Raw genomic sequence first — 105,522 nt, forward strand, 5'->3', positions numbered from 1 at the left:
CTGGTGAATGCCGGACTCATGAGCAAATGCATTGGCGCCAACAATCGCTTTGTTGCCAGGGATGACCATACCGGTCAGCTTGCTGACAAGGCGGCTTGTTCTAGCGATTTCTTGCAGATTCAGGCCTGTTTTTGCGCCAAAATAATCGAAACGCGTCTCGAGCGCCAGCGCCACTTCCTCAAGCGCCGTGTTACCCGCACGTTCGCCGATGCCGTTGATCGTACCCTCGATCTGGTCGGCGCCGTTCAGGATAGCCGCGAGAGCGTTAGCCGTTGCCATGCCGAGATCGTCATGGCAGTGAGCGCTAAGCTGAATTTTTTCGATATTTGGCACATTTTCCTTCACCGTCTTGAAGATGTTGCCGTATTCAAGCGGATTCAGGTAACCAACCGTGTCCGGCAGATTCACGACGGAAGCGCCCGCGCGAATCGCCATATCCGTCATCTGGCATATGAAATCCAGTTCGGTACGTCCCGCATCCTCAAGCGAGAATTCAATCTTGCTGAAATACTTTTTCGCGTAAGTGATCGCACGTTCAGCCGTTTCCAGCACCTGCTCCTTCTCCATCCGAAGCTTATGCTTGCGGTGAATCGGGCTTGTTGCAAGGAAAACGTGAATGGATGGATCCTGCGCGCCTTTCAGCGCCTCGCGTACCGCGTCGATGTCCTGTTCGCGGGAGCGTGACAAGCCAATAATCGTAGCATTCTTAACTGCGCTCGCAACCGCGTTAACTGCCGCGAGGTCCCCCGGGGAAGCCGCTGGGAAGCCTGCTTCAATCCGGTCAACGCCAAGCTTCTCAAGCTGAAGCGCGATCTCAACCTTTTCCTTCGTATTCAGGTTAACACCGGGAGACTGCTCTCCATCGCGAAGCGTCGTGTCAAAAATATAAATTTTTCGCATTTGTGCCTTACACCTCCGGGAACAGAATCATCCCGGCCGCACAGAGCGCGTGGCAGGCAGGTTGGACCCTCACCTACGCGCACTCCGGCGAACCGGGATAATTTATCTGCGGGTTATGATTTTATTACTTCTTGATCCAGTGCATCAGTTCGCGCAGCTGTTTACCAGTTTGCTCGATTGGATGAGCAGCCTCGTTACGGCGAGTAGCTGTCAGCATAGCACGGTTCGATTGGTTTTCAAGGATGAAGTCGCGAGCGAAGCGGCCGGATTGGATGTCTTCAAGAACGCGTTTCATTTCTTTCTTCGTTTCTTCAGTAACGATGCGAGGACCAGTTACATAGTCGCCGTATTCAGCTGTGTTGGAGATCGAGTCGCGCATTGTAGCCAGACCGCCTTCATACATCAGGTCAACGATCAGCTTCAGCTCGTGCAAGCACTCGAAGTAAGCCATTTCCGGAGCGTAGCCAGCTTCAACCAGAGTTTCGAAGCCTGCTTTAACGAGCGCGGAAGCGCCGCCGCACAGTACAGCTTGCTCACCGAACAAGTCTGTTTCTGTTTCTTCTTTGAAGGAAGTTTCGATAACGCCTGCACGAGTACAGCCGATACCTTTTGCATAAGCAAGGCCAATTGCTTTCGCGTTGCCGGAAGCATCTTGGTGGATTGCGATCAGACCAGGAACGCCGAAGCCCTCTTGGTATGTACGGCGAACCATATGACCAGGGGATTTAGGAGCTACCAGGAATACGTCTGTGTCTTTGCTAGGCACGATTTGTCCGTAGTGAATGTTGAAGCCGTGGGAGAACATCAGAGCCGCGCCTTTTTTCAGGTTTGGTTCGATTTCTTCCGCGTATACTTTCGCTTGGGTTTCGTCAGGGAGCAAAATTTGAACAACGTCAGCAACTTTAGTCGCTTCAGCTACAGTCAACACTTCGAAACCGTCTTTTTTAGCAACGTCTGCGGATTTACCCGGACGAAGGCCGATAACGACTTTCAGGCCGCTGTCGCGAAGGTTTTGCGCTTGCGCGTGGCCTTGGCTGCCGTAACCGATAACTGCGATTGTCTTACCTTGAAGCACGCTTTGATCCGCGTCTTTTTCATAATACAATGTAACTGCCATTTTAATGATTGCCTCCTTTAATTTAACCCTTTTGAACGGGTGTTTAAGCGGAGAATGGACGATATAAATTCTCCCCTTAAACTCCCGTTCAAAACGGGACATTCCTATTTTTTTGCAAAAGCTGATATTAACGTACGTTACCGCGGTTAAGCGCTGTTACGCCAGTACGGGAAAGCTCGCGGATGCCATAAGGCTTCAGAAGCTCTACCATGGCATCGATTTTTTCGGTATCGCCAATAACTTGTACGATAAGCGAATGAGTGCCGATATCGACTACCGCTGCGCGGAAGGTGTCTACTACGCCCAGAATTTCGGGACGGGCCGAAGGCTCCGCGCTTACTTTGATAAGCGCCAGCTCGCGGGAAACCATCGGATTCGAGCTCAGATCAATAACTTTGATCACATCAATCAACTTGTACAGCTGCTTTGTGATTTGCTCGAGCGTATGGTCATCGCCAGTCGTGACGATAACCATACGGGACAAGCCCTGCTCTTCGCTTGCACCTACGGTAATGCTCTCAATATTGAAGCCGCGGCGTCCGAACAAGCCGGATACGCGCTGCAGAACGCCGGGCTGATCGTTGACAATGACTGCGATCGTGTGCTTTTTCATTCTGCATCCCCCATGATCATCTGATCGATCGTGCTACCCTGCGCTACCATCGGGTATACATTCTCGTCTCTGCGAACAACAAACTCGACAACCGCAGGGCCCGGATGGCGAAGCGCCTCTTCCCATACAGCTTTCGCTTCTTCCTTGTTCGAAGCGCGGAAGCCTTTCACGCCGTAAGCTTCGGCCAGCTTAACGAAGTCGGGGCTGCCTGCCAGATCGATATGGCTGAAGCGGTTTTCGTGGATCAGTTCCTGCCATTGACGAACCATGCCCAACACCTGGTTGTTCAGGATAACAACTTTAACCGGAATGTTGTTGATGGCGCAAATCGCAAGCTCTTGCGCGCACATTTGCATGCCGCCGTCACCGTTGATCGATACAACGGTACGATCCGGATTCGCCATTTGGGCGCCAATCGCGGACGGGAAGCCGAAGCCCATTGTGCCGAGACCGCCGGAGGTTACCCAGGAGCGCGGTTTGTTGAATTTATAATATTGCGCAGCCCACATCTGATGCTGGCCTACGTCCGTTGTTACGATAGCATCGCCGTTTGTTGTTTCGTGGATCATTTCCACAACCCATTGCGGCTTAAGCTCAACGTCCGAATCCTTGTAGCTGAACGGATATTGCGCTTTCGATTCTTGGATCTGCTGGCGCCAAGCATCTGCCTTGTCCGCCCGTTTCGCAAGCTGGTTAACCTGCTGCAGAACCGTTTTTACGTCGCCTACGATTGGAATATCGGTCGGAACGTTCTTGCCGATCTCCGCCGGATCAATATCGATGTGAACGATTTTCGCGAGCGGCGCGAAGCCGGCCAGCTTGCCCGTTACGCGGTCATCGAAGCGCGCTCCGATATTAATGAGAAGATCCGCAGCCTGAATCGATTTGTTTGCGGTATACGTACCGTGCATACCCGGCATGCCGAGCCACAAATCGTTGCCGCTTGGGAAGCCCCCGAGGCCAAGCAATGTCGTTGTGATCGGAATCTCTGTCTTCGTTACGAATTCCAGCAATTCCTCATGCGCCCCGGAGTATACAACCCCGCCGCCGGCAAGAATGAGCGGACGCTCGGACGCTTCGATCGCCTTGATCAATTTGTCGACTTGCAGCTTGTTTGGCGAAATCGTTGGATTGTAACCGCGGATATTCACTTCCGTTACCGGCTTGAACAACGTTTTTGCCGCCGATACGTCCTTCGGAATATCGATCAGTACCGGACCTTTACGGCCAGTGTTTGCGATATGGAAGGCTTCATGGATGATGCGGGGAAGATCCTCAACATCGCGGACCATGTAGCTGTGCTTCGTGATTGGCATTGTAATACCCGTAATGTCCGCCTCTTGGAAGGCATCTGTACCGATTAGGGACGAGATAACGTTACCTGTAATAACAACGAGTGGTACAGAGTCCATATAAGCCGTCGCAATCCCCGTTACGAGGTTGGTTGCGCCCGGACCGGATGTTGCGATGCATACGCCAACATTGCCGCTTGCGCGCGCATAGCCGTCCGCTGCGTGAATCGCGCCTTGTTCATGTCTTGTGAGAACATGGTTGAAATCGGAGAACCCGTGCATCGCATCGTAAATGTACAATACGGCACCGCCCGGATAACCAAACACGCAATCGACGCCTTCCAGCACCAAACTGCGGAGTAATATTTCAGAACCGGAAATTACTTCAGGCTTTCTCATCCGTTCCATAACTTCTTCTTTTGACTTCAGCGTTACACTTTGCGTGACCATTAGTCATCCTCCTCTCGAAAACAACAAAAAAACCTTTCGTTCCTCCAGCTTCATGCAGCGAAGCCTGAGGGACGAAAGGTTATATCTTCCGTGGTACCACCCAAATTCGTTATACATCTTGCGATGTACAACCTCCATAGGTAATGAACGTGTGCGCACAAAACGCCCATACCTTTGACACAATAACGCGTGTCTTGCGATTTTCCCTAATAACCAACATTGACAGTGTTGCTTTTCAGGAAAACAGCTCCGAGGTGAGCTCGTAGAAAAGGGGTTTTGGCGATGGTTGCAGCTAATCCATCCGCTCTCTGAGCAAAAGAGCCCTTAACACTTCGTCCTCATCATTGCCGATTACATATGCTTGGATAAGATTTTCTTTATTATATGCCTTGCACATCTGTTCGTCAAGCTAAAGTGCCTAACAATTTGAAAAATTGTGTGAGGCATATTTCGCCAGCCGATCATACAATAACATAGCCCATTTTCGGCAATTTCATTCGGTCAGGAAGGGATCGTTGATGATACGAGCACGTAATCCCAAAACGGACGATAAGGAAATCTTCCGCCTTATACAGGCCGAGCTTATTCCAATGTCGCATACGGCGCATCCTCTGGATGCCCAGACGATACGGGATCTTCCCGTTCGCTTCCGCCGGGGTGTCACTTATGTAGCCGCAGAAGGAAAAACCAGCAAGCCTTATGGCTTTATCCGCTTCGAGATTACAGGGGAAATCCTGTACTTGGATATGCTTGTAATCCATCCGGATCACCGCAACCGGCAATGGGGCCGGAAGCTGCTGCTTGCCGCTGAAGCTTACGGCTTAACCAAAAACTGCAAAGTATCCCGGCTTTTCGTGGACGACATCAATACCAAGGCCCAAAATCTGTACAGCCGCCTTGGCTATCAGCCCACCCAGTATTATCCGGAGCTTCGCTGTTATGAGATGATTAAGCCGCTTGCTTCCTCATCTTATCCTAACTATTAATAGAATCCGCCGCCGTACGGGCCGCCGCCATAACCGCCATTGTATCCGCCGCCATAGCCACCGCCATAGCCGCCACCGTATCCGCCGCCATAGCCACCGCCGCCACAGCCGCCGCCGCATCCAAAGTTGCCGCATCCGCAGCCACCGCCGCCGCCCCAGAACCCAAGCGTGCCGATCGCCAGCAGATCAAACAATACAAGCGGCAAAATAGCTTTCGTTCGAACGACTTTCCCCTTTTCATTTTTCAGAGGTGCTAATACGAGCTTGTTTTGCCGCAGTTCCACAAGCTTGCCCGTAACGACAGAGCCGTCTTTGCGAACCGCATAAATGGGTTTGCCGATCAGCTTCTTTACTTGCGCTTTTGAAACTTTGCTCACTTTGCTCATGAGTATCCCTCCCTTCCCGTTATTCTACAGATTATTCAGATGTCGGCGCGGCTGCCTGTTTATTTGTCCTTGCTTAACGGATTGAAGCAGAAATCTATTTGATCTATAATTTAGGAATAGATATCATCCAGGGATGAAGAACACCCCGATTTCAGCACTCTTGCTCGTGCTGTGATCGGGGTGTTCTATTTTCCGGAAAGGAAGACTGTGATAGAGATGAGATACGAATTAGCGCGTTTTATCGAATCGTTCGAGCACGAAGCGGCGGCAAAGGGTCAATACCGCAGCAAGCTGGGCAGAATGGAGCTGATATTCCTGGAACAGGTTTGGGGACCTGCTTTTCAATTTCAGTACGAAGGTCTTAAAGCGGAATACCCCTTCCGCGATTTCAAAGGCGGGCAGCGGTTTGTCGACTTTGTTTATGTGCGTAACGGTATCCGCTTAGCGATTGAGATTGACGGATTTACAACGCACGCCCGCGATCTGACTCCAGGCGAATTTAATGACCATTTATCCAGGCAGAACGATCTGATACTCTCCGGTTGGCTGGTGCTCCGTTTCTCCGCCTGGCAGGTTGAGCATCAACCCGAGCGCTGCCAGCGTGCCGTCATGCAGGCGATCGGGTACTGGTGGTCGCGGAATTACGCTTCGGACAGCGGTAATCCGAATCAGCTTCAGGACATCAAGAAGAGCTTGATCATGCAAATCGCTCTCCGGCAGGATGGCAGGATCAAGCCGGACGATGTAGCGAAGCAGTTCCAGGTCACCGGACGCACCGCAGTCAATTGGCTCCATAGGCTGCGCGACGAAGGCATCCTCGAAAGTGATCCTAACGCAAAGCGAGTATCGGTTTACCGACTGGCAGGCTACATATCTTGAGGTCATGCTTTTGTAAGTTTACTTGGAAACCCTGCCGTTGGTTGAAAAAGGTATATGCCTAACTTTCTTGCTGGGTCGCTGGGTAATAAATTTCCTTATATCCTGTCGGTTTTTCCTTCGACCATTGGGGGGATCCAGAATTCTTCCTCCAACCGCTGCCTTAAGTCATTTATTTCTTAATACGGAAACTCGTTTCCGCTGTTCATGCAAAAAGTAAATAAGATGCGGGCTATTGGCCAGATACCCTTCATATAAGGAAATTTATTTCCTTATTAGCGAAGTCATTGCATTAAGACATCGCTGGATGGTGGTATCCGTACTCTTACGCTTAGATTGGTATACGCCTAGCTTTGTGCTGGGTCACTGGGTAATAAGTTTCCTTATTTCCTGTCATTTTTTCCTTCGACCATTGGGGGGATCCAGAATTCTTCCTCAAACCGGTGCGTTAAGTCATTTTTTTCTTAATACGGAAACTGGTTTCCGCTGTTCATGCAAAAAGTAAATAAGATGCGGGCTGTTGGCCAGATACCCTCCGTATAAGGAAATTTATTTCCTTATTAGCGAAGTCATTGCATTAAGACATCGCAGGATGGTGGTATCCGTACTCTTACGCTTAGATTGGTATACGCCTAGCTTTGTGCTGGGTCGCTGGGTAATAAGTTTCCTTATATCCTGCCGTTTTTTCCTTCGACCATTGGGGGGATCCAGAATTCTTCCTCCGACCGGTGCCTTAAGTCATTTATTTCTTAATACGGAAACTGGTTTCCGCTGTTCATGCAAAAAGTAAATAAGATGCGGGCTGTTGGCCAGATACCCTCCATATAAGGAAATTTATTTCCTTATTAGCGAAGTCATTGCATTAAGACATCGCTGGATGGTGGTATCCGTACTCTTACGCTTAGATTGGTATACGCCTAGCTTTGTGCTGGGTCGCTGGGTAATAAACTTCCTTATATCCTGTCGTTTTTTCCTTCGACCATTGGGGGGATTCAGAATTCTTCCTCCAACCGGCTGCCTTAAGTCATTTATTTCTTAATACGGAAACTCGTTTCCGCTGTTCATGCAAAAAGTAAATAAGATGCGGGCTGTTGGCCAGATACCCTCCATATAAGGAAATTCACTTCCTTATTAGCGAAAATACTGGACCAACCAAGGGATACTAGCAAGCACCGCTAGGCGGGAGCCGGTGGGGCAAGCAGCGATGGGTTCGCGAGTCCGCGGCGAAGCACCGCTAGGCGGAAGTCGGTGGGGCAAGCAGCGATGGGCTCGCGAGTCTGCTGCGAAGCACCGCTAGGCGGGAGCCGGTGGAGGAGCAGCGATGGGTTCGCGAGTCCGCGGCGAAGCACCGCTAGGCGGAAGTCGGTGGGGCAAGCAGCGATGGGCTCGCGAGTCCGCGGTGGAAGCACCGCTAGGGCTGGCCAAGACGTGCGGGCAGCAAAAATTAAGCGGTGCAAGATAACCCTGCACCGCTACTTTCTAAATATAGAACAACAGCTTCGACTCCGCAGGCTCCAGCTGAACCACATGCTCGGAGGCGCCCGGCTTCAGGCTGTATGATTCCCCGCTCCACAGATCGAGGACCGTCAGGCCCTTCGCGCCGTCGATGCCAACGCGGGAGAGCTCAATCGTCTTCGACTTCCCGTTCTCCCCGTCAAAGTTGAAGACGGCCACCCAAGTACCGCCATCTCCAGCCAGCGAGTACAGATCCTCGCCGCCCATCCCGCTTCGGCCTTCGGCCGGGCGGAAGGACTCGCCGCGCCTTGCCAGCGCCATGACTTCCCGGTTGGTCATCCAGGCTTTAGCCCGTTCAGCCGCTTCCTCCATCCGGTAATCATCGCCAAGCAGCAGCGAAGTACCGGAGATAACGCCGGAGTTCAGGCGGCTGCGGCCTTCATGCTCCGTTGTTGCCCGCTGATTGTCGCTTTTGAACAGGACGATATGGTCCGGATCATTAAAGCGGTATAGATTGTCGCTGATCCACCAGCCGTACGTCAGCGCGTTAAGCATATATTCCGTATCGCTAATCATGCCGAAGGCATCGCAGGATACGCGTCTGCTATGCGCGTAACCGTGCGGGAACAGCGGCGCAATCGACAGATTAATCAAGAACGGACGGCCAAGCTTCTCCGGGCTTAACGCTTCCGCGATTGCCGCCATGCCGTAGTTATACGCCTGGATGCCGGTCCGTACGGAAGCATCGTAATGGACGCCTTCCATTGCGCCATGCGCCAGGAAGTCCATCTTCAAGTAGTCAAAGCCTGCAGCCACCACATCATCAAGCTTGCGCATAATGCGCGCAATCGCTTCAGGATGCGTAGGATCGATCGGGAAAGCGCCGTCCAGCTTCGGAAGCGGATTGCCGGCCCCGTCCTTCAGCAAAATTTCCCGGTACAGAACCGTACCGTTTGTGCCTTCCACCGGCGTATCCGGGTTGCTGCCCCAGAACGCAAACGGCGTGTAGTACGTTCCCGGCTTCTGGCCGTTAGCCTTCACCCGGCGTACCGCATCTTCAAGCTCGCCTTCCTTCAGATTGTCCGAAAAAGCGTCGAAGTTAACGTACAGGCTGCCTTCCTGATCGGCGAACCCGTTTTGCTGCAGCTCTTTCGCGAAGAAATCGGAAGTATGCGTATACACGTCGTAGTCCAGCTTCGTCATAACGGCCGACCAGCTGTTCCAGCCCATCGGAACGCCTCCGTTCCAGGAAAGCGCAGGCCGAATAACCGCATTGGCCTTGCCGTAGGCTTCCATGCCTTCGCGGTAATCGTCGTAAGCGCCTACAAGTATCGTTGGCGAGACAATGGAGGTGCCGCGGAGCGAGCCATGCGGAACCGTATCGCGAGTCTGCAGATCCGAGACGCCGGAGATTACCCGCAGGCGGCCAATGGCTTCGGTGAATGTGCCTTCCACGTCAACGGCCGTTTTCCAGGTATCATGGGTAACCGAGCCAATCACGAAGCCGCGGCGCGATTCGGCGCGGTAGACAGCCGTTACTTCATAGCTGCGGATGCTGGACGGATTGGCGTGAGAACCAAAACGCACCCATTTGTCGTTATCGAACGGAATAAACAGCGAGCGGATTTCTTCCTTCGAGCCGTCGCCGAAATCAAGCACGCCATTGTCATTCAGATAGGAGGCAAAAGGCGTTAACTCATTGGTTTCCCACTCCTGCGAGTCTGCCGCCTCAAGCTCTATCAAAGCGTAAGGCAGACCTTGATACAGGCGGATATGCTGCTTCAACGAAGGCATGCCCGGCTGGGTATGCTCAATGCAGAAACGAATCCCTTTGCCAAAGCCGTCCTCCACCTCTTGCACCGAGCTTTGCCGAACCTCATGTCCAGCGTACCAGGTAGAACGGGCAACAGCTCCGCCAACGCGCGCTTCCGCGTAAAAGCCCGTCATCGTCTGGCCGCTATTCCAAGCAAGCGACAGCGTGCCGTCTTCCGTATTTGCCGTTACTTTCAGCAGCCCGTTATCCGCCGCAAACATTCCCGAAGCCTGCTCCAGCTTGAATTGTCCCATCTCCGTCGTCATCATTTCTTCGCTCCCATTCTTTCATAGATTTATAGCCTCTAAATGACTATGGAAGGAAAAAGGCCAGCACAGCTGGCCTCCCCTTCTACTTCCTATTCGAATGTATAATCTTGATTAGTTCCAAAGTTGTTTGCGGGCTTCGTAATTCGATGTGTAGACCGCTTCAACTTTTTCGTCGCCTGCAGCTTTCATATCCGATAGCATTTTGTCAAAAATCGAGCTTGCTTCTTCCGCCGTAGGCGCCATAATCGCTTTTGTGATCGCCTGTTTCGTAATATCGCTGATCTTTTGCTCGGACAGAGCTTCCGGCGTGCCGCCCTGCGGGCTTATTCCATCGTAAATCGCGGTATCGAATACGCTGTCCGACAGGTTTTTGATCGCCATTTGGTCGATCGGCGAACGCTCATAACGGCCTGGAAGGTCATAAGGCGTACCGTCTTTGCCAGGACCGTTCTTGATGAACCAAGTCCATTTGCGGATACCCGTTTCTTTCGTATAAGCAGCCCAGTCGTCTTTGAATGCTTGCAGGGTTTCCGGACGCGGCACATGCTTGCCGTCCTTCATATCCCAGTGCGTGCCTTCAATCCCCCACATGAGCAGGTATTGGCCTTCTTCGCTTGCGAGGAAGTTAATGAACTGCATCGTGCGTTCCGGATTTTTGTTCTTCTTCGTGATCGCAATCGCATCCCAGCCAAGCGAGCTGCGGCCTCCGTAAGTTGTTTTCGCAGGATCTACGCCGTCTGCAACCACTTTGTACGCGAACAGCTGCGATTCATCGCCCTTATCCTTTTTGAGGATGGTGTTGGAGTTGCCAAGATCCCAATAAGCGCCTGTCGAGGAGAAAATGGTGCCCGTAGCGATCTTTTGCTCCCACACTTGGCGTTTGTTGATTGCCCATTCCTTATCCATCAAGCCGGAACGGTACAGATCATTCATGTACAGAATCATATCCTTGTACTTCGGATCCTTCACGTCGTATTGCAGCTTGCCGTCATGCTCGTAATAAGGCATCAGGCCAAACATCCCTTTGAACGTGCCCAGCGTTCCGCCCCAATTCTCGCCGTCCATCGTCAGAGCGATGGTATCCTTGCCGTCCATTTGCGGATATTTCGCTTTGAAGTCGGTCAGAAGCTGCTTGAATTCGCTTTGCGTAAACGGCACGCCGCCGTCCGCTTTATCCGGAGCAAGCTCCTTCACGATGTCTTTGCGCATGTTGAAGCCGAACACCGGCTCATGCTCAAGACCGTACCAGTTGGACAGGTAGTAGTTCTTGCCGTCTTTGTAACGCGTTTTATTTAATACGTCACCGTACATCTCTTTCACGTCCGGACCGTACTTCTCGATGAGATCGTCCAGCGGGATAATCGACCCCGCTTCCGTATATTTCGCTACCAGGTCGCTGGAGCGGTCGAACATGATCATGTCGGGCAAATCGTCGCTCGCGAGCATCAGGTTCAGCTTTTCCGTCGGGTTGCCCGTCGGCTGCTGAATCTCGATCGTTACGCCGGTACGCTTTGTAATCTCTTTGGCGATGGCATTGTCGAACTTGTCGCCAGTATTTTTATCAAAGAAGGTAATCGTAATCGGATCCGTGCTTGGATCCTTTGTTGCACTGTCATTGGTGCCGGTATTCGCCGATCCCGCATTCGAGTTGCTGCTTGGCTTATCCGATGAATTCGAAGAACAAGCGGAAATCAAGGAAACCGACATAACGGCCGTAAGCAAAGACAGCATCCATTTTTTCGAGTTCATACTGTAATCCCCCTATGATTGAACTTGGACTAATAATAGCATTGGCAAGCTGCCAGGGCATCCCCGGCCGGAACACACCCCCTTACAAGTAATCTGGTCCAGCTAAGCCGGGCAGATTAGCTTTTAACCGCGCCCAGCGTCATGCCTTTAACGAAATATTTTTGCAGGAACGGATACACCATAATAATAGGAAGCGTTGCAACCATAGTCGCCGCCATCCGGATCGTATCCGGCGATACCTGCATGCGTTTCGCCGAATTCGCCATCGCTTGCGCATCGCCAACCATGGAACCGGTCTGGTACTGGTTGAGGATTTTGACAAGCACGGCCTGCAGCGTCTTCAAATCCGGGTTATACGTAAACACGTACGAGTCAAACCAGGAATTCCAGTGGCTGATCGCCGTAAACAGGCCAATCGTTGCGAGTACCGGCGTTGTCAGCGGCAGGATGATGCGGAAGAAAATCTGGAGATAATTCGCTCCGTCCATCTTTGCCGACTCATCCAGCTCTTGCGGCAGCCCCTGCATAAACGTCCGGACGATGATCATATAGAACACGTTCATTAAGCCCGGCACGATAAACACCATAAAGCTGTCGATCAGATGATAGCTTTTGAGTACCATGTAGTACGGAATAAGACCGCCGCCGAAATACATCGTAAAGACGAAGTATAACGTCCAGAATCGGTTGGCAACAAGCTCCTTCTTGCTGAGCGCAAACGCCAGCATGCTGATAGTGAGGACCGCGAGCGGCGTTCCGATGACGGTTCGCAGCAACGTAACCCGAATGGCCGTCCAGATCTCGCTGTCGCCGAGTATCTGCTCATAGCTTTTCAGACTGAATTCTCTCGGCCATAGATACAAATGCCCTCTAAGAGTATCCTCCGCGCTGTTTAACGAAATAATGAAGATGTTCCAGAAAGGATAGAAGGTAACAACAAATATCGCAACGATAAAGGCGTAAACGGCAGCCATAAACAGAAAATCTTTTTTGTCTTTCACCATAGCGTGTTCTCCTCTTTGCGTTATTGTTCTAGAACAGCGACTGCTGTTCCATTCTTTTAGCCATCTGATTCACGCTAATGACAAGGACGAAAGCCACGAGCGATTTGAACAACCCGACGGCAGCACCGTAGGAGAACATCCCGTTTTGCAAGCCGTACTTGTAAGTGTAAGTATCGATAACTTCCGAGTACTCCATAACCGTATTGTTCTGGAGCAGGTACTGCTGGTCGAAGCCTGCGTTCAAAATACCGCCAACCGCGAGAATCGCCAGAATGATAATAGTCGGCCGGATGGAAGGCAGCGTGATATGAAGCATTTGCTTCAGGCGGCTCGCGCCGTCGACCTTCGCCACTTCATACAGTTCGGGGTTAATCGCCGAAATCGCAGCCAGATACATGATGGCGTTAAAGCCCATATCCTTCCAGGCATTCGAGAAGGCGATAATCCACCAGAACAAGTGGCCCTTCTGCATGAACTGGATCGGTTCGTCTACGATATGAAGCCCGGTCAGAATGTTATTGATGACACCGCCCGACGATAGCATCGTAATGATAATGTTTGCGGCGATAACCCAGGAAATAAAATGCGGCATGTAGGAGACGGTCTGGAACGTGCGTTTGAACCAGCCGTTCCGCAGCTCATTGATCATAAGCGCCAGAATGATCGGCATCGGGAATCCGAACAGCAGCGAGAGGAAGCTTTGCGCCAGCGTATTGCGCATAATTCGTACGAAATCGCCGTTGGTGAAGAAATAATTAAACCATTGCCCGCCTACAAACTCCGTCGTAAAAAATTGTTTGAAGAACGTTCCCCCGCCTGGCTGATAATTGATGAAAGCCATATATAACCCGAACATCGGCACATAGGAGAACATCAGAGTCAGGATAATGGCGGGGAGCATCAGTACGTAAAGGAGCCGCTGTTCCTTGAGCCTCGCCAGCAGACCGCCTTTGTTTCTCTTGACGGCAAGCGCTCCGGTGCTTTGTGGATGCGCTTTCGTTTGCATGTTCATCGTGTTGCCCTCCCGTAAATATAGTTTCCGTTTGCATCGCTTTATGGACTTAATTATAGCCCCGCATTTGAACCGTTCTATATTAAGATCTACCGATTCATGCTCCAAACCCACACACTTCCGCCTCTTCCATTGTTGAATAACGGCATACCCGTTAAACTAGAATCATCGTACAGCATAAGGTTTTACTTCTATTGAAAAAAGGCGGTGCCGACATGTATACAGTACTTCTGGTTGACGATGAAGCGATTGAGCTGGAGACTATGGAGCATTACGTTCCTTGGGAGCAGGCCGGCATTCAGGTCATTGGGACAGCACGCAACGGGAAGGAAGCGCTGGCTAAGCTTACCGAGCTGAAACCGGATATCATTGTCACGGATGTGCGCATGCCGATTATGGACGGGCTGGAGTTCGGAAGGCGCGCGAAGCAAATCGACAAAAGCGTCAAAATCATCTATTTAAGCGGACATAACGAATTCCAATATATCAAGTCCGCTCTTAATATCGAAGCAGCCGGCTATTTGCTGAAGCCGATCGATATGGAGGAGCTGCTTCTGCTCCTTGCGAAAGTGAAGAAAAAATTCGAAGAGGAACAGATGGCGAGCGAAGGCGGCGGCTGGCAGCTCGAGAGGCTGCTGCTGCGCATCGTCCGTGAGCCTTCCCCGGAGCGCCGGATGGAGTGGATCCGGCAATGGGAGAACAGAGCTTCCGGCTTTCTCTCGCACCAAGCTTTTGGCGCCGCTTACATGACGGTGGAGTCTCCCGCGTTTCCAACCGGCGGATTAGACGGAGAACAGGCGCAGCCGTCCTCTTCCTCCATCTTGACCGCGGATGCCGCGGAAGCAGCCCGCGCTTTGCTGCGGTGGAGATTGGATGCCGCTATTGTGCTTGAGACCGGACCAAGCACGCTGTTTGTCCTCTTTCAAGGAAAACCCCAGCAGTGGGAGACGGCTTATTGGGAGCTGCTGCGGGAAGAGCTGCTGGCCGCGACTTCGGAAGGAGAAGCCTTCGCAACCATCGGCCTGTCAGGCCCATACAAAGGATTTCATCTGTTGAAAGAGGCGTTCGAAGAATCGCAGCGACTTAATGAAGAGAAGCTATACCGTCAAGCCGGCTCCGTTATCCGCGGCGGTACCGGCGAAAATGTGAAGCAGACCGATATCTCGGTCGACGCGACTTCGGCTTCGCTTATTTCGGCCGTGCAAGCCGGCGATGCCGAGCGGGCGGACCAATTGCTGGACGACTGGTTTTCCGGCATGCGCCAGGAACGAATCGAGCGGAACTATGCCGTCCGGGCCGTTATTCAGCTGCTGTCCGCTTTGGAGCAGCATTTCGCTTCTCTTATGGTAGGGCCGCTTCGCGATCAGCTGCTCGCCGACCATTGGAAGGAGCTGTCGTCGCTTCCGACAATTGCCCATTATCACGCTTACGCGCTTCGTTTCTGCAGAGAGCTGCTAAAAGCCGCAGCCGAGCGCGACCTTGACCGCCATCAGTCGGTTGCGGAGCAGATTATGAAGCTGATTGCCGAGCGTTATCATCTGCCCCTTACGGTGGAGGATATCGCCAAGGAGGTTTACCTGTCGCCGAATTACGTGCGCACCATCTTCAAGGAAAAGACGGGCGAGACGATCCTGGATTATTTGACCCGAATCCGCATGAATCATGCGGCGGAGCTGCTGAAGGACCGGTCTCTCAAGGTACGCGATATCGCGCACCGGGTCAGCTACGAGAATGTTTCCTATTTCTGCTCGGTATTCCAGAAGCACAAGGGCAGCACGCCTAACGAATACCGTAAACTGCAACTTTAGGCTGGAGTGGTCTTAAATCATGAGGAAGCTGGCAGGATGGCTGATTAATCCGTTTTATAATTGGCGGCTTCGCGAGAAGCTGTTCGTCATGTTTTTGCTTGGGGGTATTCTCCCCCTGCTCTTTTTCGTTCAATATTCGTACGAGACGATTCGCAGCGAGCTTTCTTCGCAGATGATCGCCAATACGAACTCAACGGTCGCGCAAATCAATTCCAACTTGGAAAACAAGCTGGACACGTACACGAAGCTATCGGCAACGCTGTATCTGGACTCCAACATGCGCGCCTATCTGACTAACGACTATTCGAAAGATCCGTCGCTGTTCGTAGATGCTTACAAATACATCAACAACTCGTTCGTTAACATGCTGACGACAAACCCGGATATCGAATCGATGAGCATCTATATTAACAACGAGACGCTGCCTACGGACGGCATGTACATCAAACCCATGGATCAGAAATTCCGCAGCTCGCTTGCTTATAAATCGCTCAGCGGCAGCTTCGGGGACGTAAGGTTTGTCACATCCCCTCCCGAGCCCGACAAGCCTCCGATGTTCACGCTGACGCGGCTGCTAAACATAAGCAGCATGAACAATCCGTACGGCGTATTAACCATTAATATTCTGGAATCCGATATTTTCCGGCTGATGGAGAAGGAAACAAGCGACAAGACGGTGCTGATCATTAATGAAGACGGCATCGTGATGTCCGCCAAGGACAAAAGCCTCCTGAATCAGCCGATTGACCTGCCGGACCCGTTTCCCGAGGAGAAAAACGGCCGGTTCGACAGTACTTATAAAGACGAGAAGGTGCTGGTCGTGTACAACACGACCAAATACGGCTGGAAAAGCGTATCGCTCATTCCTTACAGCAGTTTCTTGTCCAAGGCTCATTTGACGGCAAAAAGAATACTGACTTACGCGTTGGTCAGCCTTGGCCTTATGGCTATCCTGATTTACGTCACCGCACGGCTGTTCACCAAACGGATGGAGAAGCTTGTTGGCATGATCCGCCGAATCGAGCGGGAAGACTTCGAGCTCATCGACATCCGGCCGCTTGGACGGGATGAGATCGGTCAAATCGGCAATGCGCTGCGAAAAATGAGCCAGCGTCTAAGCTCGCTCATCTCCGACGTCTATATGAAGGAAATCGACAAGCGGGAGGCGGAGCTTAACGTGCTGCAGGCTCAGATCAATCCGCATTTCCTGTACAATTCGCTTGCTTCGATCTCGTCGCTTGCCATCCGCAACGACGATCCGCGAATGAACAAGATGGTAACCGATTTAGCCAAGTTTTACCGGATCTCGCTGAACAAAGGCAAAAACACGCTGTCCATCCACGAGGAGATTCAGCTGACCCGTTATTACGTGTCGATCCAGCAGGTACGGTTCGCCAATCTGCTTCGGGTTCACTACGATATCGAGGAATCCGTATTGCCTTGCATGATTCTTAAGCTGACTCTTCAGCCCTTTGTGGAAAATTGCATTAATCATGCGATCTGGGATCATGAGTGCGGCATCAATATTATCATCCGGGCTTACCGCGAGGGACAAGACATCATCCTGAAGGTCATCGATGACGGCATGGGGATGAAGATGCCAAGCGGGGATCTGCCGCAAAGCGAGGATACGTTGTCGGGCTACGGCGTCCGCAACGTCGATAACCGGATTAAGCTGCTGTTTGGCGATTCGTACGGGGTATCGATATTTAGTCGCCTTGGAATCGGGACGTCGGTGACGATTCGGATTCCTGGGAAGTAAGAACCATTTTAGGTTTCACGGTAAACTACACAATTAAATGTTCTTCCGATCGCCATTGCTCGGGGATTCCTTGGAACAATTCCAATAGGATTGGAATCCCCTCACAAAAGCGACCACTTCGTTTCTCCAGAATCATTTAATTGTTCCGTTTACATCTAACCTGTCATTCAAGTTCTTACACTGCCAAGGAAAAGAATCGTCACCTTTTTTTGGGTGACGCAAAAAAAGGCTGTGCGGGGTTACCCGGCACAGCCGTTTGCTGTTAAAGACCAACCTCTCCCGCATTGGCTAGAACATCCGTGTCTACTTTTAGTTTTAGTCCACCGACAGCAGCTACGTTAGATATAGTCCAACGTTTTTTAATGCATTAGAGCTTTGGAGTTAACCTTCATTGGAGTTCATCCAACGGAATTCAGCCGTTTTTGGGCGTCAAAGTCCACTTTTGGACTTTTACGCAGGATAGAATCCAACGTACGCGCCAATTTCGGGCATTGCGTCATCATACCAGTGGACGAATTCCAACGTAACGATAGTAAGGTTGGCGCATGAGCGCGTCGCGTGTGGAGAAGGGAAACAAAGGACACCATCATAACAAAAGGCTGTGCCGGGATTTACCCCGCACAGCCTTTTAGCTTATTTCTTGATTCTGACTTTGTAGAGCTTGGATTGAGCGCCGTCGAGCTGCACCTGGAGACTGTCATTCGCTTCGACTTTGGAGTTGGTCCAAGCGTCTGTGAGCTCAACCTTTGCAGCAGCCGAGACGCCTAGAGCACGCTTCAGATCGACGGTTTTGGTTACCGCGTCGTTCGTGTAGTTAAACACGGCAAGGTAGTAGTCCTTCTTGTCCTGAAGGACAAAGATATCCGCTGCGGCGTTGCCCGTATTGCCTTCAACCGGACGGAATGCTTCGCCGAGCAGGGCAATATCGTTGACGTTTTTGTTCGTGAGCAGGGATTTCATCAGCTTTTGCGTCTCCGCGTTGCTGACGTCGTCGGAGTTCATGTAGACGGTGCCGGAAATAGCCGCGGCATTAACCCGGGTCTGAGCCGCGTTAAACGAGCCGCCTTTTGCAAGCGTCATGTAATCCGGATCGGTGTAAGAATAGATCGTGCCGTTCTGCCACCAGCCGTATGTCAGGTTGTTCAGCTGGTATTCCGTGCGGCCAAGCGAGCCGTCGACATCGCAGGAAATCCGTCTTGCGTGCGCGTATTGGCTAGGGAACATTGGCGCGATCGACGCGCTGATGAACATTTTGCCGCCCAGCGTCTTGTTGATATGAGCCATTCCTTGATTGTAGGCTTGAATACCGGTCTGCACGTTAGGATCGTAATGCTTGCCCTCGAAAGAGCCATGGGACAGAAAGTCAATCTTAATATATTCAAAGCCGTAATCCAGGAACTTATTGAAAATATACTCGATACGCTGCTTCGAGCCCGGATGCGTCGGGTCAATCGCATACGCGCCGTCTACCTTCGGAAGAATGTTGCCGTTCGCATCGCGGAGCACGATATCGCCGTACGTGTACTTGCCGTTTGTTCCCTCAACCGGCTGCGACATGTTGTCACCCCAGTAAACGAACGGACCGTAGTAAATACCGGCTTTTTGACCGTTTTTATTGATGACCTTCACCGCGTCGCGAAGCTGCTGCTCGGTCAGATTGTCCCAGTAAGAGTCCATATTGATATAGACCGTGCCTTTGTTCGTAAACGACTTTTGCAGATTTTCCTTGAAGAAGTTCGATACTTCTACGACTTTGTCATAGCTGAGCGAGCTTTCGTAAGCGCCCCAGCTGTTCCAGCCGACCGGCACGCCGGAAGGCACGCCCTTCTCGAACTTGAGCGGCGGCGCTACCGCGGCATTGGCTTCTCCGTAATTCTCCAGTCCATCGCGGTAATCCGCATAGTAACCAACCGCAATTTGCGGGGAAGTGATCGTTGTACCCGATACTTTGCCGTGCTGGATGCTGTCATGAGTGGATGTAAGCGAAGCGAAGCCGCCGTACACCTTCAATTTGTTCAGCTTGTCATTCGAGCCGCTCCAGAAAATACCGGTCTTCCATACGTCATGCGTTACCGAACCGATAACCAGTCCGATGCGGCTCGTGTTGTCATAGATCGCCGTCATTTCGGAGCTAATGTAGTTATTGTTGTTCAGAGCCGTGTTGATCGTACGCGCCTGATAACGGGACCAAGCATCGTTGTCATAAGGCGTGATCAAGACGCGGTTGTCGCCGCTCGTTCCGAGATCAACGCCGCCGCTCGCATTCACGACAAGCGGAGCCATATCGTTCGAGCTGATCGCGGAGCTGCCCGTTACCTGTTGGGATACAAGGAAGTAGGACTGATCCTCATACAGCTGGTAAATCTGTTTCATAACCGGAAGGCCCTCGCTGCGGTTCTCAACCGTAATGCGGACGCCCTTGCCATGCCCGTCCTTGATTTTCTCCACGCTGCCAAGCTTGAAGCTATGCTCGCTGTATTTACGGCTGTCCAGCAGCTGATCTTCCAGCTGAGCGCTTGCGTAAGCGCCTTTTACAAACGTTTTGCCGTTCCAGGCGTACGCAGAAAGACCCGACTCCGTATTGTAAGTGATGCTGTAGCTGCCGGATACGAAGGTTGCACCTTTCTCGTACGCAGTTACTTTGATCGAGCCGTATTTTTTCGAGTCGATCGCTTTGCCGATCTGGCCGATATTGTCTACCGGACCCGGATCCTCGCCCGGACCATCCGTGGAAGCAATCTCGATCTTGTCGATATCCGGCGACCAGCCGCCGTCATCGTTAAACGTGATCGTATTTGCCCCCGCCTTCAGCTGGGCCTCCAGCTTGAATATGCCAAGCGTGTCCCAATTCTCGGTTTTAGGCAATGCGTAGTTATCCGACGGGCCGTCGTTAACGGCAATCGATACCGGACGCGGGTCTCCCGATATGTAAGATACGCTTAGCGTGTACACGCCTGCTTTCTCCGCCATTACGTCACGGAATTGCAGGGTGGAGCCGCCCCACAGATTGCCAACCTTTTTGCCGCCCGAACAGCCGGTAGCTGCGCTGCAGCCGCTGACGGAAGCATTGCCCGTCAGAACGTTATTCACTGCTTCTGCCTCATAAGCCGTGCCCGTACCAGGCTCGCCGGAGCCGCCTTCCGACAAACGAAGCTCAATACGGTCGATGTCGGGGGAATAACCGCCCTCGTCGTCCAGACGGATCGTGTTGCTTCCCGCCTTCAGCTCAAGCTCCAGCTCGTAGACGCCAAGCGTATTCCAGTTGGTTGTCTTCGGCAAATCGTAATGATCAATCGTGCCGCCGTTTACGCTGACTCCAACCGATCTCGGATCGCCCGAAATATAATGGACCGTCATCGTATATACGCCGGCTGTATCTACCGTTACTTCGTTAAAGGTGAGCGACGAGCCGCCCCACAGCCCTCCAACGATTTGGCTGCCAGAGCAGCCGGTTGCGTCCGCGCATGCCTTGATCTCCGCCTTGCCCAATAACGTGTTGACGGGGGATTCCGCCTCAAAGGAATAACTGCCGGCACCCGCTGGGTCAGCAACAGCGGTTACCTCCTCGCCTGCCGCTTCAACCTCCCGTCCGGAAGGATTTACAGCCAATTGAAAGACCAGGACCGCTGCCAGCAGCAAAAACCATCCTTTGCCGGACCAAGCCCCAAATTTCCTCTTCATTACATCAAGCCTCCTGTTCGCATCAAAAATGGTGAAGCGCTTTCAGTTTGCTTTTTCAATGTAAAATAGAGACAGGGCTCGAACAATCCAAATATTTAACGAACCATACGACAAACCGCCAAAGTTTGGAGTAAAGCCCTTCAAAGGCCCTTCCTCTTTGGCGGTTTGGTATAGATTTATTATGCCGTTACAGCCTCAAGCAGCTTCAGCCGGCCGTCAAGCCGGTAACGCCTGCCCGCTTCCATCCGCAGATGAATCTGGCTGTCGCCGCATTTCACAACCGTCTCCAGATCCGAATAAGCGGTTATAATGGCTTCCGTCAATTGTCCGTTCTCCCAACTGACCGCCGTCTCCGCATTCCCTTTTGCCCGAAGCCCCCGGTACGAGCCGGTTGCCCAATCCGCCGGCAATGCCGGCAGCAGATGAATGGAGCCCGCATGGCTCTGCAACAGCATGTCCGCGATGGCCGCCGTACCGCCGAAATTGCCGTCAATGACGAAAATATTCGTCTCCGCGCCGGCCACGCCGGGCTTGGAGTAGGAAAGCAGATTATCGAAACAAAGCTCCCCGATCAAATGCCGGACATGCTTCACCGCCTGATTGCCGTCATGAAGCCTGGAGAAGCCGAGGGCAAACAAGGCTGCCGTAAACTCGATATCCTCCAGCTCGTCGACCAGCATTCGTCCTAGCAGCGTTTGCCGCATGGCCTGACCAAGCTCTGGCGTCTCCTCGGGCGTGATCTGGTTCCCGGGATAAACACCGTACATATGGGAGAAATGCCGGTGCTGCGGCTGTGCTTCCTCGTAATCCTCCAGCCACTCCTGCAGCTGTCCGCGTTTGCCGATTTGCAGCGGAGGCAGCAGCTCCATGGCTTCCTTGAGCTTCAGTTGCAGCTCTTCATCCACTGCAAGCAGCTCCGCCGATTCCAGCACAAAGCCGAACAAATCGCGGACAAGCATCTGATCCATCGTAGAGCCCATGGAAAGCTGCTGCTCGCCTTGCTCCTCCGTTCCCGGATAGAAGCTGTTCTCCGGCGAAGTCGACGGTCCAGTCACCAGCCAGCCGTACTTCGGATGAATAGTCATATAATCCAGGAAGAAAAGCGCCGCCTCCTTCATAACCGGGTAGGCCTGACGAGTCAAAAATTCTCGATCCCGGCTATACTCGTAATGCTCCTTCAAATGGGTAGCAATCCAGAGCCCCCCTGTTACATTCAGACCCCATGAGCGTCCCCAGCCAGGCGAGGCGAATCCCCAAGCGTTCGAAAACACATGCGCCACCCAGCCTTCGCAGCCGTAGAAATCTTCCGCGGCCGCACGCCCCGCATAAGAAAGCTGCTCGATATAATTCATAAGCGGAATATGGCATTCCGCCAGGTTGCTGATTTCAGTCGGATAATAATTCATCTCCGTGTTGACGTCCAGATGGTAATCGCAGCTCCAAGCCATGGCGTTAGCCTCGCCGTCATTCCATAACCCCTGCAGATGAAGGGGCAGACGGGAATCCGCCCGCGTGCCCGCAATCGTCAAATACCGTCCGTACTGGTAAAACAACGCGATAAGTCCGTTATCGGCCTGCTCGCCGGCTCTCAGCTTGCGGATACGCTCGTCCGTAGGCAGCAAATCATATGACTTGGATCCGCCAAGATCAAGATCAACGCGGCCATAGAGCGACCGGTAATCCGCGATATGATCCCTGAGCAGCCGCTCGACGCCTTTTGCCTCCGCCGCTTCTATCCGCTCCGCGCTTTCCGCCTTCCATGTATCATCGGTTCGACCGTAATCAGTTGCTGCTGCAAAATATAGAATAACCTCGTCGGCTTGCTCGATCGTTATCGAATCGGCTTCTCCATATACCCGTCCGCCTGTAACGACTGCCTTTAACGCGCCTTCGCTCCATACCCCGCAGGTGCCGTCGCTATGGATATCCTCCGTCGCCTGCGCGCGGAAAACGAGCTTTTCCGGCCCATCGTGACGGGCATCAAACGTGGTTGTTCTGCCCTGAATACTCAGAGTAAAAGACACGGAGCCTGCCTGATCCCCTTTAATCCGGGAGACAAGCACGCCGTCCGGATGGGATGCAAAGGTTTCCCTTCGCATGACCGCTCCGGAACCGCTTCGGTAAGAAACCGCGGCAACCGCCTTCTCCAGGTCCAGCTCGCGTACCAGCTGGCTGCCTTCATCGTTATAGCTGATCAGAACGTCGCACAAGGAAAGATTGGTGCCGAAATTTCCTTTTACGGGCTCCAGCTGCTCGCCAGCCAGCTTGTCTCCAAGCACATAGTTGCCATTGAAAAAAGCCTCGCGCATCGTCTTCAGCTTCTCCTTGGCATCCGGAGATCCGCCGAACCGCTCCGGCTTGCCTGACCAGAAGGTGATCTCCGTCATATTCCAGGTTTCTCTGCCGATGCCGCCATGCAGCACCGCGCCAAGCTGTCCGTTCCCAAGCGGCAGTCCCTGCTTCCAGCCGGCGGCTGGCTGGGTATATATCATTTTCATCCCGCTCATCCTCTCAAACTTTAGCTAATTGTCCGTTTTATTAAAGCAGGCCCTTTATCAAATCGCGCCATTATTGTAACATTGAACACAATTAACGTATTTGCCCGTCAGTCCTACAATTTGACGATTCATCCGCTAATTTTTGCCGGTCGGCATAACGGAAGATTAGGATTGCGGAAATAAAGGCAGGAGAAAAGATTGAGAATGATAAATGAATTAAAGCCTTATGTCGGAGATTCCATGCGCTATCTGTACGTAGGGGGGTGGAACGAAAAGCTGCGCGTCAGCAGCGTATACGCGTTTCACCTGTTTGTTGACGGACCTGGCGAAATGGAGGTGAACGGTAAACTCTATCCGATTGAACGAGGGACTCTCATCTTCCTGCGCCCCGGCGAGCCTCATGCCTTTCATATCCGGCAAGGACAGCCCTTATCTTCGTATAATCTGTATTGCGACTTGTGGGAAGGCACTTCCGATTCCTATAATCGGATATTCATCCACGCCCCGGAGCCGTTCGAGCTGGAGTCCAGCTCGCGCGTGGAGCATTGCCCGGAGCTGGACTCCCTGCCAAGCTTCTTCTCTTTGCAATCTTATCCGTGGCTGTACGATGCTTTCGTTACGCTTTCCAGGCTGTTTGACAACAGCCGGCATTACCGCACGGAGCTGGTGAACAGCATGCTGTATGCCTGGATGCTCAGCTGGTACAACGTTGTTCACACCCGCCAGCCAAGCGATTTCCGAATCGTGAAGCTGCTTGCACACTTAAATGAGCATCCCGAATCGCGTTGCTCCGTAGAGGATTGGGCGGCGATGTGCGGCCTCAAGCGCTCCTACTTCCATTCTCTCTTTCAGCGCGAGACCGGATTTACGCCGCAGGTATACCGACATAGACTGCTTATGAAGCAGGCCGCCCAGCTGCTCGTCGAAACGGACTACTCCGTAACCGCTATTGCCGAACGGCTGGGATATTCGTCGATTCATCCGTTCACCCGCCATTTCAGCGCTTATCACGGCGTCAGCCCTCGCGCTTACCGGCTTCAGCCCTCTTCCGAGCGAGAGATGTAGCTTGCGCCAATAACGCAAAAAAGAGGTTGTCCCCTCAGGGACAACCTCTTCTCTATATCACGCTTAAGACTAAGCGTTGATTTTCGCTTTTGCAACGCCAGCAAGGGAGTTGAACGAGTTGATGTCGTTAACAGCCAGGTCAGCCAGCATTTTGCGGTTTACTTCGATGCCAGCCAGTTTCAGGCCGTACATGAATTTGTTGTAGGAAAGACCGTTTTGACGAGCAGCCGCGTTGATACGAACGATCCACAGTCTGCGGAATTCACGTTTGTTTTGACGACGGTCGCGGTATGCGTAAAGAAGCGACTTACCAACTTGCTCCTTTGCTGTTTTAAACAGACGGTGTTTCGAACCGAAATAACCTTTTGCCAGTTTAAGAATTCTTTTACGACGACGAGCGCGGACAAAACCGCCTTTAACTCTTGCCATGAGTGGAAACCTCCCGTAGGTTGAATTTGATTAAGCTATCTGAACGATTGCTACTATTTAAGGTTAGCGAGACCTTGTTGAATACGACGAACGTCGCCAGCTGCCATCAGTGGTTGGCCAGCAAGAACACGTTTTTGACGACCGGATTTGTGGGAAAGCAAGTGGTTTCTGTACGCTTTGTAGCGTTTCACTTTACCAGTACCAGTAATTTTGAAGCGGTCTTTCAGACTGCTGTGTGTTTTCATTTTAGGCATGTCGATTATCCTCCCTTTATTTAACTGTTGCTTTTTGGTGCCAAAATCATAATCATGCTCCGGCCTTCCAGCTTCGGTGCACGTTCTACGCTGCATATTTCGGCAACCTCTTGCGCCAGACGGTCCAGAATTTTCTGGCCGATGGCGGCATGAGCGATTTCCCGTCCGCGGAAGCGTACGGAGGCTTTAACTTTATCGCCTTCGCCCAAGAACTTCACAACGTTGCGGTATTTCGTTTGATAGTCATGCTCGTCGATGTTGGCACGGAACCAAACTTCCTTCAGGTCGACGATTTTTTGATTTTTGCGTGCTTCTTTTTCTTTCTTCTGCTGCTCGTAACGGAACTTACCGTAGTCCATAATCCGGCAAACCGGCGGTTTAGCCGTTGGCGCTACATTCACCAGATCCAAGCTCAGGTCAATTGCCATCTGCATAGCGTCACGGATCGATTTGATACCGATTTGCTCGCCGTCCGCGCCTACAAGTCGTACTTCTCTGGCCCGGATCTCATCGTTGATTTGATGTTCTCTGCTAATAACGTGCCACCTCCAAGATAGGATGTTTATGTGTTGTGATGCAAAATAAAAAATGCGGGTTCGCACGAACCCGCATTGTTATAACCGTTGATTGTGGCCGCCCTCGTTACCTCACAATGAAGCAACTCGTTAAGCTAGTCAGTTATCGCAAACCAGTCGGCGTGACCGAAAGGTGAGAAGCGGGTGCTTCTGCTTGTGCAAATATGTTTTGTCAAAAACGTTACCGACATAATATAACACAATGGATTTCTATGTGTCAACCCATTATGTCATGCCTTATTACAGCTGTTTGCTTTGCACGTCCTCCAGACGGATAACGCGCGTATGCTGCGTATGGCTCCATTTCTTGTTGTTTTGCGTGAAGAACGCGTGAACCGTAATCGGCCACCACGACAAAGTGAAGAGCAGGAACGTCGGAATCCGCAGGTAAAGCTTCCATGGCACCTTCGCCATATACATCGACAAAGGAATTTGGATAAACACGTAAGCCATGTACGGAACGCTCAACCAAATCGGCAGCAGATTGTATACCGATTCCACATTGTTGCCGCTAAAGAGCAGCATGTCGCCCCAGATGATCGCTGCAATGAAGAAGCCGGCCAAATAATTATATGCGTTAAATACGTACAGCGCAGCGTCAATCTTCGTCATGCTGCGATCTTTAATGCCCTGCCACAAAAGCGGCAGCATGTACTTGCGCGTAACGTCGAAATGTCCTTGCATCCAGCGCAGGCGTTGACGTGCCGATGCCTGGAACGTAATCGGCTTCTCGTCGAACACTTTCGCTTCGAAGTTAAACTTCGGATAAATCCCCCGTTGAATACAGCGCACCGTAAACTCAAGGTCTTCCACGAGGCTTGTTGCGCCCCAGCCCATTTCCTGCAGCAGCTTGGCATCAAAGCACATGCCCGTGCCTCCAAGGAAGTTAGCCAGACCCAGATTCGTGCGCGGCAGCTGCCAGAGGCGGTTACAGAACCAGTAGTTGATCGCATTCGCCGAGCTGATCCACGAGTCGTTCGGGTTTTTCGTATCCAGGTAGCCTTGAATAACGCGGTGTCCATTGATCAAATCATTGTTCATGTACTGCAGGAAATCAGTAGCTACCAGATTGTCGGCGTCAAAGATCGCAACGCCGTCGTAGCTTTTCGGCATTTTCCACAGTTCCTTCAGCATCCATTCCACGGCATAGCCTTTGCCCCGCTGGTTCTTGTTATTGCGCACGCAGGCATAAACGCCTTCGTAGCTGTTCACAATATCGACCGTGCCGTCCGTACAGTTGTCGCAGATGACAAAAATGTCAAACAGCTCGCGAGGATATTTCAGCTTCAGCAGGTTTTCAATTAGCGCTCCTACAACCTGCTCCTCGTTATGCGCCGCAACCAAAAGCGCGAACGTCTTTTGCGGCGGATGGGATAAATCTTCTTTTTTGCGGTGCCAGCCAAAACATGTCAAAAACAGTTGGTACAAGCCCAGCAATGCAAATACGACTTGGAATACAAGCATAATCGTGTTGAACATTTTTCGGTACTGCCCCCTTGAGACCCCTTTTTAATTGCCTGTTCTGATCACCCTGCTATCGGGCGCCGACAGGCTCTTTATCATAATTCTCTCTTGTGTCCGGTCCGTTTTTTTTGTGTTTGTGTAAACGAATCACGGGACATTTTGATTTTCCACACATTGATTATCTTTGTCAAAAGCTCTAATTCCCGCCATTATCCTTTATCCAGCCATTAAAACGCTTGCATGGCGGTAAGATGGTTTCATTCCCTCCTTTTGCGCCCTATCGCCCTTATTTTCATCCATTTCCTAATTTTTTAGCCCTTACGTCCAATACATACGTAAAGAGTTGATACAATGTTCCCGGTCCGTCACTTCGCTTTGTGACGAATATGTGGCTGCACTGGAATCGAATACCGTTCAAAGCTGGCGGCCAGTTTGTCGAAAATAGCGCTCCAGGATTGCTTCTGGCTGTAAATTCTTCCTTGCTCGGCAATCGCGGAGCGCAGCTCCGGATTGCTGTACAAGAGCCCCATCGCGTTCGTAAACGAACGCGGATCGTCCGGATTGCACTGCAGGCCGGTTACGCCATGCTGAACGGAATCCGTTACCCCTCCCTTATCGGCGCAGATAACGGGCGTCCCGCAGGACATCGCCTCCAGTACGACGTTTCCAAATGTTTCCGTAGCCGAAGGGAAAAGGAACAGATCGGCTGAAGCATACCATTGTTGCAAATCCGGCATGGCCGTAAAACCGATAAAACGGGCGTCTATTTCTTCACGGCGGCATCGTTCCTTCAGCGCCTCCGACGATGGACCGTCGCCCGCGATGACAAAAACCGCTTCCTCGCTTATATTTTGCCGAAAATCCGCAAAAGCATCTAAAGCGATATCGACATTTTTTTCGGGAGCCAATCTTCCCACGTACAAAACGACAAATCGATCGTTGTCGATTCCATGCCGGAGAAGCCATTCCTCCCGATTCACAGACGGATGAAAAGCCTCCGTGTCAATGCCGCGGCTCCATACTTCAAGCCGGCCGTCATCCCAGCCCTTCTCCTTCAAATCCTCGTACGTGGAACGGGAAGGGACGTAGATGGAACGGCAGTCATGGTGAAACCATTCCATATATCTCCATAACAGCTTTGCCATCCATTGCAAATTGTAAAACGGCAAATATTGATCAAAATGGGTATGATAGGACGCAACAAGCGGAATCCGGAGCTTGCGGGCATAATGAATGCCGCAAAGCCCAAGGTTAAACGGAGTAGCTACGTGGATAATCGTTGGTTCGAATTCTTTTAACGCCCTGCGGATATGAATGGGATTGGGAAGCGCCAGGCGGCACTCTGGATAAAGGAAGAAAGGCAGGCTGGCGAAGCGCTCAACGGAGGTGGATTGTTTGCCGCTTTGCTTGCCGGCAGCCGGATCCGGAGCCAGAACAAGCACTTCGGCGCCCTGCCGCTTCAAATAATCGGTCCAGCGTCCAAGCGTGCGCGCTACTCCATTCACATCAGGTTCAAACGTGTCGGTAAAAAGCGCAACTCTCATGAAGAACGCCTCCTAAAATGAATTACCACCTTCAAAAGGCAAGGTTCTGCCGTTTGTGGTGATTCATGCCTCGAAAGCATAGGCTTAGAATGAAACCTTGATCGGCACCATTCTACAGGAGGTCTGTTAGCGAATAATCAACATCATTTTAAAAAATAGTTAATCTTTTGAAACTCGGCTTCTTCGTATAAACTTAAAACTTGTACAAGCTTATTAATTGAACCATAATAGACAAATATCGATTATAATGTGTGGGAGTTAGGCTTCGCAATTCTAAGGTTTATGCTTACAATTCTTTTAGGAGGAAACGGATGAGAAGAATGATAGGGTGGTTACGAACCCGGGAATTGCAAATGATCCTATGGGCGAATCAGCGCCGATCACAAAGCAGGCTTCACCGGTTGCTTGGGGTATATTTGAGCACGGTGACGCATGTTGGAGGAGCGTCCTTTACACTCATCAGCTCTTTCCTCGTTGCCATGTTTGCGCCTAATCCCTGGAGCACGACAGGCTGGCAATGCTTTACTGCCGTATTTATCAGTCATCTACCGGTCTATGTCGTGAAACGGAAACTAAAAAGGCTTCGCCCTTACCAGGCGTTAAACGGAGTAAACACGGGAAAAAAACCGCTTGTCGACTCCTCCTTCCCTTCCGGACATACAACCGCTATCTTCGCCTATGTCGTTCCGATTATCGGAGCAGGCGGAATATGGTTTCCTATTATTCTGCCCGTTGCGGCCGTACTCGCTCTGTCGGTTGCGTGGTCCCGAATGTACCTAGGCCTGCATTACCCGTCCGATGTGGCGGCCGGCGCGCTTGTCGGCACGCTGACGGCAATAACCGTCCAGTACGGTTGGACTCTTACATTATTTTAGAAGCAAGGTGAAACGGCTTGAGCAAGCGCGGTTCAATCCGGAGAATTCTAAGCCGTGTTTATAAGAAAAATATTTATAAAATCTTAGAATCGAAAAAGGCTGTTCCCGGCGGGAACAGCCTTTTTCTTATTGTGCCGAATCGTCCTCGTCGTCGCCGGCAATCTCGGCTTCCGCTTCTTCGCGGCGCGAGTTCTCCAGCTTGCTTTCGCGGTATTCGCGCAGCACGGTTTCGCCAATTACAGCTTCCAGACGGTAGATCGGCTGGCCCTTCTCCATAAACTTCATCTCGTATTCGGTAAACACCAGATCCTCGCGCGGACCGTTCTTATGAAGGTTAAGCGAGATATTTCGGAGCTGGAATTCCACCTCTGCAAAGCTATTAAGGGAGAACTCAAACAGAGATTCCGAATCGGTCTTGAAATGGATCTCTCCGCGTTCGTTCAGCAGCTGGGCATATTTGCGCAGGAAGCGCGGATGGGTCAGCCGGCGGCGGGCATGCTTGCTTTTTGGCCATGGATCGCTGAAATTCAGGTAAATCCGCTCAATCTCGCCCGGCTCGAACATTTCTTCGATATGCTCGATGTTCGCGCGAAGCAGCGCCAGATTAGGCGGCTCTTCCACACCGCTTTCCTCCCAAATGTTGCGAGCCTTGTCGCTTGCGCGACGGATCAGCTCGTCGTACATATCGACGCCGATATAGTTATTGTCCGGATTGCGGAAGCTCATATTGCTAATGAAACGGCCTTTCCCCATGCCAAGCTCTACATGGATCGGCTTATCGTTGCCGAAGAACTCGCGCCATTTCCCCTTGTGCGGCTTCGCATCCAATACGACTAATTCCGGCTGCGCTTCCAGCGACTCGCGGATTCCTTTTCTTCCTCTTAAACGCATCTTGTACAGGTCCTCCTACAAATTAAGCTAGTCCTTATTGTGCCCAAGTTCGGCCTCCTTGTAAAGATGCCAGAGGGGATGATGGCAAAAGAAAAAGCCTTTAACGATTATTAAATCGCCAAGGCTTTAGGTTTGTATGGATATTGGCCTAACCATTAAACGAGCAATTGGTAATCAATCGGACCTTCGGATTGAATGTCGCGATACGTATTCTCGATAATCTCGTTCAGCTTCTTGCGTGCGGATATTTCGATATGATGGTTGTTGTGGAACCGAACTCCTGTAAGCGCCATCAATTCTTTGACCGTTAATTCAACCGTTACTTTCTCATCACCATGCGGAATTCTTGTTTGCTGACTCATTGGGATCACCTCATCGATTTTTTTATTACAGCATTTCCAGTTTATCGACGTTTTATGACGATCATTACGAATTAAGCATGTAAGGTTTTTTCATTGATTTGTCGCACTTTTAATATAACAGATCATGTAAGGTATTGCAAGCCTATTTCGGTCCCGTTTTAAAATAATTTCCAGCTTGTTCTACGGTTCGGAATGTGTCTTCGGATGTCTGGCAATCCGCCTAATCCGGCATGGCATTTCCCCCTTCTTTCCGATAAAATGAAGAATGCCATTCTTATCCGTATAAAGGAGAACCGCATGAAAGCAAATTCAATATCCTTGACGCCCGGGCAGCCGATGCTGTGGGGCGACAAGCGATTTCATACATGGAACTACGAGATGCGCGAGCAGCTTGGCGGCAAAGTCTTCAAGGTGACGCTTGATGCGGGCTTTACCTGCCCGAACCGGGACGGCTCGATCGCCAAAGGCGGCTGCACGTTTTGCAGCGCCCGCGGGTCGGGCGATTTTGCCGGCAGCCGGCGCGATGACCTCGTAACGCAATTCAATAAAATCCGCGACCGCCAGCATCAGAAATGGCCGGAGGCCAATTATATCGGCTACTTCCAGGCGTATACGAATACGTATGCTCCCGTAGAGGAGCTCAGGGAGTATTACGAGGTGATTTTGCAGCAGCCGGGGGTGGTTGGGCTATCGATTGCAACGCGGCCGGACTGCCTTCCTGACGATGTAGTCGATTATTTAGCCGAGCTGAACGAGCGGACTTACCTATGGGTGGAGATGGGCTTGCAGACGATCCATGAATCAACCTCGGAGCTCATCAACCGCGCCCATGATACGGCCTGCTATCTCGACGCGGTACGCCGACTGCGCGAACGGGGCATCCGCGTATGCACGCATATTATTTACGGTCTGCCGCAGGAGTCGCACGAAATGATGCTGGAGACGGGCCGCGCGGTTGCCGCAATGGACGTGCAGGGCATTAAGATCCATCTGCTCCATCTCATGCGCAAGACGCCGATGGTCAAGCAATACGAAGCCGGATTGCTCCGCTTCCTTGAATTGGACGAGTACGTCAAGCTGATCGTCGACACCCTTGAGTTCCTGCCTCCGGAGATGATCATCCACCGCCTTACCGGCGATGCGCCAAAGGAGCTTCTCATCGGGCCGATGTGGAGCATGCAGAAATGGGTTGTGCTGAATGCCATCGACGCGGAGCTGAAACGCCGCGGTACATGGCAAGGCAAGCTATGGGGGGCGGTATAAAATGGGATTCCTGTCTATTCTCAGCATGGCGCATCAATGGATCGCCGAACGCGTGCAGCCTGGCGACATTGTGATCGACGCCACCGCTGGCGGAGGCGTCGATACGCTCAAGCTCGCCGAGCTGGTCGGCGCGCGCGGCACGGTGCACGCGTTCGACATCCAGCAGGATGCGCTGGAACGGACCCTCGAGCGGCTCCGCCCGCTGGAGGAGCGCGGGAAGCTGCCGCAGGTGCAGCTTCACCTGCGCAATCACGCGTTGATGGCGGAGGCCGTTGGCCCCTCCGCCGAAGGAAACGTTGCAGCCGTGATGTTCAATCTCGGCTATTTGCCGGGCGGCGACGAGTCGGTCATTACGGTACCGACGACGACGATCGCCGCCCTGGACGCGGCGCTGGCGCTGCTGCGCCGCGGCGGCATTGTCACTGTCGCGCTGTACCCGGGGCACCCGGGCGGCGCGGAGGAGGCGGCGATTGTCGCCGACTGGGCAGCGAAGCTGCCCGGGGCTTTATATGCGGCTGTGCTGTACCGCCAGCCGCAACGAGACACCGCGCCGTATTTGATCGCGGTGGAGAAGAGGTAAAGCTGCATGCAGCTTTAAGAAGCGCGCCCGAAAGGTCGAACTGACGTTTCGGGCGCGCTTCTTTATGTCCTGGGCGCCATTGAGCTGCTCCACTCACCCTCTCCTCATAACTTAACGGCTTAACGATTCCCCGCATCGTTAAGCACTCACTAACCGGCTACTCTTCCCACCTTAGCGATGCCCCACATCGTTAAGCCCCGCAAATGCGCTCATTTCTGCCGCTTCCCAGCATCCGTTCGCCTCCTTAACGATGCCTCGCATCGTTAAGGAAACACAAACTAGCTACTTTTCTCTCCTTAGCGATATCCCACATCGTTAAGCTCCGCAGATTTGCTCATTTCCGCCACTTTCCCGCTATTTTCAAGGTGCTTAACGATGCCCCGTATCGTTAAGCACTCTCTAACCGGCTACTCTTCCCACCTTAGCGATATCCCACATCGTTAAGCCCCGCAAACGCGCTCCTATCTGCCGCTTCCCCGCCTCCGCATGCATGCTTAACGATGCCTCGCATCGTTAAGGACATACAAACGAGCTGCTTTTCTCTCCTTAACGATGCGCCGTATCGTTAAGCCCGCCAAACGCCCGCCTCCCAATTCCCTGTTCCCACTCCTTTCGACTATACCCACCAACGTAAACAATTTTCCCACGCCAACCCTCTTGCTCAAAGGAATCATATTTGATACGATCAAACCAACTTATTAAAGACGTTTAATAAGTCTGTACAGAGGAGCTGTAACTAACCGTGAATGATTTCCCGGCAACACCTAAAGAGATGAAAAACGCAATCCTATACGGCCTGCGTTCCGCCTTGCTCACGCTGGGAAGCGCGACCAAAGCGGAGCTTAGCCAAAAGCTAGGCCTCAGCTTTCCGACGATCAGCAAGTTTCTGACCCAGATGGAAGAGGCCGGCGAGCTGCTAGCCGTAGGGCTGGACGATTCAAGCGGCGGAAGAAGGGCTCAGCGTTACGCGTATAATCCGGAGTTTATGCTGGGGCTGGCTATCTTTTTCGAGAAGTCGGATATCAGCTATACGATCTTTAATTGCGCGGGAGAAACCAAGGAACAGGGTTCGACGTCAAGCGCGTTAATGAATGATCTTCCCAGCCTGACCATGTATATCGAACAGCTTCTGCTGGGTCATCCAAACATTAAATCCATAGCAATCGGAGTGCCGGGCGCGGTCAATAACGGCCGGGTCATCCATATCCCGGATTACTCCAACTTTCAGAATATTAACCTGAAGCACTACCTGGAAGAACAGTTTTCCCTGCCCGTAGTGGTGGAGAATGATATGAACGCGGCTGTCCTGGGCTATTACAAAACCGGAAGCCATAAGGATAATCCATCCCTCGTCTATCTGTATTTCGGGCAATTCGGCCCGGGCGCGGGCATTATAATCAACGGCGATGTCGTAAGGGGAAGCACCTTCTTCTCCGGAGAGGTCTCCTATGTGCCCCAGTACAATGAATTGAACTTCCATCAAGCGATACAAAAAAAGGACGGAGCCGGCAGGCTTGATGCCATCGGCAGGCTTGATGCCATCGGCAGGCTTATCGCATCGTTTGCGGCGATTATCAATCCGCACACGATTGTTTTTAATAACGCCGAAGTGAATGACGCGATTCTGGAACGGATCAAGGAGCGAAGCGCCGATTATATCCCGAAGGAGCATCTCCCGCTTCTGAAGGCAAGCGATATGAAGAAGGATTATCTGGACGGCCTGCAAAGCCTTGGGCTGGATCTGATGATCTCCATTTGAATAAAAGAAACAGGTGAATGAGCATGGCAACTTTTTTTCTGATCATTATTTATTTGGCTTTTATCAGCCTAGGCTTGCCGGACTCCCTTCTCGGAACGGCGTGGCCGGTCATGCGGCCGGAGCTGAATGCTCCCCTCGGAGCGGCGGGCGTGCTGTATATGACCATTGCCGCCGGAACGATCGTATCCAGCCTCGCCAGCGGCACGATTCTTAATCGCTTTGGCACCGGAAGAGTAACCTTGGTCAGCTGTATCATGACCGCGGGCGCCCTGCTTGGCTATGCCACCTCTCCGTCCCTGGTCTGGCTGCTTGTTTGCGCGATTCCGTTAGGGCTTGGAGCCGGGGCGGTTGACGCCGGCTTGAATAACTATGTTGCCGCTCATTACAAAGCGCATCATATGAGCTGGCTGCATTGCTTCTGGGGCGTAGGCGCTACGCTTGGACCCGTCATTATGGCTCAATTCATTGCCGGTAATGCCTGGAGATACGGCTATCTGACCGTTGCGGCTATACAATGCGCTCTCGTCGTCATCCTGTTCTTCTCCCTCCCCTTATGGGACCGGGTTGCCAAAATTCACAGCAGAGTCTCAGCCCGTGCCGTGCAAGAGGAAGCCCTAAGCGAGCTTGGGGAGGAAACCGCAGCCGGTCATCCGTTAAAAATCAGAGGCGTAAAGCTTGCTCTCGTATCCTTCATGCTGTACTGCGGGATTGAAGCGGCGGTAGGCCTCTGGGGCAGCAGTTTCCTTGTAAATATGAAAAACGTGTCCGCTTCAACCGCTGCGCAGTGGGTATCGCTCTACTATGCAGGCATTACGGCAGGCCGGTTTATTACCGGCTTCATCACCTTCAAAGTCAGCAACCGCAATCTGATTCGCGGAGGCCAGTTGATCGCCTTGACCGGAGCCCTTCTGCTCTTCCTACCGCTGCCTGAAGGCTTTGCGCTTGCCGGCTTGATCATTGTTGGCTTTGGGCTTGCCCCCATCTATCCGTGCATGCTGCATGAAACGCCGGTGCGGTTCGGGAAAAAGCAATCGCAGTCCATTATGGGTTATCAGATGGCCGTTGCTTACACGGGCAGCACGCTTATGCCTCCGCTTCTTGGTTTATTGGCTTCCACGATCACGATCGGCATTTTCCCTTTCTATATCGTCCTGTGCACGGCAGCCATGTTCCTGTTTACGGAACGGCTGAATATCTTCCTTAAATCAAAAACCGATTTAGCGCACGCAGGCATTGGCATAAATTCAGGTTCGGGTTCAGATAAATCCATATAAAAACGCAAAAACTGCCGGGATTCCCCCGGCAGTTTTTTTTATTCGCTTGCGGCAGCCGCTTGCGCCTTTGCCAGCCGCGACTCCCCAATTACGGTGCTAATTTGCGCGATAATTCCGTCCAGCGATGCCGGATCGTGAACATCGTATTCGTCAATGTTAAGCCTAAGCACCGGACAAGCATTAAACTCGCCGATCCAGGCTGCGTAACGCTCATGCATCCGCTCCCAATAAGCGCGCTCCGTCTGAATTTCCATCTCCCGCCCGCGCGCCGCAATCCGGTTCAGAATGGACGGCAGGCTGCCTTCCAAATAAATGAGAACATCCGGATGCGGAAAATACGGCGTCATCACCATCGCTTCGAACAAGCTGGTATACGTCGCGTAATCCGTAGCGGTCATCGTTCCCTGATCCGCATGCATTTTCGCAAATATGCCGGTATCCTCGTAAATGGAACGGTCCTGCACGAAACCTCCGCCTGCCTCAAAAATCGCCTTTTGCTCTTTAAAGCGCTCAGCCAGAAAATAGATTTGAAGATGGAAGCTCCACCGCTCAAAATCATGGTAAAACTTCTCCAGATACGGGTTATGCTCGACCTGCTCCAGCGACGTCCGAAAGCCAAGACGCTTTGCCAAAGCAGACGTTAACGTTGATTTGCCGACCCCAACCGTCCCGGCTATCGTAATAAGCGCATTAGAAGGAATGCCATGTTCCATGTATAATAACTCCTTTTATTCAACGTTCCACATAGCTTCCTATTGTATCATATGAGCAGCCGCGAGCAATGGTTTTATATGGGCTCTACTAAAAAAAAGCCGCCCCTCGGGGCGGCATTAATCGATTAGAAACCTACGGACATGGCATCCGCGCTTACCTTCATAATAACCGGCTTAGGCGTTGGCTTCGCCTGACGTTCTCCTCCGCCCAGCGCATACAGGACGGCAAGCAGCGTATGGCTGCTCTTCACAACCTCGCCCGTCGCCAGATAATGCTCGAGGTCAAACGGAAGCAGCTCGATAACCGTATGCTTGTAAAGCTCCTTCTCGTTCAGCTGCAGAGCGGCAAATTCACGGGATACCTCCTCCGGACGCTCGGCAAGGCGGCGCATCCAGCCGCTCCATTCCGATTTGTCCATCGTGAATTCCCACCATGTTTTCCGCGGCTTGTAGTTATGGTTCAAGAAGTAATCGTACTTCATGAGGCCAAGCGCAACATCCAGATCAAGCTTAGCCGCTTCTTCGGATGCCGCATTCGCTTTATACTCGGACAGGAACGCCCACAGCCTTGAGAACAGGTCCTCAAGCTGATGGCCGATCTTCTGCCAGCCTCTCTCCTCCCAGAAGTCGCCGAAGGATTGGAAGAAATCAAACGGTGAAGGGAAGACTTCCTTGACCAGGTAACCTAATGTCCGGTCCATCCGGTGCGCGTTCCAGTACTTCTCCAGTACATCCTCTACCCGCTTGATCCGCACGATATCGGCAAACGGCATCAGCTCGTTGCCAAGCATCTCGTACGGCGCGTGGTCCATATAAATATAGCCCCACTTATCGGCATCCCGGCGCAAGCCCGTGCCGCGAAGCATCTTCAGGAAGCCAAGCTGCAGCTCCTCAGGCCCCAGCTCGAACACATCGTTAAACGTTCCGCGGAACGTATCGTAATTCTCGAGCGGCAAGCCCGCGATCAAGTCCAAATGCTGGTCGATCTTGCCGGACTCCTTCACCTTCGTAACGGTCCGAACAAGCTTTTTCCAGTTCTGGCGGCGCTGCACTGCTTCATTGGTCGGATCATTCGTCGATTGAACGCCAATCTCGAAGCGGAATATTCCGGGAGGTGCGTGCTCCGCCAAATAATCGAGTACTTCCGGCCGCATGATATCGGCGGTAATCTCGAACTGGAATACGCAGCCGCGGTGGTTCTCGATCAGGAATTTGAACATCTCGAGCGCATAATCCCGCTTGATATTAAAGGTACGGTCAACAAACTTGATCAGCTTCGCGCCGGAATCGATCAAATACGTAATATCGGCCTTCGTCCGTTCCATATCGAAATACCGGACTCCAACCTCGATGCTCGACAAGCAAAATTGGCAGCTGAACGGACAGCCGCGGCTTGTCTCGAAATAAACAACCCGGCTTCCCAGATGAGGAATATCCTCCTTGAAGCGGTGAGGAGACGGCAGCGTCGCCAGATCCAGCTTCGGACGGCCGGGATTGAGAAGAATCTCTACCCGGTCCTCGCGCTGCTTGCGGTAAGCAACGCCAAACACCATGTGGTATTTGCCCGCTCCCTCAATCTCCGTCAGCAGATGATGGAAGGTCTCTTCCCCTTCGCCAACAACGATAAAATCAACCTCCGGAATTCGCTCCATCCAATATTCCGTGTCGTAGCTCACTTCCGGACCGCCAAGGACGATCTTGATTTCCGGCATAATTTTGCGCAGCATATTGATGACGGTAATCGTCTCTTCGATATTCCAGATGTAGCAGGAGAAGCCAACAACATCCGGTTTGCGCGAGAAAATATCCGAAACGATATTCATCACGGGATCTTTAATCGTATATTCGGCAATTTCCATATCGAAATGCTCGCCGCTATACGCCTTCAGGCAGCGCAGGGCAAGCGAAGTATGAATATATTTGGCATTTAGCGTGGATAACACAACTTTCATCACGGTACCTCTTTCTGCTCTCATGCAAGCTTACCCTATTGTACCGAAAACGCGGCCAAAAAAGAAGAGGCCCGCCGCAAGGAGCATCCTGCTGCCCCAACGGTAAGCCTCTTTCCGTATAATGGAGAATTAGTCCTTCATGTTAATATAAAGCTGATCTTTAAATTGCATATCCAGAATCGGGAAGCGAACCTCCCATTTGTCATTGCCGAGAGCCGTCACTTCGCTTGCGTTAAACCCACGTGGTTCAAAGCCGAAAATACGGTCGTAATAAATCTGGAATTGAATCTTGTCGGCCGGCAGCATGCGATGAAGCTCATTGGCCAGGTTAATGGCCCAGGTGCGAAGCTCCTCTTTATTCTGCCCGCCGTAATAAGTATAGAATACGGGATCCATATCCGTCGTAATCACAAGCCAGCCCTGGGAATCCCGCGTTACTTTCCAATTGCTCAGCTTCGCTTCCCCTTGCTCCGTCGAGAACGTACCGAATTGATCTTTCAATAACGCCGCAATCTTATCCTCCGATTGACCAACAAGCGTGTCCGGCAGGGTTGGATCGAGGAATTTCACTTTGGTAGAAGGCTCCTTCGGAAGATCCTCCATCAGTATCGCCGCATAAACCGTCGAGACTGCAAAATTCAGATCCGCTTGCGATGTATAACCTGCGGAGGTAATGCCTATCAGCTCGCCGTATTCATCAAACAAAGCGCCTCCGGAGCTGCCATGGTCGATTGGAGCACTCGTCTGGATGTAGCGTGTGCTGCCCTCATAGATGATATTGCTGACTAGACCGTCAGATACCGTATTTTGAAGACCAAGCGGACTTCCAATCGCAACAACCTTATCGCCTTTTTTCACATTCAGGCTGCTGTAGCCTACCTCGACCGGAGCCGAACCAATCGATTGGTCGGTCTGGATAATCGCCAAATCATTGTCTTTGCTGTATGTAACGACGCCGGACACCTTGATCTGTTTGTTGTTCACGGTAATAACCGTTGCCGAAGAGGCATCCTGCATCACGTGATAATTGGTAAGAACGTAACGGTCGCCAATAACTACGCCGCTGCCCAGCCCCAAATTGGTCGTAATGGTTACCACGCTGTCGTCGTACATATCAACGATTTGCTGCGGCGTATACTTCGTACGGTTATTTAGTTCCTTTTGGATCTGCTCGTATTCCTTCTGGAATTCGTATTCCTCGGTTGCGATTCGCACGGCCTGCTTGGCATTATCCCATTTCACCGTGCCGCCAAGCGATTCCGCTACGAAACGAGCCGGAACAAAGGTCGTATTGTTCTTGATTTCCGGCGCGGCATCCAGCTTTACGGACTTGCCGTTAATAAGCGCTACTTTATTGCCGATCGTAAGCGTGATGGATGTGTAATCCTTGCGGATGATAATCGTCTGGGCCTTCTCTTCCCAGGTTACGGAGGCATTCAAGGCTTTGAACAGCTCACGCATCGGAACGAAGGTAACGCCTTTTTTCGTATAGGGAGCTTTCGAGAGCGAGAGCTTCTTGTCATCGACGTAGACACTGATAGCGGAAGCTTTGGCCGTAGCGGCGAATTTAACCGGCGACGCGGCGGCTGCGGCATGCTGCGGAGCACCTAGAGGAGAAAGCAGGAGGCCTGCTGCAAGCAGCGGAGTTAACAAGGTATAGGATAATTTTCTCTTCACGATTACTTTTTCCTCCAAATTTTTACTGTATTACCAGCTAAAATGATAGATTAATCTATCGTACCACTATCTGCCTTTGTTTGTCTATGAAAATGGTTTCATAGGTTAATAATACTAATACCTATTATATCGGCTGAACATGAACGGAGTGTGAAGGGCTCTGTGTAGAATTTGCAAAGCCGATCATGGTATAGTGATTGCAGTCAAGCTTGAGCAAGTCAAGCGCAGGAGGAACTTAAAGTCATGTCAAAGAAACCTAATAGCCCTGGCCCGGCTAAAAGCGCCTCATCCAAAAACGGCTCGGGCAAAAGCCCGGCGCAAAACAAGACGTTTGCCGTTACCGAGGCGTCCGAGCTGCTCTCTTTTTTGCTGGCTCATCTGAACCAGGGCCGCAATTCGGTCAAATCGCTGCTGGCGCATGGTCAAGTTTTCGTAAATGACCGCGCCGAAACGAAATATAACTACCCGCTTCAGCCCGGACAAACGGTTGTCATCCGCAAGGAACGGGAGAAAGAGAAGTTTCCCCTCGCCGGGCTTACGATTCTGCACGAGGACGAGCATGTCATTGTGGCCAGCAAAGAAGCCGGCCTTCTTACGATAGCTTCGGACAAAGAAACCGAGATGACCGCTTACCGCCAGTTGATGGCTTATGTTCGCGATTCCGATCCGAAGAACCGGATCTTTATCGTTCACCGCCTCGACCGTGATACGTCCGGGGTGCTGATGTTCGCCAAAAGCGAAGCCGTGCAGCAAAAGCTGCAGGAAGAGTGGCAGACGATCGTGAAGGAGCGCTCTTATGTCGCGCTTGTGGAGGGCGAAGTGAAACGGCAAGAGGGCACCGTCTCCTCCTGGCTGAAGGAAAGCAAGACGCTCAGGATGTATTCCAGCCCGTACCCGAACGACGGACAACACGCGGTTACCCACTACAAGCTGCTGCAGGCCGGAAAAGCATTTTCGCTTGTAGAGGTCCATCTGGAGACGGGCCGTAAAAACCAGATCCGCGTTCATATGCAGGATATCGGGCACCCTATCGCAGGAGATAAAAAATACGGCTCCCGGACTAAGCCGATCGGCCGCCTTGGCCTTCACGCGCGGGTTCTTGCCTTCGAGCACCCGGTAACGGGGAAACTGCTGAAATTCGATACCGGAATACCCAAGCTGTTCTACAATCCGCTCCGGAATGCGGCAGCCACACCAGACAACAGAAGAAGCAAAGGATGATCATATGCTGGAGATTACGAGCTATAGCGTAGAATTTGTTAAAGATCCGTTTGGCATCTTATCCGGACGCCGTTACGAGTTTCTGATCGATATCGATCTGGATGAAGAAGATGAATTGTATTCGAGTAACGGCATCTATATCCGCGCCGTATACAGCGAAGAGGAAGGCGCCGGCCGCCTGATTAAGCATGAGCTGATCGAACGAGTAACGGACAAGCTGCTCGACTTCGAATTAGAGGAAGACGAGGAGCAGGAGCTGCTTGCTTTCTGCAAGGAGCATTACAAGGAAGCGGACGAACAATGATAAAGAGGCTGACCGGTCGTTAGACTGGTCAGCCTCTTTTTCGATCCTATACCGGGATGCGGTAAGACGAGTACTCCTCGATAATATGTTCACCGTTGTTGTACACCCATTGGAAGCAGAAGCGGTTGCCCTCGTAGCGGGTGCGATTCCGGATATCCGGCAAGACAACCGATTCGAAATTGTCCATAATCGTCTGCTGCATGCCGCGAAGCCTTTCTTCGTTCACCTGCTGCTGCGCTGCTGCCTCCTCGTCCGACTGAGCGGTCTGCCGGAAATATAGGATGGCCACCTCCGTATCGCTCACATTTCCCGGAATCGGATGACCCGAGCCGCGGAATACTTCCTTCACCGTATCAATCCAGTTTTTGTATAAATCTATCGTAATATCATACATCTAATCGGTCTCCTCTCATAATATGACGCCTTGAAATTGCAAGGCTTCTTCTTTTCCACGCTTGCTCCCGCATATACATTACAAGCAGCAATATCATCGCGGCAAAGGAATGAATGCGGACTATGGATATGGATCGAATCCGCGCAAGGATCGAGCAGATGCGCAGTGAGCTCTTGCAGCTTCAATCAGCGGATGGCTCATGGCGGCTCTGCTTTGATTCCGGCACCATGCCGGACAGTTATTTTATCATTATTCTCCGGATGCTTGGCTACAGTCAGGATGAAGCCCTTATCCGCCAAATAGCAAGCCGAATCCTAAGCAGACAGCTTCCAAACGGTACGTGGAAAATATACCCCGACGAAGAAGACGGCAATCTGGATGCGACGGCCGAAGCTTATTTCGCGCTGCTCTACTCCGGTTTTTTGAACAGGCTGGATCCCCGCATGCAGCTGGCGAAGAAGTTCATTCTAAGCAAAGGCGGTTTGTCCAAAATCCGCTCTCTCCTGACGCAGGCCATATTCGCCGCGGCAGGTCAGGCTGCCTGGCCAAAGTCGATGCGCATTCCCCTAGAGGTCTTCTTCTCCGACAGCGGGATCGGCATCGATCTCTTCTCCTTGTCCGGGCATGCCCGCGTACATATCGTACCGATCATTATGCTGGCTAACGCCCAGTTCGTGCAGCATAGCGCCTCCATGCCCGATCTGTCCGATCTGTTTGCGGGCGGCTCCAAGCGGTTCGAGAACGATTCGCCGTGGATTTCAGCCCTGGCCACCTTGATTGGCTCCTTGTCGCTGTCGGAGCTGCTTCCCTTCGAATCGCCTACTCCGCAGGAAAAAGCAGTCCAATTCCTGTTCGACCGGCTTGAACCGGACGGTACGCTGCTCACTTATACAACAGCTACCATGTTTATGATTCTGGCGCTTCTGATGCTTGGTTATTCCCCAAGCTCGGCGCTTATCCACCGCATGGTATCCGGCATTCGTTCCGTCATGTGCGCCAATAGCCATGTGCAGATCGCCTCTTCGGAAGTATGGGATACCGCCATGCTGGTTCATGCCCTGCGCAAAGCCGGCGTAAACCCTACCTCAACCGCGCTGGAAAACGCCGGAGCTTATCTGCGCCAAAGACAGCAGACCCAGCTAGGGGATTGGTCAATCCGTAATCCCGGCACGCCTGCCGGCGGCTGGGGCTTCTCCAATGTAAATACCCTTTATCCGGATGTGGATGACACTACCGCCGCTCTTCGCGCCATCCGACCCTACAGCTCCCGCACGCCGGGGCTTCAAGCGGACTGGCAGCGGGGCCTTAACTGGGTGCTTACCATGCGCAACGATAACGGCGGCTGGCCGGCCTTTGAGCGGCAGGGCTCTCGACTGCCGATTGCTTTTTTTAATTTTGACGGGGCCAAGGATATCGCGGTTGATCCGTCAACGGTCGACCTAACCTCGCGTACGCTGCAGTTTCTCGGCCAGGAGCTTGGCATGAACGCCGGCAACAGCTGGATCGAATCCTCGCTGCGCTGGGTTTTGTCCCAGCAGGAAAGCAACGGAAGCTGGTACGGCCGCTGGGGCATTACTTATGTGCATGGCACAAGCGCCGCGATTCAAGGGCTGATCGCCGTAGGCATTGCGGAGGATCATCCGGCTATTAAGAAAGGAGTCGATTGGCTGCTTCAGGTCCAAAATGAAGACGGCGGCTGGGGCGAATCCTGTATCAGCGATAAAGTCAGGCGCTACGTTCCCTTAAACTTCAGCACGCCGTCCCAGACGGCTTGGGCGCTGGATGGGCTGACCGCGGCTTTGCCTAATCCTACTCCCGCTCTGGAGCGAGGCGTGGAAGCTCTTCTGCAGTCCCTTGACCGCCGTGACTGGACTTATACGTATCCGACCGGCGGAGCGCTGCCCGGCAGCGTCTACGTCCATTATGCCAGCAACAACTATATTTGGCCGCTTCTTGCCCTCAGCAATATTTGGCTGAAGTATAGCTGATGTTCTTGCATGCAGGCCCCCCTTATACAAAAGGGGGCTTTGTTGTATTCATGTCTCCTACGATAACGCAAGAGCAGCGGCGTCCGCAACCGTCCAGTCACAATCCTTCCATTGCAATTGAGAGCGGGGTCAAGGTAATCTAATGGATAGTGCATCTTGATGAAAGCTGATGCTTTTGAGGCAAGAATCATCACCATTATAAGGAGGTTGCATATGCCACAGCTTTTGTTTCGCGGGGTGCCCGCAGATCGGCTGACAACGGTCAGCTTGGCACTGGCCGAAGATCTGGCATCCATTTGCGAATGCGGCACGGATAACTTTACGATGGAATGCCTTCATACGACAGCCATCTTTGGCGGTCTTGCGGAAGGGCAATCTTACCCGTTCGTTGAGGTAGGCTGGTTCGAGCGCGGACAAGCGGTCCGGGACCGATTCGCGCAAGCCGTTACCTCGCATCTCGCCCGGATCGGCATCGATGAAGTGGAGGTTGCCTTCCGCACGTACCGGGAAGACAGCTATTACATAAACGGCAAGTCATGCACTTAAGCCGTTTTTAACAACAAAGGAGCCTTTGGACCAAACGATGATCCAAGGCTCCTTATTTATGTTAGGATACGGCCTTGTGGTCGTTATCCGTTGCTTTGCTTTTGCAGGCTTTGCAAATCCCGTGGAAATCAAGCCGATGATCCAATACCTTAAATCCAAATTCCTTCGCAATCCGATTTTCCATCGGGAGCAGCCAGTCATCCATAATCTCCTCGACCGTACCGCATTCGGTACAAATCAGGTGATGATGGTGATGCTCCTGATCGTTGCTCCGGAGATCGTAGCGCGTTGCGCCGTCGCCGAAGTTCACTTTCTCCACGACATGCAGCTCGCTCAGCAGCTCCAGGGAACGATAGACCGTTGCCAGACCGATATCCGGATTGCTGCGCTTCAGCAGCATGTAGACATCCTCCGCGCTGAGATGATCCTTCTCGTTCTCCAGCAATACGCGAACAGTCGCTGCGCGCTGAGGTGTTAATTTGTAGCCTTTTGTTCTTAGCTGACGGTTGATCGTTTCCATTTGTTCTTCGATCATCATAAAGCTCACCCGCCTTTCCTTGTGTTTCATTACCCGATGCGCTGTGCCACAAAGCTTATTTAGAATCATTATAATTTAGAATAATTATAATCTTAGCATAGTAATCATTATTATACAATGACATCTAATAATTCTCAGTTCATTCTCACCATCGGTTAATTAGCTCGATATCCGCAAATTTGCCTTCCGCGAACTCCTTATCCCCAAATATACCGCTGATGCGGTTGAACCCGGATTTCGTCCAAAAGCGAAGTCCCGCCCAATTGCGCAGAGAGACATTGACCCTCACTTCGGAATAGCCAAGCAATCCGATCTCCAGCAGAAAATGCTTCATGACTTCCTGACCGTAGCCTTGATTCTGAAAGTCACCGCTGATGCACATCATCGCAAGATACAGCGAATCCGAATGAGGATAACCATGATAAACGCTAAGGAAGCCAACGATTTCCTCCGTTGTTTTCAGCCTGATGGCCTGAATCCTGAACCGTTCCTTCACGCCGCCTTCCGGCAGTATGCCTTCACGATAGGAATGCTCGATATAATGAGGATCATGTTCTTTCCCGTCCCATAAGGCGACCGGCGCGTTTGCCATGTACAGCTCCTGCACAATTCCAATTTCGAAAGACTGCAAATCTTCACAACTAAAAGTCGGGGTACTCCACGAGGAAGGGATAAGGTTCATATATGTATCACCCGTTACGTTTGTAATATTACGACGGTTCTACACTTTCGACATAACTCGCCGCTTTCCTCCTTTCCTCGCCCTTATTCTTCGGATACAGTCTTTACCATCCTCGTATAGCGATGTCCGCTTATCATCAGCTCGCCGTCTGCCCTGTAGCCCATTTTTTCATATAACAGCCTTGCTTGGCCGTTGTATTCCTCAACGATTAAAGAAACCAAATCATAACCCTGCTTCACAGCCTCCTGCTCGAATGAAGCCATCAGCGCCTTTGCAATTCCCTGATTGCGGAATGAAGAATGAACGGCAATAGAGTCCAAGTAAAACTCGCCCGGGCGCGTTTCCGTCAGGATTGCGTAATCGGCGATACCGGTTACCCGTTTCACGCGCTCGATCAACGGCTGATCCAATTGCTCCGCGTGATCCCCGGAATAGCATACCAGTATACCTGCAACCACGCCGTCTCTTTTGTCTACGATTACATTCCGATAGCTGACCCGGTTCCCCTCTTCGATATAAAATTCCGCCAATATGCGCATCGCTTCCGCTTCATCCTCCACTCCAGTAAGCGAGCAGGCGATGCTGCCAATAGCCTCATGCAGCAGCGGCATAACTTGTTCCACGTCTTCCTTGTCTGCCGGTTCAATCATGCTGTCACAGTCCTCTCCAAATATTAATAATTTCGGTTTAAGCGTACGAACATCCATTCTATCATGCTATAATCAACAACAGGTGATTACAGACAATGAACAATGCAACAAATTCCAACAATAAAATCTATTACAAACGCCCGTACGGCGTTGTTAATAAAAATTATACACCAGCCGCCCCCGCTTCCGCTGATACAAGCGAGCAGCTGGTCCCGCCTTCCGACAAGGACGCCTTTTATTTCCGCGCTTTGGAGAACCAAGGGATCCGGCTGAACGAGCGGCAGATCTCTGCGGTACGCCATATCGAAGGCCCCATCCTGACATTGGCGGGCGCAGGCTCGGGCAAAACCTCCGTCCTCGTCTGCCGGACCGGCTATATGCTGTCCGTCCGCGGCATCCCGCCCCAGCAGCTTCTGCTGATGACCTTTTCCAAAAAAGCAGCCGACGAAATGAAGCTTCGAATCAGCCAGCTGCCTAATATCGGTCAAGGAGCCGCATCCCGGATAGAAGCCCGCACCTTCCATTCGTTCTGCCTTCTTATGCTGCGCAGACGCGGATACAAGCAGAACATCCTGGGCGAAACCGGGCGCAAGCAGATTTACTTCAAGCGGCTGCTGCGCGAACGGAATTTGCATGAGACGTACCAGCCGGAGACGCTTATTATGCTTCTCTCCTCGTACAAGATGCAAATGATTGCCGTTCCTGACCTTCCGGAGAAGACGGAAGAGGACCGGCAGCTTAAGCTTATTTTTGCCAGTTATGAAGAATGGAAACGCCAAATGGACCTGATCGATTACGATGACATGCTGCTCGAAGCGTACCAGCTGCTGAAGCAGGACGAGAACCTTCTCGCCATGCTGCAGAACCGTTTCCGTTACGTCATGATCGATGAATTCCAGGATACCAATACGATTCAATACGAGATCATCAAGCTGCTTGTCCAGCCGCACCGGAATCTGATGGTGGTGGGCGATGACGATCAGACAATTTACTCCTTTAACGGAGCGCGCAACGATTATATCCTGAACTTCGAGAAGCAGTTCCCCGGCGCCAAAAATATCATTCTCGACGTCAATTACCGCTCCGGCTCCGGCATCGTTGGCCTTGGCAACGCCGTTATCCGCCATAATAAGCAGCGGCGCAGCAAAACCTTGCTGACGGCTAAGCCCCATGGCCTTCCGCCCGTGTATGCAAGACCCGGCAATAGCGACGACGAAGCGGATCTGATCGTAAATACGCTGCTCCAGCAGAAGGAGAAAAAAGGCCGCTCGTTCCGCGATTTTGCGATTCTATTCCGCACAGCCAGCAGCAGCCGGGCGGTATTTGATCAGCTGGTCACCCGTCAAGTGCCGTTTATCGACTACGGCAGCGGCGAGTCGCTGTACGAGCAATGGGTCATTAAGCCGGTTCTCGCCCATCTCCGCTTGTCCATCGACCGCCGCAACTTTGACGCGATGGAAGCGATGCTTGCCACGATGTATGTCCGGCCGGATCAGGCGATGGCGTTTATATGGAACGAGGATAAGAAGCAGGCGAAGAAATGGCCGCTTATCCATCTAACCCGGTACCCTGAGATTAAGTCTTTCCATCAGGATAAAATAAAAGAACGGATCAAGCTGATCCGTTCCCTGGAAAAGCTGAAGCCGGAGGCGGCGATCCGCCGGCTCCGCATAGAATTCTACGATCAATTCATTGAAGCTAACAAAAGCGGACCGGCCTTAACCGAGCATAAGGATTCCTTGAAGGAAATGCTGGACGAGCTTGAGGCTTCAGCCAAACGGTTTGACGGCATAACGGCTTTCCTTGCTTTTATCGACGAGATTGCCGCGAAACACGAAGAGATGAAACGGATGAAGCTGGACAGCAGCAATGCCGATGCGGTTAACTTCATGACCATTCATAAGTCCAAGGGGCTGGAATTTCCTGTCGTCTTTGTGTGCGGAGTGTCCGAAGGGATACTGCCGCATAGCTCGGCAATTACCGCGGAGAAGAACAGCGACAGAAGCGCTATTCAGGCTGGCGACAACGTCGGGGAAGCTGCGATGGAAGAGGAACGGCGTCTTGCCTATGTAGCCGTCACTAGAGCGGAAGAGGAGCTGTATATCAGCTCCCCCGCTTATTACCGCGGCAAGCCCGCGGCGGTATCGTCTTTCATTATTCATGCTTATAGTTAATGCTTCGGGGCTGCGATCTCAACCCGTAGCCGATCCCCTTCCTTCTGTACCGAAAGAGGCAACGCCGACAGCTTGACGAATACTTGGTCATTATATTGGAACAAGCGGCTTCCATGACTATAACGGGGGTCGCAAATGAGCAGGACAAGCGCCGAATCCGGAAAGGTGAATCGGTACTCCGTTTCGGACTGCTCGATATAGGGGATAAAGGCTTTTACCCGTAAATAGGATTCCCCTTGAAGCTCCAGCAGCGGGTATTCGGTCTCATTAAAGGGATGAATCGACAAGGTCGCAGAGGTCACTTTGACCAACGGAGTTCGTCTAAGTATTTTATGAATCTGCTCGTTTTTGAGCGGCAAACCTAAGGCCAGATGGTACATTCCTTGCTGCAGCTGCACCAGCTCGGCTAGCGAGACAAGCACAAAACCGGCAGCGGCGATCGCCGCACCTTCTATAAATGCTCCGAAAAGAGCCATATATAATCCGAGTAATAAGGCCGCATATCCTAAAATGCGTTGTGCGATAAACATGAGCTTTACCTCCGATTCATTCCATAAAAAAGCGGGACCTGTCAGTTATGCTGCCAGGTCCCGCTTCCTCGTGATGTCTATTATTCCGCCGGAGCTACAAACGTACGTGCCGCGAATTCCGCGTCCAGCATGTAGAAGGCGTTGCTGTCTTTATCAATGCGCTTCAGCTTCTGGATAATATTATCGAACAATGCTTCTTCTTCAACTTGCTCGTCGATGAACCACTTGAGGAAGTACATCGTTGCATGCTCGCGGTCGTTAAGCGCAAGATCCGCCAGGTTGTAGAAGCGCTTCGTATTTTGCTGCTCATGCGCATAGCCATGCTGGAAGGCGTCAAGCATGGATTCGTATTCGTTCTTTGGTTCGCCCAGCGCGGAAAGCGTAGCGCGGCGGCCGCGGTCGTTCAGGAATTTGTATATTTTCATGCCATGGAACCGCTCTTCCTCAGCTTGAATAATGAAGAAGTTTGCGAAACCATCGAGACTTTCGCCGGAGCAATAGGCTGCCATTGCAAGATACACATGCGCCGAATAAAATTCAAAATTCATCTGCTCATTGAGCGCTTCCGCTAATTTATCATTCATCGCTTATGCACCTCTTTTTCTTGTTTGGTCTTATTCTAACACAAACGGAAAGGACGGCAAAAGCCGTCCTTTGAAATATTATCCAATAACATTCGGTTATCCGATCAATTTCTTCAATTCCTTGTACAGCTGATCCGGGCTCGAAGCGCAGATGCTTCTGGATTTTATCATCGCAAAGCTCTCGCGCTTGCAGGTTCTGCAGTTACCCAGGCAGTCCTTCTTCTTCATCTTTATGTCCGGATATTTGCTCTTCATCGCCTTGTAAACAGGCTTTGTTCCGTTCTTCAAATTCCTGGTGCAATATTTGATCTTCTTCATGCCGGCTCACCTCGCTGCGCAACGGTGTAATGCTTTCCTCTTTGAATGATAATAATTATCATTCCCGTTGTCAATAGCGAATTCATCGGCGTACCTATTTACTATTTAAAATTTCGATCCCTTTGTGAAGCTGCGTATCCTCTTCCTTCAGCTTGCCGCTTAATAACTCGAGAATTCGGTAGCCCGTCATATCATTAAACGTGCCGGTTGCCTCCAGCTTGTTATCCTTCTGGAACCGGCTTAACGCATCGGCAGTCTGCCCGTTAAACAAGCCGATATCCCCAACCGGCGTATATCCAAGCTCCTGCAGCATCAGCTGGAGTGTCTTGACGTTCTCCCCGTAGCTTCCGGCTTTAAGCTCGGTTCCGAACGGTAGCTGGCTCAGGCTAGCGAAGGCCGGCAGAGCGACAGTCACATCCGGCGTCACGCCCTGTTTATGGATCCAGGTGCCTCCCGGCGTTTTCCACTGGGCTTCCGTCAAGCTAAGCACCGATTTGTCTTTGAACTGCTGGAAGGTCTGAACAATCCCCTTGCCGAAGGTCTTCTCCCCAACAACCGTTGCGCCCGCGGATTCCTTCAGCGCTGCCGTGAGCACTTCGCTGGCGCTTGCGGACTGGCCGTTCACCAGGACAACGATCGGAATCGTCCAAGGCTTCTCCTGCTTCGAGCGGTACGTAATCGTATTCGTATGATTCTTGTAGACAACCTCCAGAATGACTTTATCCTTAGGCACAAGCATATTCGCGATCTGGATCGTGGATTGCAGCAAGCCGCCCGGATTCGAACGGAGGTCAAGCAGCAGCTTCTTCATCCCTTCTTTTTGCAGCTTTTCTATTTCGGTTTTGAACTCGTCATCGGTCTTCTCTCCGAACTTCGAGATCGTTACATGCCCGATGCCGCCGCTGAGCATTTCCGAGGTTACCGTATGTACCGTAATGGCTTCCCGTGTCAGCTCCACTTCAATCGGCTTGGCTGCGTCTCCCCGTTGAAGGGACAGCTTTACCTTAGTACCGGCCTCTCCCCGCAGAACGGTAATCACATCATCGTATTCCTTGCCCTTTATTGAGGTCCCGTTCACGCCAACGATCTCATCCCCCGTATGAACGCCACCGCGCTCTGCCGGCGCTCCTTCCGTAAGGCTGGCCACGATAAACCTTCCGTCCGCTTCCTGAAGGGTGATGCCGATCCCGGAGAATTCTCCTTCATAGCCTTGCGTATAGGCACTGCCCTGCTCCTTCACGAGGTATCTGGAGTATGGATCGCCCAGCGAGGCCAGCATGCCTTGGGAGGCGCCGTTAATGAGATCCTCCGACTTTGCGCCGTTTAAGTATTTATCCATAATGGTGTTATAGGACACCGTAAAATTACGGAATGCAGGCTCCTTCAGCATCGGGTACCGCACCTCCATCCAGAGCCAGCCAAGAATAAATCCGATAATCGTAAATAGTAATGCACCGAGAACCGCAAACGTTATAATCCGCTGCTTCGCTGTCTCATTCGAGATTTCTTTCACTAAAGGTCACTCCTGACTATGACTGATGTTCTGTATTCTAATGTAGCTTATTTGGGGCCCGCTGAGCAAATTGGCCGGCTCCCCCATCTTGATACAGGGTTGAAGAAGGCTACTTTTTTCGCTACAATCAACCTAGCTTTTATTGGACGAATAGAGACAGGAGAGAGAATATGTACAAATTAATTGCAATCGATGTCGATGATACGCTTCTTAATGACGAATTAATCGTTACCGAAGGCACGAAAAAAGCGATGGAGGACGCCATAGCGTTAGGCGTAACCGTTACTCTGGCTACCGGGCGGATGTACGCTTCGGCCAAAAAAATCGCGGATCAGATCCAACTGAACGTTCCGATCATTACTTATCAAGGCTCGCTTGTGAAGACGCTCCTGGATGGAGAAGTGCTCTACGAGCGCTGCGTGCCGCAGGATGCGGCGAAGGAGCTGTACGCGATCACCGAGCAGCGCGGCCTGCATTTGCAGCTGTATGCGGACGATATTTTATACGTGAAGGAAGCCAACGAGAAAGCAATCAAATATTCCACGCTGACGAATATCCCGTATGTCGTAGCCGAGGATTTCGAAGCTTTGCTCGACAAGCCTAACAATAAAATGCTTATCATTGACGAGCCGGCCTACCTCGATCAGCTGGCCGAAGAGTTAAAGCCTATTATCGGCGATCGGGTCCATATTACCAAATCCAAGCCTCACTACCTCGAGTTCATGCACAAGGAAGGCACCAAAGGCCATGCGCTCCGCTTTATGGCCGAGCACTTGGGCTGCGGGATTGAGCAGACCATCGCGATTGGCGATGCATGGAATGACCACGAAATGATCGAAGCAGCCGGTCTTGGCGTAGCGATGGGCAACGCAACCCCCAAGCTGAAGGAAATTGCGGATTATATCACGCTGACGAATAACGAAGAAGGCGTTCGTCATGTCATTGAGAAATTCGTGCTGCAGCCTGCCGCGAAATAAAATAGCGCAACAAAAAACTCCATGGTGGAAGCGTCGCTTCCCCATGGAGTTTTTTTGCTTGGTTCTAGATTCCCGCAAGCACCTGATACCAGATGCCTTTTTTCGAGTACAGATTCTGACGGACTTCCTTCCAGCCGCCCAGATAGGAAATATCGAACAGCCCTTCCGGCACGACATACTTGTCTTTAGACTCTTCCGCTACCTTCTCGTTCACCGAACGGAAACCGTATTTGACGAACGTACGCTGCGCCTCTTCGCTTTGCAGATACGAGATAAACGCTTCGGCCACTTTGCGCGTACCGTGTTTATCTACGTTTTTATCCACAACCGCAGCCGGGTTTTCGATCAGAATCGTGTTCTTCGGTACAACAACCTCATACTTAACGCCATTCATAATGCGGCCAAGCAGTTCATTCTCATAAGTGACGATAACATCGCCAACTCCGTATTCGAACGCCGCCATGGAAGCGCGCCCGCTCTTATCGAGAGACTCCACGTTCCTATGAATCGACTCCAAATATTTCTTGGCAAAAGCCGGATCCTTGGTCCCCGTCTCTTCCTCCGATTTCTTGAGCCCTGCCCCGTAGATCGCGTTGATATCCCATTGCGCGCCCCCGGACGTTTTGGGATTCGGATAGAGAACCTTTACGCCTTTGCGGGTGAGATCATCCCAGTCCTTAATCCCTTTGGGATTCCCTTCTCTCGTCCCGAGGACAACAATCGATTTCGTAATCAGGCCTTTATTCGGCTGCGACTTCCAATCATGCGTAATGAAGCCTGCGGCCGAAATTTTATCCAGATCGCCTTCCATCGCCAGAATCGCGACATCCGCCTCGAAGCCTCCGGCTATGGCGCGTGCCTGCGTCCCCGAAGCTTCATACGATTCCTGGAATACAACCTTCTGACCTGTCTGCTCTTTCCAATAGGCCTGGAACTGCGGCAGAATCTCGCTGAACGCATCCTTCACTACGGAGTAGGCACCGATGACAAGCGTTACATCACCGTCTTGTGCGGTAGACACGGCGGGCTGCTTCGTCTCCTCCTTGCCGCAGCCCGCTGTAATAATCAGCAGTACGGCCAGGAGCAGTACGGCAATCCGCCGGCTTGCTCTTCGATTTATATTCATGTTCGTATACAACTCTTTCTACTAAGATGAGTGCTAAATATGAACCGGCATTGGGTCAACCTTCAGACTGTTTTCCATAATCCAGCTGTCGTTATCGTTAAAGAGGTACGCGCGGTGGACAAGCACGCTAACCTGCTCGCCGGGCTGCAGCACTTCTTTCTCCAGCGAACGGTACGTAATAAGCTTTACGTTGTCAACAAGCAGTTCGACCATCCACTCGCTGCCGCGGAAATGCAAAGCCTTCACCGTTGCGTTTACGGTCGCGGACTGCAGGCGAATCTCGCCCGGCTTGCCAATCTCGATATATTCAGGACGGATGAGAGCCTTTGTCCCCGGATAGGACAATGCCGCATCAAAGCCTTTTAATACTTTAATATCCTCTACAATCGTTGATTCGCCAATAAAGCTTGCGACAAACGGCGTTTCAGGATTTTTGTAAATTTCCCAAGGCGTTCCCTTCTGCTCCAGCTTGCCTTTGCCGATGATCATAATCTCATCCGCTACTTCAATCGCTTCATCCTGGTCATGGGTAACGAAGATGGAGGTGATGCCTACGCGCTCAATCATCTCTTTCAGCCAAGTCCGCAGCTCCGTACGAATCTTGGCGTCAATCGCCGCAAACGGCTCGTCAAGCAGCAGCAGCTGAGGCTCGGGAGCTAGGGCGCGGGCAAAAGCGACACGCTGGCGTTGGCCGCCGGACAGCTGATGCACGTAACGGTGTTCGAAGCCCTTGAGCCCCGTCAGCTCAACCAGTGTAGATACGCGCTCGCGGATTTGTTCTTTGGACTGCTTTTTCACCTTCAGCCCAAAAGCGATGTTGTCGTATACGGTCATATGCTTGAACAGGGCATAGTTCTGGAATACGAAGCCGATTCCGCGTTCCTGCGGAGGCAGATCGTTAACCCGCTTGCCATGGAACAGGATATCCCCGGAAGTTGGCGTCTCAAGGCCGGCCAGCATACGAAGAATCGACGTTTTGCCGCCGCCGCTTGGACCTAGAAGCCCGATCAGATGACCTTTTTCAATCTCGAAGCTGACATCCTGCACGGCGTGGAAATCGCCAAAGCTCTTGCTCAAGTTACGAACTTCAATATGCATGGCTTAATGCACTTCCTTTCGTTTTTTCGCCCATTCCATTAAAAGGAGAAGGCCTACGGAGAATACGGCAAGCACAAGGGCTACGCCGTTTGCTTCAACAACATTAAAATTCTCGACATCCTGATACACGAGCGTAGTAGCCGTCTGCGTCTTGTTCATAATATTGCCCGATACGACAAGCACCGCGCCAAACTCGCCTAGCGTTCTTGCTACCGTCAGTACAACGCCGTAGATAACACCCCAGCGGATGGACGGCCAGGTCACCTTCCAGAACGTATACCACGAGTATGCCCCAAGCGTAGAGGCTGCCTCCTCCTGCTGGGCGCCGATCTCCTGAAGCACCGGCAATACTTCGCGTACCATCAGAGGGAACGTCACGAACAGAGAGGCAAGAATCATCCCCGGCAGAGCATAAACGACTTTAAATCCGGTATCCTCGAAAAAAGAACCGATTACGGTATTGGGACCTAACAACAGAACAATCATTAAACCGCCGATAACCGGCGAAACCGCAAACGGCAAATCCACAATGCTGTTAAGCAGCCGCTTCATGCGCGGCCCGATCCAATGGGCACGAACCAGATAAAGCGCCAGCATAACGCCAAATACGGTGTTGATAGCCGTTACCACAACAACGATAATAGCCGTCATCTGCAGGGCATGAAGCGATTGCTTGCGGGTTAACCCTTCAACAAAGCCGCTCCAGCCGTCCGCCCATGAGCCCGTAAAGATCTCGATAAGCGGAATAATCAGCAATAAGGTAAAAACGATATAAGTAAGACCAATCCACGTCCGTCTAATTGTCATTTCCCCGGCCTCCTCGACTGAATCAGGTTGACCGTCCATAAAATGATAAACGAAAGCGTCAGCAGCAATACCGAAACCGCCGCAGCCCCTTGCGGATTGTCACTTTCGATTTCTCCAAAAATATAAACGGCGGCAATCAGCGTCTTGCCCGGGATATTGCCCGCTACCAGCACAACGGCCCCGAACTCCGCCAGTGCTCTTGAGAAAGCCAGCATCGCACCGCTGATTACTCCCGGCAGCATGGAAGGATAGATTACGCTAAAAAAGGTACGGAATTTGCTGGCGCCCATCGTGTAGGCGGCCTCTTCTTCCGATTTGTCGATCTCCTCGAGCAGCGGCTGAACCGCCCGGATCACAAACGGAAACGTAACGAACACCATTGCGATCACAATCGCCGGCTGATGGAAAACGATCGTAAAGCCCATCTTCGAAGCCAGTTCGCCGACAAAGCTGCCTGGGCCAAGCAAGAGCAAAATCATAAGACCGGTTACGGCTGTCGGAAGAGCAAACGGCAGGTCAACCAAGCTGTTCAAAATCCTTCTTCCCGGAAAACGGTACCGGATAAGCACCCATCCGATCATGGAACCCAGCAGCACGTTAATGACGGTTGCAATAAGGGCCAGCTTAATGGTCAGCAGTACAGCCTTCCATGCCAGGGGATCCGATATACTCTCCCAGAAAGGAACAAACCCTCTGGATACCGACTGCGTATAAATTCCGATAATGGGAAGTACAATTAATACAATAAAGTAGAGCATAATCGCGCTTCGAAATCCGAAGCTCCACCACTTGCTGCGAAACATGACATTCATGCTGCTTATGACCTCCAAACCATCGGCTCGAACCGTAGGTGTTTGCTAATCCTTAATCAATAGTAAATACACAATTCCTATTAGATCACTTGGTATTCTAAATTTAGCAGAGAACAACTGGTCTAGTCAATCCCATATTTACATTTTATGCGTAAATAGACTGTCCATTATTACTGTTATGCTATTTAGAAAATAGCAAAAAGCCGTCCGCTGTCTTGAAACCAAGATAGCGGGCGGCTTTTCTTTATTCACCTTCGATATAATAAAGCTCTTCGCCTTCCGTAATAACGGCTTGTCCTTGCGTCAAATCGGTTATCCACGCCACGAAGGCGTCAGCCTCCGATATAACGGGCAGGCATTTCACCGTAACGCGGTCCGTAAATTCGGTCCCCCCAAGACGCGTACCCCGGCCGTGAAGCTCGTTCTCCACTTTGCCGTACCAGGTATAGTCCACGTCGACAAAAACTTCCCGGTGGAGCACCTTGACGATTTCGCCGGCCGCTTCGATGCCGGCTACCGCACCGTCCGTATAAGCGCGGACCAGTCCGCCGGCACCAAGCATGATTCCGCCGAAATAACGGGTAACCACAACGGCAACGTTTTTTAACCCCTTATTCTTGATGACCTCAAGGATTGGCTTGCCTGCCGTCCCGCTGGGTTCACCGTCATCGGAGGCTTTCTGATGCTGATCGCGTTCCCCGACTACATAAGCCGAGCAGTTATGGGTGGCAGCCCGATGAAGCCGTTTGATCTCATCGATGAACGAAACGGCTTCCTCCTCCGTCTCCACCGGCTTGGCGTAGCCGATGAAACGGGATTTCTTGATAACGACCTCTTCGCTGCCCGGACCTCTTACCGTAGAATAACGTTCCAGCATTACAGACGAGCTTCGAGCTCAGCCTTTTCTTTCTCGTAGCCTGGTTTGCCAAGCAGCGCGAACATGTTGCGTTTGTAAGCCTCTACGCCCGGTTGGTCGAACGGATTCACGCCCGACAGGTAGCCGCTGATGCCGCAAGCTTTCTCGAAGAAGTACACCATGTAACCAAACGTATAAGGCGTCATGTCGGCGATTTTGACGATAAAGTTAGGTACTTGTCCGTCCGTATGAGCGAGGAGCGTACCTTGGAACGCTTTTTTGTTAACGAAATCCATCGTTTTGCCTGTCAGGAAGTTCAATCCGTCGAGGTCCGCAGGATCGCTGCCGATGGTGATGTGCTCGGCAACCTCGTTTACTTGGATAACCGTTTCGAAGATATTCCGGTTGCCCTCTTGGATAAACTGACCCATCGAGTGAAGGTCGGTCGAGAAGTCGACGGATGCCGGGTAGATCCCTTTATAGTCTTTGCCTTCGCTTTCGCCGAAGAGCTGCTTCCACCACTCGGATACAAAGTGCAGGTTAGGCTCGTAATTCACGAGGATTTCCGTTACTTTGCCTTTGCGGTAGAGCGCGTTGCGCGCTGCCGCGTATTGATAAGCTTCGTTCTCGGCGAGGTTCGGGTTGCTGTATTCTTTCGATGCGTCTGCCGCGCCTTGCATCATCGCGTCGATGTCGATGCCCGCAACCGCGATTGGCAGAAGACCTACCGCTGTCAGGACGGAATAACGGCCGCCTACGTCGTCAGGGATTACAAACGACTCGTAGCCTTCTTCGGTCGCCAGCTTTTTCAGGGCGCCTTTAGCTTGGTCCGTTGTCGCGTAGATGCGTTTGCGTGCTGCTTCTTTGCCGTATTTGCTCTCGAGAGCTTCGCGGAAGATACGGAACGCAATAGCCGGCTCCGTTGTTGTGCCGGATTTGGAGATCACGTTAATCGACCAGTCGCGGCCATCCAGCAATTGAAGCAGGTGCGTCACGTAAGTCGAGCTGATGTTGTTGCCCGCGAACAGAACTTGCGGAGTTTTGCGTTGTTCTTTTGTCTGCAGGTTGTAGAAGGAATTCGAGAGCATCTCGATCGCTGCGCGCGCGCCGAGGTAAGAACCGCCGATGCCGATAACAACAAGCACTTCGGAATCGGATTTGATTTTTTCCGCGGATTGCTTGATGCGCGCGAATTCTTCTTTGTCATAATTGTTAGGCAGGTCAATCCAGCCGAGGTAGTCGGAGCCTGCGCCAGTACCATTATGTAATTGTTCGTGAGCGATACGAACTTGTTCCGACAGATTGTCGATTTCATGTTGTCCAATAAAGCCAAGGGCTTTAGTGTAATCGAATTTTACCGTTTTACTCATGAAAGAAAGGCCTCCCTGATACTGTTTTTCAATTACCGTCTTACTTAGCCTTTAGAATATCGGATTTAGATTTGAAAAACAAGCAACTAACCGTGAAAAAGGTATGAAGATTATCTATAATGATTAGTAAAAGCTTTTATGGCTTGTTGCAATATAGAGCTAATCAAGCGCGAACGGCTTGGTCCGCCTTCGACGGCCGGCAAGTTTCATTCCGCTCGAATCTAAGCTATGATAGAAGATAAAAGCGATAAATACTTAGAACCTAAAGATACACTGGAGGGAACTGTACATGAAAAAAATCGGATTTATCGGCCTAGGCGTTATGGGATACGGGATGGCGGCGAACCTGCTTCGCAGCGGGTTTGAGGTTACGGTCTACAACCGCACAGCCGGCAAAGCCGGCGAGCTGATCGCGTGCGGGGCAAGCGCAGCCGCAACTCCGGCCGACGCTGTACGCGAAGCCGAAATTGTCATCACGATGATCAGCAACGACGCTGCGATTCGCGAAGTATACTATGGTGAAAACGGGATTTTTGACGCAGTCCGTCCGGGTACCATCCTGATTGACAGCAGCACGATCTCTCCATCCCTCGCACTAGAGCTGACGGAAACGGCAGAGTCGAAAGGCGCATCGTTCCTTGATGCCCCGGTTACAGGCAGCAAGCCGGCGGCCGAAGGCGGTACATTGACCTTTATGGTTGGCGGCCCCGAGAAGACCCTGAAAGAGGTCGAGACGGTTCTAACCGCTATGGGCCGCAAGGTGATCTATATGGGCGCTAACGGCAGCGGCGCGACCGCAAAGCTTGCGCATAACACCATCGTTGGCATTAATATGGCGGCCCTGGCCGAAGGCATGGCGATCGCGGCCAGCGGCGGCATCAACGGCAGCGCGTTCCTGGAGCTCGTCCAATCAGGCGGCGCAGCAAGCCGCACAGCCGAGCTGAAGGGCGAGAAAGTACTTGCCAGCGATTATGACGTCCAATTCTCCCTCGCGCTGATGCTGAAGGATCTTCGTCTTTCCTCCGTGCTGTCGGATGGACTGAAGGTGCCTACACCGATGCTGGAAGCGGCAAAAAGCCTGTTCCAGATCGGCGACTCCATGGGTCTCGGCGAGCTCGACATGAGCAGCGTAACGCAAGCCTATGAGCAATGGATCGGCCGTAAAATCGGCGAAAAAAAATAACAAAATAGTATAATTAATTGTGGCCATGCAGTTCCTTGCATGACCACCTTTTTAATCTCTTCTTGCCTTTGAAATGAACAGGTTAATGGCATACGGAGCATTTAAATGATTCTGTAGAAGCGCCGCGTTCGTTTTTGTGAAGGGATTCCAACCATACCTCGTTGATTCAAAGGAATCCCTGAGCAATGACGATCGGAAGAACATTTAAATGCGCAGTTTGCTGTTTAACCTAATATAAAGGGGCCGTCCCATCGTCATATTTATGACGAATGGGACGGCCCCTTTTTCAACCAATGCTATTCGTAGATGTAAGAGCAGCAGTAGTCGGATACAGCCGCTACTTGAAGCTTGAACTTCGTGTTAGCCGGAACGGTGAATTCACCCTTGCCTTGGATGTGTACCCACTCTGTTTCGCCAGGGAGCAGCACCTTCAGGTCGCCAGCCAAAATTTCCATAATTTCAATGCAGTCCGTGCCGAACTCATAGTCGCCAGGAAGCATAATGCCAAGCGTTTTTTTCGTGCCGTCTGCGAACAGAACAGCGCGGCTAGTTACTTTACCGTCAAAGTAAACATTAGCTTCTTTGACAACCGTTACGTTTTCAAATTGCGACATTGTATGGTTAGCTCCTCTACGCCAAATAGCTTATCGATTACAGAACCGATTTCACTTTGCTTACTACGTTCTCAACCGTGAAGCCGTATTCTTTGATCACGCGGTCGCCAGGTGCGGATGCGCCAAAGCGGTCGATACCGATAACTACGCCTTTGTCGCCAACGTAACGTTCCCAGCCGAACGGATGAGCCATTTCGACAGCTACGCGAGCTTTAACTTCAGGCAAGATAACGGAATCTTTGTACGCTTGATCTTGTTTGTCGAACAGATCCCAGCTTGGCATGCTGATTACGCGAACTTGAATGCCCTCTTCAGCAAGCGCTTTTTGAGCGGCAACCGCCAGCTGCACCTCGGAGCCAGTAGCGATGATTTGAGCTTGCGGAGCGCCGTTTGCCGCATCGGAAACCACGTAAGCGCCACGTTTCAGGTTCTCGCGAACGCCTTCAACCGTACCTTCCAGTACAGGCAGGTTTTGACGAGTCAGAACAAGCGCTACCGGGCTGTTTTGGTTCTCAACCGCATAAGCCCAAGCCGCGGAAGTTTCGTTCGCGTCCGCTGGACGGATAACCGTCAGGTCAGGGATAATGCGGATCGAAGCCAGCTGCTCGATTGGTTCATGCGTAGGACCGTCTTCGCCAACCGCGATCGAGTCATGCGTCAGAACGTAAGTTACAGGCTGTTTCATCAGGGCAGCCAGACGGATTGCCGGACGCAGGTAGTCGGTAAATACGAAGAACGTACCGCCGAATACTTTCATGCCGCCGTGCAGGCTCATGCCGTTCATTGCTGCAGCCATACCGAACTCGCGAACGCCGTAGTAAATGTTGCGGCCGTCGTAGCTGCCTGGTTTGAATTGTGCCAAACCTTTCAGGTGAGTCATTGTCGAGCTCTCAAGGTCAGCGGAACCGCCAGCCAGAGCAGGTACGTTGTGAACAAGGCCGTTCAGAGCGTTACCCGAAGCTACGCGAGTCGACAACGGCTTGTCTTCCGTTGTGTATTTAGGCAGGTCTTTATCCCAGCCTTCAGGCAATTGACCGGAAGTAGCGAGCTCGAATTGAGCTGCAAGCTCTGGGTATGCTTTTTTGTAGGCTTCGAACTGTTCGTTCCAAGCAGCGTTTGCTTTCTCGCCGTTCTGCTTCACTTCAGCAAAGTGAGCGCGAACTTCGTCCGGAACATAGAATTGATGCTCTTCGTTCCAGCCGTAGAATTGTTTAGTCAGCTTAGTCTCGTCAGCACCGAGCGGGGAACCGTGAGGACCGGCATGTCCGCCTTTGCCGCCTTTATTCGGGCTGCCGTAGCCGATAACAGTTTTAACTTCGATCAAAGTCGGTTTGCCTGTTTCCGCTTGCGCTTCAGCGATTGCTTTGGACAATGCGTTCAGGTCGTTGCCGTCTTCAACGCGAAGAACTTGCCAGCCGTAGCCTTCGAAACGCTTTTGAACGCTTTCGGAGTACGACAGGTTAAGCGCGCCGTCAAGGGAGATATCGTTCGAATCATACAAAACAACCAATTTGCCAAGCTTCAGGTGGCCTGCGAAGGAAGCCGCTTCATGAGAGATACCTTCCATCAAGTCGCCGTCGCCGCAAATCGAGTATGTGAAGTGATTAACAACATTAAAGCCTTCTTTGTTGTAAGTAGCTGCCAGATGAGCTTCTGCCATGGCCATACCTACAGCCATTGCAACGCCTTGTCCAAGAGGACCTGTTGTTGCGTCAACGCCAGCCGTGTGGCCGAATTCCGGGTGACCTGGAGTCAGGGAACCCCATTGACGGAAGTTTTGCAGCTCTTCCAGAGGAAGATCGTAACCGCTCAGGTGAAGCAAGCTGTAGAGCAGCATCGAACCGTGTCCTGCGGACAGAACGAAACGGTCGCGGTTAATCCAAGTCGGGTTCGACGGATTATGCGTCATGTTTTTCGCGAACAGTTGGTAACCCATTGGAGCTGCGCCCATTGGCATGCCAGGATGTCCGGATTTTGCTTTCTCGATGGAGTCGATTGCCAGCGTACGGATCGTGTCGATCGACAGCTGGTCAATCGATTTTTGTGTAACTGTCATTTCTTACTTCCTCCTAATTCCTGTTTAAAATTGCTCTGTCTCTCTCTATATATCTGGATATAGCGCGAGTTGTAGCGCAAAGGCTTTGAATATTGTACCATTCCGAAAACCCGTTTGCCATCCTTAAAATGGAGAAAGACTAGAGCATTTATTGGATTAATTGAAAACGACCGTTTTGTTCTGATGTACGATAATGCGGTCCTCGGTATGCCATTTCACGGCACGGGCGAGAACGACGCGTTCGATAGTACGTCCGATTCGTTTCAATTCCTCTACATTGTCGCGATGGCTGACGCGCTGAACGTCTTGTTCGATAATCGGACCGCCGTCGAGTTCCTCCGTTACATAATGTGCCGTAGCGCCGATGATTTTAACACCGCGATTGTACGCTTGCGCATAAGGCTTGCCGCCAACGAAGGCTGGAAGGAACGAATGGTGAATATTGATAATGCGGTTCGGGAACTGCTCGATGAATTTCGGCGAGATAATCTGCATGTAACGCGCGAGAACGATAAGGTCCGCTTTGTCCGCGACCACTTCCATCTGCTTGCGCTCCGCTTCCGCTTTGGTGTCCGCGGTTACCGGAATGTGGTGGTAGGGAATGCCAAACGATTCCACCATGTCCTTCATATCCGGGTGGTTGCTGACAACCATCGAAATGTCCGCGTCCAGATCGCCGGCTTTCCACTGCCACAGCAGCTCCATCAGGCAATGGTCTTCCTTGGAAACAAAGATCGCTAGGCGCTTTTTGCGGCTCGCGCGGAACGTATGCCATTTCATATCGAAACGGTCCGCCACGCGGGCGAAATCCTCGACAAGAACCGGAAGCTCCTTGTCCATATCATTCAAATCAAATTCAAAGCGGATAAAGAACATGCCGCCTTCCGGATCCATCGTGTATTGGTCCGATTGTACAATATTCGCACCGTGCTCGTACAAGAAATGCGATACCGCCGCCACGATACCCGGTCTATCCGGGCACGAGATCAGCATGCGCGCGCGTCCGCTGCGCGACTCCGTAGTAGATGAAGACATAAACGTTAAAACTTCCTTCCTTTTGCAATGGTTATCTTAAAGTATGGTTAAACGGTTTTAAGCAATTGCTTGCCGGCGAACCATGCCGTAATCCGTTGGTTGATTTGCTCTTCGGTCAATTCGCCCGGAAGCGCGTCGCTTTCGGCCAGAAGATCGAACAGGCGCTCCATTGGCTCGCGCGGATCCGCTTTTTTCGCTTTGGCATCGTTCTTCAGAACGTCCCAGGTCGACAATACGAACTGGCGAGGATCAATTTCCTGCTTGCCATAGAAGTGATGCAGACGTTCTACATGGTCGAAGAACGACTCCCCAAAGCGCTCCATGGCATCGCCGCGGAGCAGCGCGATTTCCGCTTCGTACATCGGGAACTGCTTCTTGTCATCCTTGCCGATCCATGGCGTTTCCAAAATAAACGGACGGCCCGCCAACGCTTCATGATGAACGATTCTGTGAATCGCCTCATGTCCAAGCCAGCCGGCACCTACGGGAGCATGGCGGTCTTTGCCCGCGCCTACCGGGTTTTTGCTGTCGTTGACATGGACAACCGCAACGCGGTCAAGCCCGACGGTCTCATCGAATTTCTGCAGCACGCCGTCCAGATCATTAATTAGATCGTAGCCCGCATCGTGCATGTGACAGGTATCCATGCAAACCGTCAAACGGTCGTTATGCTGCACCTTATCGATGATTTGGGCAAGCTCCTCGAAGCTGCGGCCGATCTCCGTACCTTTGCCGGCCATCGTCTCGAGAGCAATGTTAACATTCGTATCTTTGGTGCCTTCGAGCACTTCATTTAAGCCTTCGGCAATACGAGCGATGCCGTACTCGGCATCCTTGTCCGTATAAGCGCCCGGATGCAGAACGATATTGCGCACCCCGATATAATCGGTACGGCGGATTTCCTCCTGCAGGAAGCGGACCGCAAGCTCAAACGTGTCGTCCTTGTAAGAACCCAGGTTGATGATGTAAGGAGCATGCACGACAATTTCGTTGATGCCGGCCTGTTCCATCATTTGTTTGCCTTCTTCAATATATAAAGTTTCTATTGGCTTTCTCCGTGTATTCTGCGGTGCGCCGGTATAAATCATAAACGAGCTGGAACCGTAGGACACAGCTTCTTTGGCCGCGGTAAGCAGCCCCTTGTCCGAAAATGATACATGGGAACCGATTTTCAACATCTTTAAAACGCCCCTTTCGGTTGATCAACCCTTATTTTACAAGGAATGTCGAAATAAATCTAGGAATACGGTATAATTCTTCCTGAGGTGAAGGTACAGTATGAAATCAGCTCCCGATTGGTTTATGTTTTTCATTATTTTCTGGGCGGTCGTAATGGTCGGCGCTATGGCCATCGGCGGTTTCTTCATGTTCCGCAAGTTTTTGAAGGTGCTGCCTCAGCGTGACGGCAAGTCCAAGCTGGATTGGCAAAATTATTGGGTTGAACGGAGCCGCAGCATGTGGACCGATGAATCGAAAAGCTTTTTGGACGAGCTGGTCTCTCCCGTTCCGTCCGCATTCCGGGATATCGCCAAGCACTCGATTGCCGCGAAAATCGGTCAGGTCGCTATCGATAACGGAGCTTCGGAAGTAACGCGGGAGCACTGCATCGAGGGATACATACGCGCAACGCCTAAACGTGACTATCGAAGCCTTGTTTCTTTCCTGGAACGCAAGGGTATCGACTACGCTCCCTACCGGCATTTGCTCAATAAATAAAAGGCAGCGGGCTGCTTCAATTATGGCAGCCTATTGTTTAATCCGTATGAATAGTGTGTACAAATCTATTGGAACCTTAAACGGATGATTTCGTTATATAGCATATGAACAGCTTATAACTGGCTGTTTGTATAATCATTCTTCAGCTAATGCTTTCAGGAGGTGCTTCTATGACAACTATGAAAACGAAAAAGAAGAGCAGCTTAATCGCGGCAAGCGCCGTATTACTCGCGGTAATGATGACCGCAACGGCATGCGGTTCGGACAAAGCCAATTCGAACGGCAACGAACAGGGCTCGTCGGTTGAACAGCCGGCCAACGCCGCACCGGAGAACAGCAGCAATAATACAACTGATAATAATGCGGGAAATAGCCAGTCCGAAGGGCAAAACAGCGGAGTGGTTGACCCGGAAACGGCTTCGCCGGATACGGATGCAAACACAGCGCCGGCTGACGGCGCCGTTAAGACAAGCGAAGGCGTATTTGTCGGACAAGCCGATACAACCTCGGTTGAGATTGACCTGCCGGATGGACCGATGGTTTTGCAATTCACGGACGATATGACGGATAAAATCAACAGTATTCCGGCGGACGCAAAAGTACAATTCGAATATACCGAAAAGGTCAGCGGCGATGTAACGCAATATTTCCTTAAGAAGCTTGAAGTCAAATCCTAATGAAGGACGGATGAACAATGCGCGTTGCGGTAACGGGAGGAACAGGCTTTGTAGGACGGGCACTGGTGAATGCGCTGCTTGACCGGGGCGATGAAGTGACTGTCGTATCCAGGAAAGGAAAGCTTTCCGCTTCACCTCAGAATGCCAGGCTCCATCATAGGACATGGGACGAGCTTGCCGCATCGCCTAAGTGGCTGGAGGGCACCGATATTATCGTGAATCTGGCCGGCGAAAGCATTAACCAGCGTTGGACCAAAGCCGCCAAGCAGCGCGTTCTTCATTCCCGGATTGATGCCGCAGCGCGTATTGCCAAGCTTGTTACCGAACTGAACGCCAAGCCGGAGGCCGTCATTAACGCCTCCGGCATTTCTGCGTACGGCAATTCGTTAACGGCTACGTTTACGGAAGAGAGTCCGCTAAAAGTAACCGACTTTCTGTCCGGCGTTGTGGAGCACTGGGAGAAAGCTGCCGATTCCATTCCCGTAAAAAGGCTGGTTAAGCTGCGGGTAGGCGTCGTGCTTAACCGGACCGGCGGCGCGTTTCCGCTGATGAGTCTGCCTCACCGGTTATTTGCCGGAGGCCGTCTTGGCAGCGGCGGGCAATGGCTGTCGTGGATCCATCTGGAGGATTTGGTCCGGCTGATACTATTCTGTATAGACCATCTCGAAATTCAAGGGCCGGTGAATGCCTCGGCACCGGAGCCGGTTACCAACGACCAATTCGGGCGCGCATTAGGCAAGGCGTTTGGACGACCGCATTGGCTGCCAACACCCGCTTTTCTGCTAAAAGCCGTACTTGGGGAAATGTCCTCCCTGCTTCTCGAAGGACAACGCGCCTTGCCTCGCAAAGCACTGGAGAACGGCTTCGCGTTCAAATACCCGACCATTGAAAGCGCAATGAAGCAAATAACCCAAACCTAAATAAGAACAGAAAAAGCCGAAGACGAGAGGTTAACCTCTCGTCTTCAGTTCATATTTGGGCCCATTGCTGCCGGCCAGCTGTATAACGTCTCCTATAACAAACGGATAAGACTTATACGGAATCATAATCTCACCGTTCAACATGCTTCCGTTTCGGGAGCCCAGATCTTTTGCGATATAAGCACCGCCGTCCCGCTCCAGCTCCAGATGAAGCCTGGAAATGCCATGCGCTTCTTCCTCATAGCTGACCTGCTCGCCTAATCGGCCTATCGTAAACTTCCCCTCCTGCCACTCGATCCAGGAGCCTCCGCCTGCCCATTCCCTGTATAAGGCCGGCCCTTTTGAGCCTTTTGGGTCCATGTCCCTCTCTGCCAGCAGCACCGTCGCTTCAGCTGAGGCCGGTTGGCTGCGAAGATCCGCGGTATTCCCTTCATAAGGGTGGAGCTCCTCTTCCTTTCGATTGGCCGGTTTGACAGATTGAACATAGGAGGAGGCAGGTTCGACCATCTCCTTATGCTCAAAATCCTCATATCGCCCCCACATGCCAAGCGGCTGGGATTCGGGGATGAACTCCTCCTCCTCGTCTCCATTGCCTTTTTTGGCAAGCAGCCCGGCAGGAAGCCTGCGGGACCAAACCATATAAAGAGCAGCAATCCCCATAAAGGTCAAGCCCAAGGAGATGTAGAAGCTGCTTCGGGAATGCGAGGATAAGTAGATATATTTCCACACGCAAGCAATTGCTATGGTTACAACTGCCGCCGTTACCCATAATTTTTTCCTTGCCGCGTCGGAATCCTGCGCCTCCAGCTCAACAAGCGGAATATCTTGAAGCTTTGGTACGGATGTTGCGATTGTTGCGTGCTTTAAGACGGATACGCCGACAGTTTGCGGCCTCGGCTCGCAGCTTTCCTTTGACTCTATTACTCGCGCATCGCCTGCTAACGAAGCTGCGGGAAAAGAGATAGAAATGCGCTCCGAAGCCTGCTTCGGGCCAGCATGAATAAAAGCATCTCCAATCAATCCAAGCAGAACGGACCTGAGCTCGGATAGCGGCCATTTGCTTCCGTTGAGCGGCTGTAAAATACGCTGAAGACCCGCGCCGTCAATGTCCTGGATGTACGCTGTCCACCTGACTACAAGGGTGAGCAGATCCGCTACACCTGAAACGCTGTCGCGCATTCCTTCTTTTAAGGGCAAATAAGCAAGGGCAATATCATTAAGCTGCTCGCCTACAAACAAATATTGATCGTCGAGCAGGCAGCCTTCCGGACGCAGCATATAATGTTTGCATTCTTCGAATGCTTCTACAACTCCAAGCAACAACGTATAAAATTGCTCCATGGAAAGCGACTGGACTTGCAGACGGTGCAGCAGCATTTTCCGTCCTGCCAAGACATAGCGGAAGGTGATGCGCCCGTCGATTTCAATCCATTCTACCGGCAAAAGATGCGGAATTTTGCCGGACTGCAGCATCTGCAGTTCAAGCTCATCCAGTTCATCCCGCAGGATACCTTCCTTCCGGTCAATAATCATCTCATGCCCCCGGTTCATGGAAAAATCTATTCTGAACGGCTGCCTCACTATTGTTCCCCCTTTGATCAACCCGATATCAACCATAAAGTTAAGGCCCCCGGAGCCACAGCCAGCATAAACGGAAAGGTTCGTCCATTATTCGCCCATGCCAGCCATGACGACGCACCTTCCCGACCTCCAAAACGCAGGGCTAGAAACGAAAATATTCCTGCGGTCATCCTTCTCGCAAACGGCCTATGAAAAACAAGCAGGACAAGTCCCACAAGCCCCGCATACAAGATGGCGTACATCATAAGCTGTAGAACCGCCAATGTGCCAAGCCAGGCTCCGAGCGCCGCAAACAGCTTGACGTCTCCCGCGCCAATTCCTTTGGCCAGATGCAAAATCAGCAGCGGAACAAACCCTGCAGCCGCACCGTACAGGGCGAGCAAAAGCCCTTGGCCTCCTCCTGCGAACAAGGCATATAAACATCCTCCTGCCAGAAAAGGAGCCGTAAGCAGATTAGGAATGGTCATCGACTTCAAATCGGTATATAACGCGGCAAGAAGCAGCAGGGCTGCAGCCAAGAGCTGAACCGTCACGATCGCGTATCCTCCTTCTTTGTTACATTAAAATGCATGGAAACCGCGTCCCCTGACGCCGAGGTCGCGGTCAATTCCCAGGTTCCCGGCGTTGTATTGCCGGATACCAGCCATGTCCACCGCACATAACCGTTTGCATCCGCCGTTGCGCTGCCGAGATGCTTTGCCGTGCTTGTACCGCTTTTATAATTGACGGTTAGGGAGGCTGAAGCACCCGGCGAGGTTAAAGCGATAACCGTTGCTTTATTCCCTGGACGCAGCGGAACCGGCTGGATGGAGACAATTTGAATCGACGTTGCATCCCCGGCGGCGTTTTCCTTCGCCGGCGCTGCGTCGCTTACCCATACCCGTTCGGATGCCTGCTCGCGCAATACGATTTTTCTATTTAAGAACGGCAAAGACAAAGGGAACTCGTACTCCGCTTCAATCGTCAAATAAGGCTGCCGTTTTTCCTTCAGATCCGGCAAAGACAAGCGCGCTAAGCTCAAACGCTCCTTTTCCAGCACCGCTTCATCCGCAAATTGCCGGAGCAGCGGCTCAACCGCGCCTCTCCCCAGTTCGGTAGCGGCCGCATCCGCGACAGGCTGCCAGCTTCCTTCTAGAACGGCCGATGCTAACGCATCCGCAGGCGCCGGCAGCCACCCGGCAGCGTCCTTCGCCATAGCTCCTCCCCAATCCGGCAGCGGCAGACCGATTGAGCCCAAATCCGGGATCGATGAAGAAGCTTTTTGAAAGGTGAGATCGGCTGGACGAATATGCGTCGCAATCTGCCGAACCGTCTGGGACGCGGCCGATTGAAGGGCCATCTGCACGGCGCATAAGCGAATCATCATCAAGAACAGCAGCAAGACCATCAGAAGCAGCGGCATGACAAGCGCAGCTTCAAGCACCATGCTTCCGTTCTCGCTGCCCCGGGCTTTTACCCGCCGCCTAATAAGACCAGCCAATCGTTTGAACGGTTTCATACCTGTCGCCAACAACCTTTCCTCGCAAGGATCCAAAATGCTGGAGGACGTCCATCACGCCCGGTAAAAACCACAGCCTGGCGGAGGTCTTTACTTCTCCCGTTAGGGCAGTTGGAACCTTGGACAAGGAAACTCCGCCATTATGCTCAATAACGGCGATCATCCGGGCTAACGCGGAAGGCCGGTTGGCACCTCCGTGTACCAGCATGAACAACCGCAGGTAATCCGTGTAGGCAACATCCACGTTTATATATTTGGATAACGGAGCCGCCCCGCGTTCCGTAAACGCCGCCATATCCTCCATGGTTTTTTCCAGGCCGTATACAACGGAGCATGACAAAATTAGCAGGGGATGGGCGGCTGCCCTGCAGGCCGACAAGCCTTCCATCGTCCGGACCGCCATCCTTACGCCGATTAATTCGCCATAAGCAGCCGCCAAATTGGCCGTTGGACTATGAAACCCGTAAATGACATACTCCGCTTCCTGGTTGCTGAACGCGACGGCATGGGCAAGCTCGTTCGTATCGCCGCTTGCAAGCAATGCCCGCAGATTTTGCGGCGCAAAGGAAGCGTAACGCGAAACCGCATACTCCGATAAATAGACGGAGTCCCTGGTTTGCTCAAGCATATCGGCAATGCCCCAAAACAACCCGCTCATGACGGCTGTCGCTTCCTCCGCTTCCTCATGGGCATCCTGCGCGAAGACAAGTCCTTCCGCTTCCGCCCCGGCTGCTTCCTGATTAAATAAAAGATTGTTCTTATACCGTTTCTCGATATCCTGAATAACCTGAAGGTGCTCCTCGGTCTGGGGAACCGATGTCATCCCGTGCAGCAGGCGGCGGGCCTGGGACCACAGCTCCCCTGCCTTTGCCTCCTGTGCCTGGCGTTCTTTTTTCAATTCTTTATCGGTCAGCTTCCGCTCCCGCTCGTCCAGGCTAGAGCCTTTGCGCACGTATGCTCCCTCATACTGCTCATAAGCAATCCTGAGATTCACGGCCCCCTCCTTGATCTGCTCATTGGAAAGATTGGGCGCGGCAAGGCCGGCTGTCAAATTGGTGATAAAACCTCCCGCCTCCATTTGCAGCGAAGCAAACCTAGAGGCCTGATCCGCAATTTCCCCGCTGTATTCGGCAAACCAGCCGTCCGGCAAAATAAGCTCATCCGCGAGCTTCCGAATCTCCTGCATATCGTTTTCCGGCGCAGGATCCAGGGAGGGAGCCCCAGCTCCAGCATCGGCAACGTTGTTGCCGCTTACGCGGTCATAACCGCTGTTAGAAGCAGCATTAGCCGTCTCCTGCTTGATACGCTGCATGTCCGAGTTAACCTGCTTAGCCTCGTTGATTGCTTTGACCGCGTCCTGCTGCAGCTTGTCATGCTGCTTTTTAGCCACGGCAAGCTCCCGGGACATATCGTCCGTCCATCCTCTCGCCTTTAACTCGTAGGCCCTAATTTCATCCGCGTATTTCGGTTTTTTGCCTTGCTGAGTCAGACGCTGATCAGTCATGACCCAATTCGCATACGCGGTATAATCACCGGCAAGCCTTGCGGCATTCGCGGCACCCGTCGCAAGCTCCAGCGCTTTCGTCGGAATAAGGCCCGCAATGCCGCCAACGGTTTCCGCGGCCTGGCGTTGCAGCTGCAAAGCTGCAGCCAGCTTTTCCTCCCGCTCGTCGTACAGCTTGCGAAGCTCCTCCAGCATATTAACCGTGACGGTCGCCTCCTTCATCGCCCCGGAAAGCGGGGCAAACTTGGAAGCTAGCTCAAGGGTAAAATCCACCGGGGCTTTATACTTCATTTCTTCCAGTACCTGCCGGGCAAACACCTCGTGCTTCCCCAGTACTTCCGCATTGTCTACATGCGCCGATTGGAGCTTCGCCTGCACCAGCTTAAAGGTCTCCGGCTGCCCTGCGGATTGTTCCAGATTCGCCTTGACCGTCCGTTCAAAAATGTCATTACTGTCCGTCCCTCCCCGTCCAAACAGCCCATACCGTTCGTACAGCCGATTATCGTAAGCGGAAAGAGTTGAACGCACGCCGGATCTGGCCGCGTCCTCGGCGGCCTTGTGCAAAACCGCCATTCTTGCATAATCGATCAGCACCGCCGAGAACAGAAGCAGCCCCGACAAAACAACCGCGGAAAATATCGTTATCGAGCCGTAAGATGCTGCTGGCTTGTTCACGGCTTGCCTTCTTTCCCGCCACTGTATGCCGTCAGTGCTTTTGCAGCTTGCTGTTTCGACGTTCCATTGCTGAATTTGGCGGTATAATACCTGACCGTATCGACATCCCGGATAAACTGAACAGGATCAACGATGCTGGCCGCTGCAACCGTCTTGGGTTCAGACAGCCCTAGCGTACGCTCAAGCGGAGCAAGAGATACCGGCTGCATCAGCTTTACCGCTACCTCCCGCTTCAGCAGGCTGTTTGCGTAAGCGATGTTCCCTTTAAACGGCAGCTCCGCATCGCCTGTCAGCCAAGCTGATGCTTGATGCAGCTTGGTTCCCGCAAGCTCCAGCTTTTCCGTGCTCCGTGCCCCCGGCAGTTCCAGGGTTACATCCGTCTGATCTGCCGTTAGTCCAAATAACGAACCAAGCATGTAATCTCCGCTCACCCGCCAGTACAAGCCGTCATACTGACCGGTTGTCAGCATCCCGTTGCGGGCATTACGGTGACTGTTATCCCAGCTGAACGAAGCCCGTTCCGCCGTCTCGGAAGCGGAGTAATAGAGCACCGCTTTCTGATAGATATACATGCTGAATAGTAGAAACATAAGGATTAGAAGAAAGATGACCGGAAACACCAGCGAGGATTCCAGCGTAAAGCTCCCTTCCGTTTGGCGAAGCCATTGCGGCAAGCTTCGTTTACGGTTAGTTGGAGAAAATTTTGTCCGCTTCATCATCGGCTTTTCCCATCAACTTCTCGATCAACTGGATAATCCAATCTTTAAATAGAAGAGCGATTATGATAACAACCGCAATAATCAGAATCACTTCAAGCGTCCCTAGACCGCTTTCCGAGCGCCAGAATGAACGAACGGATTTCCCCAACTTTTTCAACATAGTAAACATCCTCCCTAAATATTGATAGATAAGTTCAAGACATGAGCAGCATCGCCGGCGCGGCAACAAATACCATTAACACGAGCAAGATGCCCACAAGCGGAAAAACAAGCTTGGAAGAAGCCTCTTCCCCGCGGGAACGGGCAACCGCCTTGCGTTTCTCCCATAAGGAGTAGGATATTTCCCGCAATGCGAGGACAAATTGATCTCCGCCTCTGCGGTAATTAAGCAGCATTACCGTTGTAAAAATGGATACCTCCTGTACGGCACAGCTCCGGTTAAACCGCTCAAGCGCCGTGCTGAAGGACTCGCCGTTCCTTAAGGCAATAACCGCTCTGTTCCACTCTTTATATAAAGGCTGCACAGCCGGATCTTTCCCCTCCAGACAGCGGGTGAACGCCCGCAGCACCGGTTCCCCCGCGCCAACGAGCAGCATCAGCTTGCTAAGCGCTTCGGGCAGCTCGGAAACAATCGCCTGTTTTCTCCGTTCAACCAGCCTGCCGGCTTCCAAGATAGGCCGGAGCGGAAGCAATAGCCCTAATAGCGCGCCCATCCCGATAAGCAGCGGTTCCTTCGCCAGCACAGCAAGAAGAGCGCAGCCCGTCAGCACGGCATAACCAATACCCGCCGTTTCCGCAATATGCCGCTTTGTCTGAGTAAGCTGCCAGTCCGTGCCTTTCAGGAGAATCTGCTTCGAATGGTAGCTGCTGAGCGGAAGCTGCAAATGCCCGTACAGGTTGCTGCGTTCAAGCAGCCGATCAAAAGGCCTTGCAAACCATACTTCCTTCCAATCCGGTTTTCCCTTGCTCAGAAGCTGCGCCATTCCGTCCTTTCCCATGAGCAGTCCCCAAAACAGGATCAGAAGCAGTACAAGAATAGCCATTTGACGCCTCCTACACGCGTATTTGCATAATTCGATGAATTAGCCAGAAACAAAAGGATAAAACGGCAAGGCCGATGGTCAGCAGGACATATCCGCCTCCCCTGTACAACGGCTTCATATAATCAGGGGCAAAAGCGCTCAGAAAACCAAGGAAGGCGAACGGGACAGCCATCATAATCCGGGCTTCAAAACGCTTCTGCGCAAGCAGAACGGAAATTTCCTGTTTGACCTCCAACTTTTCGCCGATCGTCTGCGAGGTCCGTTTCATTACTTCGACCAGATCCCCGCCGGAGCGTTTGCATACGGCAAATACGTCGGCAAATTGCGTAATGTCGTCCAGATGGGCACGCTTAGCCAAGCTGTGAAGCGCCTGCTCAAGAGGTTCCGCGTTATCGAGCCGATACTTGATAATCTGGAATTCGTGCAGAAGCTCCGTATTCGGATCCGGGTACAGCAGCTTAAGGTCATCAATCGTTGCCAAAAAGGCATTTTCAACCGACCGGCCGGCCGCCAGCGACGATGCCAGGGAATACAAGGCCTCTTTGAATTGCAGCTGCAGCCTTTCCTTCCGCCGGACAAGCAAGAAGGACTTGAACAGTCGAGGCGCAGCCAGGCCTCCCACGGCAAACAAACTAGATACAATAAAGGAATGATAGATGAGGTAGACAGCAGCAAATAGAATAGCGAATCCAACGGCTGCCGATCCCATAAACTGCTTATAAGACAACTGGTAATGGTTATAGTCCTGGTGCGGCTTCACGTTGGTTAACGGCATACTGCGCCGCGCGCCAGCCCGAAAGGAAGAGTCCCAACCGCACCATTCAAGCACTCTTGCTGCGAGAGGCGCAGCTCGAATTACGGGCATATCGCATCCTCCTCTGCCAGCTTAATTCCGGCCATCCTCAGCTTATCGGTATGGCAGAGCTTATTATCGGTACGCTTAAGCCTGCCGATTACTCTGCCGTCTTCCTCCCCTTCCTCTTCAAATTGGAACAGCGGCCGGACGGCAATCTCTCCATCCTCCATCCCGACAACCTCGCAAATTTCCGTGACGCGTCGGGAGCGGTCCCTAAAACGAGACAAATGGATCACAATGTCCAAAGCCGATGCGATTTGCTTGCGGATAACCTGAACCGGCATTTCCGCCGCGCTCATGACCATCGTCTCCAGCCGGGACATCATGTCCCGGGGACCGTTACTATGGCCGGTGGACATGCTCCCCGCATGGCCAGTATTCATGGCCGCCAACATATCCAAAGCCTCTCCGCCGCGTACCTCGCCAACAATAATGCGGTTTGGACGCATCCGAAGCGATGCCCTGATCAGATCGCGGATTGCGATCTCTCCTTTACCCTCGGTATTGGCATTCCGCGTCTCAAGGGAAACAAGATTGGGAACGCTCCGGATTTGCAGCTCGGCGGAATCTTCAATCGTAACTAAACGCTCATCCCGGGGGATGTATTGGGATAGAGCATTAAGAAAAGTTGTTTTACCCGTCCCGGTTCCGCCGCTTATAAAAATGTTGTATTGCGCTTTTGTCAGCAGCTGCAAAAAAATAGCCGCTTCCCCGGTTAATGCTCCCTTCGTTACAAGCTCGTCCATCGTCAGCGGCTGTTCCGGAAATTTACGAATCGTCATCGCGGGTCCCCTTAGCGCAACAGGCGGCAGCACGATATGAACACGCGAGCCATCCTTTAGACGGGCGTCGACGATCGGAGAAGATTCATTGACGACCCGGTTCACGCTTGCAACAATAGACTGAATGAGATCCTCCAGTCTCTCCTTGCTTTCAAAAGCCGAGGGCAGCAGACTAAGCCGGCCGTTTCGTTCGATAAAGATCTCCGAATGATGGTTGATCATGACTTCCGTCACCGTCGGATCATCCATTAGCGGCTGCAAAATATCAAGTCCCCGGAACGAGTGAAACAGACGCCGAACCAGCGAAGCCAGCTCCGAAGCGGTTAGGGGATGGCTGCTGCTCCAGGAAAATACAGCCTGCTCCACGATTGCCGTTAATTGCTCGTCCGTTACCGAGCCGGAGTAATCAAGCCGGTCCTTAATCCGGTTTTTTAATTCAAGGACCGCTTCATCCGTTAGCAATCGGCTCACCTCCCTCCTCCTTCACCAGCTGCCGGTACAGCCGTTCCACGGCGGCCATATACGGAGGCGATGAAAGAACAGCGGCTGCGCCTTTGCCCATTACGGCCGTATCGGGAAGGAAAGCACAAGCCGGCTTGAATATGCTTCGTTTTGCATGAAGCTGGCCGTCACTGCGGTTTACAACCAGCTGCAGCCGGGGCTTCAGCAAGCGGAACCGCTCTCCGAAACGCTGCATGCCGTACTGATAAGCCAGCTGGCTCTTGCGCTGAACCGCCGGATCCTCCGTTACAAGCCAAATGATCTGATGACTAAGCTCCATTACGGCCAAATGAAGCTCATCCAGTCCTTCATCCAGATCAATAACGATAAGATCGTATTGACCGGTTGCCGCGACGGCCCGGACGATAGCATCAGCATCCGTGGCTTGAAGCGTCATCCGGTCTTCCGCATTCGAACAAGGCAGAATATAATCCGCGCGCAAAAGCGCATGACGCTTGCTGTGCCGCCCAAGCCACTCTCCAACCTTGTCCGGATGCGTTTGAAGGATGTACAGCAGTTGAGACAAGCCTTCATCGCCGTGAGCCGCCCCTCGCTCCAGCCAGGTATCCATCGCATTCCAGCGTTCCAGATTGACATAAAATACGCGCTGACCGTTATTTGCCGCTGTATGAACCAGCTGTCTGGCTAATGTTGTTTTCCCGACGCCGCCTGACGCTGAATAAACGGTGATGGCTTGCACAGTCTGCTCTCTGTCAGTCCCCTGTACAGCTGGGGCCATGATGGAAGCCATCCCCTGCAGTAAACCCGGCAGAGCCTGATATTGAAGCAGTTCGCAATAGGCCGGAAATTGGCCCGGCGCCATGACAAGCGCCCCAATCGGGACCCCTTCCGGCAATACCCCGGCAGCCGCCTCCAGCATGTAAGGCTGTGCGGCGATTCCGTGAACCGGATAGCCCGATTTCAGAAACTGAACAAACGCCTCCGCATGGGTGAAAATCGTCAACTGCCATTGCTCGCTGAACGGGCTGTCTCGCACGTAATCAGCCAGTCTCTTCACATAGTCCTGCTCCTTGACCGCAATCACCAATTGCTGTCTCACCTGCCTGCTCCTGCCTTTCTTCCGGCAAACGCAAAAAAACACCGTAAAAGGCGCAGTTTACCTGCGGCCTTCTACGGTGCTTCCGTACATGTGCCGATTCAATTTATTGTACAAATATTACCACTTCGTCCAAATGCCCGTCAACTAAAACATCATAAAAAAGCTAAAAACTTTTTTCGAAAAAGGATACAAATCGTATCAACATGTGCTATAATAAGAAACGTAACGTATCTCATTACATATCGAGGTACCTGAACCATAAGGAGGAGGTGAAAGTATGAAAAAAGTATGGGAAGCTCCTGCATTGGAAGTACTTGATGTTAAAATGACTTTCGACGGTGATATTGAAAGCTTCAACCACAAACCTGGCAGCAAAAAGTGGTAATTGTTCATTAAAATAGACAAAGAACCCGTTTATCCTCGGATAAACGGGTTCTTTGTCTAGCTGTTGCTTTGCAAATGCTCAGGGACAAAATAAAAAAGCCTATGCTTAGGCATTGGCTTAGGATTGATAACTTAAGAGTTTCCTGAAGGTACCACGCGTCTCCATGGACAGCTGCGTATATCCTCCCTGCTGAACAACTGTTCCTTGTTCCAGTACAATAACCTGATCGGCGTGCCTAATCGTGGATAAACGATGCGCAATTACGATGATGGTCATTGTTCCGTGCAGCATGTCCAGCGCCTCTTTTATTTGCACTTCATTCTCTCCGTCAAGAGCACTGGTCGCTTCATCAAGCACCAGAATGGAAGGTTTCCGCAAGATGGCGCGTGCCAGCACTATACGTTGTCTTTCTCCGCCCGACAGCCGGACTCCCCGATCTCCGATTACCGTATCTAGGCCTTGAGGCAGCTTGCGTACGAACTCATCCGAGGCCGAGAACCGCAACGCTTCCCACATTTCAGCTTCCGTAGCGCTTGGCACAACCAGCTGCAAATTTTCACGAAGACTGCCATGGAATAAAAAAGGATCTTGTGACACATAGCCAATGGCATTCCTGTAAGGATACATTTGTCCTTCATTAAGTTCCTTACCGTCAATAAGCAGCTTCCCCTCGTCGGGTTGAATCAGTCCCATTAGCAAATCAACAAGCGTACTTTTACCCGCACCAGATTTTCCGACAATAGCAGTCATCTGGTTAGCCGGTATCCTAATATCAATATGGCTTAATGCGGATTTCGAATTCTCTTTATCATACCGGTATGATACGTTGCTGCAAGAAATACTGTCTTTGATTGAATAAGAAGATGCATCTTCCTTGGCCTCTTGCGAAAAATGCTTTTCTTGCGCAAGCCCGCTATCCCTCTGTAGATCCGACAACACCTTCATTGCCGGCAGCTGGGACATGATTCGTTCAAGACTGGACTGAATGGTGATGAAATGCGGCCACAGACGAGTAAAGATCAGTACAATCAGAATCAACTGCTCAGCCGGAACTTGCAGCAGATGAATAGATACGTAAGCGAATAAAGCAATTAATAGAACGGATGAGGACCGGTACAGAAACTGCGAATTGGCATAGACGCGGTAAGCCTTTACATAGTTGCTCTCGATTCGGCCGCATAATTCTACGAATTTTCGGATATGCGAACGCTCCAGAAGATTGCTTTTAATATCCTTAATGCCGTTAAAATGATCGCTTAAATCAGCAAAATAGCTTTTAAATAGCTGCGAAGCCTCTTTGCCAAGCTTGGATGATTTTCTCACGAATCGTCGTGATACTAGCGAAAGCAGCAGACCGCTTATAATGATAATGGATGTCAGCTTGGCCGACAGCCACATGGCAAAACCGATTTGGATAAGAGTAAATGCTGCAGCCGAGGTTAAAGTCAGTAGCAGATTGATGCCATTGCTCACCCGGTTCAGCTCCGTAGAAAGAATCTGATTGTAGTCAGAGTTTCTTCGGCCCAGAAAAAATTCCCATTTCGCCTTTAGCAGCGCCTCATGGGTTTCCGCTCTCAACTGTCGAATATAACGTTGTTCTATCTTGGTCGCCAATATGAATTGATTGCGCTGCAGGAGCGCCTGCCCTCCTACAAGAAGGACATAAACAAACAAAACGATTGGCAGATTCAACGGCATATTCCAGGATTTCAACTGATTCATGGCTTCATCGACAAACGGAACGGAACTTATATCCATATCAAAAGCGCCAATAATGCTTAGAAGCGGAATGATAAGAAAAATCCCAATACCCTCCAAAGCACTAACAAAAATCATTAACACCAGATGAAGATAAATCCGATTACCGGAAGAGGCGTACAATTTTTTGAGAAGCAAAATCATATCTCTCAACGGTATCTCTCCTTTCTATACAGCCTGCCGTTTAACTTGCCGCCAGAACCACAAGAAAGGGCGGAGAGGAAAATAAAGAAAATGCAGTGATTTAGGCAGAGGCAATAACAGCATATCTTTGGAGCTTGGATACATTTTGTTTGAAATATATAGCAGCCTTTGCTTGGAAGTCATCGTTGAGAGTAAATACCGGTTATAAGCAACAGCGATTTCTTTCGTTTCCGGTTTCGGAAAAAGCACAACCTCTTGGCGAATAAAGATAGTCGCCATTTGAGCGAGTTTGCGTGCTTTGGGATGCTGCGACAAAACAAATGCTTCCTCAGGAAGCAAGCTGCCAAGGAGATTGCTTGACAGCACCATTGCTTTTCCGCCCAATATACTGCTTTTGCTAAAATCAAACAGCTGAAGGACCCGATTCCAGTTCATGAATCTTCCAAGCATCCGGTCTATATCGAGCAACCATCTCAGACTAGTCCAGGCATGCCTCGTACCGTGTAGGATTAGATAAACAAACAGGTCCTCATTACCAAGCGTATACATGTTTTTATTCAGCGTGCTTGGCTGCCTGCGACTCCATAATTCGTCAAACGCCGGCTCAATAACCGTATCTGGATTTAGACTCCAGTGCAGCTCAATCTCAACATTTTTTTGAGGATGCATATACGAAATATGATGTGTTTTTCGCTCTGTATTGCCGAATACTTCTGCTGTATCATCATATTCCTCGCCACGGACGTAACCGGCTTCCACTAAAATATTGACCGCTTTATCCCAATCCGCCTTTGACACAAGAATGTCCAGATCGCCTGATGTTCGCCCTGAAATATCGCCATACAGCATATCAGCCAGCACAGGCCCCTTAAGAACCAGCATTCGAATACCCTGGGCAGCAAAAAGTCCGTTCATTCGTTCCAGCTCTGACCGTAAATGCAGCATCTCCATTGTGTTTCGGGTATACATCGTTTTAAGCTGTTTCATCACATGATCAGGCGTCCAGCTCTTTTGCGAATTAAGTTTCACTAGTATCGGATAAAGTACCGGGAAAGTCTCATGATACAAAGCTATTCGAAAAAACTGCTGCCAATCCAAATGGCTTGATAATTGAATAGCCTCATCCATCTCAAGCGGCATATCGGACCGCAGCAACTGCAGCATAAAGTTCAGTTCATTTGAGAATAAGCTCATATCCAACATTTGAGGGCGGTTCATCTCTAATTCTCCCCTTGGTTTTCTTGACTAACGTTCAAGTAAGTTCCCAAAGATGCCGACAACGGTGTATCGGTTCATAATATCTGCGCCGGTAACATAATGCGGACCTGTGCGGAGCCAAGCGTGTGCAGTCATCTTTCCCTCATAGTTTTTTGTTGTGCCCAGATACAAAGTACTTTCGATTTGCCGTTTCTCGAGCATTTTCATGCAAGCAATCGCCATAACAAGGCATTTGCTCTCCCATAAGGTATACCGGCTCATAATCCGGATTGCATCTGCAATCCTATGGATAAGCTCCTCATTTTTTTCAGTCATTTGGAATGAAGTTTCCAGAAGTGAAACCCCGAGTCCCGGAGCTACTTTTGCAAACGGCAGCGCTTTTAAGATTCTGGCCCACCCGAGATAAACAAAAGCTTCCAGCAGCAGCAGCTTCATATCCGAGGCGAGAAAAGCACGGAGCTTCCTCATGGGACTACGCCCCAGTGTTAACAATCAACCCTTGCTCCGCCAATTGCTGCAGAAATGCCGATACTTGTCTCAAGCAAGCGTCCTTGTCAATTTCGTACTCTTCGCACAGCTTATTAACAATCTCGTCTGCAGTAGTCGGTTCCGCAAGATGCTCCCAGATTGCTCCGCCTGTTTGGCCAAGGTTATAATATTTACCGCTTTGAATGCTCATCATCACTTTTTCTCCGCCCATATCACTGACAAGGAAACCTTCAGCCCTCATGATATTCCCGCTTATCACAATATTGTTCATAACAAAACAACCTCTCCTTCTGTCACCGTATTTATAATTTTTTTCACTAGATCAGGTGCTGTAAACCCATGAATAGGCCTTTTTAACTGGTAGAAAGGCACGGAAAGAGCAATTTTGGCGGCAATTGCGAATAACCACTGTTCCATCTTCATTTCCTTCAGCAGCTTATCCAAAAAGGAGTGATACCGGATTAATTGAATGCGTTCCAGCGGTTTCATCGGCTTCATCATAATTTGAGGAATATCCGCTTTTTCCAGCTCAAAAATACCCGAAAGCAGAACCGGTTCCCTGGCGAATTGATCTCTGACTGGGACAGCATATTTATCGTAACTCTCCAGAATGGAATCATAATTGGCGGTTTCCAGTTCAAAATAATCCATGCTTTGCTTCCAGAGCTTCTGCTGCGGATATCCCGGATACGCGGTCAGTGAGTTGTTGCTCTCGTTGAATCTTATTCCAACTATATCATCGCTGAGCAGCTGGTAGCCTGCATGCCTAAACGCCGTTCCTAGCGTAGACTTCCCTGCTCCGCAATCCCCAAGTATAGCGTAGGCCTTACCGTCAATAACAACACCGCTTGCATGCAGAGGCACCATTCCTCTGCGGATAAGGATAATCGCACAGCATGCCCCCAGAATGTATAATCGATATTCTCTGGGATCTGCCCCTTTCTCCGGCATCATTTGGATCAGATGATTACCAACAACGCGATATACGGCTACGTCTGGTACTCGGATTACCACTTCATCGTGTTCCGCATGCTCCAATTGATCTTCACTCCAGCCGGAAACAAAACCGCTTAAATCGGCAAGCTCGATAATTACGTCCGGTTCTCCATCTATTTCATCCCATAATTCCGGCAATTCTATTTCGCTGGCCAACCGCAATCCATATGCCGAATAAAGCTTTTTATCCAACAGTCCATTGTCCATAATGGCTCTCACCTCTCCGAGTTTCATGATACTAATTGTAGCAAAACACTTTATAAAAATCAACAAAATGTATCACAGTAGACATAACTATCTCCCAATAGGAAGACCTGCCTCCACCCCATAATGCTTCAAGCCATTGCCAAGCGGATCTATAGCCCCTTGCAGACTCGATAATATTCGCTCAATAAAGTAGCTTTCATTAAAGGTTTCCGCATATTCTCTAATTCGCTGTGAATCCCATTTGATTCCGTTGAAATTTTGAAGAGCTACCATTAACGATCCCGCGGTTTGGTTATTAAAAAACATCCCGTTTAAACCGGGTTTGATCGTATCCAATGCTCCTCCCGCTTGAAACGCAATAACCGGCCTGCCGCAGGCATTAGCTTCAAGCGGCGTAATTCCGAAGTCCTCAAGGCCGGGAAACAGCAATGCCCTGCATTTCTGCATATAATGGACAACCTCTTCGTCGCTTCTTCGGCCCAAAAATTGAACGGTTGGTCCGGCCATGGCTTCAAGCCGCTGCCGATCATCTCCGTCTCCTATTACCACCAGCTTGAGTCCGAGCCGTGAACAGGCTTCCACTGCAATATCAATCTTCTTGTAAGAAACAAGTCTAGAGACAATTAGAAAATAATCCTCCTGCTTCCCCGTACCGATGGAGAATCTCTCGATCTCAACAGGCGGGAAGATGACCGTAGACTCTAGTCCATAAAATTTGCTTATTCTGTCTTTAACGATACTCGAGTTTGCCACCAGCCGGTCCACATGCTTCGAGTTCGTTTTGTCCCAAACGCGTAAAGGATAGGTGAGACATTTGGCTGCCAGCTTCCTTAGCCTTGATACCCTCACATTCTCGATATAGCCCTCGAAGTTCCAAGCAAACCGCATCGGGGAGTGGCAGTAGCATAAATGAACCGCATGATCCGGTTTGCGAATCCCTTTGGCATAAGCACTGCTGGAACTAATAATAATGTCATAATTTTTCAATTTCATTGACCGGACGGCTAAAGGATACAGCCAAAAGTAAAGCTTGAAATCTCTAAGAATATTCGGAATATGCTGCATCCATGTCGTTACGATATGGGCATCCTTAAGCTCTGGCAGCAGCTTCTCCCGGTCAACTATGGTGGTATAGATGGGTGCATCAGGAAACAGCTTGTGCATAACGCCAACAACTCTCTCCGCCCCGCCCATTTGATTCAAGTAATCATGAACTATGGCTATCCGATAATTCATTTCGCCACCCCCTTGGATTGCCGGAGCTCTTCAGCCTTGCCGAGAACTCCGTTTATTGCTTGCCGATAAATCTGCTCGGTCTTAGCTGCTGCCTGTTCAATAGAAAAATGCTCCTTGATTCGGTCCATGCTGTTCATACTGATTTGCTTGTACAGCTGTTTATCCCCTTCAATCGCCTTAATACGATGAACAAGCTCTAAAATATTGCCGGTTGCATAGAGCATCCCGCTTTGGCCATGCTGTATAATTTCCGATACTCCGCCCCCGCTGGTCGCAACAACTGGCGTTCCCTGCGCCATTGCTTCAATAATGACCCTGCCGAACGGTTCATTCTCCGAGCAAAGCAGCAACAGGTCAGCAGCACAGCAAACCTCGTCTATATCTTCGCGAAATCCTGTGAAACGGACATATTTTTCCACTTTAAGCTGCTCTGCCAGAAGGTGCAGCTCCTCCAAATACCTTTCATTTTCTTCTCTGAATTTGGGTTCACCTACAATCCATAAATAACTCTCCTTCCCCTCTTCAAGTAGGGCATGCAATGCCCGAATTGCATCCGCCTGTCTTTTCCAAGGCGCGATTTGTCCAATAATTGTCATGACACGACCTTCCTGAGGTGTGTTTAATTCCGTCCGGATTTTTTCCCGGCTATAAGCCTTTTCCTTTTCCGTATATTCGCTAAGAACGGTACCGTTATGCACAAGATGTACCCGGTTGCCAAGCTTTTTATAGTCCCGCATAACGGGCTCGGATATGGCAATAACCGATTGTGCGGCAAGCGAGGCATAGAGCCGGATCGTTTTGCCAATCAACCCTTTGGGCGGAATATCGTGAAGATGCCATACGACGGGGATACGGTGACGCCAGTAAAACAAGGAAGCCATCATCCCCGCCCGCAGCGAATTGGCATGAATGACATCCGCTTTTTGCTCCGCTGCCGCTTTCGCCAATTGATAACCCGCCCTGACCATACCGGCTGCTCCTGCTGCCAGACGAAAAGGGTTACGGCTAAGCCTGGCATTATAGCTGGGCAGAGGCACAACCTCAAACCAATCCTTCCTGGCCCTATCAAGCAGCTCGCCTTCAGGCGCAAAAATAATCGGATGAGCTTTCGTATAATGCTTCGCGGTTACCATGAGATTAATCTCCGCTCCACTAACAGCGCTTGTATGATTATAATAGGCGACCCTCATCCAATAGCCCCTCCTTTTCTCCGCATCTCCCTGGCATCCTGGAATACCTCCGTCACTGCCGCTGCCACACTGCTCCAAGTATATCTCTGAAGGACATGCTGCCTGCATGCTTCCCTTGAGGGAATTGCCAGACGTCCGTTTAAGGCTTCAACGATCCTTGCGCTCATAGCCTCCGCCGATCCGTCTTTGAATAACAAGTCCGGGGCAAATCGTCCTAAGATTTCATTTGTCCCGCCGAACGGGGTGCCAAAAACCGGGGTTCCGCAGGCCATGGACTCGATCGTAACCAATCCGAACCCTTCCAGCGTAATCGTTGGCACAACGCTATAGTCGGCCGCCTGATACCATTCCACCAGTTCGTCGTTTGACACCCTTCCTAGCATTTTTACATAATCTTGCAGCCGGAGCCGGCTAATCTGCGCTTCGTAATCGCTCCGCATTGCACCATCGCCTGCAATATAAAGCCTGGTCCCAGGGTGTGCCTGTACGACAGCCTGCATCGCGTCGATTAACCGATCGATGCCCATCCGGCGGACTATCCGCCGCGCGCAGAACAACAGTTTTTGTCCGGATTCAATCCCAAGTCTTTGGCGAAGGGCTCCCCGATCCTGATGAGGTTTGAACCTTTCATGCTCGACAGCACCGGGTATTATATGAATTTTGCGGTGATCTATTCCGTAGCTGTTCGATAAGATGTCCCGAAAATATTCGCTTAGCACGATAAAACGGTCGGAACGACGGTAGGTAAGCTGCTCTACCTGCTTTTTAAGAAGATACCTCGCTTCCCGTACGATACGGGGCTTGCCGTCTTCCTCCATCTTGGATTCAAGAGCCCATGGTCCATGAAAATGGGTGACAATCGGGATATGGTCAGGCAGCGACTGTCTGGACACCATTGAAGCGTACAAAGCAAAATGCGGATTAAAAATATCAGGATGAAACGTCTTTAAGGCTTGCATCGTATGCTGCCGTACCGATCGGATGCGGGACAGCAGTCCGGTTGCATGCGTCACTGTATTGGCTACATTCAAATTTGTATGAAGCTTAACACCCGGCTCGCTCACGACAAGCCCGAGCTCCGCATGTCCAAACTCCTTCATGGCGTTCGTGTAATCAACGAAATAACGATTCAACCCCCCGGGCTGCTGCTCATTCCATCCCAGTCCTGTCGTTAATACATTCATGAATGATCACTCTCTTCATCCTACTTATCGATTTAAGACCTCTCTATAGATATGGAGCGTTTCTTCCGCTACCCGCTGCACTTTGTAAAATTCAAGGCCTTCTTTGGCGCGCATGCGGAAATATTCTCTCCTTTCCGCATTCTCCAGCAGTTCAATAACAGCTTCCGCAAGCTTTGCAGGCTGCTTGGGCGGAACAAGTATTCCGGATCCTCCATGATCAAGTGCTTCCGGAATGCCGTCTACCCCCGTTGCCACGATTGCGCAGCCCGCTTCCCTTGCCTCGATGAGGACAAGCGGAAACGGGTCTTTGTGAGAAGCTAGCACAAATACATCTGCAGCATGCATGTATGGGGCAGGATCTTGCTGAAAGCCTTCAAATTTTATCTGATTTCGGTAGATGGACGACGCAGCCTGTTCCTCAAACAACGCTCGGTCGGGACCCTCGCCAACAATATAGAGGCAAACATCCTTCATCTTGGCCGCAATTAGCTCAAAGGCCTCTATTAAATCGCCAATACCTTTCCGAGTGTATAGCCCTGCTACCGTGACAATAGTCAAACCTTTATGCTCGAACATAGAGGATTCCCTTAATTTTCTGGGACTTCCAACGGTTCCGTTCCGGACTACCTTTAACTTATTTTGCCGAATTCCCCGTGCGGCCATTGATTTGGCTACAGCGTCACTAACGGCGATAACGGCATCCCCAACCCTCATCAGATCGGCATGTTTCTGAAACTCATTATGAACATGCGTTACGATTTTGTAGGAATTCAGTCCTTTCAAATATCTGGAGAGTAAAGCTCCTGTCATCATATGAGCATGGATAATATCCGGACGAATCTGTCTCATCAGCGAACGGAATTGAAAAAAGGCCCGCAGTATCGAGGCGGGTCTTCTTGTCTGGTCGAGTGTATAATGAGTAACCCCATGTCTATAAAGCAATGGCTCATAGCTGCCTCCACCGGAGACGACTGCTACTTCATGTCCCATTCCGGCCTGCTCGCAGGCTAAATCCACCATGACATTTACGATGCCGTTGCCCGCCTCCTGGACATGATTAGCGATATGTACAATTTTCATCCGACCGTCCTCCCGCGCAATTCTTCGTAGAAACGGATTGCTTCCCCGGCGATCCGGCTCCAGTCGTGCTGCTGCGCTGTCTCGTAAGCCTTAAGCCTAATCGCGTATAATCTCTCGGGCTCCTCAAGCAATTGCTTTAGACTGCTAATGATGGCTCCTGAGTCTCGTGCCGGAATGATAAGAGCATCTTCGTTATCCTGAAGAAATTGGCCGGTCTTAAAGGATGTAACCGGGGCAAGCCCGCAAGCCATCGCTTCAATTAAGGATAACGGGTATCCTTCCGATAAAGTCGGCAGCAGCTTGATATGGTGACCGGAAAGCAGCGCGGGAAGCTCGTTATGGTTATAACTTGGCACCACGCGAATCCGGGAATGGACTGCTGGATCATAATCGGCCAGAACCGTTCCGGCCTGACATCCCGTCCCGATAAACGAAAGTTCAACTTGCGGATATTCTCGTAAGATGACGTTCATCGCATCTGCCGTATATTTAATCCCCTTGCGCAGAATATAACTTCCGACCTGCGCAATCCGAACCGGCTCATCCGGTTGAATAACGGAAGGCGAGACCGGCAATCCGAGAAAATCGGCCGGCAAGCCATTTCTGACAAGCCGCGTTCGGGCTTCTTTTACCTTTAATCTGGATACGGCATAAAGGTAATCCTGCTGGTTCAGGAACAACGCGCCATCCGCCTTTCGGAAAGATACGGCTACCTCCCATAAGCGCAAGCCGCCATGATAAAGCGGATATTTCCAAGAGAGCTTTATATTCCCCCGCTTATGCTCTTCCAGCAGCCCCTCATGCATCGTATGCTCCAGTCCGTGACTTCTGGTAACAAGCGCAGGCTCCTTCCTCTTATTCCTGAACAAGCTCCATATCCAGGCATCGCCGCTTGAGGCATCAACGATATCCAGTTCTGTTCCCGAGCGCCGTATATGCAAGAACAAATAAAAGGGAAAGAGGATGCCTTTTAATTTTCCAGGCAGGTAGGCCGGCAGATTATCGTAGGAGAATACGGTTACCCGGTGACCGGATTGCTCATACTGCCTCAATAATTGGTAGGTGGCATTCGCCGCCCCTGCATTGATATCCATCTCATGATGAATGGATAAGAGAATATTCATAACAAGGCCCCCTCTTTATCCGCAGCTTTTGAACGCTTCCGGTTCAATTGCTCCTTCACCCAAAGCCAATCCTCAGTGTCAAACAAGAAAGAGGACCAGCTTGTTCCAAGCTCCAGACGGTATAGCAGCAAAATGAACAAAAAGTTTGCTGCCGCCGAGATCAACAGTGAATAGGCCGCTCCAATAATTCCGAAATGCGGAGTCATCAGGTTGATTAATAGGACGTTCATGATTAAGGAAGCAACCTTAAGCATGGTGACCCTGCCCGGCTTATCGGTCGCCATAAAGCCTTGGGCGAGCGTCCAGGTTGCGCTGCCGATAGCGGCTTGAATGATTAGAATCCGGAAAATCGGGATGGCGTCCTCAAAGGATTTTCCGTATAGCAGCATTAATCCAAGAGGTGCACACGCAATGGCCGCCAGGACAAGAACGATTGTTATAACCGAACTGATCCGGTACACCTTCAGCGTCAGCTGGATAGCATCGCTTTGGTTTAATCCCGAGGCCTGCGGGAACAAAACGGAAACAACCGAAGCCTGAATGATATCCAGCATCTTGGACAGGTTCAAGGCAACCAAATAGATGCCTAGACTAACGGGTGACAGCAAGCCAACAACCAGTACCTGATCGATATAAAAAGATAACGTCCCCGCCAGGTCTGTTCCGTACGAACGTATGCCGTACTGCACCAGCTGCCTGGATGATTGCATAATCCCTTTTTGCCTGAAGGAGTAGATCTTGAGCATCCTGACCATAATCCAGACAGACAGCGGAATCGTTGGCGCAAGATAAGCGAGGGACGTATAAAACGGATTAACCTGTCCCGCGAGAACCAGCGCAAACAGCAGGATTAATGTAATGACATTGGGTAAATAACGTATCCGGTTAAATAAGGCATACTCTTCGCGGGCTTGCAGCACGGCGTTATTGATCGCCCCGAGAAGGCCAAACGGAACCAGGATAAGCGCCCAGCAGGCGAACTGTACTTTATCGGCGGAATAACCGTCCATCCAGCCCGGAAGGAAGATCAATCCTCCGATCATAGACATGGTTCCAAGCCCAAAGCACATCCAGAGGGAAGCCAGGAAGAGGGAGCCCTGATCGCTTTCTTTCTGCTTCATATAGTAAATAATGGAGGATGGCAGTCCCAGTGTCACGATATAAGAGAGAAGCTGGGGCCACATGATCATAGCCGCCTGCTCGCCTCTGCCTTCCGGTCCGAGGAATCTGGCAATAATAACGCCTGTCAGTGTATTCAAGAAGAGAATAAATACATTCGATGCAAAGATTTGCGCGATGTATCCGATGCTGTCCTTACGCTTCAACATGTTTAGCAGAGCCATATCGTTATTCCTTTCACGACTCGGCGGCCGTCATCGTTTTGCGGCTCGCCGTTTCTTCCATTAACCGGCTGTAATGACGCGCCATATGCTTCCAGGACTGGCTTCTGGCGATTTGCGCTGCCTGTTCGCCCATTTGCTTCAGCCGGAGACGGTTCGAAGCGCAAAACCTGATGGCTTCTGTCAAGGCTTGGCTGTCATCCGGATCGTCCAGAATAATGGCGGCTTCATCATTCATCAGTTCAACGGCACCGCAATTGCGGCTGGCTATGACCGGGAGACCGGCCGCCATGGCTTCCAGCAGAACAAGCGCAAACGGCTCGTAGCGGGAAGGATACACGAACAGATCCGCAGCGGACATGAGATCCGCCATATCCTTGCGGTATCCGAGAAAATGTACCCGGTCCTTCAGTCCAAGCTCAGATGCCATGTGCGGATAGCTGCTGCCCTCCGTCCATCCGACTACCAGCAGGTGAACATTCGGAACCTCAACCAGTGCCTTAAGGACAGTATCCAGATTTTTGCGGGAAGAGCGGATATCGCCGGCAAACATCGCATAGACCGTCTCCTCGGAAAGCTTAAGCGTCTCGCGCTTGATCTGCCGGGGATAGAACTCCTCTAAATCTACGCCATTACGAATGACTGCAATCCTCTCCGGCCCTACTCCGGCGTGGTGAACCAATTCCTGCTTCACCTGGTCGGACACCGCAACAATTGTACGGGAACGTTTCATCGCGAATAGTTCGAGGCTGCGATTTAGTCTCGTATATATGTATTGGTAGAAAGACGCGAAGCTTCTCCGTTCCCGGAAGGGATGATAGCGGGAGGCAAGCCATGCGCTATGAACGAAATGCATGCAGTTCATATCAGAGCGGGCGTACGTAACAAAGCCGTTAATAACCGTATAATCAATACGGGAACGAAGTCTCATCAACAATAAAGTAGATCCAATAGCAAAAACTTGGTTTCTCAGCAGCTCAGTTGGCCAACCATTAACGGATACTCTCTTCCATGCCACCTGCGGGTGGTTTTTTAAATCCTCGGATAATTCGGAAGCAATAATAACGATGTCATGTCCCAGGGCAATCGCCTCCTGAATAACCTCGTAATTCACGCGCCCCTGTCCATCGCCTTTTTTCACCTTATGGGTGACGAAGCAAATTTTCATGATTCACCTTCTCTTCCGGATCCATAAAAATCATAGCTACTAGAAACCAGATACATACTCCCCCCACGCCAGACAAAATATTGCTGCTTAGCAACAGGACCATAACGGCCACCATCGTCCCGAAAGCAAGGTGATAATATTCAGGACGCCCCTTCTTACCCTTAAAGGCAAAAGCCAGCAGAAATAATAAAAGTCCGATAAGAAACAATCCGCCGGGAAGACCAAACGTGTAAAAAATATTCAAATAACCATTATCGAAATCCTGCAAGGCTTTCTGACTGTTGAACTTGGCAGTAAGCCCCGTACTGCCAAGGCCGTTGCCGAGCGGATTAGACGTAATGGAGGACGAGATTTGCGTCGAGAAAGCAAGGCGTTCCTTATAGGAAGTATCTTCGCTCAAATTGCCGAAAGTTTGAAAACGCGTGGTAATAGCATCTGAACCCGGCAAGCTGGGAAGCACGAATTGATAGAACATCAGCAGGACAACCAGCACCGCCATCAGCTTCATTTTGTTTTGGGATTTGGCCTGCATGAAATAAACGATAATCATCGCTGCAAGTCCGATCCAGCTGCTACGGACGAGCGTAATAAGCAAGGTAAAAGCGACGATTAGAATGCCGGCAAATCCAAGTACCCGCCATTTTTTGTTCATCACCATCACAGCAAGAGTGAACGAAAAAAACACGCCCGCCGGACCAGGCGAATTGAGGGTAGAAAACACCCTCACCATCATCGGCTCCGGATGACCGATGGAAGTCATCTCCGAGTTAAGCATCCAGAAAGCATCCCAAGGAGGAATAAAGAAATACTGGATAATCCCGTATATTGCAACGATTACCGCAATACTGGAAAGGCTCCTCAGCCATATATCTCTGTCGGAGCTTTTGAAATGACCGACATTGACGTACGGAATAACAAGCAGCGGAGCCAGGTAGTTGATAAAATCGAACCCGACCGCAACTCCGCCAAACCTCGGCAGCCCAATAGTAAGTCCGTAAAGAAAAACAAAAATGGCCGTTAAAAGGACCCCCCTTGCAACACGGGTTAGCTTCCTGAAATTTTTAACAATCGGGATCAGCATCGTGAGACTTACAAGTATGGGCGCCAATGCCATAATCGGAGTATCGCTGTAGGAGTTGTAAGACCAGTCAAGCAAGCGGCGCAGCTCCGGGTAAACCGACCAGACAGCCAGCATGTACGGTAAATAGACTACCGGCTTGACCTGCTGAATAAATAAGGCAACCAGCGTAAGCAAAAGGACTACCGATAGCTGCCAGAGGTCCTGAAATAAAGAAGTTTTGGCACTCAAGATACCGATCAGCGCAATAACGAGCAATGCTCCAACCGCGCTGACCATTCTTTGAAGGACAGTCTTGGTTAAGCCTATGAATTTATCGACATTTTCCAAGTTCTCCAACCGTCCCATCTGCCTCTGAATGTGGAATAAAGCTTACGGATTGCAGTGCCTCCTTCACGGGGAACCGTCCGTATTAGCTGCAATAGTCCCGGTGAAGGGCTGCTGCCCACCGAAATGGCCCAAATGATATACATTAATCTTCTAAAAGCGTTGGAATGCTTCAAAATCATATACGTTTCGTTATGCGCCATATTCATGCAGGCCGTTTCATTAAACCGATTGCGTTTATCTTCGTCGAACCGTTCCGCAGGATAATGGTTTACGCATACGCTTGGATCGTAACGAAGCAGCCAGCCGCCTTGCTTCACGAGAAGACTGACCCCGATTTCGAGATGAACCTGCGCACCGTTACCCCGAAGCCGTTCATCAAACCGGATGCCGTCAACCGCTTCTCTGCGAAAGCTCATATTTGCCCCTTTCAAGATATCAACCTCTCTTGGAGAGCCAATTCCGATATGATGGTTACCGGTCATTCTTCCAAACCACGAGAGCTTCCCGACCGTATGCGCTTCTCCGTACTCCAGCCTTCCGGAATGGTACACCCAATCCTTCCCGCCAAGTCCGCCCAGCAGCTTATCATCTTCAAAATGCTTTTCAATTCTCGCAAGCCAATCCGGGTAAGCTACCGTATCATCGTCCGTGATGACAATGATATCGCCGGAGGCTTCCTTTAACCCCGCGTTATAGGCGGCCACCGCCCCGGGAACGGAAACAAGTACGGACTTAAGAAACGGCTCTTGCAATGAACCGCGGAGGAACTCCAAGGTGTCTTGATCGGTATCCCGTGCTACTATACAGATTTCATCCGGCTGCCGCTGCTGCTTGGACAGCCCGTCCAGACAATTCCTTAAGCTGTGTACACGCTTGTATGTAGGAATGACGACGCTGATTCTCATTGGAACCTCACCAGTCCTTTACACGTTTTAAAAAAACTAGCTATATCCTCTTGCCAAGCAAGAAGACATAGCTAGCCTTTTAAAAAAAGCAGGCATTTAACCTGTCCTCACATCGCACCACCGACAAAAATGTCTAAGGTCATTCAAGACCCACAGCGCGACCGAGTGCCTACAGTGATAAAGGTCCAGTAGACATTACCTCTTCTGCCGCGCCCGGTGCAGCCTAATTCCTAATTGCCATAATATTTCATGAAGGAAATATCCTGCCGTTTCATCTGGTTAAACACAGCCCCGATAATACGGGCTTGAACAAAATCGAGCCTTTCCTTCGCTTTTCGTACGTACGCCTTCTTCACTTTTCCCGCATGGACCACGAGCAAAGCTCCGTCGCATAACGAACTGATTATGAGACTGTCCGTTACAGCCAATACCGGCGGCGTATCAAACAAAATAAGATCATAGCTCTCTTTGAGCTCTTGGATTAAACCTTTCATTCTTGACGTTCCCAGCAGCTCCGCCGGGTTAGGCGGGGTCGGACCGGAAGTAATCAGCGATAGGTTAACGACTCCGCTGTCTTTCACAACTTCATCCAGCGTACTCATCCCGGTTAACAAATCGGTCAAGCCTTGACGGTTCGTCTGGGAGAAGATCCGGTGCACGCTGGGCTTTCGCAGATCCGCATCAATAAGCAGAACCCGTTTTCCTTCCATCGCGTAAGCGACGGCCAAATTGCTGATAACCGTAGACTTGCCTTCCCCTGTCTGAGCCGATGTGACCATCAGCAGCTGAATCCTCGAATCCACCGATGAGTACTGTATATTGGTGCGAAGAGTACGGTAAGCTTCAGACACAACAGAGCTTGGATTGATTAGCACAACTAACCGGTTGTTATTGGTTGAGCGATACATAAGAGCCGTCACCCGCTTCTTTTCTAATTGGAACCTGTTCGCCGTGCCTGTTTTTGAAATCTTCCTTTCTCATTTTGCCCATTGCAGCTAGGAGAGGTATGCCGAGAAGTTCCTTTAGCTCTTCTTCGTTCTTAAGCGTGTCGTCCATAAAGTGCAGGATAAAGACCAGCGCCACAGCAACCATGAAGGACAAAATGAAAGCCATTAGAACACTCATGAATGTATTGATGTTCACCGGATCATGCGAAAGACCGTCATTGATCTTAGCTTCATTTAATATGGTGATATTATCCACATTCATAATGTGAGGAATTTGTTCTTTAAACACTTGGGAAATGGCGTTTACGGTTTCCGCAGCGGCTTCATAAGAGGTGGACCAATAAGTGAGGTTAAGTACTTGTGAGTTGGCCGAGGAACTGACCGCAAGCGTAGAGGCCATTTGATTAGCGGAATCTTGAATTTTCGGATATTGCTGAGACACCTTATCCAGTATGGCGGAAGAAACGATAATCTCCTTGTAAGAATCCATCAACATAAGATTTGTCTGAAGCAAACCCACACTGGGGTAACCTTGTTGATTCATATTGGCAGACTGATTAACAATCAATTTTGCATTCGCTTCGTAAATAGGGGTTGTATAGTAGTAGCTTTTTATACCGGATGCCGCACAGGCTAGCACAACAAGGATAAGGATGAGCCACCACTTTTTTAGTACGATTCTAAGATATTTTTTAATTTCCACTTACGCACCTCCGCCGGCACTTTTGAATTGATACGTTCTGTATATATACAACTTTATGATACAATTAGTAGCATGTCAAGCATTATTACACGCCAAAAACCGACCCTCCTTTCTCGAGAGGACCGGTTTTGATTAGAGGACCATATTAAGTCAACGTTGTAATCTGCAGATTTCCGTTAACCAACTCGACTTTTCCTCTTGCCCCTGTCGCTTTATCCGTAAGGATAATAGAATCAACCGTTTCTATTGCCTGTTTCGTATAAACGTGATTGTACGGGGAGAATGCTCCGTTATAATCATACGATACCATCACAGCAGCCAAATAAGTGGGCTGGGTTGCGGAAAGATCGAAGAACGACGCGGAATAAGCGCTTGTATTTGGTGCATATTGCTCCCGGCAAGTAATTTTTGTCCATTGGTTTACCGGTACTTCAAAGGTGTTGTCATACAAGGTTGCGAAATTTCCGAATTCAAGACGGCTGCGGTACCTAGCCTGAGGGGAGAGAATGAAATACTCAAATCCAATGTAACGATTCGTATCAACGGAAAGCGGGGACGGGTTAAATGAAATGCCCACAAACGGATTGCTTGAGCCGTTTGGCGTAATTTTAAGAACGCCTGAAACCGTCTTATCGGTATACATCTTCATCTCGCTGCTAAACGGAACCGGCAGCGTCTCCAAATTGGTAATCATGGACAGACTTACACCCGTACCGGCTACAATATTCCAATTCTTAAGCAATTCCGGATTTACGATTAGATTGCCATGACTGACCGGATTATTCGCTTTGGCGTGAATAGATTCCCCAACCGCCAACGGTGTTGAATACAGGAGGGCCGCCTCTACATTCCGTTGCAGGATTCGAATATAAGCCGGCTGCAGTCCCGTTAATATATTATCTTTATCCAGCACATTAATGACCGCTGTTCCAGCTGCCCCCGGAGCATTGGATTTGATAACCACTCCTTCGGTATTATCGAACTTGGCATTTGCGACTGTTCCAAGGAAAACTCCGTAGCTTTGCTTAACCGATTTATCCTTTAAAGTGTCGGGAAGGGCATAATATTCTGAAGAGGTAGGATCAATGGAGGACCAGGACATTCCGAAACCGGACATATATAGCCCGCCGGTAATAGACTTTGGCAATAAACGGATGGCTGCTTCTCCTATTTGTTCGAACCTAACGGATTCCATTGTGCCGCTGAGCCCTCCGACAGATGCATTACCGTAGGTATCCGAATCGATAACTTGATAGATTCCGTATGGCGAATATCCCATATGCACGCGTTTCATTGTAGCGTTAAATCCGCCAAAGTGGCCGACATGCTCCTTGATCCCAATCATAATGCAGCAAAAAGCTCCGGTTATTCCGCCGCCCTCAATGTAGTAGTCCTCGCTGTTCTTCATGCAGTAAAGACCAATCAGGCCGTTCCATGTGCAATCGTATGAGGTTACATGCCCGTCGGTGCTGTTCAACAATAAACCTACCTTCACCTGCTTGGTACCGATGCTCCGGAAGATAGGCTTAGCCCCTCCCGCCACCTCAATCGCCGCGGTACCGGCCGCAAACATACTGTAGGAGTCTTGATCATATAAGCTTTTGTTTATCCACGTAGACAAATTGCGGGAGTTGTAGCCGACCGGTCCAATGATCGCGAAATTCTCAAAATTCGCATCCACTCCCGCATTTTCGATCCGGATACACGGCAGTAGATCCGTCTTTGTATCAAGAGGATCCCAAACAAGCAAAGAGCCTGATTGTCCATCGTCCAAATAATTAGCCACGCCATACATCCCGCGGGAATTATTAGTAATCGTCTGCCGTATCCGGTATTTGCCCACCGGGATAAAGATGCGGAACTTCTTGTTGCACAGATCCATCGCTGCCTGGAACGCGGCTGTGTCGTCCGCAACCCCATCGCCTACAGCTCCAAACCATGCCGGATAAATATCGCCTACCTTTGGCGTCCCCGCAATGCTCCCCCCAGCTGTAATGTCAAAGATCCAATCATAAAGACTGGCTGCTATGGTTCCGTTTACAGTAATCGTAACCCCTTTTGCCGGCTTCAGCCGGGCGCCGCGGGCAAACTCCAGCCTCTTGTTTGGGGGTATCGTTATGCTCTTCTCTATCAGATATACGCCGGGCGGAACAAAAATCGCGGTTGTTGCCGTGTCGTTGACTGCCGTAAGGAGTGCATTATAGCTGCCGGCAGCACTGCTGGCATCAGCTCCCTTCCACCGAATGTCCATCCCTCGCGCGCCAAGCTCGTTGTCAAGTGCAGTAAAGTTTGCGTTTAATTCGGATGGTTTGACCGTTTCGGATGTTCCCCAGATGTTCATGCCCATGTTGCTTGTTTTACCAGTCGCCATACATCCTCCCCCTTTCTTCTCCTCCTTCCATATATGCACTCAATATAGCAACGGCAACCGCGAATAGCCCTCCTTCATAGATTAGATTTATTTAATAGAAAAGCGCATTGCCCTCCGTATGGAGAAAAATGCGCCAGCGAGATATTTTCGTATATTCCTACATATTCGTACAGTGCTCTTCGACTTCTTCCCAAGTATTGTACAGCTCGACAAGCCGGCTGTCCTCGCCCCCGTTGCCCGATTGTACAATGATAATCTCAAGCTCGGACACCGCCCGGATGCTGTGCAGCGTCTTCATCGGGATATGAAGCACATTGCCTGCCCTCACCCGCATATAATTGCCGTTCTGAATGAACTCGCCTTCGCCCTTTACGATGGTCCATACTTCTTCCCGGTTAATATGCAGCTGATAGCTGATGTTGCGCCCCTGCAGAATTCCCACACGCTTCGTTATTACCGAACGGCCGTCATCATAGCGTTGATCATCCAGAATTCGTGTCCAGCCCCAGCTCCGCTCCTCGAACATCGGCCCTTGATTATAATTAATGAAGTCCTTCACTCTTGGGCTGGCGCTTTTGTCCGCCACGAGAATACCGTCCGGGCTAACCGCCACCACCACATTCGATAAGCCAAGAATGGATACAGGTATATCAATCTCGTTAATCAGATGAGTGTTTGCGCTATCCTCGCTGATCATGCCTTTGCCGATGAGACGGTTGCCCATCTCTTCCGTTAACGTATTCCAGGTGCCAAGATCCTTCCAATACCCTTCATACGGACGCACGACAATCTGTTCCGTCCGCTCAACCACTTCATAGTCAAAGCTGACCTTGGGCAGAGTATGATATTGCCGGACGAGCTCCTTATAATGAAGAGGCAGCCCTTTCTGCTCCAGCAGCCTAATGAGGAAGCCAAGCTTAAACGCAAATACGCCGCAATTCCAGAGCGCATCGTACTCTTCTATTAGCCGGGCCGCGCGTTGTTCCGACGGCTTCTCTTCAAACCGGTTCACCTGGCGATAACCGGCCTCATCCCGTCTGCCTGATGCAGAGGGTACGATATAACCATATTTGGAGGAGGGATAGGTTGGCTTCACGCCAATTAATGCAAGATTTGCTTCGGAGTCATTCAGAACAGCTTCCAGCTGCTTGACCTCGTCAAAGAAACGGCCTTCCACGTATGGATCAACCGGCAGAATCGCAATCACTTCGTCTAGTCCGACTTCTTGCTCCGAATAGAGATAAGCAGCCGTTAATGCAATTGCCGCAAACGTATCCCTGCGTTCCGGTTCGATAATTAACGGCACATGGCTGCCGATCTGATTATGCATCATTTCAATCTGGGATTTGCCGGTAGCGATATAGCTGCAGTCGCCAAGTCCCCGCTCCGTAATCTGCCCCCATACCCGCTGTACCATCGACACGAGCTGATGCCGTTCATCCTCGAGCACCTTTAGGAACTGCTTGGAGCGGGCATCATTGGAAAGCGGCCACAGCCTTTTTCCCGACCCTCCCGACAACAGAACAAGCTTCATTCAAGACTCCTCCGTTCGCAGATCCTTAATAAGCATTTTTGGAGCCAAACATAACTCTTACCGTACGCATAATAAGCTTTATATCCAGCAGGAAGCCCCGTTCCTCAATGTATTTCAAGTCAAGCTCAACCATTTCATTAAAGCTGAGTTCATTGCGGCCGCTCACTTGCCATAAGCCTGTGCATCCAGGCAGTACCTTGAGACGCAGCTTGTCGTAGCTTGTGTACTCGTTCACTTCGCGCGGGAGAGCAGGACGCGGACCTACCAGCGACATGTCTCCGCGGATGACGTTCCACAACTGGGGGAGCTCGTCGATACTTGTCTTCCGGATAATCTTCCCAACCCTTGTGATGCGGGGATCATCCTTCATTTTAAACATGGCGCCTTGGATTTCATTCTGGCTGAGCAGGTTATCCAGCATCGCTTCCGCGTTGGTCACCATGGAACGGAATTTGAACATTTTGAACGGCTGCTCGTTGCGGCCAACCCGTGTTTGATAGAAAAAGACCGACCCTTTTGGGCTCTCTAGCTTAATTAATAAGGCAACTAGAAGAAATAACGGGGAAAGCAGAAGTAACCCCAAGCTAGCGGCAGTGAGGTCAAATCCGCGCTTGACCATTAAGTAAATACGAAGAGGCCGACGCTCGTAGGCGGTATATATGGTCGCTGCATCAAAGACTGCTTCGAGATCTTTTTGCTGAGGAGTCGGAGCCATCAACATTCACCTCTAATTAATCTTATTGAACTGCTCCCGCAGCATCATTTCTTCCATAGCGGCGAGCAAGGGAATTCGGAGTTCTTCATTTCTAAGGGCAAAATCGATCGTGGTGGTAATAAAACCAAGCTTCTCGCCAACATCATAGCGGGTTCCTTCGAAGTCATACGCATACACGCCTTGCAATTCATTCAGCTTCTGAATCGCATCCGTGAGCTGGATTTCTCCTCCCGCGCCTTCTTCCTGATCCTTCAGGCAGTCAAATATTTCAGGGGTCAGAATATAACGCCCCATAATGGCAAGCTTGGAAGGCGCCTGTCCTCTGGCAGGCTTCTCTACAAATTTCCTTACCTGATACAGCCGGTCAAAGCTTTCGATCGGATCCACTATGCCATACCGGTGCGTCTGATCTTCCTGAACGGTCTGAACCCCAATAACGGAGCGTTCTGTCCGTACATACTGGTCGATCAATTGCTTCACGCAAGGCACGCGGGACTGCACAATGTCATCCCCAAGCAGGACGGCAAACGGTTCATCCCCGATAAAATTGCGCGCGCACCACACCGCGTGGCCAAGCCCGCGCGCTTCTTTTTGGCGGATATAGTGAATATCCACGTTGGAGGAACGCCGAACCTCGTCCAGCAGATCGAATTTGCCCTTGCTGAACAAGTTATTCTCCAGCTCAAAAGCATGATCGAAATGATCCTCGATCGCTCTCTTGCCTTTGCCCGTTACAATAATGATGTCTTCAATGCCGGATGCTATCGCTTCTTCTACAATGTACTGAATGGTAGGCTTATCGACGATAGGCAGCATTTCTTTTGGCATCGCTTTGGTCGCCGGAAGGAAACGGGTTCCGAGCCCGGCTGCGGGAATAATAGCCTTCTTCACCTTATTCATTACTCTCTCACCCTCACCTATCGATATAGTTTCTCTATAAAATACAAGCCCTGACTTTTAGGTCGAGGGCTGCCAAACCAAAACCTATTACTGATTAAGAGTGGCATATGTAGGTTCGCTAAGTTCTTTTTTCATCTTCATGGTCGGCGTATTCTTTCGTCCCATGTCCTGCTTGTTGATTTTATTGATCATCGCAAGAACCGGCAGATCGAGAGTTTGCAGCATTTCCGCTTCGTTCTTGATCGTGTCGTCAAGATAATCCAGCAGGAAGATGATGCCGACTGCCAGCATGCAGGAAACGATAAAGCTGATCAGCATATTCAGGATTGGGCTGTTATTAATTGGGCTTGGAATATCCTTTTCGTCCGCCTTGTCGAGAATCGTTACATTGTCGACTTTCATGATATGGGGGATTTGATCCTTGAAGATTTCGGATACCGCATTTACGATTTGAGCGGACTGCTTGTAAGATGAACCGGCGTAAATAATGTCCATCACCTGCGAATTGTCTGCGGAGGTAACCGTAACCTTCTGCGATAACTGATCGGAAGTGACCCCAAGTTTCGGGTTTTGCTCGACGACCTTTTCCATGATGTAGGCCGATTCAACAATTTTTTTATAGGAATTGATAAGCATGACATTGGATTGCAGCAGACCAAGATTCAGTGCTTCCACGCCGGCTTGCTGAGGAGATTGATTCACGATAAGAGTAGCCTTGGCTTGATAGATCGGGGTTGTAAAAAAGTAGCTTTTAACGCCGGTTGCAACGACAGCAACGATAACGATGGCGGCAATCAGCCACCATTTCTTTAATAGGATCTGGGCATACTGCTTTAGTTCCACTCTCTTACCTCCTGCAGCTTTGTAGGACTTTAGATACAATTCGTATCAACATTTGTATACTTTACTTTAAGATACAATACGTATCATGTCAATAGTTTTTTCAGCTGTTTTCATAATTTTGCGACGAATTGTTGCAATTAGGCGCTCCGGCAAAAAGAAAACCCTCATGCAAACGGTTACCCGTTTGATGAGGGTTAGTGAACGGTTTTTTCCTTTAAGAATTCGGTTTCCTGCCGTCCCAATCGCTTAGGAATTTCGCAATGCCGGCATCCGTAAGCGGATGCTTCCAAAGTGACGGCAGCAGGGCTCCTGGAATCGTTGCAATATGGGCACCGGCCAGCGCAGCCTGCTCCACATGCCCGATATGGCGGATGCTTGCCGCGATGATCTCCGCATGCATTCCGTAGTTTAGAAGGATCGTCCGGAGATCCCTGATGAGTCCCATGCCATCCGTACCAATGTCATCGAGGCGGCCCACAAATGGACTGATGTAGGTGGCACCCGCTTTGGCGGCCATTAGACCTTGCGCGGCCGTAAAGATCAGCGTCACATTGGTCTTAATGCCTTTTTCCGACAAAGCTCGGGTCGCATACAGACCGTCTTCGGTCATGGGCAGCTTAATGACGATATTTGGCGCCCAATCCGCGATATCAAAAGCCTCCATAAGCATCTCTTCCGATGTCGTTCCAATTACCTCCGCACTGATTGGACCGTGAATGAAACCTGCAATTTCCTGGATAACTTCCTTGAAATCACGGCCTTCCTTCGCAATGAGGGACGGATTTGTCGTTACCCCGTCTACGAGGCCAAGCCTTGCAATTCTTTTAATTTCCTCGACATTAGCCGTATCCAGAAAAAACTTCATAGCTGTCCGCCAAAAAACATCTCAATCTCGCGTTCCGCACTCTCAACGGAATCGGAGCCATGCACGATATTGCTCTCTACGCTTAGTGCATAATCGCCGCGAATCGTACCGGCATCTGCATCCGTGGGATTCGTGCGGCCGATCAGGGTACGGGCGTTTTTTACGGCACCGGGGCCTTCCCAGACCATAGCGAAAGAAGGACCTGAAGTAATGAACTCGACAAGTTCGCCAAAGAAAGGCTTCGCCGCGTGTTCGCTGTAATGGCGCTCTGCCAGAGGCGTATCGATCTCGATCAATTTTGCCTGTATGAGCTTAAAGCCTTTGTGCTCGAATCTTGCTATTATGCTGCCGATTAATCCACGCTTCACACCATCGGGCTTCACCATGACAAAGGTTCGTTCCATTTCCATTCCTTCTTTCATTCCTAGTTTATTTGCGCAAAAGAGGTTTGTTCGGTAAATAATGAAGAGACTTCACATACCGCACGGTACGGGTCTGTGCCCGCATGACCATGGAATGCGTTTCCGCACGCTGGTCCGGCATATATCGGACTCCGCCCAGGAACTCGCCTGGCGTTACGCCGGTCGCGGCAAAAATAACATCCCCGGTGCCAACCATATCGTTGATATTTAATATTTTGCGAGGATCCGTCAGCCCCATAGAGACGCAGCGTTCATACTGCTCCCCGCTTTCGGGAATCAGCCTGCCTTGAATTTCGCCGCCTAGGCATTTGAGCGCGGCTGCGGCAAGCACCCCTTCCGGCGCGCCGCCCGAGCCCACATAAAGATCGATGCCCGCTTCGGGAAAAGAAGGCGCCAGCGCTCCCGCAACATCCCCATCCGATAAAAACTTGATCCGGACGCCCGCTTCTCTCAAGTCGCGGGTCATATCCGCATGGCGCTCACGGTCCAGAATCATCACGGTCAGGTCCGTGATTGGCTTATCCAGCGCCAGCGCTGCCTTTTCCAGCGTTATGCGGATCGGGTCCTTCAGCGACAGCTTGCCCGCAAGCTCCGGTCCAACCGCAAGCTTTTCCATATACATGTCGGGGGCGTGAAGAAGCTGGCCTTTGCCTGCGACGGCCAATACGGCCATTGCGTTATTGAGTCCCCGCGCAACGATCTCCGTTCCTTCAAGCGGATCAACGGCAACGTCAACCTCGGGTCCCTGCATGCTGCCTACCTGCTCGCCGATGTAGAGCATCGGCGCTTCATCCATTTCACCTTCGCCTATAACAACCGTACCACGGATCGATACCGTATCAAACATGCTCCGCATCGCTTCGGTTGCTGCGCCGTCGGCGCTGTTCTTATCTCCCCGGCCCATCCAAGGGGAAGCGGCTAGTGCCGCAAGCTCCGTGACTCGAACAAGCTCTAAAGACAATTCGCGTTCTAACATTTTTGGGCATCCTCTCATACGTATTGCCATTTTTATGCGATAAATACGTTGGCGGCGTTTTTTTGCGCAAGATTTTATATCGGGTACCTAGGATAATTGCTCAATAATAAGGCCCGCGGTCTCTTCAATCGCGCGGTTCGTTACGTCTATAACCGGGCATTGGAATGCCTCCATTACACTGGATGCGTAAGCGAGTTCCTCCATAATGCGCTCCATGGAAGCGTATTGCGCGGACTCCGGAAGCCCCAACGTCTTGAGCCGCTCCGTCCGGATATGAAGCAAATGCTCAGGCTTCATCGTAAGCCCGACAATTAACCGGCCCGGCGCCGGCGTAAGCTCAGCAGGTGGTCTGACCTCCGGCATAAGCGGCAGATTCGCCGTCTTGATTCCTTTATGGGACAGGAAGATGCTCAGCGGAGTCTTGGACGTCCGCGATACGCCGATAAGGACCACTTGGGCCTGAATCAGGCCGCGCGCATCCTTGCCGTCGTCGTATTTCACCGCGAATTCGATTGCTTCCATCCGGCGGTAATAATCGTCGTCGATGGAATGAAGAAGTCCGGGCTTGCGTTTTGGCGAACTGCCAAACGTATCGACAAAAGCCTGCATCATCGGGCCCATTACATCAACCGCCCGCACTCCCCAGCGGAACGATTCTTCCTTCATTAGTTCCCGCAGCTCCGGCTGGACAAGCGTATAGCTGATAAAACCGCCCGTCCGGGCTGCTTCTGCGACAATCTGAATAACTTCCTCTTCGGTCTTTAGATGACCAAACCTTTTAATTTTGACATGGTCCGATGCGAACTGCCGCAAGGTCGCTTTCGCTACGGCTTCCGCCGTCTCCCCTACCGCATCCGAACAAACGTAGATAATTTGCTCTGACATAAGCTCCTAATCCCCCAGTTCCGCAGCTGTTGCAATATCCGACATCAGCCGGATAATGTTCGATTTCGATACCCATCCGCTAATTTCCGCTCCTCCCTCGCCGGGAATAATAACCGGCAGGCAGTCAACTTGATGGAGCATCATCTTTCGAATCGCATCCGAAACGGATTCTTCAGGAAAAAGCGTGACGATATTCGGGTAACGCGTCATAACCATGCTGACCGGTATGGCACCTGCGCCCGGGTTTCCAAGCGTAATTTTGAGCAGATCCTTGGGCGTTACGATGCCCGCAAGATTTTTGTTCTCGTTCACGATCAGCAGCGTATTGGCGTTCTCCGTGAACAAGGTGATAACCGCATCCTGAACGGATAACGTCTCTGGAATATTAACCGGAACCCCTTGGATCTCGTGAACCTTGATATTGTCAAAGCGCTGGCGCGCTGCCGTATCATCGGTCGAACGGTAGGCTTCACCGAGAAAATAGCCAACCTTCGGCTTCGCATCAAGCAGGTTCAGCATCACAAGCAGCGACAGGTCCGAGCGCAGCGTCGGACGGCTGACGCCCATATACTCCGCAAGCTGCTCCCCTGTAATCGGCGCATGCTTTTTAACTAGCTCAAGCAATTCTAGCTGACGATTCGATAGCTGGATATCGGTTCACCCTCTCATCTTTTATTACACACATTTACCTATATAACCATCAATAATCGGATTTAATATAACACATATATATTTATTACACAATATATGTTCAACCATATCGGATTTGTGCTCTATTTATGCTGTGCATATAGCCTGTGAGAGGGAGTCCTGGTTATTGTGCCCACTTTAGTTGTTCAACCTCCCTCTCGTCTCCCGTCGGCCCTCTGTAAGTCGGTTTTTTCCTCTTATTCAGCTTCCCCACGCCCTTTCAGCTCCCACCAGTCTCCTCTAAGTCGGTTTTTTCCTCTTATTTACCTCTCAACTGCCCTCTCGTCTCCCGTCGGCCCTCTGTAAGTCGGTTTTTTCCTCTTATTCAGCTTCCCCACGCCCTTTCAGCTCCCACCAGCTGCACGCAAGTCGGTTTTTTCCTCTTATTTACCTTCTCAACGCCCTTTCAACTCCCACCAGCCGCCCGTAAGTCGGTTTTTTCCTCTTATTTACCTTCTCCACGCCCTTTCAACTCCCACCAGCCGCACGCAAGTCGGTTTTTTCCTCTTATTTACCTTCTCCACGCCCTTTCAACTCCCACCAGCCGCCCGTAAGTCGGTTTTTTCCTCTTATTTACCTCCCA

The 105,522-nt window shown here is 51.1% G+C and carries 97 protein-coding genes and 1 other annotated feature (1 of these 98 cut by a window edge); of the genes, 22 read left to right on the forward strand and 75 right to left on the reverse strand.

Annotated elements, in window-relative coordinates; translation table 11 throughout:
• The 4 genes from WFK81_RS20200 to ilvB form a co-directional block, all read right to left on the reverse strand.
• Nucleotides 1-900: the 5' portion of a 2-isopropylmalate synthase gene (locus WFK81_RS20200; RefSeq protein WP_336788176.1), read on the reverse strand. Its footprint begins 645 nt before the window's first position; only the first 900 of its 1,545 coding nucleotides appear in the window; the start codon lies at nt 898-900; the stop codon falls past the left edge of the window.
• A gap of 124 nt (nt 901-1,024) precedes the next feature.
• Entirely contained in the window at nt 1,025-2,017 is a 993-nt protein-coding gene (gene ilvC / locus WFK81_RS20205) for a ketol-acid reductoisomerase (RefSeq protein WP_336788177.1), read from the reverse strand.
• Nucleotides 2,018-2,144: 127 nt separating this feature from the next.
• Nucleotides 2,145-2,630: an acetolactate synthase small subunit gene (gene ilvN, locus WFK81_RS20210; protein WP_015842926.1), complete on the reverse strand. Its 486-nt coding sequence runs from the start codon at nt 2,628-2,630 to the stop codon at nt 2,145-2,147.
• The gene (gene ilvB / locus WFK81_RS20215; RefSeq protein WP_336788178.1) at nt 2,627-4,372 is read right to left on the reverse strand and encodes a biosynthetic-type acetolactate synthase large subunit; all 1,746 of its coding nucleotides are present in this window, start codon (nt 4,370-4,372) and stop codon (nt 2,627-2,629) included. The genes ilvN and ilvB overlap by 4 nt, the downstream gene beginning before the upstream one ends.
• A gap of 518 nt (nt 4,373-4,890) precedes the next feature.
• Between ilvB and WFK81_RS20220 the strand changes: the two genes are divergently transcribed.
• On the forward strand, nt 4,891-5,358 hold the full coding sequence (locus WFK81_RS20220) for a GNAT family N-acetyltransferase (RefSeq protein ID WP_336788179.1): 468 nt from the start codon (nt 4,891-4,893) through the stop codon (nt 5,356-5,358).
• Here WFK81_RS20220 and WFK81_RS20225 read toward each other — a convergent pair.
• Nucleotides 5,355-5,744 carry a hypothetical protein gene (locus WFK81_RS20225; RefSeq protein WP_336788180.1) on the reverse strand — a complete coding sequence of 130 codons (390 nt, stop codon included), beginning with the start codon at nt 5,742-5,744 and terminating at the stop codon, nt 5,355-5,357. The genes WFK81_RS20220 and WFK81_RS20225 overlap by 4 nt on opposite strands.
• Before the next feature lie 216 nt (nt 5,745-5,960).
• Here WFK81_RS20225 and WFK81_RS20230 point away from each other — a divergent pair, with 216 nt between their 5' ends.
• On the forward strand, nt 5,961-6,623 hold the full coding sequence (locus WFK81_RS20230) for a DUF559 domain-containing protein (RefSeq protein WP_336788181.1): 663 nt from the start codon (nt 5,961-5,963) through the stop codon (nt 6,621-6,623).
• A gap of 1,318 nt (nt 6,624-7,941) precedes the next feature.
• A complete protein-coding gene (locus WFK81_RS20235) occupies nt 7,942-8,082 on the forward strand; it encodes a hypothetical protein (protein WP_336788182.1) in 141 nt (46 codons plus the stop codon).
• A 17-nt stretch (nt 8,083-8,099) separates the two neighbouring features.
• On the opposite strand, the gene WFK81_RS20240 is transcribed toward WFK81_RS20235, so the two are convergent.
• The 4 genes from WFK81_RS20240 to WFK81_RS20255 form a co-directional block, all read right to left on the reverse strand.
• Nucleotides 8,100-10,154: an alpha-galactosidase gene (locus WFK81_RS20240; protein WP_336788183.1), complete on the reverse strand. Its 2,055-nt coding sequence runs from the start codon at nt 10,152-10,154 to the stop codon at nt 8,100-8,102.
• A 114-nt stretch (nt 10,155-10,268) separates the two neighbouring features.
• Complete coding sequence (locus tag WFK81_RS20245; RefSeq protein ID WP_336788184.1) at nt 10,269-11,906, reverse strand: ABC transporter substrate-binding protein; 1,638 nt, start codon at nt 11,904-11,906, stop codon at nt 10,269-10,271.
• A 116-nt stretch (nt 11,907-12,022) separates the two neighbouring features.
• Nucleotides 12,023-12,910: a carbohydrate ABC transporter permease gene (locus tag WFK81_RS20250; RefSeq protein ID WP_336788185.1), complete on the reverse strand. Its 888-nt coding sequence runs from the start codon at nt 12,908-12,910 to the stop codon at nt 12,023-12,025.
• A gap of 28 nt (nt 12,911-12,938) precedes the next feature.
• Nucleotides 12,939-13,922 (reverse strand): ABC transporter permease, encoded by a 984-nt coding sequence (locus tag WFK81_RS20255; RefSeq protein WP_336788186.1) that lies wholly within the window; start codon nt 13,920-13,922, stop codon nt 12,939-12,941.
• Nucleotides 13,923-14,137: 215 nt separating this feature from the next.
• On the opposite strand from WFK81_RS20255, the gene WFK81_RS20260 reads away from it, so the two are divergent.
• Both WFK81_RS20260 and WFK81_RS20265 read left to right on the forward strand, forming a co-directional pair.
• Entirely contained in the window at nt 14,138-15,730 is a 1,593-nt protein-coding gene (locus WFK81_RS20260) for a response regulator transcription factor (protein WP_336788187.1), read from the forward strand.
• Between the two features lie 19 nt (nt 15,731-15,749).
• The gene (locus WFK81_RS20265) at nt 15,750-17,492 is read left to right on the forward strand and encodes a sensor histidine kinase (RefSeq protein WP_336788188.1); all 1,743 of its coding nucleotides are present in this window, start codon (nt 15,750-15,752) and stop codon (nt 17,490-17,492) included.
• Nucleotides 17,493-18,125: 633 nt separating this feature from the next.
• Here WFK81_RS20265 and WFK81_RS20270 read toward each other — a convergent pair.
• Nucleotides 18,126-21,173, reverse strand: coding sequence for a CBM35 domain-containing protein (locus tag WFK81_RS20270; protein ID WP_336788189.1), 3,048 nt, complete (start codon nt 21,171-21,173; stop codon nt 18,126-18,128).
• A gap of 179 nt (nt 21,174-21,352) precedes the next feature.
• Entirely contained in the window at nt 21,353-23,671 is a 2,319-nt protein-coding gene (locus tag WFK81_RS20275) for a glycoside hydrolase family 95 protein (protein WP_336788190.1), read from the reverse strand.
• Nucleotides 23,672-23,875: 204 nt separating this feature from the next.
• Here WFK81_RS20275 and WFK81_RS20280 point away from each other — a divergent pair, with 204 nt between their 5' ends.
• Nucleotides 23,876-24,736 (forward strand): AraC family transcriptional regulator, encoded by an 861-nt coding sequence (locus WFK81_RS20280; RefSeq protein WP_336788191.1) that lies wholly within the window; start codon nt 23,876-23,878, stop codon nt 24,734-24,736.
• A 69-nt stretch (nt 24,737-24,805) separates the two neighbouring features.
• Here the strand turns inward: WFK81_RS20280 and rplT are convergent, their stop codons facing one another.
• The 5 genes from rplT to WFK81_RS20305 all read right to left on the reverse strand — a co-directional run bounded on the left by rplT (nt 24,806) and on the right by WFK81_RS20305 (nt 29,002).
• A complete protein-coding gene (gene rplT, locus WFK81_RS20285; protein ID WP_127490829.1) occupies nt 24,806-25,165 on the reverse strand; it encodes a 50S ribosomal protein L20 in 360 nt (119 codons plus the stop codon).
• A gap of 53 nt (nt 25,166-25,218) precedes the next feature.
• Complete coding sequence (gene rpmI / locus WFK81_RS20290; protein ID WP_015842912.1) at nt 25,219-25,419, reverse strand: 50S ribosomal protein L35; 201 nt, start codon at nt 25,417-25,419, stop codon at nt 25,219-25,221.
• A 20-nt stretch (nt 25,420-25,439) separates the two neighbouring features.
• Entirely contained in the window at nt 25,440-25,979 is a 540-nt protein-coding gene (gene infC / locus WFK81_RS20295) for a translation initiation factor IF-3 (RefSeq protein WP_174806518.1), read from the reverse strand.
• A 16-nt stretch (nt 25,980-25,995) separates the two neighbouring features.
• Nucleotides 25,996-26,156: a sequence feature (ribosomal protein L20 leader region), on the reverse strand.
• A gap of 78 nt (nt 26,157-26,234) precedes the next feature.
• Nucleotides 26,235-27,473 carry a glycosyltransferase family 2 protein gene (locus WFK81_RS20300; protein WP_336788192.1) on the reverse strand — a complete coding sequence of 413 codons (1,239 nt, stop codon included), beginning with the start codon at nt 27,471-27,473 and terminating at the stop codon, nt 26,235-26,237.
• A 350-nt stretch (nt 27,474-27,823) separates the two neighbouring features.
• A complete protein-coding gene (locus WFK81_RS20305) occupies nt 27,824-29,002 on the reverse strand; it encodes a glycosyltransferase family 4 protein (protein WP_336788193.1) in 1,179 nt (392 codons plus the stop codon).
• A 311-nt stretch (nt 29,003-29,313) separates the two neighbouring features.
• On the opposite strand from WFK81_RS20305, the gene WFK81_RS20310 reads away from it, so the two are divergent.
• Nucleotides 29,314-29,877 (forward strand): phosphatase PAP2 family protein, encoded by a 564-nt coding sequence (locus tag WFK81_RS20310; RefSeq protein WP_336788194.1) that lies wholly within the window; start codon nt 29,314-29,316, stop codon nt 29,875-29,877.
• Nucleotides 29,878-30,003: 126 nt separating this feature from the next.
• Here the strand turns inward: WFK81_RS20310 and trmB are convergent, their stop codons facing one another.
• Nucleotides 30,004-30,768, reverse strand: coding sequence for a tRNA (guanosine(46)-N7)-methyltransferase TrmB (trmB, locus tag WFK81_RS20315; protein ID WP_336788195.1), 765 nt, complete (start codon nt 30,766-30,768; stop codon nt 30,004-30,006).
• Between the two features lie 155 nt (nt 30,769-30,923).
• Entirely contained in the window at nt 30,924-31,130 is a 207-nt protein-coding gene (locus WFK81_RS20320; protein WP_336774612.1) for a hypothetical protein, read from the reverse strand.
• A gap of 297 nt (nt 31,131-31,427) precedes the next feature.
• Between WFK81_RS20320 and WFK81_RS20325 the strand changes: the two genes are divergently transcribed.
• From WFK81_RS20325 to WFK81_RS20340, 4 genes are all read left to right on the forward strand, one after another.
• Nucleotides 31,428-32,393 (forward strand): TIGR01212 family radical SAM protein, encoded by a 966-nt coding sequence (locus WFK81_RS20325; protein ID WP_336788196.1) that lies wholly within the window; start codon nt 31,428-31,430, stop codon nt 32,391-32,393.
• Nucleotide 32,394: 1 nt separating this feature from the next.
• Nucleotides 32,395-32,973: a class I SAM-dependent methyltransferase gene (locus tag WFK81_RS20330; RefSeq protein ID WP_336788197.1), complete on the forward strand. Its 579-nt coding sequence runs from the start codon at nt 32,395-32,397 to the stop codon at nt 32,971-32,973.
• 742 nt (nt 32,974-33,715) lie between these two features.
• Entirely contained in the window at nt 33,716-34,732 is a 1,017-nt protein-coding gene (locus WFK81_RS20335) for an ROK family transcriptional regulator (RefSeq protein ID WP_336788198.1), read from the forward strand.
• Between the two features lie 23 nt (nt 34,733-34,755).
• The gene (locus WFK81_RS20340) at nt 34,756-36,006 is read left to right on the forward strand and encodes an MFS transporter (protein WP_336788199.1); all 1,251 of its coding nucleotides are present in this window, start codon (nt 34,756-34,758) and stop codon (nt 36,004-36,006) included.
• 38 nt (nt 36,007-36,044) lie between these two features.
• Here the strand turns inward: WFK81_RS20340 and WFK81_RS20345 are convergent, their stop codons facing one another.
• From WFK81_RS20345 to WFK81_RS20355, 3 genes are all read right to left on the reverse strand, one after another.
• Nucleotides 36,045-36,719, reverse strand: a complete 675-nt coding sequence (locus WFK81_RS20345) for a deoxynucleoside kinase (protein ID WP_336788200.1) — start codon at nt 36,717-36,719, stop codon at nt 36,045-36,047.
• Nucleotides 36,720-36,844: 125 nt separating this feature from the next.
• Nucleotides 36,845-38,671, reverse strand: coding sequence for a B12-binding domain-containing radical SAM protein (locus WFK81_RS20350; protein WP_336788201.1), 1,827 nt, complete (start codon nt 38,669-38,671; stop codon nt 36,845-36,847).
• Nucleotides 38,672-38,800: 129 nt separating this feature from the next.
• Nucleotides 38,801-40,348, reverse strand: a complete 1,548-nt coding sequence (locus tag WFK81_RS20355) for a stalk domain-containing protein (protein ID WP_336788202.1) — start codon at nt 40,346-40,348, stop codon at nt 38,801-38,803.
• Nucleotides 40,349-40,591: 243 nt separating this feature from the next.
• Here WFK81_RS20355 and WFK81_RS20360 point away from each other — a divergent pair, with 243 nt between their 5' ends.
• Both WFK81_RS20360 and WFK81_RS20365 read left to right on the forward strand, forming a co-directional pair.
• Entirely contained in the window at nt 40,592-41,569 is a 978-nt protein-coding gene (locus WFK81_RS20360) for an RluA family pseudouridine synthase (protein WP_336788203.1), read from the forward strand.
• Between the two features lie 4 nt (nt 41,570-41,573).
• A complete protein-coding gene (locus WFK81_RS20365; RefSeq protein WP_336788204.1) occupies nt 41,574-41,873 on the forward strand; it encodes a DUF6509 family protein in 300 nt (99 codons plus the stop codon).
• A 46-nt stretch (nt 41,874-41,919) separates the two neighbouring features.
• On the opposite strand, the gene WFK81_RS20370 is transcribed toward WFK81_RS20365, so the two are convergent.
• A complete protein-coding gene (locus tag WFK81_RS20370) occupies nt 41,920-42,267 on the reverse strand; it encodes a hypothetical protein (protein ID WP_336788205.1) in 348 nt (115 codons plus the stop codon).
• A gap of 122 nt (nt 42,268-42,389) precedes the next feature.
• Between WFK81_RS20370 and WFK81_RS20375 the strand changes: the two genes are divergently transcribed.
• Together WFK81_RS20375 and WFK81_RS20380 are read left to right on the forward strand one after the other, a co-directional pair.
• Entirely contained in the window at nt 42,390-44,255 is a 1,866-nt protein-coding gene (locus WFK81_RS20375; RefSeq protein WP_336788206.1) for a prenyltransferase/squalene oxidase repeat-containing protein, read from the forward strand.
• Between the two features lie 213 nt (nt 44,256-44,468).
• A complete protein-coding gene (locus tag WFK81_RS20380; protein WP_336788207.1) occupies nt 44,469-44,801 on the forward strand; it encodes a DUF1904 family protein in 333 nt (110 codons plus the stop codon).
• A gap of 61 nt (nt 44,802-44,862) precedes the next feature.
• On the opposite strand, the gene fur is transcribed toward WFK81_RS20380, so the two are convergent.
• The 3 genes from fur to WFK81_RS20395 all read right to left on the reverse strand — a co-directional run bounded on the left by fur (nt 44,863) and on the right by WFK81_RS20395 (nt 46,671).
• On the reverse strand, nt 44,863-45,333 hold the full coding sequence (gene fur / locus WFK81_RS20385) for a ferric iron uptake transcriptional regulator (RefSeq protein WP_336788274.1): 471 nt from the start codon (nt 45,331-45,333) through the stop codon (nt 44,863-44,865).
• Between the two features lie 151 nt (nt 45,334-45,484).
• On the reverse strand, nt 45,485-45,931 hold the full coding sequence (locus WFK81_RS20390; protein WP_336788208.1) for a GNAT family N-acetyltransferase: 447 nt from the start codon (nt 45,929-45,931) through the stop codon (nt 45,485-45,487).
• A gap of 173 nt (nt 45,932-46,104) precedes the next feature.
• Nucleotides 46,105-46,671 (reverse strand): GNAT family N-acetyltransferase, encoded by a 567-nt coding sequence (locus tag WFK81_RS20395; protein ID WP_336788209.1) that lies wholly within the window; start codon nt 46,669-46,671, stop codon nt 46,105-46,107.
• A 95-nt stretch (nt 46,672-46,766) separates the two neighbouring features.
• Here WFK81_RS20395 and WFK81_RS20400 point away from each other — a divergent pair, with 95 nt between their 5' ends.
• On the forward strand, nt 46,767-48,845 hold the full coding sequence (locus tag WFK81_RS20400; RefSeq protein ID WP_336788210.1) for an ATP-dependent helicase: 2,079 nt from the start codon (nt 46,767-46,769) through the stop codon (nt 48,843-48,845).
• Here WFK81_RS20400 and WFK81_RS20405 read toward each other — a convergent pair.
• The 4 genes from WFK81_RS20405 to WFK81_RS20420 all read right to left on the reverse strand — a co-directional run bounded on the left by WFK81_RS20405 (nt 48,842) and on the right by WFK81_RS20420 (nt 51,790).
• Nucleotides 48,842-49,375, reverse strand: coding sequence for a hypothetical protein (locus tag WFK81_RS20405; protein WP_336788211.1), 534 nt, complete (start codon nt 49,373-49,375; stop codon nt 48,842-48,844). The two genes, WFK81_RS20400 and WFK81_RS20405, sit on opposite strands and share 4 nt — an antisense overlap.
• Nucleotides 49,376-49,455: 80 nt before the next feature.
• Nucleotides 49,456-49,959 (reverse strand): ferritin, encoded by a 504-nt coding sequence (locus WFK81_RS20410; RefSeq protein ID WP_336788212.1) that lies wholly within the window; start codon nt 49,957-49,959, stop codon nt 49,456-49,458.
• Between the two features lie 96 nt (nt 49,960-50,055).
• Complete coding sequence (locus WFK81_RS20415) at nt 50,056-50,277, reverse strand: DUF1450 domain-containing protein (RefSeq protein ID WP_132303106.1); 222 nt, start codon at nt 50,275-50,277, stop codon at nt 50,056-50,058.
• 94 nt (nt 50,278-50,371) lie between these two features.
• Complete coding sequence (locus WFK81_RS20420) at nt 50,372-51,790, reverse strand: S41 family peptidase (RefSeq protein WP_336788213.1); 1,419 nt, start codon at nt 51,788-51,790, stop codon at nt 50,372-50,374.
• Between the two features lie 170 nt (nt 51,791-51,960).
• Here WFK81_RS20420 and WFK81_RS20425 point away from each other — a divergent pair, with 170 nt between their 5' ends.
• A complete protein-coding gene (locus WFK81_RS20425; RefSeq protein ID WP_336788214.1) occupies nt 51,961-52,767 on the forward strand; it encodes a Cof-type HAD-IIB family hydrolase in 807 nt (268 codons plus the stop codon).
• A gap of 64 nt (nt 52,768-52,831) precedes the next feature.
• Here the strand turns inward: WFK81_RS20425 and WFK81_RS20430 are convergent, their stop codons facing one another.
• The 6 genes from WFK81_RS20430 to WFK81_RS20455 form a co-directional block, all read right to left on the reverse strand.
• Nucleotides 52,832-53,893 (reverse strand): sulfate ABC transporter substrate-binding protein, encoded by a 1,062-nt coding sequence (locus tag WFK81_RS20430; protein ID WP_336788215.1) that lies wholly within the window; start codon nt 53,891-53,893, stop codon nt 52,832-52,834.
• Between the two features lie 33 nt (nt 53,894-53,926).
• A complete protein-coding gene (locus WFK81_RS20435; RefSeq protein WP_336788216.1) occupies nt 53,927-54,991 on the reverse strand; it encodes a sulfate/molybdate ABC transporter ATP-binding protein in 1,065 nt (354 codons plus the stop codon).
• 3 nt (nt 54,992-54,994) lie between these two features.
• Entirely contained in the window at nt 54,995-55,792 is a 798-nt protein-coding gene (locus WFK81_RS20440; RefSeq protein ID WP_127491085.1) for a sulfate ABC transporter permease subunit, read from the reverse strand.
• Nucleotides 55,793-55,794: 2 nt separating this feature from the next.
• Complete coding sequence (gene cysT, locus WFK81_RS20445; RefSeq protein WP_015842882.1) at nt 55,795-56,610, reverse strand: sulfate ABC transporter permease subunit CysT; 816 nt, start codon at nt 56,608-56,610, stop codon at nt 55,795-55,797.
• A gap of 244 nt (nt 56,611-56,854) precedes the next feature.
• Nucleotides 56,855-57,487 carry a YigZ family protein gene (locus WFK81_RS20450; protein WP_336788217.1) on the reverse strand — a complete coding sequence of 211 codons (633 nt, stop codon included), beginning with the start codon at nt 57,485-57,487 and terminating at the stop codon, nt 56,855-56,857.
• Nucleotides 57,487-58,836 (reverse strand): glucose-6-phosphate isomerase, encoded by a 1,350-nt coding sequence (locus WFK81_RS20455; protein WP_336788218.1) that lies wholly within the window; start codon nt 58,834-58,836, stop codon nt 57,487-57,489. Before WFK81_RS20455 ends, WFK81_RS20450 begins: the two co-directional genes overlap by 1 nt.
• Before the next feature lie 268 nt (nt 58,837-59,104).
• Between WFK81_RS20455 and WFK81_RS20460 the strand changes: the two genes are divergently transcribed.
• Nucleotides 59,105-60,019, forward strand: a complete 915-nt coding sequence (locus WFK81_RS20460; protein WP_336788275.1) for an NAD(P)-dependent oxidoreductase — start codon at nt 59,105-59,107, stop codon at nt 60,017-60,019.
• Between the two features lie 296 nt (nt 60,020-60,315).
• On the opposite strand, the gene ppnP is transcribed toward WFK81_RS20460, so the two are convergent.
• The 4 genes from ppnP to WFK81_RS20480 form a co-directional block, all read right to left on the reverse strand.
• Nucleotides 60,316-60,633, reverse strand: a complete 318-nt coding sequence (gene ppnP, locus WFK81_RS20465) for a pyrimidine/purine nucleoside phosphorylase (protein WP_015842878.1) — start codon at nt 60,631-60,633, stop codon at nt 60,316-60,318.
• A 37-nt stretch (nt 60,634-60,670) separates the two neighbouring features.
• Nucleotides 60,671-62,689 (reverse strand): transketolase, encoded by a 2,019-nt coding sequence (gene tkt, locus WFK81_RS20470; protein WP_336788219.1) that lies wholly within the window; start codon nt 62,687-62,689, stop codon nt 60,671-60,673.
• A 156-nt stretch (nt 62,690-62,845) separates the two neighbouring features.
• Nucleotides 62,846-63,724 carry a formyltetrahydrofolate deformylase gene (gene purU / locus WFK81_RS20475; protein ID WP_336788220.1) on the reverse strand — a complete coding sequence of 293 codons (879 nt, stop codon included), beginning with the start codon at nt 63,722-63,724 and terminating at the stop codon, nt 62,846-62,848.
• Nucleotides 63,725-63,771: 47 nt separating this feature from the next.
• Nucleotides 63,772-64,902, reverse strand: coding sequence for a deoxyribonuclease IV (locus tag WFK81_RS20480; RefSeq protein ID WP_336788221.1), 1,131 nt, complete (start codon nt 64,900-64,902; stop codon nt 63,772-63,774).
• A 100-nt stretch (nt 64,903-65,002) separates the two neighbouring features.
• Between WFK81_RS20480 and WFK81_RS20485 the strand changes: the two genes are divergently transcribed.
• The 3 genes from WFK81_RS20485 to WFK81_RS20495 all read left to right on the forward strand — a co-directional run bounded on the left by WFK81_RS20485 (nt 65,003) and on the right by WFK81_RS20495 (nt 67,037).
• Nucleotides 65,003-65,440: a DUF2621 domain-containing protein gene (locus WFK81_RS20485; RefSeq protein ID WP_336788222.1), complete on the forward strand. Its 438-nt coding sequence runs from the start codon at nt 65,003-65,005 to the stop codon at nt 65,438-65,440.
• A gap of 170 nt (nt 65,441-65,610) precedes the next feature.
• Complete coding sequence (locus WFK81_RS20490) at nt 65,611-66,117, forward strand: hypothetical protein (RefSeq protein WP_336788223.1); 507 nt, start codon at nt 65,611-65,613, stop codon at nt 66,115-66,117.
• Nucleotides 66,118-66,134: 17 nt separating this feature from the next.
• Nucleotides 66,135-67,037: a TIGR01777 family oxidoreductase gene (locus WFK81_RS20495; protein WP_336788224.1), complete on the forward strand. Its 903-nt coding sequence runs from the start codon at nt 66,135-66,137 to the stop codon at nt 67,035-67,037.
• A gap of 30 nt (nt 67,038-67,067) precedes the next feature.
• Here WFK81_RS20495 and WFK81_RS20500 read toward each other — a convergent pair whose 3' ends face one another.
• Genes WFK81_RS20500 through WFK81_RS20545 form a run of 10 tightly spaced genes read right to left on the reverse strand, consistent with a single transcriptional unit; the run spans nt 67,068 to nt 77,256 of the window.
• Nucleotides 67,068-68,588, reverse strand: coding sequence for a DUF6382 domain-containing protein (locus WFK81_RS20500; RefSeq protein ID WP_336788225.1), 1,521 nt, complete (start codon nt 68,586-68,588; stop codon nt 67,068-67,070).
• A 47-nt stretch (nt 68,589-68,635) separates the two neighbouring features.
• Nucleotides 68,636-69,151, reverse strand: a complete 516-nt coding sequence (locus WFK81_RS20505) for an A24 family peptidase (RefSeq protein WP_336788226.1) — start codon at nt 69,149-69,151, stop codon at nt 68,636-68,638.
• Nucleotides 69,148-70,116: a TadE/TadG family type IV pilus assembly protein gene (locus WFK81_RS20510; protein WP_336788227.1), complete on the reverse strand. Its 969-nt coding sequence runs from the start codon at nt 70,114-70,116 to the stop codon at nt 69,148-69,150. The genes WFK81_RS20505 and WFK81_RS20510 overlap by 4 nt, the downstream gene beginning before the upstream one ends.
• Nucleotides 70,082-72,295, reverse strand: a complete 2,214-nt coding sequence (locus tag WFK81_RS20515) for a hypothetical protein (protein ID WP_336788228.1) — start codon at nt 72,293-72,295, stop codon at nt 70,082-70,084. The genes WFK81_RS20510 and WFK81_RS20515 overlap by 35 nt, the downstream gene beginning before the upstream one ends.
• The gene (locus tag WFK81_RS20520) at nt 72,292-73,011 is read right to left on the reverse strand and encodes a TadE/TadG family type IV pilus assembly protein (RefSeq protein ID WP_336788229.1); all 720 of its coding nucleotides are present in this window, start codon (nt 73,009-73,011) and stop codon (nt 72,292-72,294) included. The genes WFK81_RS20515 and WFK81_RS20520 overlap by 4 nt, the downstream gene beginning before the upstream one ends.
• A complete protein-coding gene (locus WFK81_RS20525; RefSeq protein ID WP_336788230.1) occupies nt 72,983-73,174 on the reverse strand; it encodes a Flp1 family type IVb pilin in 192 nt (63 codons plus the stop codon). The genes WFK81_RS20520 and WFK81_RS20525 overlap by 29 nt, the downstream gene beginning before the upstream one ends.
• A gap of 34 nt (nt 73,175-73,208) precedes the next feature.
• Entirely contained in the window at nt 73,209-74,057 is an 849-nt protein-coding gene (locus WFK81_RS20530) for a type II secretion system F family protein (RefSeq protein ID WP_336788231.1), read from the reverse strand.
• 10 nt (nt 74,058-74,067) lie between these two features.
• Nucleotides 74,068-74,922 carry a type II secretion system F family protein gene (locus WFK81_RS20535; protein WP_336788232.1) on the reverse strand — a complete coding sequence of 285 codons (855 nt, stop codon included), beginning with the start codon at nt 74,920-74,922 and terminating at the stop codon, nt 74,068-74,070.
• Nucleotides 74,913-76,166: a CpaF family protein gene (locus WFK81_RS20540; RefSeq protein WP_336788233.1), complete on the reverse strand. Its 1,254-nt coding sequence runs from the start codon at nt 76,164-76,166 to the stop codon at nt 74,913-74,915. Before WFK81_RS20540 ends, WFK81_RS20535 begins: the two co-directional genes overlap by 10 nt.
• Entirely contained in the window at nt 76,144-77,256 is a 1,113-nt protein-coding gene (locus WFK81_RS20545; RefSeq protein WP_336788234.1) for an AAA family ATPase, read from the reverse strand. The genes WFK81_RS20540 and WFK81_RS20545 overlap by 23 nt, the downstream gene beginning before the upstream one ends.
• A gap of 277 nt (nt 77,257-77,533) precedes the next feature.
• Here WFK81_RS20545 and WFK81_RS20550 point away from each other — a divergent pair, with 277 nt between their 5' ends.
• Nucleotides 77,534-77,641, forward strand: a complete 108-nt coding sequence (locus WFK81_RS20550; RefSeq protein WP_336788235.1) for a paeninodin family lasso peptide — start codon at nt 77,534-77,536, stop codon at nt 77,639-77,641.
• Nucleotides 77,642-77,758: 117 nt separating this feature from the next.
• On the opposite strand, the gene WFK81_RS20555 is transcribed toward WFK81_RS20550, so the two are convergent.
• The 26 genes from WFK81_RS20555 to WFK81_RS20680 all read right to left on the reverse strand — a co-directional run bounded on the left by WFK81_RS20555 (nt 77,759) and on the right by WFK81_RS20680 (nt 104,873).
• On the reverse strand, nt 77,759-79,552 hold the full coding sequence (locus WFK81_RS20555) for an ABC transporter ATP-binding protein (protein ID WP_336788236.1): 1,794 nt from the start codon (nt 79,550-79,552) through the stop codon (nt 77,759-77,761).
• A gap of 15 nt (nt 79,553-79,567) precedes the next feature.
• Nucleotides 79,568-80,683, reverse strand: coding sequence for a nucleotidyltransferase domain-containing protein (locus WFK81_RS20560; protein ID WP_336788237.1), 1,116 nt, complete (start codon nt 80,681-80,683; stop codon nt 79,568-79,570).
• 105 nt (nt 80,684-80,788) lie between these two features.
• Nucleotides 80,789-81,229: a lasso peptide biosynthesis B2 protein gene (locus WFK81_RS20565; RefSeq protein WP_336788238.1), complete on the reverse strand. Its 441-nt coding sequence runs from the start codon at nt 81,227-81,229 to the stop codon at nt 80,789-80,791.
• Between the two features lie 4 nt (nt 81,230-81,233).
• A complete protein-coding gene (locus WFK81_RS20570; RefSeq protein WP_336788239.1) occupies nt 81,234-81,521 on the reverse strand; it encodes a lasso peptide biosynthesis PqqD family chaperone in 288 nt (95 codons plus the stop codon).
• On the reverse strand, nt 81,518-82,519 hold the full coding sequence (locus WFK81_RS20575; protein ID WP_336788240.1) for an aldolase: 1,002 nt from the start codon (nt 82,517-82,519) through the stop codon (nt 81,518-81,520). The genes WFK81_RS20570 and WFK81_RS20575 overlap by 4 nt, the downstream gene beginning before the upstream one ends.
• Before the next feature lie 21 nt (nt 82,520-82,540).
• Nucleotides 82,541-83,689 carry a glycosyltransferase gene (locus tag WFK81_RS20580; RefSeq protein ID WP_336788241.1) on the reverse strand — a complete coding sequence of 383 codons (1,149 nt, stop codon included), beginning with the start codon at nt 83,687-83,689 and terminating at the stop codon, nt 82,541-82,543.
• Nucleotides 83,686-84,879, reverse strand: a complete 1,194-nt coding sequence (locus WFK81_RS20585) for a glycosyltransferase family 4 protein (RefSeq protein WP_336788242.1) — start codon at nt 84,877-84,879, stop codon at nt 83,686-83,688. Before WFK81_RS20585 ends, WFK81_RS20580 begins: the two co-directional genes overlap by 4 nt.
• Nucleotides 84,876-86,063: a glycosyltransferase family 4 protein gene (locus WFK81_RS20590; protein WP_336788243.1), complete on the reverse strand. Its 1,188-nt coding sequence runs from the start codon at nt 86,061-86,063 to the stop codon at nt 84,876-84,878. The genes WFK81_RS20585 and WFK81_RS20590 overlap by 4 nt, the downstream gene beginning before the upstream one ends.
• Nucleotides 86,064-86,087: 24 nt before the next feature.
• Nucleotides 86,088-87,143 carry a glycosyltransferase family 4 protein gene (locus tag WFK81_RS20595; protein ID WP_336788244.1) on the reverse strand — a complete coding sequence of 352 codons (1,056 nt, stop codon included), beginning with the start codon at nt 87,141-87,143 and terminating at the stop codon, nt 86,088-86,090.
• Entirely contained in the window at nt 87,140-88,267 is a 1,128-nt protein-coding gene (locus tag WFK81_RS20600; RefSeq protein ID WP_336788245.1) for a glycosyltransferase family 4 protein, read from the reverse strand. Before WFK81_RS20600 ends, WFK81_RS20595 begins: the two co-directional genes overlap by 4 nt.
• On the reverse strand, nt 88,264-89,595 hold the full coding sequence (locus WFK81_RS20605; RefSeq protein ID WP_336788246.1) for a lipopolysaccharide biosynthesis protein: 1,332 nt from the start codon (nt 89,593-89,595) through the stop codon (nt 88,264-88,266). Before WFK81_RS20605 ends, WFK81_RS20600 begins: the two co-directional genes overlap by 4 nt.
• Nucleotides 89,596-89,623: 28 nt before the next feature.
• A complete protein-coding gene (locus tag WFK81_RS20610; RefSeq protein WP_336788247.1) occupies nt 89,624-90,775 on the reverse strand; it encodes a glycosyltransferase family 4 protein in 1,152 nt (383 codons plus the stop codon).
• Nucleotides 90,750-92,183 carry an O-antigen ligase family protein gene (locus WFK81_RS20615; protein ID WP_336788248.1) on the reverse strand — a complete coding sequence of 478 codons (1,434 nt, stop codon included), beginning with the start codon at nt 92,181-92,183 and terminating at the stop codon, nt 90,750-90,752. The genes WFK81_RS20610 and WFK81_RS20615 overlap by 26 nt, the downstream gene beginning before the upstream one ends.
• The gene (locus tag WFK81_RS20620; RefSeq protein WP_336788249.1) at nt 92,159-93,088 is read right to left on the reverse strand and encodes a glycosyltransferase family 2 protein; all 930 of its coding nucleotides are present in this window, start codon (nt 93,086-93,088) and stop codon (nt 92,159-92,161) included. The genes WFK81_RS20615 and WFK81_RS20620 overlap by 25 nt, the downstream gene beginning before the upstream one ends.
• Before the next feature lie 230 nt (nt 93,089-93,318).
• Nucleotides 93,319-93,996 carry a CpsD/CapB family tyrosine-protein kinase gene (locus WFK81_RS20625; RefSeq protein ID WP_336788250.1) on the reverse strand — a complete coding sequence of 226 codons (678 nt, stop codon included), beginning with the start codon at nt 93,994-93,996 and terminating at the stop codon, nt 93,319-93,321.
• The gene (locus tag WFK81_RS20630; RefSeq protein WP_336788251.1) at nt 93,977-94,738 is read right to left on the reverse strand and encodes a YveK family protein; all 762 of its coding nucleotides are present in this window, start codon (nt 94,736-94,738) and stop codon (nt 93,977-93,979) included. Before WFK81_RS20630 ends, WFK81_RS20625 begins: the two co-directional genes overlap by 20 nt.
• A gap of 145 nt (nt 94,739-94,883) precedes the next feature.
• Nucleotides 94,884-97,109: a glycosyl hydrolase family 28-related protein gene (locus WFK81_RS20635; protein WP_336788252.1), complete on the reverse strand. Its 2,226-nt coding sequence runs from the start codon at nt 97,107-97,109 to the stop codon at nt 94,884-94,886.
• 157 nt (nt 97,110-97,266) lie between these two features.
• Nucleotides 97,267-98,643, reverse strand: a complete 1,377-nt coding sequence (locus tag WFK81_RS20640; RefSeq protein WP_336788253.1) for a sugar phosphate nucleotidyltransferase — start codon at nt 98,641-98,643, stop codon at nt 97,267-97,269.
• Between the two features lie 25 nt (nt 98,644-98,668).
• Nucleotides 98,669-99,364, reverse strand: a complete 696-nt coding sequence (locus WFK81_RS20645) for a sugar transferase (protein WP_442956078.1) — start codon at nt 99,362-99,364, stop codon at nt 98,669-98,671.
• Nucleotides 99,365-99,370: 6 nt separating this feature from the next.
• On the reverse strand, nt 99,371-100,258 hold the full coding sequence (gene galU / locus WFK81_RS20650) for a UTP--glucose-1-phosphate uridylyltransferase GalU (RefSeq protein WP_336788255.1): 888 nt from the start codon (nt 100,256-100,258) through the stop codon (nt 99,371-99,373).
• Between the two features lie 87 nt (nt 100,259-100,345).
• Nucleotides 100,346-101,101, reverse strand: a complete 756-nt coding sequence (locus WFK81_RS20655) for a YveK family protein (RefSeq protein ID WP_336788256.1) — start codon at nt 101,099-101,101, stop codon at nt 100,346-100,348.
• 214 nt (nt 101,102-101,315) lie between these two features.
• Nucleotides 101,316-101,966: a fructose-6-phosphate aldolase gene (gene fsa / locus WFK81_RS20660; RefSeq protein WP_336788257.1), complete on the reverse strand. Its 651-nt coding sequence runs from the start codon at nt 101,964-101,966 to the stop codon at nt 101,316-101,318.
• Nucleotides 101,963-102,370, reverse strand: coding sequence for a nucleoside-diphosphate kinase (gene ndk / locus WFK81_RS20665; protein ID WP_336788258.1), 408 nt, complete (start codon nt 102,368-102,370; stop codon nt 101,963-101,965). The genes fsa and ndk overlap by 4 nt, the downstream gene beginning before the upstream one ends.
• Before the next feature lie 25 nt (nt 102,371-102,395).
• The gene (gene glpX / locus WFK81_RS20670) at nt 102,396-103,364 is read right to left on the reverse strand and encodes a class II fructose-bisphosphatase (protein WP_336788259.1); all 969 of its coding nucleotides are present in this window, start codon (nt 103,362-103,364) and stop codon (nt 102,396-102,398) included.
• Nucleotides 103,365-103,451: 87 nt separating this feature from the next.
• Nucleotides 103,452-104,249, reverse strand: a complete 798-nt coding sequence (locus tag WFK81_RS20675; protein WP_336788260.1) for a pyruvate, water dikinase regulatory protein — start codon at nt 104,247-104,249, stop codon at nt 103,452-103,454.
• A 6-nt stretch (nt 104,250-104,255) separates the two neighbouring features.
• Nucleotides 104,256-104,873 (reverse strand): CBS domain-containing protein, encoded by a 618-nt coding sequence (locus tag WFK81_RS20680; protein WP_336788261.1) that lies wholly within the window; start codon nt 104,871-104,873, stop codon nt 104,256-104,258.
• Nucleotides 104,874-105,522 lie beyond the last annotated feature (649 nt).

Origin of the sequence: Paenibacillus sp. MMO-177 (assembly GCF_037147795.1) — a bacterium.
Classification (GTDB): Bacteria; Bacillota; Bacilli; order Paenibacillales; family Paenibacillaceae; genus Pristimantibacillus.

Coding starts and splice junctions, on each gene's coding strand:
- ilvC (WP_336788177.1), bottom strand. CDS start 2,017: ATGGCAGTTACATTGTATTATGAAAAAGACGCGGATCAAAGCGTGCTT.
- WFK81_RS20530 (WP_336788231.1), bottom strand. CDS start 74,057: ATGGCTATTCTTGTACTGCTTCTGATCCTGTTTTGGGGACTGCTCATG.
- WFK81_RS20595 (WP_336788244.1), bottom strand. CDS start 87,143: ATGAAAATTGTACATATCGCTAATCATGTCCAGGAGGCGGGCAACGGC.
- WFK81_RS20360 (WP_336788203.1), top strand. CDS start 40,592: ATGTCAAAGAAACCTAATAGCCCTGGCCCGGCTAAAAGCGCCTCATCC.
- WFK81_RS20620 (WP_336788249.1), bottom strand. CDS start 93,088: ATGAGAATCAGCGTCGTCATTCCTACATACAAGCGTGTACACAGCTTA.
- WFK81_RS20270 (WP_336788189.1), bottom strand. CDS start 21,173: ATGAAGAGGAAATTTGGGGCTTGGTCCGGCAAAGGATGGTTTTTGCTG.
- WFK81_RS20410 (WP_336788212.1), bottom strand. CDS start 49,959: ATGAATGATAAATTAGCGGAAGCGCTCAATGAGCAGATGAATTTTGAA.
- WFK81_RS20625 (WP_336788250.1), bottom strand. CDS start 93,996: ATGTATCGCTCAACCAATAACAACCGGTTAGTTGTGCTAATCAATCCA.
- WFK81_RS20455 (WP_336788218.1), bottom strand. CDS start 58,836: ATGAGTAAAACGGTAAAATTCGATTACACTAAAGCCCTTGGCTTTATT.
- WFK81_RS20400 (WP_336788210.1), top strand. CDS start 46,767: ATGAACAATGCAACAAATTCCAACAATAAAATCTATTACAAACGCCCG.
- ndk (WP_336788258.1), bottom strand. CDS start 102,370: ATGGAACGAACCTTTGTCATGGTGAAGCCCGATGGTGTGAAGCGTGGA.
- glpX (WP_336788259.1), bottom strand. CDS start 103,364: ATGTTAGAACGCGAATTGTCTTTAGAGCTTGTTCGAGTCACGGAGCTT.
- WFK81_RS20435 (WP_336788216.1), bottom strand. CDS start 54,991: ATGCATATTGAAGTTCGTAACTTGAGCAAGAGCTTTGGCGATTTCCAC.
- WFK81_RS20230 (WP_336788181.1), top strand. CDS start 5,961: ATGAGATACGAATTAGCGCGTTTTATCGAATCGTTCGAGCACGAAGCG.
- WFK81_RS20225 (WP_336788180.1), bottom strand. CDS start 5,744: ATGAGCAAAGTGAGCAAAGTTTCAAAAGCGCAAGTAAAGAAGCTGATC.
- WFK81_RS20610 (WP_336788247.1), bottom strand. CDS start 90,775: ATGAAAATTTGCTTCGTCACCCATAAGGTGAAAAAAGGCGATGGACAG.
- WFK81_RS20500 (WP_336788225.1), bottom strand. CDS start 68,588: ATGAACCGGGGGCATGAGATGATTATTGACCGGAAGGAAGGTATCCTG.
- WFK81_RS20565 (WP_336788238.1), bottom strand. CDS start 81,229: ATGAGGAAGCTCCGTGCTTTTCTCGCCTCGGATATGAAGCTGCTGCTG.
- WFK81_RS20380 (WP_336788207.1), top strand. CDS start 44,469: ATGCCACAGCTTTTGTTTCGCGGGGTGCCCGCAGATCGGCTGACAACG.
- WFK81_RS20330 (WP_336788197.1), top strand. CDS start 32,395: ATGGGATTCCTGTCTATTCTCAGCATGGCGCATCAATGGATCGCCGAA.
- galU (WP_336788255.1), bottom strand. CDS start 100,258: ATGAATAAGGTGAAGAAGGCTATTATTCCCGCAGCCGGGCTCGGAACC.
- WFK81_RS20260 (WP_336788187.1), top strand. CDS start 14,138: ATGTATACAGTACTTCTGGTTGACGATGAAGCGATTGAGCTGGAGACT.
- WFK81_RS20640 (WP_336788253.1), bottom strand. CDS start 98,643: ATGAAGCTTGTTCTGTTGTCGGGAGGGTCGGGAAAAAGGCTGTGGCCG.
- WFK81_RS20255 (WP_336788186.1), bottom strand. CDS start 13,922: ATGAACATGCAAACGAAAGCGCATCCACAAAGCACCGGAGCGCTTGCC.
- WFK81_RS20275 (WP_336788190.1), bottom strand. CDS start 23,671: ATGAAAATGATATATACCCAGCCAGCCGCCGGCTGGAAGCAGGGACTG.
- fsa (WP_336788257.1), bottom strand. CDS start 101,966: ATGAAGTTTTTTCTGGATACGGCTAATGTCGAGGAAATTAAAAGAATT.
- WFK81_RS20305 (WP_336788193.1), bottom strand. CDS start 29,002: ATGAGAGTTGCGCTTTTTACCGACACGTTTGAACCTGATGTGAATGGA.
- WFK81_RS20350 (WP_336788201.1), bottom strand. CDS start 38,671: ATGAAAGTTGTGTTATCCACGCTAAATGCCAAATATATTCATACTTCG.
- WFK81_RS20535 (WP_336788232.1), bottom strand. CDS start 74,922: ATGCCCGTAATTCGAGCTGCGCCTCTCGCAGCAAGAGTGCTTGAATGG.
- WFK81_RS20430 (WP_336788215.1), bottom strand. CDS start 53,893: ATGAATATAAATCGAAGAGCAAGCCGGCGGATTGCCGTACTGCTCCTG.
- WFK81_RS20645 (WP_442956078.1), bottom strand. CDS start 99,364: ATGTTGATGGCTCCGACTCCTCAGCAAAAAGATCTCGAAGCAGTCTTT.
- WFK81_RS20300 (WP_336788192.1), bottom strand. CDS start 27,473: ATGTTCAACACGATTATGCTTGTATTCCAAGTCGTATTTGCATTGCTG.
- WFK81_RS20635 (WP_336788252.1), bottom strand. CDS start 97,109: ATGGCGACTGGTAAAACAAGCAACATGGGCATGAACATCTGGGGAACA.
- WFK81_RS20265 (WP_336788188.1), top strand. CDS start 15,750: ATGAGGAAGCTGGCAGGATGGCTGATTAATCCGTTTTATAATTGGCGG.
- WFK81_RS20235 (WP_336788182.1), top strand. CDS start 7,942: ATGGGTTCGCGAGTCCGCGGCGAAGCACCGCTAGGCGGAAGTCGGTGG.
- WFK81_RS20525 (WP_336788230.1), bottom strand. CDS start 73,174: ATGTTGAAAAAGTTGGGGAAATCCGTTCGTTCATTCTGGCGCTCGGAA.
- WFK81_RS20590 (WP_336788243.1), bottom strand. CDS start 86,063: ATGAATGTATTAACGACAGGACTGGGATGGAATGAGCAGCAGCCCGGG.
- tkt (WP_336788219.1), bottom strand. CDS start 62,689: ATGACAGTTACACAAAAATCGATTGACCAGCTGTCGATCGACACGATC.
- WFK81_RS20250 (WP_336788185.1), bottom strand. CDS start 12,910: ATGGTGAAAGACAAAAAAGATTTTCTGTTTATGGCTGCCGTTTACGCC.
- WFK81_RS20395 (WP_336788209.1), bottom strand. CDS start 46,671: ATGATTGAACCGGCAGACAAGGAAGACGTGGAACAAGTTATGCCGCTG.
- purU (WP_336788220.1), bottom strand. CDS start 63,724: ATGTCTTCATCTACTACGGAGTCGCGCAGCGGACGCGCGCGCATGCTG.
- WFK81_RS20340 (WP_336788199.1), top strand. CDS start 34,756: ATGGCAACTTTTTTTCTGATCATTATTTATTTGGCTTTTATCAGCCTA.
- WFK81_RS20585 (WP_336788242.1), bottom strand. CDS start 84,879: ATGAGGGTCGCCTATTATAATCATACAAGCGCTGTTAGTGGAGCGGAG.
- WFK81_RS20520 (WP_336788229.1), bottom strand. CDS start 73,011: ATGAAGCGGACAAAATTTTCTCCAACTAACCGTAAACGAAGCTTGCCG.
- rpmI (WP_015842912.1), bottom strand. CDS start 25,419: ATGCCTAAAATGAAAACACACAGCAGTCTGAAAGACCGCTTCAAAATT.
- WFK81_RS20425 (WP_336788214.1), top strand. CDS start 51,961: ATGTACAAATTAATTGCAATCGATGTCGATGATACGCTTCTTAATGAC.
- WFK81_RS20245 (WP_336788184.1), bottom strand. CDS start 11,906: ATGAACTCGAAAAAATGGATGCTGTCTTTGCTTACGGCCGTTATGTCG.
- WFK81_RS20280 (WP_336788191.1), top strand. CDS start 23,876: ATGATAAATGAATTAAAGCCTTATGTCGGAGATTCCATGCGCTATCTG.
- WFK81_RS20415 (WP_132303106.1), bottom strand. CDS start 50,277: ATGAAGAAGATCAAATATTGCACCAGGAATTTGAAGAACGGAACAAAG.
- WFK81_RS20510 (WP_336788227.1), bottom strand. CDS start 70,116: ATGAAACCGTTCAAACGATTGGCTGGTCTTATTAGGCGGCGGGTAAAA.
- trmB (WP_336788195.1), bottom strand. CDS start 30,768: ATGCGTTTAAGAGGAAGAAAAGGAATCCGCGAGTCGCTGGAAGCGCAG.
- WFK81_RS20490 (WP_336788223.1), top strand. CDS start 65,611: ATGACAACTATGAAAACGAAAAAGAAGAGCAGCTTAATCGCGGCAAGC.
- WFK81_RS20370 (WP_336788205.1), bottom strand. CDS start 42,267: ATGTATGATATTACGATAGATTTATACAAAAACTGGATTGATACGGTG.
- WFK81_RS20600 (WP_336788245.1), bottom strand. CDS start 88,267: ATGAATATTCTCTTATCCATTCATCATGAGATGGATATCAATGCAGGG.
- ilvB (WP_336788178.1), bottom strand. CDS start 4,372: ATGGTCACGCAAAGTGTAACGCTGAAGTCAAAAGAAGAAGTTATGGAA.
- WFK81_RS20480 (WP_336788221.1), bottom strand. CDS start 64,902: ATGTTGAAAATCGGTTCCCATGTATCATTTTCGGACAAGGGGCTGCTT.
- WFK81_RS20675 (WP_336788260.1), bottom strand. CDS start 104,249: ATGTCAGAGCAAATTATCTACGTTTGTTCGGATGCGGTAGGGGAGACG.
- WFK81_RS20495 (WP_336788224.1), top strand. CDS start 66,135: ATGCGCGTTGCGGTAACGGGAGGAACAGGCTTTGTAGGACGGGCACTG.
- WFK81_RS20325 (WP_336788196.1), top strand. CDS start 31,428: ATGAAAGCAAATTCAATATCCTTGACGCCCGGGCAGCCGATGCTGTGG.
- WFK81_RS20550 (WP_336788235.1), top strand. CDS start 77,534: ATGAAAAAAGTATGGGAAGCTCCTGCATTGGAAGTACTTGATGTTAAA.
- WFK81_RS20375 (WP_336788206.1), top strand. CDS start 42,390: ATGGATATGGATCGAATCCGCGCAAGGATCGAGCAGATGCGCAGTGAG.
- WFK81_RS20365 (WP_336788204.1), top strand. CDS start 41,574: ATGCTGGAGATTACGAGCTATAGCGTAGAATTTGTTAAAGATCCGTTT.
- WFK81_RS20320 (WP_336774612.1), bottom strand. CDS start 31,130: ATGAGTCAGCAAACAAGAATTCCGCATGGTGATGAGAAAGTAACGGTT.
- cysT (WP_015842882.1), bottom strand. CDS start 56,610: ATGAATGTCATGTTTCGCAGCAAGTGGTGGAGCTTCGGATTTCGAAGC.
- WFK81_RS20240 (WP_336788183.1), bottom strand. CDS start 10,154: ATGACGACGGAGATGGGACAATTCAAGCTGGAGCAGGCTTCGGGAATG.
- rplT (WP_127490829.1), bottom strand. CDS start 25,165: ATGGCAAGAGTTAAAGGCGGTTTTGTCCGCGCTCGTCGTCGTAAAAGA.
- WFK81_RS20405 (WP_336788211.1), bottom strand. CDS start 49,375: ATGTTTATCGCACAACGCATTTTAGGATATGCGGCCTTATTACTCGGA.
- WFK81_RS20485 (WP_336788222.1), top strand. CDS start 65,003: ATGAAATCAGCTCCCGATTGGTTTATGTTTTTCATTATTTTCTGGGCG.
- ilvN (WP_015842926.1), bottom strand. CDS start 2,630: ATGAAAAAGCACACGATCGCAGTCATTGTCAACGATCAGCCCGGCGTT.
- WFK81_RS20450 (WP_336788217.1), bottom strand. CDS start 57,487: ATGCTGGAACGTTATTCTACGGTAAGAGGTCCGGGCAGCGAAGAGGTC.
- WFK81_RS20580 (WP_336788241.1), bottom strand. CDS start 83,689: ATGAATTATCGGATAGCCATAGTTCATGATTACTTGAATCAAATGGGC.
- WFK81_RS20310 (WP_336788194.1), top strand. CDS start 29,314: ATGAGAAGAATGATAGGGTGGTTACGAACCCGGGAATTGCAAATGATC.
- WFK81_RS20345 (WP_336788200.1), bottom strand. CDS start 36,719: ATGGAACATGGCATTCCTTCTAATGCGCTTATTACGATAGCCGGGACG.
- WFK81_RS20570 (WP_336788239.1), bottom strand. CDS start 81,521: ATGAACAATATTGTGATAAGCGGGAATATCATGAGGGCTGAAGGTTTC.
- WFK81_RS20390 (WP_336788208.1), bottom strand. CDS start 45,931: ATGGCAAACGCGCCGGTCGCCTTATGGGACGGGAAAGAACATGATCCT.
- WFK81_RS20560 (WP_336788237.1), bottom strand. CDS start 80,683: ATGCCGCTTGAGATGGATGAGGCTATTCAATTATCAAGCCATTTGGAT.
- WFK81_RS20220 (WP_336788179.1), top strand. CDS start 4,891: ATGATACGAGCACGTAATCCCAAAACGGACGATAAGGAAATCTTCCGC.
- WFK81_RS20605 (WP_336788246.1), bottom strand. CDS start 89,595: ATGTTGAAGCGTAAGGACAGCATCGGATACATCGCGCAAATCTTTGCA.
- ppnP (WP_015842878.1), bottom strand. CDS start 60,633: ATGTCGCAATTTGAAAACGTAACGGTTGTCAAAGAAGCTAATGTTTAC.